General features: G+C 66.4%; 79 protein-coding genes and 2 pseudogenes (1 of these 81 running past the window's edge). 54 read left to right on the top strand and 27 right to left on the bottom strand.

Annotation, left to right across the window (positions count from 1 at the left end):
• The 7 genes in view from AC0Z35_RS07885 to treY are tightly spaced (at most 15 nt apart) and all read left to right on the top strand, a layout consistent with a single transcriptional unit that may run on beyond the window.
• On the top strand, positions 1–3,180 hold the 3' portion of the coding sequence (locus AC0Z35_RS07885) for an alpha-1,4-glucan--maltose-1-phosphate maltosyltransferase (RefSeq protein WP_485131714.1). Its footprint begins 39 nt before the window's first position; 3,180 of the gene's 3,219 nt are visible here — the last part of the coding sequence; its start codon lies beyond the left edge, outside the window; it ends in the stop codon at positions 3,178–3,180.
• A gap of 15 nt (positions 3,181–3,195) precedes the next feature.
• Positions 3,196–6,585, top strand: a complete 3,390-nt coding sequence (gene treS / locus AC0Z35_RS07880) for a maltose alpha-D-glucosyltransferase (protein ID WP_485131713.1) — start codon at positions 3,196–3,198, stop codon at positions 6,583–6,585.
• Positions 6,582–8,789: a 1,4-alpha-glucan branching protein GlgB gene (gene glgB / locus AC0Z35_RS07875; protein WP_120155683.1), complete on the top strand. Its 2,208-nt coding sequence runs from the start codon at positions 6,582–6,584 to the stop codon at positions 8,787–8,789. Before treS ends, glgB begins: the two co-directional genes overlap by 4 nt.
• A 4-nt stretch (positions 8,790–8,793) precedes the next feature.
• Complete coding sequence (gene glgX / locus AC0Z35_RS07870) at positions 8,794–10,905, top strand: glycogen debranching protein GlgX (RefSeq protein ID WP_485131712.1); 2,112 nt, start codon at positions 8,794–8,796, stop codon at positions 10,903–10,905.
• Positions 10,902–12,701: a malto-oligosyltrehalose trehalohydrolase gene (gene treZ, locus AC0Z35_RS07865; RefSeq protein WP_485131711.1), complete on the top strand. Its 1,800-nt coding sequence runs from the start codon at positions 10,902–10,904 to the stop codon at positions 12,699–12,701. Before glgX ends, treZ begins: the two co-directional genes overlap by 4 nt.
• A complete protein-coding gene (gene malQ, locus AC0Z35_RS07860) occupies positions 12,698–15,067 on the top strand; it encodes a 4-alpha-glucanotransferase (protein ID WP_485131710.1) in 2,370 nt (789 codons plus the stop codon). Before treZ ends, malQ begins: the two co-directional genes overlap by 4 nt.
• Complete coding sequence (gene treY, locus AC0Z35_RS07855) at positions 15,064–17,961, top strand: malto-oligosyltrehalose synthase (protein WP_485131709.1); 2,898 nt, start codon at positions 15,064–15,066, stop codon at positions 17,959–17,961. The genes malQ and treY overlap by 4 nt, the downstream gene beginning before the upstream one ends.
• A 200-nt stretch (positions 17,962–18,161) precedes the next feature.
• Here treY and fhuE read toward each other — a convergent pair whose 3' ends face one another.
• On the bottom strand, positions 18,162–20,375 hold the full coding sequence (gene fhuE / locus AC0Z35_RS07850; protein ID WP_485131708.1) for a ferric-rhodotorulic acid/ferric-coprogen receptor FhuE: 2,214 nt from the start codon (positions 20,373–20,375) through the stop codon (positions 18,162–18,164).
• A gap of 253 nt (positions 20,376–20,628) precedes the next feature.
• Here fhuE and AC0Z35_RS07845 point away from each other — a divergent pair, with 253 nt between their 5' ends.
• The 3 genes from AC0Z35_RS07845 to AC0Z35_RS07835 are packed head-to-tail and all read left to right on the top strand — an operon-like array spanning position 20,629 to position 24,233.
• Positions 20,629–21,771, top strand: a complete 1,143-nt coding sequence (locus tag AC0Z35_RS07845) for a metallophosphoesterase (RefSeq protein WP_485131707.1) — start codon at positions 20,629–20,631, stop codon at positions 21,769–21,771.
• Between the two features lie 25 nt (positions 21,772–21,796).
• A complete protein-coding gene (locus tag AC0Z35_RS07840; protein WP_485131706.1) occupies positions 21,797–23,275 on the top strand; it encodes a hypothetical protein in 1,479 nt (492 codons plus the stop codon).
• Positions 23,276–23,324: 49 nt separating this feature from the next.
• Positions 23,325–24,233: a ProQ/FinO family protein gene (locus AC0Z35_RS07835; protein WP_485131704.1), complete on the top strand. Its 909-nt coding sequence runs from the start codon at positions 23,325–23,327 to the stop codon at positions 24,231–24,233.
• Between the two features lie 94 nt (positions 24,234–24,327).
• Here the strand turns inward: AC0Z35_RS07835 and AC0Z35_RS07830 are convergent, their stop codons facing one another.
• A complete protein-coding gene (locus tag AC0Z35_RS07830) occupies positions 24,328–24,909 on the bottom strand; it encodes a DUF4202 domain-containing protein (RefSeq protein WP_046807778.1) in 582 nt (193 codons plus the stop codon).
• 254 nt (positions 24,910–25,163) lie between these two features.
• Here AC0Z35_RS07830 and AC0Z35_RS07825 point away from each other — a divergent pair, with 254 nt between their 5' ends.
• From AC0Z35_RS07825 to AC0Z35_RS07770, 12 genes are all read left to right on the top strand, one after another.
• Positions 25,164–27,281: a hydantoinase/oxoprolinase family protein gene (locus AC0Z35_RS07825; protein ID WP_319308827.1), complete on the top strand. Its 2,118-nt coding sequence runs from the start codon at positions 25,164–25,166 to the stop codon at positions 27,279–27,281.
• The gene (locus tag AC0Z35_RS07820) at positions 27,278–29,005 is read left to right on the top strand and encodes a hydantoinase B/oxoprolinase family protein (RefSeq protein WP_485131703.1); all 1,728 of its coding nucleotides are present in this window, start codon (positions 27,278–27,280) and stop codon (positions 29,003–29,005) included. The genes AC0Z35_RS07825 and AC0Z35_RS07820 overlap by 4 nt, the downstream gene beginning before the upstream one ends.
• Positions 29,006–29,169: 164 nt before the next feature.
• A complete protein-coding gene (locus tag AC0Z35_RS07815; protein WP_485131702.1) occupies positions 29,170–30,747 on the top strand; it encodes an ABC transporter substrate-binding protein in 1,578 nt (525 codons plus the stop codon).
• A complete protein-coding gene (locus AC0Z35_RS07810; protein WP_485131701.1) occupies positions 30,744–31,730 on the top strand; it encodes an ABC transporter permease in 987 nt (328 codons plus the stop codon). The genes AC0Z35_RS07815 and AC0Z35_RS07810 overlap by 4 nt, the downstream gene beginning before the upstream one ends.
• 264 nt (positions 31,731–31,994) lie before the next feature.
• The gene (locus AC0Z35_RS07805; protein WP_485131700.1) at positions 31,995–32,840 is read left to right on the top strand and encodes an ABC transporter permease; all 846 of its coding nucleotides are present in this window, start codon (positions 31,995–31,997) and stop codon (positions 32,838–32,840) included.
• Positions 32,837–34,666, top strand: coding sequence for an ABC transporter ATP-binding protein (locus AC0Z35_RS07800; protein WP_485131699.1), 1,830 nt, complete (start codon positions 32,837–32,839; stop codon positions 34,664–34,666). Before AC0Z35_RS07805 ends, AC0Z35_RS07800 begins: the two co-directional genes overlap by 4 nt.
• 32 nt (positions 34,667–34,698) lie before the next feature.
• On the top strand, positions 34,699–35,664 hold the full coding sequence (locus tag AC0Z35_RS07795) for an alpha/beta hydrolase (protein ID WP_485131698.1): 966 nt from the start codon (positions 34,699–34,701) through the stop codon (positions 35,662–35,664).
• Positions 35,665–35,766: 102 nt separating this feature from the next.
• Positions 35,767–38,364, top strand: coding sequence for a type VI secretion system Vgr family protein (locus tag AC0Z35_RS07790; protein WP_485131697.1), 2,598 nt, complete (start codon positions 35,767–35,769; stop codon positions 38,362–38,364).
• Positions 38,361–40,172 (top strand): esterase/lipase family protein, encoded by a 1,812-nt coding sequence (locus tag AC0Z35_RS07785; protein WP_485131696.1) that lies wholly within the window; start codon positions 38,361–38,363, stop codon positions 40,170–40,172. The genes AC0Z35_RS07790 and AC0Z35_RS07785 overlap by 4 nt, the downstream gene beginning before the upstream one ends.
• Positions 40,169–41,416, top strand: a complete 1,248-nt coding sequence (locus AC0Z35_RS07780; RefSeq protein ID WP_485131695.1) for a hypothetical protein — start codon at positions 40,169–40,171, stop codon at positions 41,414–41,416. Before AC0Z35_RS07785 ends, AC0Z35_RS07780 begins: the two co-directional genes overlap by 4 nt.
• An 80-nt stretch (positions 41,417–41,496) precedes the next feature.
• Entirely contained in the window at positions 41,497–43,308 is a 1,812-nt protein-coding gene (locus AC0Z35_RS07775) for an esterase/lipase family protein (protein ID WP_485131694.1), read from the top strand.
• Positions 43,305–44,564 (top strand): T6SS immunity protein Tli4 family protein, encoded by a 1,260-nt coding sequence (locus tag AC0Z35_RS07770; protein ID WP_485131693.1) that lies wholly within the window; start codon positions 43,305–43,307, stop codon positions 44,562–44,564. Before AC0Z35_RS07775 ends, AC0Z35_RS07770 begins: the two co-directional genes overlap by 4 nt.
• A 42-nt stretch (positions 44,565–44,606) precedes the next feature.
• Here the strand turns inward: AC0Z35_RS07770 and AC0Z35_RS07765 are convergent, their stop codons facing one another.
• The 7 genes from AC0Z35_RS07765 to AC0Z35_RS07735 form a co-directional block, all read right to left on the bottom strand.
• Complete coding sequence (locus AC0Z35_RS07765) at positions 44,607–45,074, bottom strand: YybH family protein (protein ID WP_120155730.1); 468 nt, start codon at positions 45,072–45,074, stop codon at positions 44,607–44,609.
• Between the two features lie 26 nt (positions 45,075–45,100).
• Entirely contained in the window at positions 45,101–46,195 is a 1,095-nt protein-coding gene (locus AC0Z35_RS07760; protein ID WP_485131692.1) for an ABC transporter ATP-binding protein, read from the bottom strand.
• 112 nt (positions 46,196–46,307) lie between these two features.
• Entirely contained in the window at positions 46,308–47,294 is a 987-nt protein-coding gene (locus tag AC0Z35_RS07755) for an ABC transporter ATP-binding protein (protein ID WP_485131691.1), read from the bottom strand.
• Positions 47,291–48,235, bottom strand: coding sequence for an ABC transporter permease (locus tag AC0Z35_RS07750; RefSeq protein ID WP_255594132.1), 945 nt, complete (start codon positions 48,233–48,235; stop codon positions 47,291–47,293). The genes AC0Z35_RS07755 and AC0Z35_RS07750 overlap by 4 nt, the downstream gene beginning before the upstream one ends.
• Positions 48,232–49,179, bottom strand: coding sequence for an ABC transporter permease (locus tag AC0Z35_RS07745; RefSeq protein ID WP_223265038.1), 948 nt, complete (start codon positions 49,177–49,179; stop codon positions 48,232–48,234). Before AC0Z35_RS07745 ends, AC0Z35_RS07750 begins: the two co-directional genes overlap by 4 nt.
• Positions 49,166–50,665, bottom strand: a complete 1,500-nt coding sequence (locus AC0Z35_RS07740) for an ABC transporter substrate-binding protein (protein ID WP_485131690.1) — start codon at positions 50,663–50,665, stop codon at positions 49,166–49,168. Before AC0Z35_RS07740 ends, AC0Z35_RS07745 begins: the two co-directional genes overlap by 14 nt.
• A 212-nt stretch (positions 50,666–50,877) precedes the next feature.
• Entirely contained in the window at positions 50,878–53,208 is a 2,331-nt protein-coding gene (locus AC0Z35_RS07735) for a molybdopterin-dependent oxidoreductase (RefSeq protein WP_485131689.1), read from the bottom strand.
• Between the two features lie 337 nt (positions 53,209–53,545).
• Between AC0Z35_RS07735 and AC0Z35_RS07730 the strand changes: the two genes are divergently transcribed.
• From AC0Z35_RS07730 to AC0Z35_RS07665, 14 genes and pseudogenes are all read left to right on the top strand, one after another.
• Positions 53,546–54,304, top strand: coding sequence for a FadR/GntR family transcriptional regulator (locus AC0Z35_RS07730; RefSeq protein WP_485131688.1), 759 nt, complete (start codon positions 53,546–53,548; stop codon positions 54,302–54,304).
• Positions 54,305–54,497: 193 nt separating this feature from the next.
• Complete coding sequence (locus AC0Z35_RS07725; RefSeq protein ID WP_046807322.1) at positions 54,498–56,003, top strand: ABC transporter substrate-binding protein; 1,506 nt, start codon at positions 54,498–54,500, stop codon at positions 56,001–56,003.
• A gap of 161 nt (positions 56,004–56,164) precedes the next feature.
• A complete protein-coding gene (locus AC0Z35_RS07720; protein ID WP_046807323.1) occupies positions 56,165–57,079 on the top strand; it encodes an ABC transporter permease in 915 nt (304 codons plus the stop codon).
• Positions 57,080–57,090: 11 nt separating this feature from the next.
• Entirely contained in the window at positions 57,091–57,957 is an 867-nt protein-coding gene (locus AC0Z35_RS07715) for an ABC transporter permease (RefSeq protein ID WP_485133308.1), read from the top strand.
• 4 nt (positions 57,958–57,961) lie between these two features.
• Positions 57,962–58,960, top strand: coding sequence for an ABC transporter ATP-binding protein (locus tag AC0Z35_RS07710; protein ID WP_219992561.1), 999 nt, complete (start codon positions 57,962–57,964; stop codon positions 58,958–58,960).
• A 26-nt stretch (positions 58,961–58,986) separates the two neighbouring features.
• On the top strand, positions 58,987–59,832 hold the full coding sequence (locus tag AC0Z35_RS07705) for an ATP-binding cassette domain-containing protein (protein WP_485132123.1): 846 nt from the start codon (positions 58,987–58,989) through the stop codon (positions 59,830–59,832).
• Complete coding sequence (locus tag AC0Z35_RS07700; RefSeq protein WP_485131686.1) at positions 59,829–61,082, top strand: YncE family protein; 1,254 nt, start codon at positions 59,829–59,831, stop codon at positions 61,080–61,082. The genes AC0Z35_RS07705 and AC0Z35_RS07700 overlap by 4 nt, the downstream gene beginning before the upstream one ends.
• A 68-nt stretch (positions 61,083–61,150) precedes the next feature.
• The gene (locus tag AC0Z35_RS07695) at positions 61,151–62,146 is read left to right on the top strand and encodes a TRAP transporter substrate-binding protein (RefSeq protein WP_485131685.1); all 996 of its coding nucleotides are present in this window, start codon (positions 61,151–61,153) and stop codon (positions 62,144–62,146) included.
• On the top strand, positions 62,146–62,625 hold the full coding sequence (locus AC0Z35_RS07690; protein WP_046807327.1) for a TRAP transporter small permease: 480 nt from the start codon (positions 62,146–62,148) through the stop codon (positions 62,623–62,625). The genes AC0Z35_RS07695 and AC0Z35_RS07690 overlap by 1 nt, the downstream gene beginning before the upstream one ends.
• A 4-nt stretch (positions 62,626–62,629) precedes the next feature.
• Complete coding sequence (locus AC0Z35_RS07685) at positions 62,630–63,913, top strand: TRAP transporter large permease (RefSeq protein ID WP_319308486.1); 1,284 nt, start codon at positions 62,630–62,632, stop codon at positions 63,911–63,913.
• A complete protein-coding gene (locus tag AC0Z35_RS07680; protein WP_485131684.1) occupies positions 63,910–64,839 on the top strand; it encodes an HpcH/HpaI aldolase/citrate lyase family protein in 930 nt (309 codons plus the stop codon). Before AC0Z35_RS07685 ends, AC0Z35_RS07680 begins: the two co-directional genes overlap by 4 nt.
• Positions 64,836–66,575: a thiamine pyrophosphate-binding protein gene (locus AC0Z35_RS07675; RefSeq protein WP_485131683.1), complete on the top strand. Its 1,740-nt coding sequence runs from the start codon at positions 64,836–64,838 to the stop codon at positions 66,573–66,575. Before AC0Z35_RS07680 ends, AC0Z35_RS07675 begins: the two co-directional genes overlap by 4 nt.
• 14 nt (positions 66,576–66,589) lie before the next feature.
• Positions 66,590–67,822, top strand: a pseudogene (locus AC0Z35_RS07670) (Zn-dependent hydrolase); the annotation flags it as partial.
• 58 nt (positions 67,823–67,880) lie between these two features.
• Positions 67,881–69,380 (top strand): aldehyde dehydrogenase, encoded by a 1,500-nt coding sequence (locus tag AC0Z35_RS07665; protein ID WP_104145768.1) that lies wholly within the window; start codon positions 67,881–67,883, stop codon positions 69,378–69,380.
• A gap of 38 nt (positions 69,381–69,418) precedes the next feature.
• Here the strand turns inward: AC0Z35_RS07665 and AC0Z35_RS07660 are convergent, their stop codons facing one another.
• The 7 genes from AC0Z35_RS07660 to AC0Z35_RS07630 all read right to left on the bottom strand — a co-directional run bounded on the left by AC0Z35_RS07660 (position 69,419) and on the right by AC0Z35_RS07630 (position 79,409).
• Positions 69,419–70,219, bottom strand: coding sequence for a 4'-phosphopantetheinyl transferase family protein (locus AC0Z35_RS07660; RefSeq protein WP_485131682.1), 801 nt, complete (start codon positions 70,217–70,219; stop codon positions 69,419–69,421).
• Positions 70,216–70,362, bottom strand: coding sequence for a hypothetical protein (locus tag AC0Z35_RS07655; RefSeq protein ID WP_485131681.1), 147 nt, complete (start codon positions 70,360–70,362; stop codon positions 70,216–70,218). Before AC0Z35_RS07655 ends, AC0Z35_RS07660 begins: the two co-directional genes overlap by 4 nt.
• 72 nt (positions 70,363–70,434) lie before the next feature.
• A complete protein-coding gene (locus AC0Z35_RS07650) occupies positions 70,435–71,577 on the bottom strand; it encodes a zinc-binding metallopeptidase family protein (protein WP_046807077.1) in 1,143 nt (380 codons plus the stop codon).
• The gene (locus AC0Z35_RS07645; protein ID WP_485131680.1) at positions 71,574–72,494 is read right to left on the bottom strand and encodes a transglutaminase family protein; all 921 of its coding nucleotides are present in this window, start codon (positions 72,492–72,494) and stop codon (positions 71,574–71,576) included. The genes AC0Z35_RS07650 and AC0Z35_RS07645 overlap by 4 nt, the downstream gene beginning before the upstream one ends.
• 18 nt (positions 72,495–72,512) lie before the next feature.
• Positions 72,513–75,176 (bottom strand): circularly permuted type 2 ATP-grasp protein, encoded by a 2,664-nt coding sequence (locus AC0Z35_RS07640; RefSeq protein WP_485131679.1) that lies wholly within the window; start codon positions 75,174–75,176, stop codon positions 72,513–72,515.
• Positions 75,177–75,226: 50 nt separating this feature from the next.
• Positions 75,227–78,520, bottom strand: coding sequence for a transglutaminase family protein (locus tag AC0Z35_RS07635; RefSeq protein WP_485131678.1), 3,294 nt, complete (start codon positions 78,518–78,520; stop codon positions 75,227–75,229).
• Positions 78,521–78,605: 85 nt separating this feature from the next.
• The gene (locus AC0Z35_RS07630) at positions 78,606–79,409 is read right to left on the bottom strand and encodes a transglutaminase family protein (RefSeq protein WP_046807073.1); all 804 of its coding nucleotides are present in this window, start codon (positions 79,407–79,409) and stop codon (positions 78,606–78,608) included.
• Positions 79,410–80,044: 635 nt separating this feature from the next.
• Here AC0Z35_RS07630 and AC0Z35_RS07625 point away from each other — a divergent pair.
• From AC0Z35_RS07625 to AC0Z35_RS07605, 5 genes are read left to right on the top strand one after another with little or no spacing between them, the layout of a single operon-like run.
• Positions 80,045–80,698 carry a hydrolase gene (locus AC0Z35_RS07625; RefSeq protein WP_046807072.1) on the top strand — a complete coding sequence of 218 codons (654 nt, stop codon included), beginning with the start codon at positions 80,045–80,047 and terminating at the stop codon, positions 80,696–80,698.
• 12 nt (positions 80,699–80,710) lie between these two features.
• A complete protein-coding gene (locus AC0Z35_RS07620; RefSeq protein WP_046807071.1) occupies positions 80,711–81,007 on the top strand; it encodes a XapX domain-containing protein in 297 nt (98 codons plus the stop codon).
• The gene (locus AC0Z35_RS07615; RefSeq protein WP_485131677.1) at positions 81,000–82,889 is read left to right on the top strand and encodes an amidohydrolase; all 1,890 of its coding nucleotides are present in this window, start codon (positions 81,000–81,002) and stop codon (positions 82,887–82,889) included. The genes AC0Z35_RS07620 and AC0Z35_RS07615 overlap by 8 nt, the downstream gene beginning before the upstream one ends.
• On the top strand, positions 82,886–83,296 hold the full coding sequence (locus AC0Z35_RS07610; RefSeq protein ID WP_046807082.1) for a DoxX family protein: 411 nt from the start codon (positions 82,886–82,888) through the stop codon (positions 83,294–83,296). The genes AC0Z35_RS07615 and AC0Z35_RS07610 overlap by 4 nt, the downstream gene beginning before the upstream one ends.
• Positions 83,283–84,938, top strand: a complete 1,656-nt coding sequence (locus AC0Z35_RS07605; RefSeq protein WP_046807069.1) for an MFS transporter — start codon at positions 83,283–83,285, stop codon at positions 84,936–84,938. The genes AC0Z35_RS07610 and AC0Z35_RS07605 overlap by 14 nt, the downstream gene beginning before the upstream one ends.
• A gap of 106 nt (positions 84,939–85,044) precedes the next feature.
• Here AC0Z35_RS07605 and AC0Z35_RS07600 read toward each other — a convergent pair whose 3' ends face one another.
• The 6 genes from AC0Z35_RS07600 to garD form a co-directional block, all read right to left on the bottom strand.
• On the bottom strand, positions 85,045–86,139 hold the full coding sequence (locus tag AC0Z35_RS07600; protein ID WP_104145794.1) for a Crp/Fnr family transcriptional regulator: 1,095 nt from the start codon (positions 86,137–86,139) through the stop codon (positions 85,045–85,047).
• A gap of 133 nt (positions 86,140–86,272) precedes the next feature.
• Complete coding sequence (locus AC0Z35_RS07595; protein ID WP_223265042.1) at positions 86,273–87,238, bottom strand: helix-turn-helix transcriptional regulator; 966 nt, start codon at positions 87,236–87,238, stop codon at positions 86,273–86,275.
• A gap of 141 nt (positions 87,239–87,379) precedes the next feature.
• The gene (locus AC0Z35_RS07590; protein WP_485131676.1) at positions 87,380–87,718 is read right to left on the bottom strand and encodes a hypothetical protein; all 339 of its coding nucleotides are present in this window, start codon (positions 87,716–87,718) and stop codon (positions 87,380–87,382) included.
• A gap of 201 nt (positions 87,719–87,919) precedes the next feature.
• A complete protein-coding gene (locus AC0Z35_RS07585; protein WP_485131675.1) occupies positions 87,920–88,924 on the bottom strand; it encodes a Bug family tripartite tricarboxylate transporter substrate binding protein in 1,005 nt (334 codons plus the stop codon).
• A gap of 148 nt (positions 88,925–89,072) precedes the next feature.
• On the bottom strand, positions 89,073–90,122 hold the full coding sequence (locus tag AC0Z35_RS07580) for an SMP-30/gluconolactonase/LRE family protein (protein ID WP_485131674.1): 1,050 nt from the start codon (positions 90,120–90,122) through the stop codon (positions 89,073–89,075).
• Positions 90,123–90,201: 79 nt separating this feature from the next.
• Complete coding sequence (garD, locus tag AC0Z35_RS07575) at positions 90,202–91,785, bottom strand: galactarate dehydratase (RefSeq protein ID WP_104145779.1); 1,584 nt, start codon at positions 91,783–91,785, stop codon at positions 90,202–90,204.
• Between the two features lie 249 nt (positions 91,786–92,034).
• Between garD and kdgD (AC0Z35_RS07570) the strand changes: the two genes are divergently transcribed.
• From kdgD (AC0Z35_RS07570) to AC0Z35_RS07550, 5 genes and pseudogenes are all read left to right on the top strand, one after another.
• A complete protein-coding gene (kdgD, locus tag AC0Z35_RS07570; protein ID WP_485131673.1) occupies positions 92,035–92,949 on the top strand; it encodes a 5-dehydro-4-deoxyglucarate dehydratase in 915 nt (304 codons plus the stop codon).
• Positions 92,950–93,011: 62 nt separating this feature from the next.
• Positions 93,012–94,595, top strand: coding sequence for an aldehyde dehydrogenase (NADP(+)) (locus AC0Z35_RS07565; RefSeq protein ID WP_485131672.1), 1,584 nt, complete (start codon positions 93,012–93,014; stop codon positions 94,593–94,595).
• 272 nt (positions 94,596–94,867) lie between these two features.
• Positions 94,868–95,389: pseudogene (locus AC0Z35_RS07560) on the top strand (sigma-70 family RNA polymerase sigma factor); the annotation flags it as partial.
• 119 nt (positions 95,390–95,508) lie between these two features.
• On the top strand, positions 95,509–96,504 hold the full coding sequence (locus AC0Z35_RS07555; RefSeq protein WP_046807062.1) for a FecR family protein: 996 nt from the start codon (positions 95,509–95,511) through the stop codon (positions 96,502–96,504).
• A 251-nt stretch (positions 96,505–96,755) separates the two neighbouring features.
• Positions 96,756–99,146: a TonB-dependent siderophore receptor gene (locus AC0Z35_RS07550; protein WP_485131671.1), complete on the top strand. Its 2,391-nt coding sequence runs from the start codon at positions 96,756–96,758 to the stop codon at positions 99,144–99,146.
• Positions 99,147–99,244: 98 nt separating this feature from the next.
• Here the strand turns inward: AC0Z35_RS07550 and AC0Z35_RS07545 are convergent, their stop codons facing one another.
• From AC0Z35_RS07545 to AC0Z35_RS07525, 5 genes are all read right to left on the bottom strand, one after another.
• Positions 99,245–100,384: a hybrid sensor histidine kinase/response regulator gene (locus AC0Z35_RS07545; protein WP_046807060.1), complete on the bottom strand. Its 1,140-nt coding sequence runs from the start codon at positions 100,382–100,384 to the stop codon at positions 99,245–99,247.
• 20 nt (positions 100,385–100,404) lie between these two features.
• Positions 100,405–101,046 carry a chemotaxis protein CheB gene (locus AC0Z35_RS07540; RefSeq protein ID WP_413815436.1) on the bottom strand — a complete coding sequence of 214 codons (642 nt, stop codon included), beginning with the start codon at positions 101,044–101,046 and terminating at the stop codon, positions 100,405–100,407.
• Positions 101,043–101,882, bottom strand: a complete 840-nt coding sequence (locus tag AC0Z35_RS07535) for a CheR family methyltransferase (protein ID WP_046807058.1) — start codon at positions 101,880–101,882, stop codon at positions 101,043–101,045. Before AC0Z35_RS07535 ends, AC0Z35_RS07540 begins: the two co-directional genes overlap by 4 nt.
• A gap of 35 nt (positions 101,883–101,917) precedes the next feature.
• Complete coding sequence (locus AC0Z35_RS07530) at positions 101,918–105,346, bottom strand: response regulator (RefSeq protein ID WP_104145787.1); 3,429 nt, start codon at positions 105,344–105,346, stop codon at positions 101,918–101,920.
• A gap of 226 nt (positions 105,347–105,572) precedes the next feature.
• Complete coding sequence (locus AC0Z35_RS07525; protein ID WP_485131670.1) at positions 105,573–106,559, bottom strand: Bug family tripartite tricarboxylate transporter substrate binding protein; 987 nt, start codon at positions 106,557–106,559, stop codon at positions 105,573–105,575.
• Positions 106,560–106,834: 275 nt separating this feature from the next.
• On the opposite strand from AC0Z35_RS07525, the gene kdgD (AC0Z35_RS07520) reads away from it, so the two are divergent.
• The 8 genes from kdgD (AC0Z35_RS07520) to AC0Z35_RS07485 all read left to right on the top strand — a co-directional run.
• Positions 106,835–107,749: a 5-dehydro-4-deoxyglucarate dehydratase gene (kdgD, locus tag AC0Z35_RS07520; RefSeq protein WP_046807056.1), complete on the top strand. Its 915-nt coding sequence runs from the start codon at positions 106,835–106,837 to the stop codon at positions 107,747–107,749.
• A 313-nt stretch (positions 107,750–108,062) separates the two neighbouring features.
• A complete protein-coding gene (locus tag AC0Z35_RS07515) occupies positions 108,063–108,791 on the top strand; it encodes a FadR/GntR family transcriptional regulator (RefSeq protein ID WP_046807055.1) in 729 nt (242 codons plus the stop codon).
• 458 nt (positions 108,792–109,249) lie between these two features.
• Entirely contained in the window at positions 109,250–110,266 is a 1,017-nt protein-coding gene (locus tag AC0Z35_RS07510) for an amino acid ABC transporter substrate-binding protein (protein WP_046807054.1), read from the top strand.
• A 164-nt stretch (positions 110,267–110,430) separates the two neighbouring features.
• Positions 110,431–111,639 (top strand): aminotransferase class I/II-fold pyridoxal phosphate-dependent enzyme, encoded by a 1,209-nt coding sequence (locus tag AC0Z35_RS07505; protein ID WP_046807053.1) that lies wholly within the window; start codon positions 110,431–110,433, stop codon positions 111,637–111,639.
• 30 nt (positions 111,640–111,669) lie between these two features.
• The gene (locus AC0Z35_RS07500; protein WP_485132122.1) at positions 111,670–112,833 is read left to right on the top strand and encodes an amino acid ABC transporter permease; all 1,164 of its coding nucleotides are present in this window, start codon (positions 111,670–111,672) and stop codon (positions 112,831–112,833) included.
• 1 nt (position 112,834) lies between these two features.
• On the top strand, positions 112,835–113,938 hold the full coding sequence (locus AC0Z35_RS07495; protein WP_046807051.1) for an amino acid ABC transporter permease: 1,104 nt from the start codon (positions 112,835–112,837) through the stop codon (positions 113,936–113,938).
• Positions 113,939–113,979: 41 nt separating this feature from the next.
• A complete protein-coding gene (locus tag AC0Z35_RS07490) occupies positions 113,980–114,720 on the top strand; it encodes an amino acid ABC transporter ATP-binding protein (RefSeq protein ID WP_319308440.1) in 741 nt (246 codons plus the stop codon).
• A 291-nt stretch (positions 114,721–115,011) separates the two neighbouring features.
• Positions 115,012–115,343 (top strand): toxin VasX (locus AC0Z35_RS07485; RefSeq protein ID WP_485131669.1); only part of this gene is annotated, 332 nt, incomplete at its 3' end.

The following is a 115,343-nucleotide window of genomic DNA, read 5'->3' as shown; positions in this document are numbered from 1 at the left end:
GCGTTGCGCATCTGCCACGCGCCACAGGGTTTGCCGGACGGCGCCCCGGCGGCAACGGCCGACGCCGCGCTGGATGCCCGGCTGGCCCGTATCCAGCGCGCCGGATTCAACGCCGTGTTGATTCCGCCGCCCTGGGTCCGGTCGGCCGACGCGCACACCCTGGCGCCCATCGACGCCGACGCCAGCCCGACCGGCGACGGCACCGAACCCATCACCGAACGGCTCGCCCGCCTGTCGCGCGCTACCGCCGCGCAAGGGCTGACCTTGATGCTGCACGTGGTGCTGGACCGCGTCTCGGTGGACGCCACGCCCGCCACCGCGCCGCCCGGCTGGTATCTGCCGCCGCCCGACGACCCGGCGCGCGACCCCCGCCTGCCTGTAAGCACGTGGGGCGTCATGGCCCTGGCCGGCGAGCCGCCGCCGGAGTTCGCGCAGGCCTGGTCGGCGCGGCTGGCGCGCTGGATGCAAGCCGGCGTGGCCGGCTTTGTATTCGAAGCCCCCCAGCGCCTGCCCGCCACCAGCTGGCGCGGCGTGCTGGACCCGCTGCGCCAACTCGCCACCGCCCCGCATTGCCTGGCCTGGACGCCGGGGCTCACGGCGCATCAGGTGGACACGCTGCGCGACGCCGGTTTCGACGGCGTGTTTTCTTCCCTGCCGTGGTGGGATTACAAATCCGCCTGGCTGGCCGAAGAAGCCTCGCGCCTGCAACGCGTGGCCCCGGTGCTGGCCAGCACGACGCCGCTGCACGGCGACGCCCCGAACAAGCCGCATGCCGATGCGCGGCTGGCGTGGGCCGCTGCCTTTACCGCCAACGGGTGGATGGCGGCGGAAGCCGACATCGACGCGTCGCCCCAATTGCAGGACATCAACCAGTGGCTCAGCCTGCGTGACGCGCCTGCCGGCCCGCCGCGTGTGCTGGGCGGCCGCGACGGCCGCGCCACGCTGGTGCTGCGCGATGAGCCCGACGGCGCCACGGCGGTGCTGGCATTGAACCCGAACGAAGCCGCCCCGGCGCGCATCGATTGGGACGCCGTGGCGTCCAGCCTGCCGCCCGGCGACATCCTGCCCCAACGCATGACCGACGCGCCCCTGCTGGCGGGTGACACCCTGCCCGCGGGCGGTTGCGCCCTGATGGCCGTGACGCCGATGCCGCCCGTGCGCGAAGCCTCGCGCCATCCCGGGCCGCGCACGGAAGGCGGCGCGGGCCTGCGCATCGCCATCGAAAGCGTATCGCCCGCCGTTGACGACGGCGCACACCCCATCAAGTGCACGGTGCACGAACGCATCACCGTCCAGGCCGACTTGCTGATGGACGGCCACGACCGCATCGCGGGCGAAGTCCGCTGGCGCGCCGCCGATGAAGCTAACTGGCGGCGCACGCCGCTCAAGCTGCTGTCCAACGACCGCTGGCAAGCCAGCTTCCGACCGCGCCGCATCGGGCCGCACGAGTTCCAGGTGGCGGCGTGGTTCGACGTCTGGGAAACCTACCGCCATGACCTTGAGGTCAAGCACGCGGCCGGAGTGGACGTGCACCTGGAAGTGTCCGAAGGCATCTTGCTGCTGCGCGAAGCCGACAAGCGCGCCAGCCAGCACGCGTATCCGGCCAACAGCGTGGCCGTGGTGAAGGCCGCGTTGAAAGCCCTGCCCGGCGCCAAAGCCGACATCGCACCCACCGACGCGCACATTGCGCTGCTGCTGGGCGCCGAGCTGGCGCAGGCGATGCGGGAACTGGACGCGCGCCCGTTTGAAACCGTCACGCCCGACCCGTATCCCGTCTGGGTCGACCGCCCGCAAGCGTGCCACAGCGCCTGGTATGAATTGTTTCCTCGGTCGCAAGCCCGCGAGCCCGGCCGCCATGGCACGTTTGACGACGTCATCGCGCGCCTGCCCGATATTCAGGAAATGGGCTTTGACGTGCTGTACCTGCCGCCGATACACCCCATCGGCCTGCGCAATCGCAAGGGGCCGAACAACAGCCTGATCGCCGGGCCGGACGACGTGGGCAGCCCGTACGCTATCGGGTCGGCCGACGGCGGCCATGACGCCATCGAGCCCAAGCTGGGATCGCTGGATGATTTTCTGCGACTGGTCAGCGCCGCGCGCGAGCACGGCATGGAAATGGCGCTGGACTTTGCCATCCAGTGTTCGCCCGACCATCCCTGGTTGAAGTCGCATCCCGATTGGTTCTCATGGCGCCCCGACGGTTCCATCCGCTACGCCGAGAACCCGCCCAAGAAGTACCAGGACATCGTCAACGTGTCGTTCTACGGCTCGCCGCCCCGCCGCGCGCGCAAGCTGGCGCTGTGGCGCGCGCTGCGCGACGTGGTGCTGTTCTGGGTGGACAAGGGCGTGCGGATCTTTCGCGTGGACAACCCGCACACCAAGCCGCTGCCCTTCTGGCAATGGCTGATTGCCGAGGTGCACGGGCAGCACCCCGATGTGCTGTTCCTGTCTGAAGCCTTTACCCGGCCCAAGATGATGTACCGCCTGGCCAAGGTGGGTTTCACGCAGTCGTACACGTACTTCACGTGGCGCAACGAGCGGGCCGAGTTGCAGGCGTATCTGGAGGAAATCTCCAACCCGCCGCCGGCCGATTTTTTCCGCCCGCACTTCTTTGTGAACACGCCGGATATCAACCCGGTGTTCTTGCAGACGTCGGGGCGGCCGGGATTCTTGATCCGCGCCGCGCTGGCCGCCATGGGCTCGGGCCTGTGGGGCGTGTACAGCGGCTTCGAGCTGTGCGAGTCCGCGCCGGTGCCGGGCAAAGAGGAATATCTGGATTCCGAAAAGTACGAACTGCGCCCGCGCGACTGGCGCCAGCCCGGCAACATCCGCGCCGAGATTGCGCGGCTGAACCAGATCCGCCGCGCCAACCCGGCCTTGCAGACGCATCGCGGGCTGACCGCGCTGCGCAGTGGCAACGACCGCGTCCTCGCCTTTGTCAAAGCCACGCCGGGTCTGGGCAACGTGGTGCTTACCGTCGTCAGCCTGGACCCCTTCCAACCGCAAACCGCATATCTGGAGGTGCCGTTCTGGTTGTTCGGCGACGCCAGGCCCGCTCATCTTGAAGTCGAAGACCTGTTGACGGACAGCCACGAGACCTGGCGCGACGCGACGCGCACCGTGACGCTGTCCCCCGACCAACCCTATCGCGTCTGGCGTCTGTCCCTGCATGGTTGACGCCCGGAGCCCACGATGATCAGTGAAACCAGTCCCATCAAGGATGACGGCCTTTGGTACAAGGACGCCGTTATCTATCAGCTGCATGTGAAGTCGTTCTTCGACTCGAACGACGACGGGGTGGGAGACGTGCCCGGCCTGATCATGAAGTTGGACTACATCGCCAGCCTGGGCGTGAACACGATCTGGCTGCTGCCGTTCTACCCGTCGCCCCGGCGCGACGATGGCTACGACATCGCGGACTATCGCGGGGTGCATCCCGACTACGGCACGGTGGCCGACGTGCGCAAGCTGATCCGCGAAGCCCACGCCCGCGGGCTGCGCGTCATTACCGAACTGGTGGTCAACCACACGTCGGACCAGCACCGCTGGTTTCAGCGGGCGCGCACCTCGCGCCCGGGATCGGCGGCGCGCAACTTCTACGTGTGGTCCGACAACGACAAGGCCTACGCCGGCACGCGCATCATCTTTTGCGACACGGAAAAGTCCAACTGGACGTGGGACCCCGAAGCTAATGCCTACTTCTGGCATCGCTTCTATTCCCATCAGCCCGACCTGAACTACGACAACCCGCAGGTGCTCAAGGAAGTGCTGTCCGTCATGCGCTATTGGCTGGACATGGGCGTGGACGGGCTGCGGCTGGACGCCGTGCCGTACCTGGTGGAACGCGAAGGCACCAACAACGAAAACCTGCCCGAAACGCACCAGGTGCTCAAGCAGATCCGCGCGGTGATCGACCAGGAATACCCGGGCCGGCTGTTGTTGGCCGAAGCGAACCAGTGGCCCGAGGATGCGCAGGAGTATTTCGGCGCGGGCCACGAATGCCATATGTCGTTCCACTTTCCGCTGATGCCGCGCATGTACATGGCCATCGCGCAGGAAGACCGCTTTCCGATTACCGACATCATCCGCCAGACGCCGGATATTCCGGACACCTGCCAGTGGGCTATTTTCCTGCGCAACCACGACGAGCTGACGCTGGAAATGGTGACCAGCCGCGAACGCGATTACCTGTGGAGCGTCTACGCCGCCGATCCGCGCGCGCGCATCAACCTGGGTATCCGCCGCCGTCTGGCGCCCTTGCTGGAGCGCGACCGCCGCCGCGTCGAACTGATGAACAGCCTGCTCTTGTCCATGCCCGGCACGCCAGTGCTGTACTACGGCGACGAACTGGGCATGGGCGACAACGTGCATCTGGGCGACCGCGACGGCGTGCGCACGCCGATGCAGTGGTCGCCGGACCGCAACGGCGGGTTTTCGCGCGCTGACCCCGAGCGCCTGCCGCTGCCGGTATTGATGGGGCCGTTGTACGGCTACGAGGCGGTCAACGTCGAAGCCCAGCAACGCGACCCGCATTCGCTGCTGAACTGGACGCGCCGCATGTTGGCGCAGCGCCGCCAGACGCATGCGTTTGGCCGGGGCACGCTGCGCTTCATCCAGGCCGGCAACCGCAAGATCCTGGCTTACTTGCGGCAGTGGAACGACACCACCATCCTGTGCGTGGCCAACCTGTCGAACGCGGCGCAGCCGGTGGAACTGCCCTTGCAGGAATTCAACGGCCGCGTGCCGGTGGAAATGCTGGGCGGCACGCCGTTTCCGGCCATCGGTGAACTGCCCTACTTGCTGACCTTGCCGCCCTACGGCTTTTACTGGATGGACCTGAGCATGGACGCCGCGCCGCCGGGATGGCATGCCAGCGGCCCCGCTCAGATGCCCGAGCTGACGACGCTGGTGTTGAAGTCGCGCGGTGGCGCCGCGCTGACGGACTCGTCGCGCAACGTGCTGGAAAACGAAGTGCTGCCCGAGTACCTGGCGCGCCAGCGCTGGTTCCCGGGGTCGAAGGCGCCGTCTCGCGCGCGCCTGGCCTACGCCACGCCCTTTGCCGCCAGCAGCGCGGGCATGGGCGGCGGCCGCAGCGCCGGTGGCGAGTTCTACTGGGCCGAAGTCGAACCCGAAGACGGCATAGACGACGGCCTGCGCGTGCAAGCCCCGTTCGTGTTGGTGTGGGACGAAACCGCGCAGGTGCAATACCCCATCGCGCGGGTGCGGCGCGGCCCGGAAGTGGGCACGCTGGCCGACGCCTTCCTGCAACCCGGCTTTGTGCTGGGCGTGATCGACGCGCTGCGCGCCAAGCAGGAACTGGACGGGCGCGACGGCGGCAAGCCGGGCGACAAACCCGGCGTCATCCGCTACCTGCCCGAACCCGGCCTGGCCGACGTGGACTTTGGCACGGAACCCGAATTGCAGTGGATTCGGGCCGAACAATCGAATAGCTCGGTGATCGTGGCCAACCAGGCCATCCTGAAGCTGATCCGCAATGTGAAGCCCGGCGTGTCGCCGGAAGTCGAGGTGTCGCGCCATCTGACGCGCGCCGGCTACGCCAACATTCCCGCGCTGCTGGGCGAGGTGGTGCGCGTGGACGCCGAAGGGGTGCCGCACACGCTGGCGGTTATGCACGCCTTCGTCAGCAACGAAGGCGATGCGTGGACGTGGACCCTGGACTACCTGAAACGCACGCTGGGCGCGGCCCTGCTGGGCGGCAACAGCCCCGAGGAATTCGAGGCCAGCCTGGAAGGCTACACGGTGATGGCCGGCACCATCGGCCGCCGTCTGGCCGAGCTGCACAACGCGCTGGCGCAAGCCACGGACGACCCGGCCTTTCCGGTGCAGACGGCCACCGCCGAGGATGCCCAGGCGCACGCCACGCGCATCGCCGGGCAACTGGACCGCGCCGACGAGGACCTGCGCGCGGTGATGGACCGCCTGGAAGCACCGTCGCACGCTTGCGCGCAGTGGCTGTTTGAACATCGCGACCGGCTGCGCAAGCAGGTGGACACGATGGCGCAGGCGTTGGTGGGCGCGCCGCTGATTCGCGTGCATGGCGACTTCCACCTGGGCCAGGTGCTGGTGGCGCAGACCGACGCATACCTGATCGACTTCGAAGGCGAACCGATTCAGACGCTGGAGGCCCGGCGCAACATCACCACGCCGTACAAGGACGTGGCGGGCATGCTGCGCTCGTTCGATTACGCCGCCGCGTCGGTGGCGCGATCGGACCCGATGGGCGGTGCGCCCACCGACGCCAACGCGGGGGCCGCCGACTCGGCCGCCGCGCCGGGCGTGCCGCAGGATCTGCGTGACACGCTGCTGGCGCGCTTCGGGTCGCGCGCGGTCGAGGCCTTCTTGCAGGGCTACCAGGAAGCGGCTTCCACGGCTATTGCGCTGCCGGGCGCGCAGGAAGACACCCTGCTCAAGCTGGCCCAACTGGAAAAAGCCGCTTACGAAGTTAGCTACGAAGCCGCGCACCGGCCGGACTGGATCTCTATCCCGCTGTGCGCCCTGACCGGACTGGCACGAGAACTCTTGCAAGATGCGGCGATCAGCGCCGAGGAAAAAACACGATGAGCCTTCCTGACAACGGTGGCTTGCCGCCGTCCTCCACCCCCGCCGGCCAGGTTGACGCGGCCACGCTGCAAGCCCTGGCCGGGGGCCAGCACGCCGACCCCTTCGCCGTGCTGGGACCGCATGACGGCGCCGTTCGCGCGCTGCTGCCCGGCGCCAACGCGGTGGCGGTGATCAGCGCGGATGGCACCCGGACGCCACTGCATGAACAAGCACACGGCCTGTACACCGGCGCCGCACCCGGCGCCCGCCCCGGCGACCCGGCCTCTTATCAATTGGCTATCCAATGGCCCGGCACGGAACAGGTGACGGCGGACCCGTATGCCTTCGGGCCGGTGTTGTCGGACGCGGACCTGGGCGCCTTGTCCAGCGGGGACTGGCGCGCCGCGCTGGACTTGCTGGGCGCGCGCCTGGTGGAAATGAACGGCGTGTCCGGGCTGCGGTGCGCGGTCTGGGCGCCCAATGCGCGCCGCGTCGCGGTGGTGGGCGACTTCAACAGCTGGGACAGCCGCCGGCACCCCATGCGCCTGCGCCACGCCGCCGGCGTGTGGGAATTGTTCATCCCCGGCGTATGCGCCGGCGATTGCTACAAGTTCGCCATCACCGATAGCGCGGGCGCCATCGTGTTCAAGGCCGACCCCATGGCACGACGTGCGCAGGCCGCACCCGCGACCGCGTCGGTAGTGGACGACCCCACGCCCCACGTCTGGACGGACGAAGACTGGATGCAATCGCGCGGCGCGCGCCAACAGCCTGACGCGCCCATTTCGATTTACGAAGTGCAGGCCGGCTCGTGGGTGGCCGCCGACAACGAACGCTGCGTCTGGGACCAGCTGGCCGACAAGCTGCCGGCCTATGCGCAGGCCATGGGCTTCACCCATGTGGAGTTGATGCCCATCATGGAATACCCGTTCGGCGGGTCCTGGGGCTACCAGCCGCTGGGCATGTTTGCCCCGTCGGCGCGCTTTGGCCCGCCGGCGGCATTCGCCCGCTTCGTGGACCGCTGCCACGCCATGGGCGTGGGCGTGATCCTGGACTGGGTGCCCGCGCACTTTCCGAACGACGCGCATGGGCTGGCGCGCTTTGACGGCACGCCGTTGTATGAATACGCCGATCCGCGCGAAGGCTATCACCCCGACTGGAACACGCTGGTCTACAACCTGGGCCGCACCGAAGTCAAGGCGTTCATGATCGCCAGCGCGGTGCACTGGCTGCGCCAATTCCATATCGACGGCCTGCGCGTGGACGCGGTGGCCTCGATGCTTTATCGCGACTACAGCCGCAAGGCCGGCGAGTGGATTCCCAACGTGTACGGCGGCCGCGAGAACCTGGAAGCCGTGGCGTTCCTGCGCGACCTGAACAGCACCGTACGCCACGAAGCGCCGGACGCCATCGTGGTGGCCGAAGAATCCACCGCATGGCCGGGCGTGACGGCGCCGGTGTCCGAGGGCGGCCTGGGCTTTCACTACAAATGGAACATGGGGTGGATGCACGACACGCTGCGCTACATGGAGGAAGACCCCGTGTATCGCAAGTATCACCATCACGACATCACCTTCGGCATGGCCTACGCCTATTCCGAACGCTTCATCCTGCCGCTATCGCATGACGAAGTGGTGCACGGCAAGGGCTCGCTGCTGAACAAGATGCCGGGCGACCATGGCACCAAGCTGGCGAACCTGCGCGCCTACCTGGGCTTCATGTGGGCGCATCCCGGCAAGAAGCTGCTGTTCATGGGCGGCGAGCTGGCGCAGCCGGCCGAATGGAATCACGACGCCACCATCAACTGGAGCCTGCTGGACGACGCCGGCCACAAAGGCGTGCAGCGCCTGGTCGCGGACCTGAACCGCGTGTATCGCGATTCGCCCGCCCTGCACGAAATGGACGCCCAGCCCGAAGGCTTCGCGTGGCTGGTCATGGACGACGCCGACAACAGCGTGGCCGCGTTCCTGCGCCGCAGCGGCGCATCGACCATGTTGGCCATCTGCAATTTCACCCCCGTTACCCGCCACGGCTACCGCGTCGGCGTGCCGCTGGCGGGGCGCTGGGCCGAAACGCTGAACACCGACGCCGGTTGGTACGGCGGCTCGGGCCAAGGCAACCAGGGCGCGGCGCAGTCCGCCGACCAACCCGCTCACGGCCACGCGCAATCCTTGTCGCTGACGCTACCTCCTCTTGCCACCTTGTTCTTCACGCACGAAGGCTGAATCCATGGACCCCACTCAGTTCACCCGCCTTACCTCCGGCAAGCCGTATCCGCTGGGCGCCGTCAGTGACGGCTTGGGCGTGAATTTCGCCGTGTTCTCGGCGAACGCCACCCGGATCGAACTGTGCGTGTTCGATGCGCGCGGCCGCAAAGAACTACGACGCTTCGACCTGCCGGAATGTACCGACGAAATCTGGCACGGCTACCTGCCCGATGCCCAGCCCGGTTTGATCTACGGCTATCGCGCCCATGGGCCTTACGACCCGCGCAACGGCCACCGCTTCAACCCGCACAAGCTGCTGCTGGACCCCTACGCTCGCCAGCTGACCGGCCCGGTCAGCTGGAGCGATGCGCTGTTCGGGTACCGCCTGAACCATGCGCGCGGCGATTTGTCGATGGACCGCCGCGACAGCGCGCCGGCCATGGCCAAGGCGGTGGTGACCGAAGACGTGCCCTTTAACTGGGGCAACAGCAAGGCGCCCGACACGCCGTGGACGGACACCACGATCTACGAAGTGCACCTGCGCGGCGTGTCGATGCAGCGCGAAGACCTGCGCCCGCCGCTGCGCGGCACCTGCGCCGCGCTGGCGGACCCGCGCTTTATCGAACATCTGCATCGCCTGGGCGTCACCGCCGTCGAACTACTGCCCGTGCACGCCTTCCTGCAAGACCGCTTCCTGTTGGAACGCGGGCTGCGCAACTACTGGGGCTACAACACGCTGTCGTTCTTCGCGCCGGAACCGACCTATCTGCAACGCGGCCCAAACGACCTGCGCCAGGCCGTGCGCCGCCTGCACGCCGCCGGGCTGGAAGTGATACTGGACGTGGTCTACAACCACACCTGCGAAGGCAGCGAACTGGGCCCCACCCTGTCGTGGCGCGGCCTGGACAACGCCAGCTACTACCGCTTGATGCCGGGCGAAGAACGCTACTACATCAACGACACTGGTTGCGGCAACACCGTCAACCTGTCGCACCCGCGCGTGCTTCAGATGGTGACGGATTCACTGCGCTACTGGACGCAGTCGTATGGCGTGGACGGCTTTCGCTTCGACCTGGGCGTGACGCTGGGCCGCGAGGGCACGGGCTTTGACCCGGGCTCCGGGTTTTTCGACGCCTTGTTGCAGGACCCGGTGCTGGCCGGCGTGAAGCTCATTTCGGAACCCTGGGACATCGGCCCGGACGGCTACCAACTGGGTAGCCACCCGCCCGGCATGGCGGAATGGAACGACCGCTACCGCGACACGGTGCGCCGCTACTGGCGCGGCGACGAAGGCATGCGCGGCGACATGGCGGCCCGGCTGTGCGGGTCGCGCGATGTTTTCGACCGCCGCCACCGCCGCCCCTGGGCCAGCGTCAACTTCATCGCGTCGCACGACGGCTTCACCACGCAGGACGTGGTCAGCTACGACGGCAGCCACAACGAAGCCAACGGCGAAGGCGGCAACGACGGTCATTCGGAAAACTACAGCCACAACTGGGGCGTCGAAGGCCCGACCGACGACGCCGCCATTCTGGAAACGCGCGGCCGCGTGCAGCGGGCGCTGCTGGCAACCCTGTTCATGTCGGACGGCACGCCGATGATGTTGGCGGGCGATGAATTCGGCAACAGCCAGGACGGCAACAACAACGCCTATTGCCAGGACGGCCCCGTGTCGTGGCTGGACTGGACGCAGGCGCAAAGCGACGAAGGCCGCGCACTGAGCACGTTTGTCGCCCGTGCGGTGGCGCTGCGGCGCGACCACCCCAGCCTGCGCGCCGCCCGCTTTGGCGACGCGGCGCAGGAGGTGTGCCCCGGCGTCAGCGCGATCGGCTGGTTCGACACGCACGGCGGCCCCATCGACCAGGGCGCGTGGGATGACGCGCAACAACGCACGATGGCGCTGCGGCGCGCGGCGCTGCGCGAGGACGGCAGCGCGGACATCACTTTGCTGCTGATGAACCCGGGCGCCGAACCCGCCACCTTCGCCCTGCCCGAGCCCGGCCAAGCCTGGCTGCGAGAGCTGGACTCGGCCACGCAAGTGCCCGCCGCGCCCGTCACCGAAAACGAAATCACCGTACAGGCGCACAGCCTTGTCCTGCTGTCTGCTACCTGCATCTCCGGAAATGGATCATGACCGTGTTGCCCGAACCGTATACCCACGGCGCGCTGCCGCTGCCCGATGGCCGCACGCGTTTTCGCCTGTGGGCTCCCTCCGCTCCGCCCGACCTTGCGCTGGTTATTCCCGGCCGTGATCCCATCCCCCTGCATCCCGAGGCCGATGGCTTTGTGCAGGTGGACGTCGATTGCACGGCGGGCACGCGTTATCAATACCGCCTGGGCGCAGGCCTGCTGGCACCCGACCCGGCCTCGCGCCTGCAAGACGGCGACGTGCACGACGCCAGCGTGGTGGTGGGCGCGGACAGCTATCCGTGGCGGCACCCGTCCTGGATGGGCCGGCCGTGGCGCGAAGCGGTCATCTACGAAGCGCACGCCGGCCTGGCGGGCGGCTTTGCGGGCCTGACGCAAAAGCTGCCCGAGCTGGCCGACATGGGCTTTACGGTGATTGAGCTGATGCCGATTGCCGACTTTCCCGGACCGCGCAACTGGGGCTATGACGGCGTGCTGCCCTATGCGCCGGACACGGCTTATGGCACGCCCGATGATCTGAAAAACCTGATCGACACGGCGCACGGGCTGGGCCTGTGCGTGATGCTGGACGTGGTCTACAACCACTTTGGCCCGGACGGCAACTACCTGTCGCAGTACGCGGCCCCGTTCTTTCGGGATGACGTGGCCACGCCGTGGGGGTCGGCCATCGATTTTCGCCAGCCCCCCGTGCGCCGCTACCTCGAAGAGAACGCGTTGTACTGGCTCACGGAATACCGCTTTGACGGCCTGCGGCTGGATGCGGTGCACGCCATCCCTGACCCGGAATGGTTGGTAGAGCTGGCGCAATTTGTGCGCGGGCAGATTCCGGCGCAGCGCCACATCCATCTGGTACTGGAAAACGATGACAACCGCGCCAGCCTGCTGACCGATGGCTACGACGCCCAATGGAACGACGACGCGCACCACGTGCTGCACCACCTGTTGACGGGGGAATCGCGCGGCTATTACGCCGACTACGCAGACCGCCCCGCCCAGGCCCTGGCGCGCTGCCTGGGCGAAGGCTGGGTCTACCAAGGCCAGCCGTCGCCCTACCGCCAGGGCGCCGCCCGTGGCGAGCCCAGCGCGCACCTGTCGCCCACGTCGTTTGTGCTGTTCCTGCAAAATCATGATCAGACCGGCAACCGCGCGCGCGGCGAACGGCTGACCCTGCTGGCCGAAACCACGGAACGGCTGCGCGCCGGCGTCGTGCTGCAACTGCTGGCCCCGCAGATTCCGTTGGTGTTCATGGGCGAAGAAGCCGGCAGCCGCGCGCCGTTCCTGTACTTCACCAGCCATACCGACCCGGCCTTGGCCACGGCGGTACGCGAGGGTCGTCAGCGCGAATTCGCCGCCTTCCCCGAGTTTTCGGGCGCAAACAGCGAGGCCGTACCCGACCCCAACGCCGAAACCACCTGGGACCAGAGCAACCCCTGGACGCCCGAGGCCAGCCCCGACGCGCAGCAGTGGCGCGACCTTTACCGCGCGCTGCTGGACATGCGCCAGCGCGTCATCGCCCCGCGGCTGGACGGCGCCAAGACCGTGTTCGCGCGTGCCGTCGGTGCACACAGCGTGCATGCCAGGTGGCGTTTGGCGGACGGCGCGCTGCTGTCCGCGTACGTCAACCTGGGCCCCGTGCCGGAGGCCCTGCCGCGTCAACAAGCGTCGGCTGCGCCCTTGTTCTCGGCGCTGCTGTTTGAGTCGCGCGCCGGTGCGTTCGACGCGTTGTGCCAGGGCAACCTGTGCTCGGAAAGCACGGTATGGCTGCTGGAGGAACCCGCATGAGCGCCGACGCCCCCGCCGGGCTATCGGAGTTGGCGGCCGACGCCGGTATCGCGGAACACTGGACGGACGCGGACAAGCGCCCGCAACGCGTATCACCCGACACGCTGCGCGCCCTGCTCGCCGCGATGGACCTGCCCGCCGGGTCCGAGGCGGATATTCGCGACAGCCGACAAAGGCTGGCCGACATGCAATCGCAGTCGCACCTGCCCGCGATGCTGGTAGCCGTCACCGGTGAAGCCGTGTTTCTGCCACGCAACTGCGCCGGCGCTTATCGCATCGAACCGCCGGCCGGGCCTGCCATCACCGGCCAAACGACGGATCAGAACATTGACCGGCCCGAGGACCAGCCTGCCGGCCAAGGCGGACGACAAGGCGCAGGCCAAGGTGCAGGCCAACACACAGGCCAAGGCAGAGATCTGCGCACAGACCAACGTACCGGCCGACCCACGCAGGCGGGCGGCACCGCGCCAATGTTGCGCGCCCCGTCCACGCCGGGCTACTACACGCTGCACACGGCCGGCGGCGTGACGACGCTTGCCGTTGCGCCCGCCCGCGCGCCTTCCGTGGACGAGCTGCTGCAAGAGCGGGACGCGCGCGCCTGGGGCCTGGCCGTGCAGGTCTACAGCCTGCGCCGGCCCCACCCCGATCCCACGCAGGCCACGCATGGCTTTGGCGACTTTGGGGCTCTGCGCGACTTGGCCGAGGCAGCCGGCAATGCAGGCGCGGACGCGCTGGCGATCAGCCCCGTGCACGCCATGTTTGCCGCCGACGCGGCGCAGTGCAGCCCGTATTCGCCGTCCAGCCGGCTGTTCTTGAACACCTTGTACGCCGATCCCGCCGCCGTCCTGGGCGCCGACGCCGTGCGCGATGCCCTGGCAGGGATGACGCACACGCGCTTGCGCTCGCTGGATGCCCAGCCGTTGATCGATTGGCCCGCGGCCGCCGGGTTCCGGCACCAGCTGCTGCGGCGTCTGCATGAACGTTTCACCACGGCCGCGGGCGATGAACAGCGCCGCGCCTACGACGCCTTCCGCAACGCGGGCGGGCAAGACCTGCGTGACCACGCGCTGTTTGAAGCGCTGCACGCGGCGCACAGCCTGGAGGCGGGCACGCCCGTGCCGTGGACGCAATGGCCGGCCGATCTGCGCGACCCACGCTCATCCGCCGCGCAGCAGTTCGCCGCGCAGCATGCCCAAGAGGTGGACGCGCATGCGTTTGCCCAGTGGTTGGCCTCGGCCAGCCTGAAGCAGGCGCAGCGTGCCGGCCGCGACGCCGGCATGCGCGTGGGCATCGTGGCGGACCTGGCGGTGGGCGCAAGCCCGCTGGGCAGCCACGCATGGAGCCGCCAGGCCGACCTGGTCAAGCGCGCCAGCGTGGGCGCGCCGCCGGATATCTACAACCCGCTGGGCCAGGGCTGGGGGCTGACCGCGCTGTCGCCCGCGGCCTTGCAGAAGTCGGGCTATTCGGCGTTTCTGGCCATGCTGCGAGCCTGCCTGGCCCACGCGGGCGGCCTGCGTATCGACCACATCCTGGGCATGGCCCGGATGTGGCTGATCCCTGATGGCGCCGGTCCCCAAGACGGCGGCTATGTGCGCTATCCGCTGCGCGAATTGCTGCGCCTGACTGCCCTGGAAGCGTGGCTGCATCGCGCGCTGATCGTGGGTGAAAACCTGGGCACGGTGCCGGAAGGCTTTGACGCGCTGCTGGAAGAACACGGCGTGCTGGGCATGGACGTACTGTGGTTCATGCGCGCCCCTGCCACGCCCGACAGTTCCGACAGCTTCGACAGTTCCGACAGTTCCGACAGTTCCGACACATCCGACACATCCGACACATCCGACACATCCGGCAATTCCGACCCGTCCGACACACCCGACGCCCCATCCGCCCCCCCCGCCTTCCTGCCCCCTTCGGAATGGCCCAAACACGCTGTTGCCATGACCACGACTCACGATTTGCCGACTTTGGAAGGCTGGTGGCACGCCCAGGATATTCTGTGGCGCTCCCGCTTGAACCTGCTGGGCCCCGGCCAGGAAGAACCCGCCCAACGATCCGGCCGCCTGGAAGAACGCGCCACGCTGTGGCGTTCGGTACAGGCGTCCTCGCCCACGGCCTCGACCCGGCCCTTGCCCCGCCAGACGCCCAGCGCGGAACTGCTGGGCTTTGTGGCCGCCACGCCCTGCCCGCTGATGCTGGTCACGCTGGAAGACCTGACGGGTCAGCTGGATCAGCCCAACCTGCCCGGCACCATCGACGAACACCCCAACTGGCGCCAACGGGCGCCGTTGTCGGTGGACGACTGCCTGACCGCGCCCGCCAGCCAGGCGCGCCTGCGTCCCGTGCGCGCCATGCGGGGCCGCTCATGAAGCCCGTCGCCCCGCCCATCGCCCCCAGCATTCCCCGCGCCACGGCGCGCCTGCAATTGCATGCCGACTTCACGCTGGACGACGCACGCCGGCAGCTTCCCTACTACGCCGCGTTGGGGGTCAGCCACTTGTACCTGTCGCCCATCACCCAGGCCAAGGCGGGCTCCACGCACGGTTATGACGTTATCGACCACCAGCGCGTCAGTGACGATCTGGGCGGCGAAAGCGCGCTGCGCAAGCTGGCAGACGCGGCACGCGCCCACGGCATGGGCCTGATTGCCGACATCGTGCCCAATCACATGGCCGCGCATGCGTCCAACGCCTGGTGGGCCGACGTATTGCGGCTGGGCCGGCAAAGCGCGCAAGCCGGCACCTTCGACATCAACTGGGACGCGCCCGACCCCCTGCTGCGCGGCAAGGTGTTGCTGCCCGTGCTGCCCGACCCGTATAGCGAAACCCTGGCAGCGGGTGGCATCCGGCTGGTGCACGATGCGCAGTCGGGCACCAGCTATATCGAAGCCGGCGGCCAGCAGTTGCCGCTAACGCCCGGCTCGGCCACCGGGGACCCGGCCACCTTGTGCGCCGCCTGCGACCCCGGCAGCGCGGCCGGCCAGGCGCGGCTGCACGCCTTGCTGGAACGCCAACATTACCGCCTGGCCTGGTGGCGCACCGCGCCCGACCTCATCAACTGGCGCCGCTTCTTTGAAATCAGCGAACTGGTGGGCGTGCGCGTGGAGGACGAGGCCGTGTTCAACGCCGTGCATGCGCTGGTGTTGCGCTTGTACCGCGAAGGCGTGCTGGACGGCCTGCGCATCGACCATATCGATGGCCTGGCCAGCCCCGGTGCCTATCTGCGCCGCTTGCGCCGCGCCATGCGCGAGGCGGACGACGCCCGCAGCCAGGCCGGCCTGCCCGGCGAAGGCTATCTGGTCATTGAGAAGATCCTGGCGGACGACGAAGCGCTGGAACCGCATTGGCCCACCCACGGCACCACGGGCTACGACTTCATGGACCAGGTGGCCGCGCTGCTGCATGCCCCCCAGGCACAGGCGCCGCTGGAACAGTTCTGGGCCAGCCTGAGCCGCGACGCGCGCGATGCCCCGGCCCAACTGCGCGACGCCCGCCACCGCATGCTGGCACGCCACTTCCCTAGCGAAAGGCTCGCGCTGGTGACGGCGCTGGCGCGCATCGCGCACATGGATGCGCGAACGCGCGATTGGACCCAGCCCGCCATCGACCGAGTGCTGACGGCGCTGCTGGCGGCATTCCCGGTGTACCGCACCTATGCAGAGGACGGCGGCCGCAGCCCCGCCGATACACACTGGTGCCGCATCGCGCTGGACCAGGCGCGCGCGGCGCTGGGCGACGCGTCGGCCGACCTGCGCTTGCTGGACCAGTTGGACCACTGGCTGGGCGGGGGCACGCCGCCGTCCGAATCCGCAACGGCTGCAACGTCTGCGACGTCTACAACGTCCGCAACGCCTGCAACGCCTGCAACGTCTGCCACGCCCGCACCGGCTGCGGCTGCGGCTGCAATCCCCGGCGCCGACTCGGCGGACGCCCCCGATTCCCAGCAGGCCGAGGCGCGCACGCTGGCCTTGCGCCGGTTCCAGCAGCTGACGCCGCCCCTGGCCGCCAAAGCCCTGGAAGATACGCTGTTCTACCGACGCGGCCCGCTGTTGTCCCGCAACGAAGTGGGCTCCAGCCCGACGCGGTTTACGCTGCCGCTTGAAGAGTTCCATGCACTGTGCGCCGCGCGTGCGGGCACGCACCCGCATGCCATGCTGGCCACCGCCACGCACGACCACAAGCGCGGCGAAGACACGCGCGCCCGGCTGGCCGTGCTGTCTGAAATCCCCGACGAGTGGCGCCGCACCGCGGACGGCTGGATTGCCCGGCTGGCGCCGCCCGGCCCCCCCACCCCCGCCGACCGCTACCTGCTTTTGCAAAGCCTGGTGGGCGCGTGGCCGCTGTCGTTGTCACCCGACCGGCTAAGCGAACAGCCCCAGGCCGTTGCGGACTTTCTTGGCCGCATCGCGCAGTGGCAGGAAAAAGCCCTGCGCGAAGCCAAGCTGCACACCAGTTGGACGGACCCGAACGCCGACTACGAGGGCGCCGCCCGACGATGCATCGAGGCCTTGCAACAGCCCGGCGACGGGCAGGCCCTGCTGCGAGACATCGGCACCTGGGCGCTGAAAATCGCGCCCGCCGGGCTCGTGAACAGCCTGACCCAGACGGTGCTGCGCAACACGGTGCCCGGCGTGCCCGATCTTTACCAGGGCGCGGACCTGTGGGACTTCAGCCTGGTCGACCCCGACAACCGCCGCCCGGTGGACTACGCGGAGCGGGCGGCGCTGCTGGCCGAATCGAATCCGTCCGGCACCTTGGAAGGCGATGCAACGGATGCCACCGCGCCCTTGCAGGAAGACGCGCGCCCGGACGTCCTGGCAGGGCACGTTGACACGCCCATCGCCACCGACGCGCAGACATGGCGCAGTGGCGCCATCAAGCAGTCACTGATCCAGCGCGCGCTGGGGCTGCGGGCGCGTCACCCCGACGTTTTCCGCCTGGGCGACTACACGCCGCTTGCGGCGCACGGCCCGCGCGCCGCGAACGTCATTGCGTACCTGCGCCGCCATGACGGGCGCTGTGTGCTCGTGGTGGCGCCCAGGCTGTGCGCCATGGCGCTGGCCGGCTACGCCCAGGGCAAACCGGCGCAGGCAGCGGCCTACTGGGAGGGCACCCGCGTGGCGCTGCCGGCAGACGTGGACGCGGACATGGACGCCTTGCGCGACGTGCTTTCCGGCCGCCGTCCCAGCGTGAACGGGGCCGGCGAACTTGCGCTGGACCAACTGTTGCGAGACGGGCCGGTGGCGCTGTTGGCGACGGAGTAGCGGAAGGACGGAGTAGCGGGAAGGCAAGCGCGGCGGCGAGTGCGGCGGCGAGTGGGGAGGCGACTCCCCACGGAGCCGCCGCGCTGCGCCCGGCCCGGTCACGCTTGGTACGGCTGCCGTTTACTGCTGCTGCCGTTTACTTCTGCTGCCGTTTACTGCTGCTCGCGCTAAGTACTGCTCCCGCCAAGTACCGATCGCGCTCAGTACTGGTATCGCATCGTCACCATCGCGCTGCGGCCGGCGCCCCACGCGCCCTGGCTGTAGAAGCCGACCTGGCTGTAGTACTTGCGGTCGAACAGGTTGTTCACGTTCAGCTGCGCCGACAGGTTGCGGTTGAAGCGGTAGCGGGCCATCAGGTTGGTGATGGCGTAGCTGCCCTGCCCCACGCGTTCGTCGCCATTTGGGCCGCTGGCGATGGTGTAGACGCCGCTTTGCCAGTTCACGCCGCCGCCCACCGTCAGCCGGTTCCAGTCGCCCGGCAGCTGATACGTGGTGAAGACGCGCACCAGCGTGCGCGGCTGGTCGGTCTGGATGGCCGCCCCGTCGCCATCACGCGCGGTCCAGTGCGACCAGCCCGCCGCCAGGTTCCAACCCGGCGTCACTTCTCCGGACACTTCCAGGTCAAAGCCCCGGCTGCGCGTTCCTTGTGCGGCCCGATAAGCCTGGTTGATCGAACCCGGCACCAGGTAACCCGGGTCGGTCTGCGCCACGTTGTCCTGTTCCACCTGGAACACCGCCGCGCTGGCGTTCAAGCGGCCTTCCAGGAATTCGCCCTTGACGCCGGCCTCGTAGGATTTGCCTTCCAGCGGGTCCAGCCAGCCGCCGTTGCGGTCCTGGTAGCTTTGCGGGTTGAAGATGCCCGTGTAGCTGACGTAGGCGGTGTAGTTGTCGTTGATGTCGTACAGCAGCCCCGCGTACGGCGTGAACGCGTTCTTGTCGAACGCGGTGTGGTCACCACCACCAAAGCCCACGGAATCCGTTTTCCAGGTGCTGTAACGGCCGCCGACGATCAGCTTTAGCGGGTCGGCCAGGTTCAGGCGCAGCGCGCCGTACCAGCCCGTCTGCTTGGTGGTGTAGCGGCTGGCGGTCACCGCCGTGTCGCTCCAGTCGGGTTCCGGATACGAGCCGTCCCAGTCAAAGAAGTTGCCCACCGGCGCGGCGTTCAAGCCCGCGCGGTAATCAAAGTCGGCGTACTGGCGGGTGAAGCTGGCGCCCACCACGGCTTCGTGGCGGCGGCCAAAGGCGGTGAACGGGCCGGTGGCCTTGATGTCCAGGCTGTTCTGCTTGCGGTCGCCCAGGTACCACGAGGGCGACCCGTTCACGCCCAGGCCGGTCTGGCGGTCGGGCCAGCCGTACAGATAGAGCAGCTTGCCATCCATTTCGTGCTTGGAATGCGAGGCCACCGCCTGCACCCGCCAATCATTGTCAAAGCGATGCTCCAGGCTGGCGAAGCCGCCCGTCGTGGTGCTGGCCCAGGAGCTCCAGTCGGCCCCGGTGTTCAGCGACCGCTTCCAGTCGGTGCGCCCGCCGTCGGCGTACCACAGCGGAAAGCCGCCCCAGCTGCTGCCCTTGGGGCTGTTGTCCTGGTAATTGAAGCCGGCGCTGAAGGTGGTGCGCGACGTAATGTCCGCGTCGACCACGCCGTAGAACACTTTCTTCTGGCTTTTGTAGTCGTCCAGATAAGAGTGGTTGTCCTGGTAGGCGGACACGATGCGACCGCGCACGCTGCCGTCCTTGTTCAGCGGCGTGGACAGGTCCAGCGTGCCGCGATAGGTGTCCCACGAGCCCGCGCTGACGCTGATGTCGGCCTTGAATTCGCGGCTGATGGCGTGCTTGCGCACCAGGTTGATGGACGCCGACGGATTGCCGGCGCCGGTCAGCAGGCCGGTGGCGCCGCGCACGACTTCCACGCGGTCATAGATGATGGTGTCCATTGACGACTCGCCCGCCGCATAGCCGCTATCAAAGCCCGTGGGCACGCCGTCGTACAGGTAATTGCTGATGGCGAACCCGCGCGAGCTGAACGAATAGCGCTCGCTGTCGTAGTTCTGCACCGCGATACCGGGGGTATTGGCCATGACGTCGGCCAGCGACCGCATGTCTTCGTCTTCCATGCGCTGACGTGTCACCACCGTGACCGACTGCGGTGTCTCGCGCACCGTCAAGGCCATGCCCGTGCCGGCCGCCGTGGCGCGCGGCGTGTAGGACCCCGTCCCTTCCGTGGTGGTGGGGTCACCGTCGCCCACCACCTGCACGCTGGGCAAGGTGGCCACGGCGCCGTCCTGCGCCTGGGCCGCCGCGCCGCTGGACGCCAGCGCCATCAACACCAGCGCCGACGTGCGGCGCAGCCGCCACGCAAGACGATCGGAAGAATGAATACGGGGGCTGCCGCCCAGCGGCCTTTGATCTTGCATGCTGCTTTCCTTTCCCACTTCGGGTTGCGTTGTGGGAAAGGAGTGTAATGCGACTGATTCGCATATACGTTTGCTGTTGTGAATTTACGACGGGAGATGGCAACGGGTGATGGCCACGGGGGATGGCCACATAAATCCACGACGCAAATATGTCCCTACGCGCCGTGGGCATACCCAACACGGCACCCGGCGCATCGGCATAATGTCGCTGGCTTCGGCCCTTATTCCAGTCGCTTTCCGTAGGAATCCCTTCGTGTTCCATGTCTTTACCGGACTGATCAGTCTTTACGTCATCTGGCGTTTCGTCCTGCCCCTGTCCCTATCCCGCCCTGCCAAGGGGGTGTTGTCCCTGTTGCTGGTGGGTGTGGCCGAGCACCATCTGGTGACGCGCAATTTCTTTGGCTCCATGGCCTCGCCCGAGGTGCCCGCCACCTTGCTGATGGCGCTGGGCTGGGCCTTTGGCGCCCTGCTGCTGCTGGCCATGCTGCTATTGCTGCGCGATGTGGTGGGCGTGGTGGTCTACGTGTTCTCGCGCGTGCGGGGTCGCGGGCTGCTGGCTGCGCGCGGTTGGGCGCAGGGTGCGGCGGTGGCGGCTGCGCTGCTGTCAGTCATTGGCGTGTGGCAGGCCGTGCGCGTGCCCGATGTCAAAACGCTGGAAATCGCCCTGCCCAAGCTGCCGCCCGAACTGGACGGCTTTCGCCTGGTGCAACTCACCGACCTGCACGCCAGCCGCCTTCTGGAAGCGCCGTGGATGGACGCGGTGGTCAAGAAAACCAATGCGCTGAACCCGGACCTGATCGTCATCACGGGGGATCTGGTCGACGGCACGACCGATGCGCGCGCGGCCGATGTGCTGCCGCTGCAAGCCCTGCGCGCGCCACAAGGCGTGTACGCCATCCCCGGCAACCACGAGTACTACGCCGAGTACCAGCGCTGGCTGCCCGCCTTCGAAAAGCTGGGCCTGCGCCTGCTGCTCAATGACCACGTCACGCTGACGCCCAATGGACAGCGCCTGGTGCTGGCGGGCGTTACCGACAAGATGGCGGCCGCCTACGACCAGCCCGTGCCGGACGTGGCGCGGGCATTGCAGGGCGTGCCCAAGACCGACCCGGTCATTTTGCTGAGCCATCGCCCCCCAGGCGCGGCGCTGAACGCCCAGGCCGGGGCCGGGCTGCAACTGTCCGGCCATACGCATGGTGGCCAGATCCTGGGACCGCACCTGCTGACGCAACTGGCCAACGAGGGCTATGTGTCCGGCCTATATCAGGTGAACGGCATGCAGTTATATGTCAGTAATGGCACCGGGCTGTGGCCGGGCTTTCCGATCCGCCTGGGCCGCCCTTCCGAAATCACGCAGATCGTGCTGCGCGCACCGGCCCGAGTGGCCGCGCCGTAGGCTGCCTACGCCCACCCACGTTCCCATGACCTACTTGCTGTGGTCCCTGCCCGCGCTGACCGTGATCGTTGCCATCGCCAGCGGGCGAGTCAACACAACGATGGCGGCGGTGCTGGGACTGTTCGCCGCCATTGCGGTAGCGCTGAGTACCGCGCCCGGCGCTTTCACCGGCGCACAGCTGGCGGTGACCCTGGAACGCGGCGGGTGGATCGGGTGGATCATCACGCCCTACATCCTGGGCGGCTTGTTGTTCTGGCAGATGGCCTCGCCCACGCAGCCGGCCGCGGCCGGTGGTGATTCCCCCGGCGTTCATCCTCCGGAACTGAACGACCCGCTGGCGCGTCGGCGGCGCTTGTTCTTTGCCTGTTTCCTGATCGGCCCTTTTGCGGAATCCGCTACGGGTTTTGGCGTGGGCATGCTGGGCACCGTGCTGCTTATCCGCCCGCTTGGCCTGAAGCCCCGCGACATCATGATCTTCGCGCTGTTGAGCCAGACGCTGATCCCGTGGGGCGCGATGGGCAGCGGCACCTTGCTGGCGTCCGCCTACGCACGCGTTCCAGCCCCGCAGTTGGCGTTGTACAGCATGGTGGCGGTGGCCTTGTTGATGGCCGTGTGGATGACGCTGTTCTGGCGCACGGCGCGCATTGCGGGCATTAAAGTCGGCACCGCCGAGCACGTCAGGGAAGCCGGCTGGATCGTCACCAGCCTGGCATCGCTTTGCGCCGCCACAGCCCTGTTGGGCCCCGAGACGGCGCTACTGGCCGCCTACGGCCCCTTGATCGTGCTGCGCTTCGTGCTGGATCGCAGGCCCGATCGCACCCAGGCGCTTGCGGCCGCCCGCCGCGCGTTGCCCTACATCCTGGTGATTGCGTGCCTGGTGGCCACGCGGCTCATTCCTACGCTGAATCGCGCGTTGGGCGCCTGGGCCGATATCCGGCCGTTTGCCGACCTGCCCGCCTGGATGCCGTTTCTGCATGCCGGCAGTTGGCTCGTTGCCGGCGCGCTGGCCATGGCGGTGTGGCGGCGCCAGCCGGGCGCGCTGGCCGTGCAGGCGCGCGCGGCCTGGCGCACCGGCCGGCATGCCGTCATGTCCGTCTTTCTGTTTGCCATGATGGCCGAGGTGCTGGCCGGCGCCGGCATCTCGCAAGCCTACGCGGACGGCCTGTTCGCCGCCTTGCAAGACTGGACCATCCTGATCACGCCGCTGCTTGCCGGCGCCTTCGGCATTCTGGCCAACAGCGGCAACGCGCCGAACAGCCTGTTCATGCCGTCCCAGCTATCATTAGCCCTGCACGCGGGTCTGAATGTGCCGGCAGCGGCAGCGCTGTTACACGTTTCAGGCACGTCGATGGGGTTTTTTTCACCCGTCAGGATGTCAATTGCGGCGGGTTTGGCCCACGGACAAGGGCAAGAACGCAGCGTGTATGTTCTACTACTGCCGTTTGCCCTGGCCGCGTTCGGCATTCTTTTATTCCTGGCACTGCTTGTCGTGCTGTCGGGATAGCCGCCCGAGCGCTGATGCTCACGGCCTCAACCTTTTTTTTGTGTAGCACATGGGACTAGAACAGTTAGCCGCGATCCGGGCCTTGATCACCAAGCAGGCGCCTGAAGAGCCGACCCCCAAGAAAGAATCGCGTCCGCAAGGCGCAGGCAAAGGCCCCCGCCCACCCGGCGGCGGCAAAGGCCCGCGTCCGCAAGGCGATAAGGGCCCGCGCCCGCAAGGCGGTGACAAGAACGCCCGTTCCCAGGGCGGCGACAAGGGCCAGCGGCCGCAACGCGCCGACCGGCGCGAATCGCCCGTGGACCCGGTCGTGGTCGCAATTTCGCGCTTGCAACGCCAGTTTCCCAAGGCCTTCCCCAAGAATCCCGCGCCGAAGCTTCCGCTGAAGCTGGGCGTGCTGGCGGACCTGGTGCAACATGCCCAGACGCTGCAACTGGACGAAGCGCAGATCAAGGAAGCGGTCAAGACCTGGTGTGATGGCCGCCGCTATTGGGCCAGCATGGTCGAGGACGCGCCGCGTGTGGACCTGAACGGCGAACCCTCGGGCGTCGTAACGGCCAACGAAGCCAAGCATGCCAAGCGCATGGCCTCGCGCAGCGCATCCAAGAACGCCGCCGCGCGCAACAAGGCCAAGAAAGCCGAAGCCGCGGCCGCCGCCGGTACCGGTGACGCCGCTACCGGTGACGCCGCCGTGCCGGCGCCCGTGACGGCGCCCGTGACGGCGGATGTTGCCGCACCGGTGCAATCGGCCCCGCAAGCGCCGGCCGAGACGGCTGCAACTCCGGCTGCAACTCCGGCTGAAAACGCGGCCTCCGCAACGCCCGCCGCCACGCCGGATGCATCCAGCGATGCGTCGACCCCGGCGGCTGATGCACCGTCCGCCGAGCCGACTTCGCCGGCCACGGATTCGTCCACGGATTCGTCCACGGATTCGTCCGCCGACAAGCCCGCGCAGTCCTGAGTCATACCGTCATCGGGCTACATCGCCCGATGACGGCAAAAAGCCCGGCCCGCAACAATCCATCGCGGGCCGGGCTTTTGCATGCGTCCTTGCCTCAGGCCGCCAGCGCCTGCTCCAGATACCGCATCCCTGTCGGGCTGTACGGCAGCGTCAGCGCCCACTGGTGACCCGCCGCGTCCATTTTCTGCAACGACTTCCTCAAGATCTCCACGATCTTCTCCCCATGCGCGGGATGGAACGCTTCGTACTGGTATTGCAAAAACACCAGGCACAAGGCGTTTTCCATGGTCTGCACGTCGGCGTCCTGCTTGATGCCCTGCTTCATCACGATGGTTCTCACGCGGTCGATCACGTCGTCGGCGTAGCCCGCGTCGCGCAGTATGCCTTCCGCGATGGCGGCATGATGCCGCGCCAGCGCCTTGCGCCACGTCAGATAACCCACGCGCCCGTCGGGATAGCTCTTGCGCGTGATTTCCCAGCGCCCGATGTGCTGGCAGCGCGAGGCCAGCACCAGCGGTTCCGACGCATCCGGCGCCAGCTTCATCACCCATTCATGCAGCTTTTGCGCCAGGAATAGCTCCTGCGGACAGGTCTCGCCCTGCCAGGCGAACAGATTGGGGTCGGTGCCGTTGTACTGGTCAAACCGAAGCAGCGTCTGGTGTAGACGATCATTCATGCGGTGAGTTTCCTGCGTGCGTTGCATTGCCGAGAAGGCGCCGGAGCCGGCCAGAGACGCAACGATCATAGCGCCAAGCCGGCCGCCAGACGCATCCGGGTCGCGTAAACCGCATATCGAAACTCGAAAATCATCGTTCATGTGCGCGCGGTGACTGCTTAGGATCTGGGGTTCTTCCAACGCCGATGGCGCACCGTGCGCCCTGCTATCACCCCATGCCAGATATTTCCCTTCGGGAGCCCCAGGCCCCACCCGTGCGCGTCGCCGTCGACGTGGGCGGCACGTTTACCGACATCGTTCTGGAACGCGACGACCGCCGCTGGTCCGCCAAGCTGCTGACCACGCCCGCCACCCCGGAGACGGCCGTGCTGCAAGGCATTGAAGAACTGCTGGGCGTAGCGGGCCTGCGCTGGCCCGACGTCAGCTTGCTGATCCTGGGCACCACGCTGGCCACCAATGCGCTGATTGAACGCAAGGGCGCGCGCACCGCCCTGCTGACCACGGCCGGCTTTCGGGATCTGGTCGAGATCGGCCTGGAAGACCGCTTCGCGCAATACGACATTTTCCTGGACAAGCCCCAGCCGCTGGTGCCCCGCCCCTGGCGCCATGGCGTCACCGAACGGGTCGACGCGCGCGGGCAGGTGCTGACGCCGCTGGACGAGTCGCAGGTCATCGCGCTGGCGCATGAACTGATCGCCGCGCGTATTGAAAGCGTGGCGGTCTGCCTGCTGCACAGCTACGCCTACCCCGCCCACGAACGCCGCATCCGCGAGCTGTTGCAGGCCCACGCGCCCGGCCTGTGGGTGTCGCTGTCATCCGACATCTGCGCCGAGATCCGCGAATATCCGCGCCTGTCAACCGTCAGCGCCAACGCCTATGTGCAGCCGCAGGTATCGGGCTATCTACGCCGGCTGAACGACGCGGCCCGCGAACGCGGCTTGCGCGACGAACCGTTTCTGATGACCTCGGGCGGCGCCATCGCCACGCTGCAAACCGGGGTGGAAGAACCGGTGCGCCTGGTCGAATCCGGCCCGGCGGGTGGCGCCATCCTGGCGCAGCACATCGCCGAGCAGACCGGCTCCGCGCGCGCGCTATCGTTCGACATGGGTGGCACCACCGCGAAGATCTGCTACATCGACGACTTCGAACCTCAGGTCAGCCGCAGCTTTGAATTCGGCCGCGTGCACCGGCACCTGAAAGGCTCCGGCCTGCCTATCCGCATACCCGTCATCGAGATGGTGGAAATCGGCGCCGGTGGCGGGTCCATCGCTCGCGTCAACCACCTGGGCGTGGTGCAGGTGGGCCCCGACAGCGCGGGTTCCGCGCCCGGCCCCGCCGCCTACGGCAACGGCGGTGAACTGCCCACGGTGACCGATGCGCATGCCGTGATCGGCAACGTAACGCCCGAGCGTTTCGCGGTGGGCAAGGTCAAACTGCAACCCGAGTTGGCGCAGCGTGCCGTTCAGGCGCACCTGGCCGCGCCCGCCGAGCTGGATGCGCCGCAGGCCGCGCAGGCCATCATCGATGTCGTCACCGAGAACATGGCCAACGCCGCGCGCGTCCATGCCTCGGAGCTGGGCAAGACGGCCGAAGAACATACCCTTATCGCCTTTGGCGGCGCGGCGCCGCTGCATGCGGCGGCGCTGGCGCGCAAGCTGGGCATCGAGCGCGTCATCATTCCGGAATCGGCCGGCGTGGGATCGGCGGTGGGTTTCCTGTGGGCGCCCATCGCCTATCAGGCCGTTCGCAGCTTTCACCAGCGCGTCGATGGCATCGACCACGCCGCCGTGCAGCGCCTGCTTGACGAACTGACAGCCGGCGTTGACGCCGTGGTGCGCCGGGCCGCCCCGGACACCCCCTTGACGCACAAACGGGTGGTATTCATGCGCTACAGCGGCCAGGGGCACGAAATTGCGGTCGACCTGCCGGACGGGCCGTTCGACGAGGCGGCCAGCGCCCGGCTAGCCGCGGCCTTCGCCCAGCGCTACGCCGAACTGTATGGACGCAGCCTGCCGCACGTGGCGCCCGAAGCCGTGAGCTGGTCCGTAGCCGCGCAAGCCGGCCAGCGCCGCGCACGGCCGCACGACCCCATTGCCGCCGGCCAGGGCACGGCGGCGCGCGTCGCAGGCACGCGCCCGGTGTACGACGCCGCCCAGGGCCGCCGCATCGACATCCCCGTCTACGAACGCCAATCGCTGGACCCCGAACAGACGCTGACCGGCCCCGCGCTGGTCGTGGAAGACGAAACCACCACCTTCGTGCCGCCCGGCTTCGTCGCGCGCCGCAGCCGCCTGGGCTCGCTGGTGCTGGACGATACCCGTGCGGCCCAGCGTCGCCAGGCCGACGCCGCCGACAAGGACTACACATCATGAGCACCCAAGCCGACCGCTTGCACCCGGCCACCGCCGCCGCGCCCCTGGCACAAGAGCGCATCCGTTTCCAACTGGCATGGAACCGCCTGCTGTCCGTCGTGGAAGAGCAGGCACAGGTATTGATCCGATCCGCCTTCGGCACCGCTACGCGGGAAGCCGGCGACCTGTCCGCCGGCGTGTTCCTGCCCGATGGCCGCATGATCGCGCAAGCCGTCACCGGCACGCCCGGGCACGTCAACGCCATGGCCGAATCCGTTAAACACTTTCTGCGCGTCTTCCCGCCCGAATCGCTAAAGGATGGCGACGTGCTGCTGACCAACGACCCCTGGAAAGGCACCGGCCACCTGTTCGACATGACCTTGGTGACGCCGGTGTTTCACGATGGCGCGCTGGTGGCGCTGTTTGCCTCCACCTTGCACGTGATCGATATCGGCGGCATCGGCAGCAGTGCCGATGGTCTGGAGGTCTATCACGAAGGCCTGTTCCTGCCCATCCTGCGCTTCTTCCATCAACACGAAGTGGACCCGGGCGTGCTGGCCATTATTCGCGCCAACGTGCGCGAGCCCGAACAGGTGGAAGGCGACCTGTACGCGTTGGTGGCCTGCAACGCGATCGGCGGGCGCCGCCTGAAATCGTTGTTGACGGAGTTTGAGCTGGGCGGACTGGACGCCCTGGGCGGCTACATCATCGAGCAGTCCGAAAACGCCATGCGCCAGGCCATCGCCCAATGGCCACAAGGCACCTGGCATAACACGCTTGTGATCGACGGCTACGACGCGCCGATCACCTTGCAAGCCAGCGTGAGCATCGCGCGCGACAAGATCCGAATCGACTTCGCCGGCACCTCGCCCAGCGTGGCGCGCGGCATCAACGTGGTGAAGGCCTACACCGACGCCTATACCTCGTTTGGCGTGCGCTGCCTGATCGGCGCCGACGTGCCCAACAACGCGGGGTCCCTGTCGTGCGTCGAAGTCGCGGCGCCCGACGGCTCGATTCTGAATGCGCGTTTTCCCGCCGCCGTCACGGCGCGCCACATCATTGGACAGATGTTGCCCGACGTGGTCTTTGGCGCGCTGCGCCAGGCCCGCGCGGATCAGGTTCCCGCCGAGGGCGCGTCGTCGCTGTGGAACCTGCATCTGGTCGGCGGCGAGCCCCTGGCGGGCGCCACGCCCGAACAGCAGGAAGCGCTGCTGGCCGGCCCGCGCTTTAACGCCGTCAGCTTTTCCACCGGCGGCACGGGTGCGCGGCCCGGCAAGGACGGATTGTCCGTCACGTCCTACCCCAGCGGCGTGCGCAATGTATCGCTGGAGATCCTGGAAAGCGCCAACCCGCTGGTCTTCGAACAAAAGGAATACCGGCCGGACTCGGGCGGCCCCGGCACGCAGCGCGGGGGGCTGGGCCAAACCATCGTGGTGCGCCACGCCGACCCACAAGCCGCCATGATCATTGCCGCCGCGTTCGACCGCGTCGTGCATCCGGCGCGCGGCGCGCTGGGCGGCCACGCCGGCGCGGGCGGCCAACTGGGCCTGGCCGGCGGCGCCACACTGCGCGCCAAGGGGCGACAGCTGGTTCCCCCCGGCGAAAGGCTGGTCGTGCAAACACCCGGCGGCGGCGGACTGGGCGACCCCGCCGGCCGCGACGCCGAGCGCATTGATCGCGATGTGCGCGACGGCCTGGTCAGCGCCGACCAGGCGCGCACGGCCTACCGGGAGCCGCAAGCGTGACACCGACGCCGCAACCGATCCGGAAACCGATCCCGATCCCGACCCCGACCCTGCACCTGACCTTGAACCAGACCCCGAGCCCGATCTTGACCCCAACGTTGACCCCAAACTCCCCCCGGATCGCGACCCGGATCGCGACCCACATCACCCGCCGCATCGCCACCATGGCTCGACGCGCCCGTCTCGGCCTGCTGCTGGCCGGCGCCTTGCTTGCCTTTGCGCCCGCCCTGCACGCCGAGCCCACCCGGGGCGGTACGCTGACCCTGCTATTGCCTTCCGAACCGACCGCGCTGGTGACGGTGGGCAACGTCGCCACGCCCATTCTCAGCGTCAGCGCCAAGGTCACCGAAGGCCTGCTCAAGTACGACTACGACTTGAATCCCCAGCCGCAACTAGCCACCGCCTGGCAGGTCAGCCCCGACGGCACTGTCTACACCTTCACGCTACGCCAAGGCGTGAAATGGCATGACGGCAAGCCGTTCACCGCCGCCGACGTCGCGTTTTCGATCGGGCTGCTCAAGAAGATCCACCCGCGCGGGCGCAACACGTTCGCCAACGTCACCGCCATCGAAACTCCGGACGACCACACCGTGGTGCTGCGCCTGGCCAAGCCGGCGCCCTACCTCATCCGCGCCTTCGTCGCCACCGAGACGCCCATCATCCCCAAGCACATCTTTGATGGCCCCGACCCGTTGACCAACCCGGCGATCTCCGCACCCATCGGCACCGGCCCGTACAAGTTCAAGGAATGGGTGCGCGGCAGCCACATCGTGTATGAACGCAACCCGGACTACTGGGACAAGCCCAAGCCCTATATCGACCGCCTGATCGTGCGCGTGGTGGCCGACCCCGCCGCCGCCGCCATCGCGTTTGAAACCGGCACCGTGGACCTGGGCTACCGCACGCCCGTGCCACTGGCCGACCTGGCGCGCCTGAAAGCCGTGCCGTCACTGCGGTTCGAAACGCGCGGCAACAGCTATTCGTACAACGTGACGCGGCTGGAATTCAACCTGGACGAGCCGCATTTCAAGAACGAGAAAGTGCGGCAGGCGGTGGCCCACGCCATCGACCGCAACGTCATCCTGAAAGTCGTGAACTATGGCGTGGGCCAGGTGGCGTATTCGCCGATCGCGCCCGGCCTGAAAGCCTATAACGACCCCACGCCGTCGCCTTACGCCTTCGACCTGAAGCGCGCCAACGCGCTGCTGGACGAAGCCGGTTACCCCAAGGGGCCGGACGGCGTGCGCTTTCGGGTGCCGCTGGACTACAACCCGATCGGCTCTGACGGCGCACGGCTGGCCGATTATCTGCGCACGACGCTGGCGCGCACCGGCATCGCCGTGACGGTGCGCTCGCAAGACGCCTCGGCCTTCATCAAGCGCGTCTATACCGATCGCGACTTCGCCTTCACCACCAATGGCGCCAGCAATCTGTTCGACCCCACGGTCGGCGTGCAGCGGCTGTACTGGTCCAGGAACTTCATCCGGGGCGTGCCTTTTTCCAACGGCACGCATTACCAGAACCCGCAGGTCGATGCCTTGCTGGAAGCCGCCGCCGTTGAAAACGACCCCGCCCGGCGCGTCCAGCTGTTCAAGGACTTTCAGCAGATCGTCGCGCGCGAGGTGCCCGACCTGAACCTGTATCAGCCCGAATTCATCACCATCGCCAACCAGCGTGTGCACGACCATTCGCTGACGGCCGACGGCGTGGAATCCAACCTGGCGGACGTCTACCTGCAATGAACCCGCGACGCGCCGCCCGCACGCTGGGCTTGTCCCTGGTCCAGGCGATCCCGACCGTCATCGGGGTCATCCTGCTGAGTTTTTTCCTGCTGCAAGCCGTGCCGGGCGATGCTGCCGACGTGATCGCGGCCGAGTCCGGATCGGCCACCGAAGCCGGCATGGCGGCCATGCGCAGCCAGTTCGGGCTGGACCGCCCGGTGTTGCAGCAACTTGGCGCCTACCTGGGCAATCTGGCCAGCCTGAACCTGGGGATATCGCCGCGCTACAACCTGCCGGTGTCCGACCTGATCTTCAGCCGCTTGGGCAACACGGTGCTGCTGATGTTCAGCGCGTTGGGATGCGCGCTGGCCGCCGGTATCACGCTGGGCGCGGTCATGGCCACCTTTGTGGGCCGCTGGCCGGACCGCGTGCTGTCGCTGGCGGCGTTGCTGCTGTATTCCACTCCGGGCTTCTGGCTGGGGCTGATGGCCATCATCCTGCTTTCCGTGCAGCTGGGTTGGCTGCCGCCGGGCGGGGTGTCGACGATCGGCGCGCCCGCCACCGGGATGGCCCACGCGCTGGACGTGGCGCGCCACCTGGTACTGCCGACCTTGGCCTTGGCGGGCTTCTACGTGGCCATCTTCGCGCGGCTGACGCGCGCGGCCATGCTGGAGGTCAGCCGGCAGGACTTCGTGCGCACCGCGCACGCCAAGGGCGTCGCGCCCACGGCCGTGGCGTTGCGGCACGTGCTGCGCAATGCGCTGATTCCGGTTACCACCGTTGCCGGCTTGAACTTCGGCACGCTGCTAGGCGGCGCGGTGGTAGTCGAGACGGTCTTTAGCTGGCCCGGGCTGGGCCGCCTGGCCTACGAGTCGGTCATGGCGCGCGACTATGTCGTGCTGCTGGGCATCCTGGTGCTGTCTTCGCTGCTGGTGATCGTGGCCAATATTCTGGTCGATCTGTTGCAGACGCTGCTGGATCCGCGCATTCGCGTCGGCGGATGACGTTCTGGGGTTCTGGCGTTCTGGCGTTTGGCCGCCTGGCCGTCTGGCCGCTATGCATTGCTTGGCCTTGGGTCCTTGGCCTTGGGTCCTTGGCCTTGGGTCTTTGGCCTTGGGTCTTTGCCCTTGGGTCCTTGCCCGTGGGTCCTTCGTATTTGGTCCTTGGTCCTTCGCCCACGTTCTTGTTCCCTCTTTCCTTCACTTCATTTCATGCCGCCTGATTTCTCGTCCCCGTCTTTGCCACCGCCCGCGCCGCTGGTCCTGGCCATGAGCGCCCCACGCCGTGCGCGCACGCTGCGCCGGCTGCTGGCCAACCCTGGCGCGGTGGTCGGCGGCGTGCTGTTGCTGTTGATCCTGTGCGCCGCCATTACCGCGCCCTGGGTGTTTCCGCACGACCCGCTCGACATGGTCGGTCCGCCGATCCAGTGGCCCGGTCAGGACCCGGAGTTCTGGCTGGGCACCGACACGATGGGCCGCGACATCGCGGCCGGCCTGGCGCACGGCGCCCGCGTGTCGTTGACGGTCGGCGTGACGGCCGCGCTGCTCAGTTTGGCGATCGGCATTGCCGTAGGCGCGTCGGCCGGCTACTTCGGCGGCTGGGTGGACGTGGTGCTGATGCGCGTCACCGAACTGCTGCAAACAATTCCTTCGTTCTTGCTGGTGGTGGTGATCGTGGCCATCGGGCGCCCGTCGGTCGGCGTCATCGCGCTATCGATCGGCGCGGCCTCGTGGCCCGTGGTGGCGCGGCTGGTTCGCGCTGAATTTCGGACCCTGCGCGAAACCGAATTCGTGCTGGCCGCGCGCAGCAACGGCTTTGGCCACGCACGCATCGCCCTGCTGGAAATTTTGCCCAACGCGCTGCCGCCCGTCATCGTGACGACCTCGGTGCTGGTGGCCAACGCCATCCTCATGGAATCCGCCCTGTCGTTCATGCACATGGGCGATCCGAACGCCGTGTCCTGGGGCAGCATGATCGGCGACGCGCGCGAGATGCTGCGCACCGCGTGGTACCTGGCCGCCCTGCCCGGCCTGTCCATCGTGCTGACCGTGTTGTCGCTGAACCTGCTGGGCGACGCCTTGAACGATGCCTTTAACCCGAGGCTGTCCGCATGACGCGCACGTCCCACCCCCCCGACACCCGTGCGCTCTTAAGCGTGCAAGACCTGACCGTGTCGTTTCGCGCCGACGACGGGCAGCGCCGCGCCGTCGACGGTTTGAGCTTTGACGTAGCGGCGGGCGAAACGCTGGCGCTGGTCGGTGAATCCGGCTGCGGCAAGTCGACTACCGCACTGGCCGTGCTGCGCCTGCTTGCGCCCGGCAGCCGGGTGCAGGGCCGCATCCTGTTCAACGACGTGGACCTGGCCGCTCTGCCGGACCGGCAGCTGCGCCAGGTGCGCGGCCGCGACATCGCCATGATCTTCCAGGAGCCCATGACCTCACTGAACCCGGTGCTGACCATCGGCCGGCAAATCGCCGAAGCCATCCGTTGCCACGAGGACATCGGGCGTACCGCGTTGCGCCACCGCACGCTGGAGCTGCTGGCGCGCGTTCGCATCCCCGACCCCGAACGCCGCATCGACGACTACCCGATGCAGTTGTCGGGCGGCCAACGCCAGCGTGTAATGATCGCCATGGCCATCGCCTGCCGGCCGAAACTGCTGATTGCCGACGAGCCCACCACCGCGCTCGACGTCACCATCCAGGCGCAGATCCTGCAATTGCTGGACGAGCTGCGGCGCGACCTGGGCATGAGCGTGCTGCTGATCACGCATGATCTCGGCGTGGTGCGGCAATGGGCCGATCGTGTCCTCGTCATGCACGGTGGCAAAAAACTGGAAGAAGCGCCGGCCGCCCAACTGTTCGCCGCGCCGTCGCACCCCTATACGCAGGGGCTGCTGGGCGCATCGCTACACGCGCGCGACGGGCTGCACTACCGTCAGGCACGGCTGCCGGAGATCGTGGTCAGTCATCGACATGGCGATGGCGCACCGCATTTCACATTGCGCACGTCCACGGGCGCTGGCCAAGCGCACGGTGCGACCGGGCCGCACAGCGCCGCGCCGCTGCTCAGCGTGCGCGGCCTGACCACGCGCTATGCGGGACGCCGGGGCGTCGACGTGCTGGCGGTCGATGACGTGTCCTTCGATATCGCTCACGGCGAAACGCTGGGTTTGGTGGGCGAATCAGGTAGCGGCAAATCCAGCCTGTCGCGCACGCTGCTGCGCCTGACGCCCGCGCATACCGGTCAGGCGCTGCTGCGTGGCACCGATCTGCTGGCCCTGTCCCAACGCGCGCTAAAAGCATCGCGGCGGCATATACAGATGGTGTTCCAGGACCCCTACGCCTCATTGAACCCGCGCCATACCGTGCAGGACATCCTGGCCGCCGTACTGAAGGTGCACGGCGTGCGCGACCGCGCCGAACGAGGCCGGCACGTGGCTCGGATGCTTGACAACGTCGGCTTGCCCGCCGATGCGGCCAGGCGCTATCCCAACGAGTTCTCCGGCGGGCAGCGCCAACGCATCGGCATCGCCCGCGCGCTGATCACGCGCCCGTCCCTGGTAGTGCTGGACGAACCCGTGTCGGCGCTGGACGTGTCGGTGCAGGCGCAGATACTGAATCTGTTGGTCGACTTGAAGAACGAGCTGGGCCTGTCCTACCTGTTCATCTCCCACGATCTGGCCGTGGTGCGTTATCTGTGCGACCGGGTCATGGTCATGAACCAGGGCCGCATCGTGGAACACGGAACGCCCGAGACCATCTGGCGCCAGCCGGCGCACCCCTACACGCGCACGCTATTGGCCGCCGTGCCCGCCGCGCCTGCCCTGCCCGCCGCGACGGCCGCCCACGTCGCGCCGCCCGCCCCAGCTTCGGCCCCCGTTGGCCGCCAAACCGCGTCATACTCGCGGGTTCCGGGCATTGGTATCCTTCACGGGTAAGCGACACCGCCCCACCCACGACTGGTAACTGCATGAGCTCATCCCCCATCCCCACCCTGGCGCCCGACGTGCTGGCGGCGCAAGCCCTGGCCAAGCAACACGGCGTCGGCACGCCGAACGTGCTGACAACGCCCATCGCCGAATGCCGCGAAAAAAGCCGCGCCTATCAACACTGGTTAAGCCAGCCCGCGCCGCCGGTCGGCCGCGTGGAGGAACATCGGCTGGACCATCTGCCGGTGCCGGCCACGCTGCGCCTGTACTACCCCGAAGGCGCCAGCGACAAGCCCCTGCCCTTGTACCTGCACCTGCACGGTGGCGGCTTCGCGCAAGGCGACCTGGACACGCTGGACCGCTGGAAGCGCGAAATCGCGGCCGACGCGGGCATCGTCACGGCCGGCCTGTCCTACGCCTTGTCCCCCGAAGCCCGCTACCCCGTTGCACTGGAACAGGTGCTGGGCGCCTTGCGCTGGTTGCGCGACGAAGCCCCGGCACTGGGCCTGGACGCGCAGCGCCTGGCCGTGGGCGGTGAATCGGCGGGCGGCAACCTGACGCTGGCCGCGCTGCAACGCCTGCGCGATGAGGGCGATGCCTTCATCAAGACCGGCGTGGTCATCTACGGCATGCTGTCGGCCCGCCGCGATACGCCGTCGCAGGAATCGTTTGGCGACGGACGCTTTGGGCTGTCCACGGAAAAGCTGGATTGGTTCTGGGACCAATACGTTGCCGACGCCGCCCAATTGACGGACCCCGGCGTGGCCCCGCTGCATGCCGACGTTGCCGGACTGCCGCCGTTGATCCTGCAAGCCGCCGCGCTGGACCCCCTGCTGGACGACACGCTGGACCTGGCCAACAAGCTGTTCGCCAGTGGCGCCGCGCCCATGCTGGTGGTCTATTCCGGCGTGCCCCACAGCTTTATCGGCATGACGCGCCTGCTTGCCCAGGCGCAAGAAGCGCGCGCGGACCTGGTCCACGCGCTCAAACGCAACTTGGCCGCCTAGCAGAGCGTTAGCTTAAGTTTCGTAGTCGTCTCATGGACAGCGCCTTTCGTGGCTGGGCAAGATGCTGGATTCGATCTTGCCTGACAGAAAAGGAGCACCGCCGTGCCACGGCTGTCCGACCCGCGCCCAACCCTCACATCCACGTCCACATCCACATTCAGATTCACGTTCACGACCGCCAGCGGCGCGGCGTTCGACGTTATTGAATTCACGCTGGACGAGGCCCTGTCCGAGCCCTATCGGCTATGCGTGGACTTGTCCAGTTTTGATCCTGCCGTCGATTTCGGCGCCTTGCTGGATCAGCCCGCGCTGTTCACGATATGGCGCGGTGCGCTGCCAGTGCGCTATGTGCACGGCATCATCACTGAATTGGTCCAGGGCGACACGGGCTTTCGGCGCACGCGCTATCGCGCGGTGCTCGAACCGTCACTGGCGCGCGCCGCGCTGTGTTCCGATTGGCGCATCTATCAGCAACTGTCCGTGCCCGAGATCCTGGCCGACGTCATCAAACGGCAGGGGATTACCGATTACGAACAGGTGACGACGCAGGAACACCTGCCGCGCGAATATTGCGTGCAGGCAGGCGACACGGACTTGGCGTTTCTGGACAGGCTGGCGGCAGAAGAAGGCTATTTCTATCGCTATGCGCATTCGGAGCATGGGCACCGTTTGATTCATGGCGACCGGATTTATATCCACGGCGAGATCGCGGGCGGGCCGGTGGTTTACAACCCGATGCCGGGCGGTGATCAGGCTGAACCCGCGTTGCATCGGTTTTCTTATGCCGAGCGCGTGCGCACCGCCGTGCAGACGCAGCGCGACTACACCTACACGCATCCGCGCTACAGCCAGGAACATTCGCCGGTTGCATCAGATCTTTCTCATCAGGATGCCCGCTACGAACGCTACGACTACCCCGGCCGCTATCAATGCGACGACGCGGGTCAGCCGTTTACCCTGGCCCGTTTGCTGGGACACCGCCGCGATGCGCGCGTGGCACTGGTCGAAGGGGATGACGCGCGCCTGGTTCCTGGCGTGGCGTTCGATCTTGTCGGTCATCCTCGCGAAGATTGGAACCACGGTTGGCGACCCGTGCGGATGCAACATCGGGGCGTGCAGCCTGCCAGCCAGGAAGAAGACGGGTTCGGAGCCGAATACGGTCAGCAAGGCGGACTGGGTGAAGGCCTGATGCACCGCTCGGAATATCGCCCGGAGCACGGCACGCAATACCGCTACACCGCTGAACTGGTGCCCGACAAGGTCGATTGGAAGCCCGAGCCCTTACCCAAACCCCGTATCGACGGCCACCAGATGGCGACGGTGGTCGGCCCGCCCAATGAAGAAATCTATTGCGACGAATGGGGCCGCGTCAAAGTCCAATTCCCGTGGGATCGCGTAGGCGAGCACAACGAACATAGCTCGTGCTGGATTCGCGTATCGCAGAACTGGGCCGGTGCGCAGTGGGGCCACATGGCGATACCTCGCATCGGACAAGAGGTCATCGTGCAATTCGCAAACGGCGACCCGGACCAGCCGCTGATAATCGGCAGAACTTTCCGGGCGACCAATCTGCCGCCCTATGAACTGCCGCGCCACAACGTCCTGAACACGATCAAGAGCAAGGAATTCAGGGGCAATCGCGCCAACGAATTGCGCTTGGATGACACGTCCGCGCAGATCAGCGCGGCGTTGATGAGCGAACACGGCGACACGCAGCTGCATCTGGGCTATCTGACCCATCCGCGTCCAAGCGGTGGGCAAGCTCGCGGCGAAGGGTTCGAACTGCGCACGGACGATCACGGTGCCTTGCGCGCGGCCAAGGGATTGTTGCTAACGGCCGACGCCCAACTGCGGGCCAAGGGCGGGCAGCTGGACCGGTCCGATATCGTCGCGGCATTGCAGGCCGCGCTGGATCTAGCCCGCAACCTGGGCGACTACGCAGCGCAACACGAAGGCGTCGCCCACGACGCCCAGCCGCAGCAATCCCTATCGGACGCTGTGCGCGACCTGGGCCACAGCGCTAACGACCAGCCGGACGGCCCGGGCCAAGGCGACGCCGGGGCCATCGGCCTAAGCGCCCCAGCCGGCATCGCCGCCGCCACGCCGGCAAGCATCGTATTGTCGGCCGGTGGCAATGTGGACAGCGTCGCGCAGCAGCATCAGCAGGTCAGCGCGGGCGACAAGATCGTGCTGAACGCGGGCGGCGACCTGGGCTTGTTCTCGCAAGGCGGCGCCGTGCGACTCATCGCCCACCAAGGCCCGATGCTGCTACAGGCGCAGCACAACGCCATCCGCATCCAGGCCGATCAAAGCGCGGAAATCACGTCCAGCCAACAACACGTGCTGGTCGCCGCCGACAAGCACATCACGTTGCTGTGTGGCGGCGCGGCCATCAAGATCGCCGACGGGAATATCGAGTTCTCCATGCCCGGCAAGCTGACGGTAAAGGCCGCCGGGCACAACTTCACCGGGCCAAGCAGCGCCTCGATGACGTTCAACACCTGGGACGCAACCCCCTTTAACGACCGCTTTCAAGCCACGCTGCAAGACGGTTCCCGCGCTTGCAACCTTGCCTACACCCTGATCCGCAACGACGGCTCGCGCATCACCGGCCGCACGGACAGCGAAGGCTACCTGACGCTGCAACGCGACATGCGCCGCGACGGCGTCCGTATCGAATGGACAAAGGCCGAAGAATGACCGAGACCAGACCCGCCACCGACCCGCCAGAGGAACGCGTGGCGCCGTTTCATTACAACGCCAGGGGGCAGCAGTGCTTCACCTGGACTTTGACCGACTGCGACATTACCGACCCTGTGCAACTGCGTATCGGCCCGGATCTGATCCTGCCGGTGATTTTTATTCCCGGGGTGATGGGCAGTAATTTGAAGTCGGTGCCCGAACCGGGCAGCGACGAAACGGAATCGGTATGGCGGCTGGATTATGGTTTTGCGGGCGTTCCCACTCCGTTGCTGGGCCAATGGGCCGGCCAGAAGGCAGGGATACGGCAGAGCCTTCTGCATCCCGACCGAGTGCAAGTGGATGACGAGGGCGGTGTACCCAACGTGCCGTGGGGGATGGTGCAGGATGACCAACAGCTGCTACCCGCTCAGCGCAAGGCCGCCCTGATGAGGCGATATCGCGAGCGGGGCTGGGGCGAAGTCGGACAGACCAGCTACGAACGCTTTCTGATTTGGTTGGAACATGCGCTGAATTCCCCGACGGTTCCCCGCCACCTGAACTATGCGCTCGAACTCGAGGACAGGCACTGGGAAGACCCGACAGCCGCATATCGACGGCTTAAAGCCGGCATGGATGTGTTTATGCCGCGATTGAACGGGGCGGATCGCAACGGCGACGAAGACGACGGCACCAAGCCCTTGACAACGGACGATCTGCTGGCCGGGGTTCGATTCAATATGCCGGTGCATGCGTTTGGATATAACTGGTTGGCGTCGAACGCCGATTCGGCCAAGAAACTCAAGCAGCGCATTGAAACCTTACTGGAACAGTATGGATCCCGCTGCAAACAGGTCTTGCTGGTGACGCATTCAATGGGCGGTTTGATTGCCAGGATGTGCGCAACTCTGCCAGGCATGGAGTCCGCGATTTGCGGCATCGTCCACGGCGTCATGCCGACAAACGGAGCCCCGGTGGCGTACCGCCGATGCAAGGTCGGTATGCGGGACGAGAGCTTCGGTACCTCGCTGGTTATTGGCAGCAACGGTCAGGAAGTAACAGCGGTTTTTGCCCAGTCGCCCGGAGCGTTGCAGTTACTGCCGACCACGCGATACGCACCGGGATGGTTGAAACTGCTGCGCGAGAACCAATCTCGCACCCTGTCCGCGATGCCCGCGCTCGATCAATGCCCGTATGACGCGATTTATCTTGAAAGGTATCGGTGGTGGGGCTTGGTAAAGGAAGAATGGCTGGCGCCCAAAGGTGGGACGGCGATTGAGTGGACCCTCTACGAGCGAGCTATTAAATTTGCCCGCGAATTTCACGCAGAGCTGGATACCTACTTCCATCCCAATACCTACGTCTTCTATGGTTCAGATGCGAAATATCCAAGCTTCGAAACCATCCGGTGGAACATACGCCCGGGTTTGCGGGCGGCCGGTACCGCAGAGGCAGCCGCCCCGATCGAAGCCATTTTCAACGCGCGGCACACGGATGTTCAGCACGACGGTCGCACCATCATCCACGTGCGCAGTCGTAGCGCCCTCAATAACGCCTCGCCAGGCTACGTTGACGGCACGTCAACGCCCGGAAAGCCGACATATAGCAACTGGGAAATTCACTGTGCAATGCAGGACGGAGTGGGAGACGGGACGGTACCGACAAGTTCGGGCCGTGCGCCGATTGACCAGGCGGAACGCGGCGAAGTTCGGGAGCAGCTAAAAATGCAAGGCTTTGATCATGAAGGTCCGTTCCGGATGGAACAGGTTCAACTCGTCACGCTTCAATGGATCTTGAAAATCGCGGCCCAGGCCAAGAAGCCGTCATGAACCCGCGCTTCTTGGCTGCCGGGCTTTTGATCATTGGGCTGATCGCAGGCAGCAACCTTTCGTTGTTTGGTAAGGACACACCATTGGCTCCACATCCCGCAGATACTCGAACCTGGGCGTTCGGCAGGCATTTGATTGACCTTCCTTCGGACTGGATATACAGCACGGGTAGTTACGTCACGCTGTATTACGGATTGCATACCGATTTCAAAACCGTTGAAGTCAGGGTGTTGGGCACCGAAGTTTCCGCTGAACGCTTCAAGAATGCAGTAGAGGACAGATCAACGCAGATCGGAAACGTAGACCATGATGCGGGCGGATCGATGATGCTCGCTCAAATCAAGTTGAGTGAAACGCAAACATTGCTACGTTTCTTTCACAGTCCCGAACTGAAGAATTACCACACCCATGAGCTTCACCTTCTGGTCGGCGACGTCTATGTCCTGATCAAGGCCGACTCCTTTAAAAACGTCATGGCCCCCGTAGAGGCCCGCATCCAGGCGCTAGCAAAAACAATCACCAAAATCTCCGACCCACAAACCGCCGGCCCCGGCTTCGGGCTGGGGCCCGTCATCATCCGCGACCACCACGATCAGGAAATCGGGATGTTGAAGTTTCGCGCGCCCGGGACAAACCTCAGACTCGACGCCGCGACAAGCGCGATCCAGGAGCAAGAAAGAATCAACATGAAGGAACAGGAAAAGCAAACGCTTGCTGGCATCCGCTACAACTCCTTGCGTTCCGGCGCGCCGACCTTTGCCGGCATGGAGTCCGAGCAAAGCGGCTTCAGCTACCGGAACGGGGATCACCACGCTTTTCTGTTTGTCGTGCAAAGCTATCGCGACAATCCCGGGTTTGCCTGGCCGTCCATCAACATGCGATTGCGGGGAGGCGGCACCATCATGAAGGTCCAAAGCCCTGACTATCAACCCGACCTCGTCCGTTGGTCCCTGCCCCGCTTCGTACCGGACAAGCACGAGATTCCCCTTTGGAAGCGGCCGCCTTCCCCGCCCCGCGTGGATGCCACCTTAAGCGACAAAGAAGCCGGCAAGTTGTGGGACGCGATCGTGGCGTCGGTGCGGCTGCGCTACCTGGCCGTTGCCCCCAAGCCGCCTTCCGCTTTTGACCAGGGCAACCCGGAAAAGGCCGCTGCCGATCAAAAAGCGCTGGATGAATTTCTTAGCACCGACGAAGACGGCCGGCCCTGGACACCGCCTACCGACGACGACGTGCCCGCGCGGTAATCCTCTCGCGTGGTCAGCGTCTTAAATCGACCGCGTAAAGGCCCGCGGTCAAAGAAAGGCCAATCGAATGGAGAAAAAAAGTGACCGACAACCAACCCGCCACCGGTCCACCAGAGGAACGCGTGGCGCCGTTTCATTACAACGCCAGGGGACAGCAGTGCTTCACCTGGACTTTGACCGACTGCGACATTACCGACCCCGTGCAACTGCGTATCGGCCCGGATCTGATCCTGCCGGTGATTTTTATTCCCGGGGTGATGGGCAGTAATTTGAAGTCGGTGCCCGAACGCATCGGACAGGATTCCCGACAGGTCTGGACCCTTGATTATGGATTCGCGGGGCTACGGACTCCCTTGGCCTCCCAATGGGTAGCCAAAGACGCCGGCTTCCGACAGACCACCTTGCACCCCGACCGCGTAGAGGTCGATGACCAGGGCGGCGTTCCCAATGTGCCGTGGGGGATGGTGCAAGAGAACCAGCAAATGCTGCCCGCTGAACGCAAGGCCGCCCTGATGAAGCGATATCGCGAGCGGGGCTGGGGCGAGGTCGGACAGACCAGCTACGAACGCTTCTTGATCTGGCTGGAACATGTGCTGAACTCCCCCACTGTTCCTCGCCATCAAAACTATGCGCTGGAGCTGAACGACCAGCACTGGGAAGACCCGCAAGCCGCATATCGACGATTGAAACCTGGCGTGGATGTTTTTATGCCGGGCTTGAACGGAATGGATCGTATCGATGACGAAACTGAAGGCGTCAAGCCGTTGACGACAGACGATCTGCTGGCCGGGGTTCGATTCAATATGCCGGTGCATGCGTTTGGGTATAACTGGTTGGAGACGAACGCGGAGTCAGCCGAGAAACTAAAGCTCAGGATAGAAGCGATCCGCGAGCAGTATGGAAAGCGCTGCCAACAAGTGGTTCTTGTAACCCATTCGATGGGCGGTCTGATAGCCCGCATGTGCGCGAAACTGCCTGGAATGGAAGCCGCCATTTGCGGCATCGTGCACGGCGTCATGCCGACTAATGGCGCACCGGTGGCCTACCGACGATGCAAGGTCGGTATGCGGGACGAGAGCTTCGGCGCCTCGCTGGTTATTGGCGGCACCGGCCAGGAAGTGACTGCGGTTTTTGCCCAATCACCCGGCGCGCTACAACTTCTGCCGACCACGCGATACTCACCGGGATGGCTGAAACTGCTGCGCGAAAGCCAATCTCGCACCCTGTCCGCGATGCCCGCGCTCGATCAATGCCCGTATGACGCGATTTATCTTGAGAGGTATCGGTGGTGGGGCTTGGTAAAGGAAGAATGGCTGGTGCCCAAAGGTGGGACGGCGATTGAGTGGAAGGACTACCAGCATGCTATTGGAAACGCCCGTGATTTCCATAGCGCATTAAACACATATTTCCACCCCAAGACCTACGTTTTCTACGGTTCGGATACCAAGTTTGCAAGCTTCGAATCCATCCGATGGAGGATACGTCCGGGTTTGCGGCCAGCGGGTTACACGATCCCGCCGGTACCCATCGAATCTCTTTTCCAAGCGCGGAATTCGGACGTGCACCAAGGTGGCAGGACGCCCCTCTATGTACGCGGCCACAGCGGCATGAGTCATCCCTCCGTGAAGTACACCGACGGCAGCTCGGCGTCTGAGAAATCGCCGTACAGCGACTGGGAGCTGCACTGCGAAATGCAGGACGGCGTGGGAGACGGCACAGTACCTACAAGCTCTGGTCGCGCACCCATCGACCAAGCCGAACACGGCCAGGTTCAAGAACAACTCAAAATGTGCGGGTTCGACCATGAAGGGCCATTTCGGAACGAGCAAGTTCAATTGATCACGCTTCAATGGATTCTAAAAATAGCCGCACAAGCGAGAAAGCCATCATGAAAAGGACCATTACCATCGCCGCGATTGCGATCGCCAGCCTTATAGGTGGCAGCCTCTTGCTGTTTCAGGACAAGGACTCGACAGTGACCACATTCTCTTCCAGCAAACGCACTTGGATGTTCGGGCGCCATCTCATCGACTTGCCCTCGGACTGGCTTTACGGCACCGGCAGCTTTGTCAAGCTGTACTACGGGTTGGGTACGGATTTCAATACCGTCGAAGTTCGTGTGCTGGGTATTGACGTTTCGCCGGGTCGCTACATCGAAGCGATAAACGACAGATCTTTACAGATTCAGCAAGTTGCACATGATTCGGGCGGATCAATGCTGCTTGCCAAAATCGACGTAGACCCGACAGCAACTTTGCTGCGCTTTTTTCGAAACCGACAGCAGAAAAACTACCACACCCATGAACTGCATCTCTTGGTCGGCGACGTCTACGTCCTGATCAAAGCCCACTCCTACCAAAACGTCATGGCCCCCGTAGAAGCCCGCATCCAGGCGCTGGCCAAAACCATCACCAAAATCTCCGACCCACTCAGCGCCGGTCCTGGCTTTGGCCTTGGGCCCATCATCATCCGCGAGCACCACGATCAAGAAGTCGGAGTGATCGAATTTTTCATCGACGGGTCCAATGTCAGCTTGGAAACGCGCATTACGGCCTTGCAGCCCAGTCCATCGACCGGCCTTCAGGCACGCGCAAAACAACAGATGGCTGGTATGGCCTACAACACCTTGCGGGCGGGAAAGCTGACTCTTGCCTCTATGCAAGCAGAACAATTTGCCTTCGGCTTCACCGAAACCAATCACCACGCGTTTCTATTCCTGGCCGAAACCTATCGCGACAAGCGCGCATTCACTCAACCGTCTATTCACATGCGGATGAGCGGCGGTGGCACCCTTACCCCGCCGGCCGCTCCGGATGACCATCCGGACCTCGTCCGCTGGTCCCTGCCCCGCTTCGTACCGAACAAGCACGAGATTCCCCTTTGGAAGCGGCCGCCTTCCCCGCCCCGCGTGGATGCCACCTTAAGCGACAAAGAAGCCGGCAAGTTGTGGGACGCGATCGTGGCGTCGGTTCGATTGCGCTACATGGCCGTCGCGCCCAAGCCGCCTTCCGCTTTTGACCAGGGCAATCCGGAAAAAGCCGCTGCCGATCAAAAGGCGCTGGATGAATTTCTTAGCACTGACGAAGACGGCCGGCCCTGGACGCCGCCGGACGACGATCCGCCGCCCGACGATCCGCCGTCGCGGTAAAACACCGGATGCGCAGGCGCAGGCCCGCGCCGCATCCTTGCCTCAGCTGCGTGCCGGCTTGTTGCCGTGCGAGACGCTGGGGGTGTCGCGGAACAAGGACATATGCGTGTGGGTGGCAACCCACGGGTCGCCGATGGCTACGCGCGCAAACGACACGGTTGCGCGGCCGACGCGGTCGAAGGGTTTGCCGTCGGGGTGGTAACCGGTGGAATCCCATACGGCCATGCCGACGGCGAACAGGCGGTCGGGCGACACGAGCGTTTGCACGTCGTCCAGGCGCCAGATGAAGTCGTCGATTGTGAACCAGACGTTGCGCCACTGCGTCTTTTCGGCGTGGTCGCGGCCGGTGACGAAGTTGGTGTAGGTGCCGAAGGCGACGAAGTCTTCGGCGAACAGGTGGCGGGCGGCAGCGTAGTCCACCGCTTGCACGTGGTCGGACAGTTCCTTGAACCAGGCGCGCACGGCGGCGGCATCGGCGGCGTCAACGGGGGCCAGGGCTTGCACGGACATGAATATCGCTCCAATAAAGTAATGAATCAGGGTGTAGCAGGAATCTGGTCGGCGAACCAGCACGCCACGGCATGGGCGCGCGCGACGGATGAATGGGGCGTGGCGGATGAACGGGGCGTGGCCAGCGCGGTCGGGGTGACCGGGATGGCCGGCTTTGCAGGCGGGCCGGACGCCCCCGTCAACAACGGCGGGGCCTCCTGCCGGCAGCGTTCCGTGGCCAGCGGACAGCGCGGGTGATAGCGGCAGCCCGAAGGTGGCGACATCGGGCTGGGCGGCTCGCCTGGGGCGACCCGATAGGGCTCGCGCTGCGCGTCCGCCCCACGTCGCGGCTCCGGCACGGCGGCCAGCAGCGCGCGGGTATACGGATGCCTGGGGCGTTGATAGATGTCATCACGCGGGCCCGTCTCGACAATCTGCCCCGCATACATGATGGCGATGCGATGCGACACGTGCCGCACCACCGCCAGGTCATGCGCGATCAGCAGGAACGACAGGCCCAGTTCCTGTTGCAGGTCCTGGAACAGGTTGATGATCTGGGCGCGCACCGATACGTCCAACGCGGACACGGGTTCGTCCGCCACGATCAAGTCGGGCTGCACGGCCAGGGCACGCGCGATACCCACGCGCTGTCGCTGGCCGCCCGAGAACGCGTGCGGATACCGCTGCGCGGCGTCGGCGGGCAGGCCGACCTGGTCAATCAGCTGGGCGACGCGCCGCCGCAAGGCGTCCCGGCCCGCGCTCCAACCGTGCACGATCAGCGGTTCGGCAATGGCGTCGAATACGGTGTGGCGCGGGTTCAGGCTGGTGGACGGGTCCTGGAACACCAGCTGCATGTGCCGCCGCAACTGGCGCAGCTGCGTGTTGCCGGCGCGCGTGATATCTTCGCCCCGGAAATGCAATGAGCCCGAGGCCAGCGGCGCGCGCCGCAGCACGGCCCGCCCCAGGGTGGTCTTGCCGGAACCGGACTCGCCGACCAGACCTAGCGTTTCACCGCGCGCCAGGTCCAGCGACACGCCATCGACCGCCCGCGCCAGCACGGGCTTGCCGAACCAGGCGGCCGATCGCACCGGAAAATGCACGCGCAGGTCGCGCGCCTGTAGCAATACGTTGGCGTCGGTCATCGAGCGGAATTCATTGGGGGGGTATTCATCGGGCGGTGCTCATCAGGCGGTGCTCATCAGGCGGTACTCATCAGGTGATACTCGTCAGGTGAAACTCATCAGGCGGTATTCATCACACGTTTGTCCAAGCTGGCGTATACGGACGCACGCAAGCGGCCAAGCGCCCCTGGCCGACGTCTTGCAGCGGCGGGCGGCGCGCGCACGCGGCATCCGCCGCCGGGCAACGTGGCGCAAAGTCGCAGTGCTGGGCACGCTGGCGCAGATCCGGCGGCACGCCTTCGATGGCGATCATGCGGTGGCGCGTGTCGTCCAGACGCGGCGTGGCGCGCAACAGCCCCGCGGTGTAGGGGTGCGCAGGCGCCGCGTACAGCGCGTCGGCGTCCGCCAGTTCCACCAGGCGGCCGGCGTACATGACGGCGACGCGGTCGGCCACCTTGGCCACCACGCCCAGGTCATGCGTGACCAGCAACAAGGCCAGCCCCAGCCGCTGCTTGAGCGTGGCAAGCAGTTCCAGGATCTGCGCCTGGATGGTGACGTCCAGCGCCGTCGTGGGCTCGTCCGCGATCAAAATCCGGGGCTCGCAGGCCAGCGCCATGGCAATCAGGATGCGCTGGCGCTGGCCGCCTGAGAACTCGTGCGGCAGCCGCCCCAGGCGCTCGGACGGCTTGGGTATGCCCACCTGCGCCAGCAGCTCGACGATGCGCGCGCGGCGGCGGCTGGCATCCAGCTTGGTGTGACGCCGCAGCACTTCGTCGATCTGCATACCGATGGTCAACAGCGGGTTCAGCGCGCTCATGGGGTCCTGAAACACCATGGCGATGCGATTGCCGCGCAGGTCTTGCAGCACCCGGGGCGGCGCAGCCAGCAGGTCGATGTCGTCGAACCACACCTGCCCGCCGGCCACGCGGCCCGGCAAGGTGGTCAAGCCCATCAAGGCCAGCGCACAGGCGCTTTTACCGGAACCGCTTTCTCCGACCAGCGCCAAGGTTTCCCCGGCATGCAGGTCGAACGACACGCCGTCCACGGCGTTCACGGTGCCATGCCGGGTCAGGAATTGCACGTGCAGGTCGCGCACGCGTAGCAAGGGCCGCGCGCTCATCGACGCACCTTCGCAATCAGACGGCGGGCAAAGTCTTTTTCTCGTTCGCGGGGGTCCAGCGCCAGACGCAAGCGGCTCGCGGCCAGGTTGACGATCAACACCGTCAGCGCGATCGACAAGCCCGGAAATGTAGCCAGCCACCACGCGCTGGTCAGGTAATTGCGGCCGTTGGCCACGTCCAGGCCCCACGACACCGCGGGCGGCTGCACCCCGACGCCCAGGAACGACAGCGCTGCTTCCGCCAGCACCACGCGCGCAAACTCCAGCACCATCAAGGTGATCAGCGGCGCTGCCAGGTTGGGCAGGATGTGGCGCAGCAGGATGCGGCCCGCGCGCGCGCCGATCATCTCGGCGCTTTCGATATAGGGCAGCTGGCGCACGGACAGCACCACGCTGCGGATCTGGCGCGCGTAGACCATCCAGCCGTTCAAGGCCAGTGCCAGTATCACTGTGCCCGGCCCGGGGCCGAGGATCACCAGGATCACCAGCGACAACAGCAGGCCCGGAAACGCCACGTGCACATCAACCCAGCGCATCAAGGCGGCGTCCACACGCCCCCCGGCAAACCCGGCAATCAGGCCGACCAGCACGCCAAAGCTTGCCGATACGGCTACCACGGCCGCGCCGATCAGGATCGACAGCCGCGCGCCGTGCAGGATCCGGCTGAGGACGTCGCGGCCCAGGTTGTCGGTGCCCAACAGATTGGCGACCGTGCCGCGCGCTTCCCAGACCGGGGGCCGCAGGCGCGCCGACAGCTTGATGGCCGCCGGGTCATATGGCGCCAGCCAGGGCAGCACGATGGCCACCACCGCCAGCAGTAGCAGCAGCGCCGCCGCCAGCACCCAGCCGCGCTGCCGATCAGACAGCGCCTGCCAGCCGCGTGCACGCGGCGCGTCGGGCGCGGGCGCCACATTCCCCATCCAGGCCGGAACGCTGCTCATACCGCGATCCTGGGGTCTAGCAGCCGGTACGCAATGTCCAGGCAGAAATTGATAAGCACGATCAGGAACGCAATGAAGAAGACCACCGCCTGCAACAGGACCAGGTCCTGGCGCTCGATGGCCTGGATGGCGGTCTGGCCCAGGCCGGGCCACGCAAAAACGGTTTCAACGACGACGGTGTGGCCCGCCAGCATGCCGGCAAATTCCCATCCCAGCAGCGCCACGGTGGGCACGGCGGCATTGCGAAGCGCGTGCACCAGTACGATGCGGCCGGACCGCAACCCCTTGGCGCGGGCGGTACGCACGTACAGGGAATTCAATTCGTCGATCAGGGCGGAACGCAGCATCATGGCGATGCGGCCCAGCGCGGGCAAGGCCAGCGTCAGCATGGGCAGGATGGCGCTGCCCGGCGCCTCGGCGCCCGATGACGGCAACCAGTTCAAGGTCACTGCAAACAGCAGGATCAGCAACAGGCCCAGCCAGAACTGCGGCAATGACAGGCCGCCCAGACTCAACACCACGGAAATGCGGTCGGCCCACTGCCCGGGGCGCAGCGCGGCCACGATGCCCAGCGGCACGCCGACCACAATGGCCAGGCTCAGCGCGCCCAGGCACAGCGTCAGCGTGTTGGGCAGGCGTTCCAGCACGATGTCCATGGCGGGCCGCTGCTGCCAGATGGAATTGCCGAAGTCGAACGAGGCGATGTCGCGCAGGTAGTGCAGATACTGCGCCCAGATGGGCCCGTCCATGCCCAGCGCGCGCGCCAGCACGGCACGGTCGGCGGCGGACGCGTCCACCGGCAACATGGCCTGGACGGGGTCGCCCACCAACCGCGTCACGATGAACACGATCGTGGTTACGCCAAACACCACCAGCAAGCCTTGCGTGAAGCGGCCCAACAAGAAGCGCGGCAAGCCGCGCCCGCTGTGATTACTGGGTGACACGGATGTCCTTCAGCGGAATCAGGCCATCAACGCGCGGCGCAAAATCAATGCGCTTGGACAAGCCGAAGATCTCGCCCCCTTCCAAAAGAAATACCAGATAGGCTTCGTCGCGGCCAATCTTCAGCGCGCGCGTATACAGCGCCTGGCGCTTGACCGGGTCAGCCTCCTGGCGGGCGGCGTCGATCAGGCCCTTGAGCTCGGCGTTGTCGTTGGCGGCGGCCACGCCGCCGTCGGCGTAGTAGGCGCTAAGGGTGCGGTCGGCGTCCAGCAACTGGTTCGAATGGCTGCTGCTGATCTGCGCTTCGGTGGGCACGCGGTTCTTGTTGATGGCTTCCAGGTATTCGGCCCAGGCCAGCACGCGGAAATTCACCTTCAGGCCGGCCGCCTCCCAGTAGGCGGCGATGGTCTCGGCCAGTTCCTTGTCTTTCAGCCAGCGGCCGGACGGCGCGTACAGGTCAATGGACTTGCCATAGGCGCCCGCCGCCTTGAGCAGCTCGGTGGCGCGCGCGGGGTCATAGGGATACGGCTGGATGCTGGCGTCGTAGCCGAACCAGCCGGGTGCCAGCAGCTGCCCGCGCGAGACGGCCGCATAGCCGCCGTACAGGTCCTTGGCCAGCGCCTCTTTGTCCACCGCGTAGTTCAAGGCCTGGCGTACGCGCACATCGCGGGTCAGCCCCTTCAAGGCGTTCAGCGACACGAACGGCAGGTCGGTGCCTTGCAGGGTGACGGCGCGGGCGACGCGCTTGGCGTCCTCGGGCAACACGTTGGTGATGAAGTCGAAGTCGCCGGCGCGCAGGCCGGACAGGCGCGTGCCCGGCTCGGCCACGAACCGATAGGTGGCGCGGTCGACGTTGCCTACCGCTTGCGGATTCCAGTAGTTCGGGTTGCGGGACAGCACGATGCGGTTGCCCTTGGCCCATTCCGTCAACACGTACGGGCCGCTGCCCACCGGCTTCTGGCCCAGGCTGCCGTCGGCGGCGGCCGCGGGCGACACGATGGTCAGCCACGACAGGCGCGCGGGCAAGGCGGGATCGGCGCCGTTGGTGAACACGCGCACCGTGACGGCATCGACCGCCTCGGCGCGTTTGATGCCCAGAAAGAACGGCCGCTGACGCGACGCGGTCTTGGGGTCGACGATGCGGTTGATGCTGGCGGCCACGGCGGCCGCGTCCAGCGGCTGGCCGTCGCTGAATGTGAGCTGGGGGCGCAGGGTCACTTCCCAGGTGTCCGCGCCGGTCTGGCGCGGCAGCTCGGTGGCCAGTTGCGGCACCAATTCGCCCTTGGCGGTGCGAGTGATCAGGGTTTCGAAGATGTTGCGCGACACGGCGCGCTCGGAACCGTCCTGCGCGGTCTGCGGGTCCAGCGTCGACGGTTCCGTGCCCAGCGCCAACGTGATGTCGGCCGCCTGGGCCGCCGACAGCACGGACGCTGACAACACGGACGCTGACAGGGCCAGGGCCAAGCCCTGGTAGCGGTGACGGCTCATTGTGCACTCCGGATCAGAAAGACATGCGAGTGCGGGGCACGATGTCGCAGGTCGGTAAATTAGGAATCCGGAGTTTGCCGCTAGAAATCAGAACGTGCCGTTGTAATGATATGCCTGGGAAATCCTTGACGCGGTGGTGACTGCCGCTTCAAGTCATAAGGATCAAGACGTCATCAAGGTCGCAAAATCATCGGGTTCGTCAGCGCACGCTTCTATGCTGCCGCCGGCGAAATGCGGGGCAATTCCCACGCGCGATGCGGCGCGGCCACGTCAAGGGTTGGGTTCGGGTTCGGGTCCAGGTTCTGGTCCAGGTTCGGAGCAGCCTCAACCTGCACCAGCGCCGTCTGCGCGCTGGACCCCTGCGTCAGTCGCGACGTGCCGATGTCGGCCGTCAGCGTATTCGGATTGCCGTGCCGGTCCAGATCGCCGTCCGGGTCGGACCACGCGCCGGTGGACATCTGCACCACGCCCGGCAGCATGCCGGCATCCAGCCGCACGCCGGCCAGGCAGGCGCCCCGCGCATTGAAGACACGCACGCGGTCGCCGTCGGCGATGCCCCGCGCGGCGGCGTCCTCCGGGTGCATCGAGATGGGCTCGCAGCCCTGAATCTTGCTTGACCGCGACAACGCGGCCGGGTCGAGCTGGCTGTGCAGGCGATGGCGCGGCTGGTTAGTCAGCAGATGCAGCGGCCACTTGTCGGCAACGGGCGCGCCCAGCCATTCCGATGGCGCCAGCCACACCGGATGCCCCGGGCAATCGGCGTAGCCAAAGCCCGCCACCACCTCGGAGGCCAGTTCGATCTTGCCGCTGGGCGTGCGCAGCGGATGCGCTTGCGCGTCGCGGCGAAAGTCCTCGAACAGTACGTACGGCGAGTCGGGCGCGGGCACCTCGGCGTAGCCGCGCGCCCAGAATTCATCGAAGGGCGGCAGCGACACGCCGCGCTCGGCGCAGCCCCCGCGCATGCCGTCGTACACGTGGCGGCACCAGCCCATCTCGTCGCGCCCGGCCGTGTAGGCCTCGTGAAAGCCCGCGCGCCGCGCCAGGTCCGCGAAGATGTCGAAGTCGTTACGCGCCTGCCCTTGCGGCGCCACCGCGCGGTGCATGGCGAACACGTAGGGGTCGCGCGAGGAGCCGCCCACGTCGCAGCGTTCCAGTGATGTCGTGGCGGGCAGCACGATGTCGGCGCGGCGCGCCAAGGGTGTCCACCAGGATTCATGCACGATCACGGTATCGGGCTTGGTCCACGCCTGCCGCAAGCGGTTCTGGTCCTGATGGTGATGGAACGGGTTGCCGCCCGCCCAATAGATCAGCTTGATGTCCGGATACATGTGGCGCGCGCCGTTGAAGTCATATGGCTGGCCGGGCGACAGCAGCATGTCGGCGATGCGCGCGGCGGGGATGGCCAACTGTGCCGGGTTCTTCGGCACCGGGACTTCGGGGCCGGGCACCCGCCGGCGCGGCTCCCCTATGCCGTTCAAGGACGCGTGGCCGAACGCAAAGCCCCCGCCCGGCAAACCAATCTGACCGGCCAACGCGGCCAGCCCGATCAAGGCCCAGTAAGGCTGTTCCCCATGTTGCGCGCGTTGCAACGACCACGCCGCCGTCAACAGGCTGCGTTGCGCCACGATGGCGCGCGCCAGTGCGGTGATGGTGGGCGCCGGCACACCGCAGATGCCGGCCGCCCATTGCGCGTCCTTGGGCTGGCCGTCGGCCGCGCCCGTCAGGTAGTCGGCCCAGGTATCGGCGCCCACACAGTGGCTGGCCAGAAACGACGCGTCGTGCCGCCCTTCGGCCAGCAAGGTGTGCGCCATGGCCAGCATCAGCGCGGTGTCGGTGTTGGGCCTAATCGGGATCCACTCGGCGGCGATGCCGTCCGGCACATCGGCGCGCGTGGGGCTGACCACCACCAAGCGGATGCCGGCCGCCTGCGCGCGGGCCAACCACGCCGGCAAGTTGTGCAGCCCCGCGCCGCCCGATGTCACCTGGCTGTTCTTGGTGGGGATGCCGCCAAAGGCCACGATGACGCGCGTGTTGGCCAGCACGCTGTCCCAGTCGGTAACGTCGCCGCTGACCGGGCTGAAGGTGCCGATGACGTGCGGCAACAGGAATTGCGCCGCGCCCCAGCTGTAGTTGCCGACCTGATCGACGCAACCGCCGCCTAGAAACAGGAACCGGCGGATCAAGCTGCGCGCGTGGTGGACGCGACCGGCCGACGACCAGCCATACGAGCCGCCAAAGATACCGCCGGGTCCGTGCTCCGCGCGGACGCGAGCCAGCTCCCCCGCCACCAGGTCCAGCGCGTGGTCCCATTCCACTTCCACGTAGTCGTCGCCTTCGCGCTGGCGGTTGCCCGCCAGCCAGCCCCGGCGCACCGCGGGCCGCTGCACGCGCAACGGCGAATGCTGCATTTCGGCGATGGAGTCCAGCATGGGCGACGGCGCGGCATCGGCATGAAAGGGCTCGCAGCCGACGACTCGCCCGTCTTTCACTACGGCGGTGAACGCGCCCCAGTGCGCAAGCGAGGGATAGCGGGAGTCAGTCATGGAAGGGGTAAGGGTCTGCAGTTCAAGGAGATTTTCGCGAAGCATAAACGATGAGCCCGCTAGTGGTTTTCCCTGAAAACGGGCAAATAGGCGGTCACCCGCATTCCCAAGCGCGTCTGGCTCCGGTACATTTCGTCCAGTGGCCTGACCACCGGACCATCAGGTAGCCGAACAGAGGCCAGCGCATTCCACGCGGCCCCTGAAGCTGAAACCGAAGCCGAAGCCGAAGCCGAAGCCGCAGACCACCCCGAAGCCGCAGCCCGTCAAAACGTTATCCAAGACACATCCGCCCCAGACCTATTACGCTCTACCCCCCGGAACCCACTTTCACGCCACGATGCATTCCCTTCAGGCCGTTGCCCCCACCCGCCTTTACCGCATGATTGCCGACCAGATCGCCGCGCGCATCAAGGCGGGTCACTTTCCCGTTGGCGGCCGCCTGCCGGCCGAGCGGGAATTGGCCGAGCAGCTGCAAGTGAGCCGGGCGTCGGTGCGCGAGGCGCTGATCGCCCTGGAAATCGAGGGCTATGTGGATGTGCGCGTGGGCACGGGCGTGTTCGTCTGCGCCCCGCGCGAAGACGGCCAATATCACGACGCGCGTGACGCGGCCACGCCACCGGCGGCGGCCGCCGATAGCGCGGCGGGCAGCGCTGAAGCCACCGACATCGGTCCCTTCGACCTGTTGGAAACCCGCCTGCTGATCGAGCCGGAATGCGCGGCGCTGGCTGCACAGAAAGCGTCGCCCGCACAGATTGCCGCCATCCGCGCCGCGCACGACGGCATGTCGCTGACCGAATCGCCCAGCGTGCACGACCGCGCCTTCCATAGCGCCATCGGCGCGGCGTGCGGCAACGCCGCGCTGGCCGCCGCCATTTCGCACATCTGGCACCTGAGCACCCTGAGCCCGGTGTTCCACCGTCTGGAAGAACACTTCGTGACCACCAAGGTGTGGATCGAAGCGCAGAAAGAACACGAACGCATCCTCGCGGCCATCGTCGACCGCGATCCCATCCGCGCGCGCCACGCCATGCATGACCACCTGGTCGGCATCCTGGCGCGCCTGCGGGAAGATTTCGGCAACGTTGGGATTCGATGAGCCCATGACCTCATAACGCGCTAACCCGCCATGGCCTGACGCCCGGGCTTCTCCCCTTACCGACCGTGCAAGCACCGCCGGCGCAGATAGCGCCGCCCGCGGCAAGGGGATCGGCTTGTCCGTTGAAACGTGAATTCGCAGTCCCCGCAGCACCCGTCGTCCACACACATAAAAACAGTTCAAGGTGAAAAACATGCAGCTGACCCGTACCGTGAAGGTAATAAGCGCGGCGCTATTGGCGCTAGGCGCTCATGCCGCCCAGGCCAACAAGGCCGACAATTCCCTCAACATCGCGTTCGACGCGGCGCCCGCCACGCTGGACGCCTACAAGGAATCAGACCGCCCCGGCCTGGCGCTGGCGCGCATGGTGTTCTCGGGTCTGCTGCAAAAAAACCAGGACACGGGTGAATTCGGCCCCTCCATCGCCACCGGCTACAAGTTCGTGGACGACACCACGATCGACCTGCCGATTCGCCGCGACGTGAAATTTCACGACGGTTCGCTGTTGACCATCGACGACGTGCTGTACACGCTGAACCTGGTGTCGTCCGACACCTACAAGGCGCGCTTTCAGAACCAGGTGGCCTGGATTGCCCGCGCCGAAAAAGTCGGCGACGACACCGTGCGCATCAAGATGAAGACGCCCTACCCGCTGGCGCTGGAAATGCTGTCGGAAAACCTGCCGATCTATCCGCGCAAGTACTACGAGGCCAACCAGTCCGACATGGGCGCCAAGCCCATCGGCACCGGCCCCTACCGCCTGACCGACAGCCAGCCCGGCAGCCGCTACGTGTACGAACGCTTTGACGATTACTTCGGCGCCAAGCCCGCCGTGCAGAAACTGGTGGTGCGCGTGCTGCCGGACGCCAACACGCAGTACGCCGAGCTGCTGTCCGGCGGCCTGGACTGGATCTGGCGCGTGCCGCCCGACGTGGCCAAGCGCATGGAGAAAACGCCGTCGGTTGCCGTGAAAAGCAGCAGCATCATGCGCATCAGCTATATCTCGCTGAACCCGCGCTTTGACGACGGCAAGTCGCCGCTGGCCAAGCAGGAAGTGCGCCAGGCCATCAACCACGCCATCGACCGCGAAGCCATCCGCAAGGCACTGGTCGGCGGCGCGTCCAAGGTCATCAACGCCGCCTGCAACCCGGCGCAGTTCGGTTGTTCGGCCGATGTGCAGACCTACAAGTTCGACCCCGCCCGTGCCAAGCAGCTGCTGGCCCAGGCCGGCTACCCCAACGGCATCACGCTGGACCTGGTGATCTCGGCCCCGCCGCGCAGCATCCTGGATGCGGCCGCCGCGCAAATGGCGCAGGCCGGCATCAAGGTGAACCTGGTGGAACAGCAATACGGCGCCGCCATGACCAACTGGCGCGACGGCAAGATCGCCATGCTGGCGTCCAACTGGGGCTCGTACGGCATTGCCGACGCGGCGCTGTCCACCAGCAACTTTTTCCGTGGCGGCCCGGACGACCAGGCGCGCAACCCCGACGTCATCAAGTATCTGGAAGCCGCCGACACGTCGGTCGATCGGGACCTGCGCGCGAAGAACTACGCCGCCGCGCAGAAGATCGTGGCCGACCAGGCGTACTGGGTGCCGCTGTGGAACCACTCGCTGAACGCCGTGCAGGCCAAGGACCTGAACTTCTCGGTGGATGGCGACGAGTTTCCGCGTTTCTACAAGGCCACCTGGAACTGATCCGGCGGCCATCGCGCCCAGGCGTTGTTCCAACCGTTGTGCCCGTCCGATCCAGGCGCTTGATGCGCCTGGGCGGAACGGCGCGCGCCGACGCAAGCCGCGGCATGTCGATGCTTGCCGATGCGCCGCCGCCAGCCGACGCTAGCTCTATAGGTTGACCCATGATTGCATTCCTGTTTCGCCGCTTGCTGGTCGCCGCCCTGCTGGTGGTGTTCGTATCGCTGATCAGCTTTTCGCTGGTGTTTGCGTCCGGCAATCCGGCCGCGCGCCTGGCCGGTGAAGGCAGCGCGGCCGACGCCGCCCGCCTGTCGCAACAGCACGGCTTTGGCGATCCCATCCTGGTGCAATACGGCCGCTGGCTGGCGGGCGTGGTGCGCGGCGATTTTGGCGACAGCCTGTACTTCAGCCGCCCCGTGGCCGAATTGCTGGGCCAGCATTTCCCCGCCACCGCCAAACTGGGCCTGGCCGCGATGGCCTTTGCCTTGCTGCTGGCGATACCGCTGGGCGTGCTGGCCGGCTTGCGCAAAGGCTCGCTGGTGGACCGCGCCACCATGCTGCTATCCGCCTGCGCACAGGCCATGCCGCCGTTCTGCCTGGCGTTTTTGCTCATCATCGTATTCAGCGTGCGCAACCAATGGCTGCCCGCCTCGGGCTTTGACACGTGGAAGCACTACGTGATGCCGGTGGTGGCGCTGGGCCTGTTCGCCATGCCCGCGATGCTGCGGCTGATGAAGTCCGAAATGGAAACCGTGCTGGCCACCGACTACATCCGCACCGCGCGTGCGATGGGCCTGGGCGGCGCCAGCGTGGTGTTGAAGTACGCGCTGCGCAACGCGCTGCGGCCGCTGGTGTCCCTGGCGGCGGCGCAGATGGGCACTTTGCTGGCCGGCTCCGTCGTCATCGAAACCGTGTTCGCCATCAATGGCGCCGGGCTGCTGGCCTGGACGTCCATCCTGCGTGGCGACTTCCCCACGATGCAGGCACTGATCCTGATCTTTGCGCTGATCTACATCGTGCTGACCCTGCTTGCCGACCTGGTCAACGGTTGGCTGGACCCCCGCGTGCGAGCCGCCTGATGACTACCGCTATGACCGCTACCGCGACTTCCCTGCCCGCCGCCACGCGCGGCGACCGTCTGGCGCGCGCCGGCCGACTGCTTGGCCTGGCCGTGCTGGCCCTGCTGGTGCTGGCCGGCCTGATCGGCCCGTACCTGATCCCGCACGACCCCTATTCGCAAGACCTGCTGGCGCGTCTGCAAGAGCCCGTGTGGGCTGAAGGCGGTGACTGGAACCACATCCTGGGCACCGACCAGCTGGGCCGCGACGTGTTGGCGCGCGCGCTGTACGGCGTGCGGGTGTCGGCGCTGATCGGCATGTCGGTCGCGCTGATGGGCGGGCTGATCGGCACCACCCTTGGGGTGGTCGCCGGCTACTTCGGCGGCGCCGTGGACCGCGCCGTGTCCTTCCTGATTACCGCCCGCCTGGCGCTGCCCATCATCCTGGTGGCGCTGGCCGTGGTGTCGGTGGTGGGCGCATCGCTGACCGTGGTGGTGCTGGTGCTGGGCCTGCTGCTGTGGGAACGCTACGCCCTGGTGGCGCGCACCATGGCCGCCGGCCTGCGCAACGCCGAATTCGTCACCGCGTCGCGGCTGCAAGGTTGCACGCCTCTACAAATCATCTGGCGCGACATTCTGCCGAACCTGGTGGGCAACCTGCTCATCATCGGCACGGTGGATGCGGCCATGGCCATCACGCTGGAAGCGTCGTTGTCATTCCTGGGGCTGGGCGTGCCCGCGCCGATGCCGTCGCTGGGCCTGATGATTGCCGAGGGCAAGGAAAACATGTTGTTCCAGCCGTCGCTGGTGGTCATCCCCAGCATCGTGCTGTTCGTGCTGGTGCTGTGCGTGAACCGCGCGGGCGAAACGCTGCGCGCCATCCAGATGAAAAAGGGCTGAGGCCATGACCGCGACGTCCCACCCCCTGCTGCGGGTTGAAAACCTGCATATCGACATCCACACCGCCACGCACACCAAGCACGTCGTACGCGCGGTGGACTTCACGCTGGAACGCGGCAAGACGCTGTGCATCGTCGGCGAATCGGGCTGCGGCAAATCGTTGACGGCGTTGGCGCTGCTGGACCTGCTGCCCGCCGCCGCGCGCCGCCGCATGACGCGCTTGGAGTTCGCCGGGCAAGACCTGTCCACGCTGACGCCGCGCCAGCTGGCCGAACTGCGCGGCGCGCGCATCGCCATGATCTTTCAGGATCCGATGACGTCGCTGAACCCGGTGTTTCAGATTGGCACGCAGCTGATCGACGTGATGCGCCGGCACAAGCGCGTCAGCCGCCGCCAGGCCGCCGAGCGCGCGCAATACCTGCTGCGCCGGGTCGGCATCACCAACCCCGAAGAACGCATGCGCCAGTATCCGTTTGAGCTGTCGGGCGGGCTGCGCCAGCGCGTGATGATCGCCATGGCGCTGATGTGCGGCCCGGAATTGCTGATTGCCGACGAGCCCACCACCGCGCTGGACGTCACCGTGCAGGCCGAATTGCTGGACCTGCTGCGCGACATCCAGGCCGAGTTCGGCCTGGGCATGGTGTTCATCTCGCATGACATGGGGCTGGTGGCGCGCATCGCCGACCACGTCATCGTCATGTACGCGGGCGACATCGTCGAAGGCGGCAGCGTGGCCGAGGTGCTGGCGGACCCGCGCCATCCCTACACCACCATGCTGTTGAACTGCATCCCTCAACCCGGCCGCACCGCGCCGCATACCGACTTGCCGACCATCGCCGGGGCCGTGCCGTCGCTGGACACCGCCATCCGGGGCTGCGCGTTTCGGGATCGTTGCCCGGTGGCCGAACCGCGTTGCGCGCAGCCGATCGCCCCGCGCGTGCAGGGCGAACACCGCTGCCTGTGCGTCAAACCCGGCGCGCTGCGCGCAGGAGCCCTGGCATGAATACTTCCATGAACAAGGCCACCGCCATGCCGTCGGCCACCCCGCCCACCAGCGCGCCCACCGCCCCGCCAAGCACCGCGCCCGGCAGCATCCGCCTGGACGCGCTGTCGTTCCAATACGGCCGCGCCAGCCTGTTCTCGCGCCGCCCCGCGCCGCGCATCCTGCATGACATCGACCTGCATGTGCCCGCCGGCCAGACCATCGGCCTGGTCGGTGAATCCGGTAGCGGCAAGTCCACCATCGCCAAACTGATGCTGGGCCTGTTGGCGCCCACCCAAGGGCAGGCGTTGCTGGACGGAAAGCCGCTGACCGCCATGCCCGCCCGCGCTCGCGCACGCCGCATCCAGATGGTGTTCCAGGACCCCTATTCGTCGCTGAACCCGCGCCGCACCATCAACGAAATCCTGACCGCGCCGTTGCGCGTGCATGGCATCGGCAACGCCGCGTCGCAGACGGCGGCCGTGCGCCGCATGATGGACGCCGTGGGGCTGGTGCCCGCGTTTGCCGGCCGCTACCCGCGTGAACTGTCGGGCGGCCAGCGCCAGCGCGTGGCGATTGCCCGCGCGCTGATGCTGGAACCCCAGCTGCTGATTTGCGATGAGCCCACTTCCGCGCTGGACGTTTCCGTGCAGGCGCAGATCCTGAACCTGCTGATGGAACTGCAACGCGAACGCGGCCTGGGCTATCTGTTCATCAGCCACAACCTGGCGGTGGTGCAGCACATTGCGGATGAGATCGTCGTGCTGCAAGGCGGCCGCGTGGTCGAGCGCGGCGCGGCGGACCAGGTTTACTTTGCACCCAAGCACCCGTACACCCGGCAACTGATCGGCGCGACGCTGGCCGTGCCCGAAGCGCGGGAGCTGGCGGCATGAACGCACACGCGACCGCAGTGACGACCAGCCAGGTGACGACCAGCCCTGTCGTGACCAGCCCCGCGACAACGCCCCTGGCCGCCACACCCGGCAGCGCGCCGATGCCAGCCGCGCAACCGCCTGCCCCCGCCCCGCATTACCTGCTGGTCGGCAACGACGAGAAAGTCACCTGGGACGACGGCCGGATCCGCTTCCTGGCGCCCGGCCGCGACTCGCTCAGCATCTTCGACGCCGCCGCCAACCCCGCCGCGCCCGCCTTGGTGGCCACCCTGCCGCTACCCAATTCGCTGTTCGGTCCGCCCGTCAATCTGGCCGTCACGCCGGACCAGCGCCTGGCCTTGATCGCCGATTCCATGGCGTGGCCCGAACGCGCCGACAGCAAGGGCTGGCAGCCCACCCCGGGCCGTGCCCTGTATGTGGTGGACCTGACCGCCACGCCGCCGGCCATCGTGCAGACACTGCAAGTGGGCTTGCAACCGTCCGGCCTGTCGATCAACCGCGCGGGCACGATGGCCCTCGTCGCCAACAAGGCCGGCTGCTCGGTATCCGTGCTGACCATCCGTGATGGCCGCGTGACCGTCTGCGGGGAAATCGACCTGGGCACGCCCGTGGTCGCCGTGTCGTTCTCGGCCGATGGCCGCCGCGCCTACGTCGTGAAGACCGATACGCACCGGCTGGCCGTGCTGCACGTCGACGACACCGGCCCCACGCCCCGCGTCACGCACGATCCGTCCGAAGACCTGACCACCGGGCTGGTGCCGTTCAACCTGGTCGTGTCGCCCGATGGCGCGCTGGCCTTGGTGGTGGACATGGGCAGCCCCACGGCGTCCGACGGCCATGCCGATTCCATCAGCGTGGTGGATTTGCAAAGCGATCCGCCACGCGTCGTCGACCGCGTCATGGTGGAAGACGGCCCCGAAGGCATCGCCATCAGCCCCGATGGCCGCCACGCCGCCGTGGCCATTGTGCAAGGCTCCAACAACCCGTCGTCCGACTGGTTCCACCACCCGCACGGCCAGATCGTGCTGTTGCACATCGACGGCCTGCGCGTCACCCGCGCGGCCGCCATCGATGTCGGCGCCTTGCCCGAAGGCATCGCCTTCAGCCCCGACAGCCGCTACCTGTATGTCGGCAATTTTCTGGACGCAACCTTGCAGGTGCTGGCCGTGGGAGACAACGGCCTGACCGATACCGGTACGTGTATCCCCCTGCCCGGCCACCCCGCATCCATGCGGGCGCAATCCTACTGAGCGGGGCCGCACCCCGCCGCCTGTTGAACCCACCACCCCTACTTCTCTCTTGCATCTGGAGTTACTTCATGACCCACGCTCCCCAAACGTTTCGCGCCCTGATCGGCGGCGCTCTGCTTGCCGTGGCCGGCTTTGCGCCGCTGTCCGCCCATGCCCTGGACATCAAGCTGGGCCACGTGCTGGCTCCCAGCCACAGCTGGAACAAGGCGGCCGAGGGTTTTGCCGCCGAGGTCAAGGAAAAGACCGCCGGCCGCGTCAACTTCGTGCTGTTCCCCAGCGGCCAGCTGGGCAACGAAAAGACCATGCTGGAAGGCTTGCAGATCGGTAGCCAGGGCGCCGCCATCATCGGCTCGGGTTCGTTGCAACCGATTGAACCGAAGTTCGGCGTGGTGGAACTGCCGTACACGTGGTCGTCGTCGCAGCAAGCCTACAAGGCCTACGACGGCGAGCTTGGCGAGGCGCTGGCCAAGCTGGCCGACAAGAAGAACCTGACCATCATCTCGTGGTGGGAAAACGGCTTTCGCCACGTGACCAACAATCGCGGCCCCGTGAACAAGCCCGCCGACCTGACCGGCCTGAAAACCCGCGTCACGCCCGACAAGATGCGCCTGGACACCTTTACCGCGCTGGGCGCCAACCCGGCCCCGCTGGCCTTTGGCGAGCTGTACTCGGCGTTGCAGCAAAAGGTGTTCGACGCGCAAGAGAACCCCTTGTCCATCATCTACACGTCGTCGTTCTTCGAAGTGCAGAAGTACCTGTCGCTGACGGGTCACGTGTGGGGCCCGGCCAACCTGATCATTTCCAAGCCGGTCTGGAACCGCATTTCCGCCGATGACAAGAAGGTGGTGCAGGCCGCCGCCGACAAGTGGCGCGACGCCCAGCGCAAGATGATCACCGACGGCGACCAGCAGTTCGTGGCCCAGCTCAAAGAAAAAGGCATGCAGGTCAACGAGGTCGACAAGGCCACCTTTGCCGCCGCCGTGCAGCCCGTGTGGAAGACCTACTCGGTCACCTACGGCCCCGAACTGATGGCGATTGTGCAGAAGTACCGCGAGGCCCAGTAATGCTCAACCGACTGTCCGCCATCCTGTCGGGCATCAGCAAGGCCTTTGCCGCCCTGGCGGTGGCCTTGCTGGCGATCCTGATCTCTTACGTGGTGTTCTCGCGCTTTGTCACGCACACCACGCCGCACTGGGCCGAGGAATTGCCGCGCCTGGTGCTGGTGTGGTCGGCCTTCATCGGCGGCGTGGCGTGCAGCTACGAACGCTCTCACCTGATGGCCGGCCTGCTGCCTTTCGTGGTGCGCAGCCCGCGCGTGCTCAATGCCTTCGAGCGGCTGAACCAGCTGCTGGTCATCGTGGGCCTGGCGGCGCTGGGCTACGCGGGCTGGCAACTGGCCGAACTCACGGGCGACCAGACGCTGCCCGCGCTGGACGTGTCCGCCGGCACGGTCTACCTGGCGTTGCCGTTTGCGTGCGCGGTCACCATCGTCGTCCATCTGGCGCAGCTGTTCGCGCCCACCCCCGCCACGGCAAAGGAATAACAAGATGTCTTCGGGTGCTCTCTTCCTGATGGGCGTGTTTACGATCACCGTGTTGATCGACATGCCTATTGCATTCGGCCTGGTGCTGTCGTGCCTGGCCTATCTGGCCGTGTATGACTCGGCGCCCATGATGGTGGCGGCGCAGCAGTACGTGGTGGGGCTGGACAGCTTCACCCTGCTGGCGATTCCGCTGTTCATCCTGGCCGCGCAGCTGATGAACGGCGCCGGCCTGACGCAGCGCATCGTGCGCCTGTGCGCCGCCATCGTCGGCGACATCAAGGGCGGCCTGGCGGTCGTGGCCGTGCTGGCCTGCCTGATGTTCGGCGCGCTGTCCGGCTCGGGCGTGGCCGACGTGGTCGCCATCGGCAGCCTGTTGTTGCCCGCCATGGCGCGCAGCGGTTACGACAAGGGCTTTTCCTGCGCGCTGGTGGGCAGCGCGGGCGCCACGTCCACCATCATCCCGCCCAGCATCGTGCTGATCGTCTACGGCACCATCACCGATACGTCGGTGGGCAAGCTGTTCGTGGCCGGCATCATCCCGGGCATCCTGCTGGGCCTGTCCTTGATCGGCGTGGCCATCTGGCAGTCGCGCAAGCACAACTGGGCGGGCGGCCAGCCGTTTTCCTGGGGCGAACTGCGCGCCGCGGCCATCGATGCGCTGCCCGCGCTGATGGTGCCGGTGCTGATCATCGGCGGCATCCGCTTCGGCATCTTCACCGCCACCGAAGCCGCCTCCAGCGCGATTGTCTACGCCCTGTTGATCGGCTTTTTCTGGTACCGCACGCTTAGCCTGAAATCCTTGTGGGACAACCTGAAGTCCACCGGCGAAAGCAGCGCGTCCATCCTGCTTATCATCGGCGCGTCCGGCCTGTTTGCCTGGGTGCTGGTGGCCGAACAGGTGCCGCAAGCCTTATCCACCCTGCTGGTGGAATGGACCGACAGCAAGACGGCCGTGCTGCTGGTGCTGACGGTGGTATTGCTGCTGCTGGGCACCTTCATGGAGGCCATCCCCGTCATCATCATCGTGGCCCCCGTGGTGATGCCGGTGCTGGCACACTACAACATCGACCCGGTGCATTTCGGCATTCTGCTGTCCATCAACATGGCCATCGGCGCCAACACGCCCCCGGTCGGGGTAGACCTGATGGCCGCCTGCAAGATCGGCGGCATCAACATGATGCAAACGCTGCGCCCGCTGTCCTGGATGATGCTGGCCATGACCAGCGTGATGTTGCTGCTGACGTTTGTTCCTGAACTGGTGCTGTTCCTGCCGAGGCACGTGCAATGACCACCCACTCCTATCTACGCCGCCCCGCCGCGCTGCGCCGCAGCTGGATGTTCGTACCCGGCATGGACGCCGCCGCGCAGGCCGCGGGCCTGGCCAGCGGCACGGACGCGCTGGTGGCCGACCTGGAAGAATTCACCGCGGCGGTGGAACGGCCCGCCGCCCGGCCACGCATTGCGGCCTTGTTTGCCACGTGCCGCGCGCAGGGCGTCGTGGCGGCCGTGCGCATCAACAAGCTGGAAGACGACGGGCTGGCCGACCTGCGCGGCGTGATGCCGGGCGCACCCGATGCGGTGTTCCTGCCGCACGCCGAAAGCGCCGCGCAGATCGTTGCGCTGGATCAGGCCATCACGGCGCTGGAAGCCGAACTGGGCTTGCCCGCCGGCAGTACCGAGATCGTGCCCACGCTGGAATCGGCGCTGGGGCTGGTGCGGGCCTACGACATCCTGACCGCCAGCCCGCGCGTGTCCGCGTGCCTGCTGGCCGCCGAAGACCTGACGGCCAGCCTGGGCGCCGAGCGCGGCAAGGACGGCATTGAACTGCACGCCGTGCGCGCCCGCTTTCTGGTGGACTGCACCGCCGCCGGCTGCGTGCCGATCGACTGCCCGTTCAATTACCGCGACCTGCCCGCCCTGGAAGCGGACCTGCGTTGGGCCCGCCGCCTGGGCCTGAAATCCAAATGCGCCACGGTGGCCGAACAGGTGCCCCTGATCCACCAGGTGTTCACTCCGGCCCCGCCAGATGTGGACACCGCGCGCGACTGCGTGGCGCGCTTCGAGGCGCAACGCGCCGGCCGCCACGACGCCGAACGCATCGACCCGCCCACCTACAACACCGCGCGCCGCCTGTTGGCGCGCCACGACCAATTCGAACGATGGGCCGCCGAGCGCCGCGCGCAGGCCGTGCCACAACAAGGAGACCTTGCATGACGTCATCCGCACTTCCCGAACGCAACGGCGGCCAGATCCTGATGCAGCAGTTGCGCATCCATGGCGCGCGCCGCGTGTTCATGATTCCCGGCGAAAGCTACCTGCCGTGCATCGACGCGCTGAACGAACACACCGACGCCATCGAACCCGTGGTCTGCCGCCAGGAAAGCGGCGCGGCCTACATGGCCGAGGCCTATGGCAAGCTGACGGGCGAACCCGGCATCTGCTTCGTCACGCGCGGCCCGGGCGCCACCAACGCCAGCATCGGCGTGCACACCGCCTACCAGGACTCCACGCCGATGATCCTGTTCGTGGGCCAGGTCGGCAACGACTTCATGGAACGCGAAGCCTTCCAGGAAATCGATTACCGCCGCATGTTCGGGCAAATGGCCAAGTGGGTGGCGCAGATCGATCGCACCGACCGCATCCCCGAGTTCATTTCGCGCGCCTTCGCCGTCGCCACCAGCGGCCGGCCCGGCCCCGTGGTGCTGGCGCTGCCAGAAGACACGTTGTGGGGCACGGCCCGCGTGGCGGACCTGCCGCGCTACCCGCGCGTGCACAGCCACCCGGGCGCCGCCGATCTGACGCGCATGACCGAATTGCTGAACGCCGCCGAACGCCCCTTCCTGCTGCTGGGCGGCAATGGCTGGCACCAGACCGCCATCGACCAGGTTGCCGGTTTTGCCGAACGCTTCGAGCTGCCCGTGGGCACCGCGTGGCGCCGCCTGGAATGTTTTGACCAGCGCCATCCCAACGCCGCCGGCCACGTCGGCTGGGCGATGACGCCGGAACTGCGCCAGCGCGTCAAGGACGCCGACCTGGTGCTGGCCGTGGGCACGCGCCTGGGCGAAGCCACGACCGAAGGCTATACCGTCATCGAAAGCCCGCTGCCGCGCCAGAAGCTGATCCACGTCTACCCGGACGCCGCCGAGCTGGGTCGCGTGTTTTCACCCACGCAGGCCATCGTGGCCGACGTGGCCAGCTTTGCCGCCAGCGTGGCGGACCTGGCGCCCGGCCATGCCACGCCGCGTGGCGAGGCCGTGCGTATCGCGCATCAGCAACTGGTGGACAGCCTGACCCCGCTGCCCGCGCCCGGCCCGATGAGCCTGGACGCGGCGGCCGCCTACGTGGACGCGCACGTGCCGCCCAACGCCTGCATCACCGTGGGCGCGGGCAACTACGCGCTGTATCCGCACCGCTATCGCCGCTACACCGGCCCGGGCACCAGCCTGACGCCCACCGTCGGGTCGATGGGCTACGGCCTGCCCGCCGCCATTTCGGCCAAGCTGCAAGACCGTGCCCGCACCGTGGTGTGCTACGCGGGCGACGGCTGCTTTCAGATGAACATGCAGGAACTGGGCGTGGCCTTGCAGTACAAGCTGGGCGTGGTCGTGCTGGTGTTCAACAACAGTATCTGGGGCACCATCCGCGCCCACCAGGAACGCGAGTTCCCCGCCCGCACGATTGCGCTGGGCTTTGAAAACCCCGACTTTACGCAGATCATCCGGGGCTACGGCGGTTATGGTGAAGCCGTGGAAACCACGGAAGATTTCGGACCCGCGTTTGAACGCGCGCTGGCCTTTGCCGATAAGGAAAGCCTGCCCGCGCTGCTGGAAATCCGCTACGACGCCAACGGCATCGCCCCGGGCGAAACGCTGATGGGCATCCGCCAAGCCGCGCAAGCCCGCATCGCGCGCGGCAACGGCAACCCGAACTCCGCCAACAATGGCCATTGACAGGACGTGAACCCATGACAAGCACGATTTCGATCAACGGACAGCGGCTGTGGCAGTCGCTGATGGACCTGGCGCGGATCGGCGCCACCCCCAAGGGCGGCAACTGCCGGCTGGCGCTGACCGCGCTGGACGGCCAGGGCCGGGACCTGGTCACCGGCTGGATGCGCGAGGCCGGCATGACGCTGCGCGTGGACCAGGTGGGCAACATATTTGCCCGCCGCGCCGGCCGCAACAACGACCTGCCGCCCGTCATGACCGGCAGCCACATCGACACGCAGCCCACCGGTGGCAAGTTCGACGGCTGCTACGGCGTGCTGGCCGGGCTGGAAGTCATGCGCAGCCTGAACGACCACGGCGTCGTCACCGAGGCGCCGCTGGAAGTGGCCATCTGGACCAACGAAGAAGGCTCGCGCTTTTTGCCCGTGATGATGGGCTCCGGCGTATTCGCCGGCAAATTCCCGCTGGAAGTGGCGCTGGCCGCGCGCGACCACGACGGCAAGTCGGTGGCCGACGAACTGGCCGCCATCGGCTACGCGGGCGCGGACCCCGTGGGCGGGCGGCCGGTGGGCGCGTACTTCGAGGCGCACATCGAACAAGGCCCCATCCTGGAACATGAAGACAAAGTGGTCGGCGTGGTGACCGGGTCGCTGGGCGTGCGCTGGTACGACGTGGTGATCACCGGCATGGAGATGCATGCCGGCCCGACCCCCATGCCCATCCGCCGCGACGCGCTGTACGCCGCCACGTTCCTGTTGCAGGCGGTGATCGGCATCGCCAACGACAACCAACCGCATGGGCGCGGCACGGTGGGCGAAATCCATGCGCATCCGGGCTCGCGCAATGTCATCCCCGGTCAGGTCCGCTTCACCGTGGACCTGCGCCATGAAGACGAAGCCACGCTGACGCAGATGGACGCGCGCTGGCTGGCCGCGTGCACCGACGTAGCCGAACGCCACGGCGTCACCGTTGACGTCAAGCAGGTGCAGTACTTCCCGCCCACCCCGTTCGACCCGGACCTGGTGGCAAAGGTGCGCGACGGCGCCACGCGCCGTGGCCTGGCCGCCATGGACATCGTGACGGGCGCCGGCCACGACGCCGTCTACATGGCCAGCGTCACGCCCACCGCCATGATCTTCGTGCCCTGCAAGGATGGCGTGAGCCACAACGAGATCGAAGACGCCAAGCCCGCCGACCTGGAAGCGGGCTGCAACGTGCTGCTGGACGCGATGGTTGCGCGCGCCAACGCGCACAGCGATACGCCCGCCGCCTCCCCCCCCCATCCCGCCTTCATTCCGGAGAACCCGCATGAGCCAACACGACCGCGCCTATTGGCATGACCGCGCCGCCACGCTGCGCATCGACGGCCGCGCCTACATCGACGGCGCCTACTGCGACGCCGCCGACGGCGCTACGTTCGCCGCCTCCAGCCCCATCGACGGCCGCCGGCTGGCCGACGTAGCCGCTTGCGGCCAGGCCGATGTAGACCGCGCCGTGGCCGCCGCGCGCCGCGCGTTCGAAGCCGGCGTCTGGAGCCAGCTGGCCCCGCGCCAACGCAAGGAACGCCTGCTGCGCCTGGCCCGCCTGATCGACGAACACACCGAAGAACTGGCGCTGCTGGAAACGCTGGACATGGGCAAGCCCATCCGCGACGCGCTGGCTTTCGATGTGCCGGAGACCGCGCGCTGCTACGCCTGGTACGCCGAAGCCATCGACAAGATCTACGACGAGATCGCCCCGACCGGCCCGGACGCGCTGGCCACCATCACGCGCGAAGCGCTGGGCGTGGTCGCCGCCGTGGTGCCGTGGAACTACCCGCTGATGATGGCCGCCTGGAAAGTGGCGCCCGCGCTGGCGGCGGGCAACAGCGTCATCCTGAAGCCGGCCGAGCAGGCCTCGCTGTCGGCCATCCGGCTGGCGGCGTTGGCGGAACAAGCCGGCATTCCCGCCGGCGTCTTCAACGTGGTGCCGGGCCTTGGCGCGGTGGCCGGGCAGGCGCTGGGCCGCCACCCCGACGTGGACTGCGTAGCGTTCACCGGGTCCACCGCCACGGGCAAGCGCTTCATGAGCTATGCGGGCGAATCGAACTTGAAGCGGGTGTGGCTCGAATGTGGCGGCAAGTCGCCCCACATCGTGTTTGACGACTGCCCCGACCTGGACCGCGCCGCGCAAGCCGCCGCGCTGGCCATCTTCTCGAACCAGGGCGAAGTGTGCATCGCCGGGTCGCGCCTGTACGTGCAGGACGGCATTTACGACGCCTTCATGGAAAAAGTCGCGGCGGTGGCGGCCACGTTGCAGCCGGGCGACCCGCTGGACCCGGCCACCGCCATGGGCGCGATGGTGGACGAACGCCAGATGCAGGGCGTGCTGGACCGCATTGCCGCCGGCCAGTCCGAAGGCGCAACGTTGCGCATCGGCGGCAAGCAGGCGCGCAGCGACACGGGCGGCTACTACATCGAACCCACCATTTTCGATTGCGCGCACCAGGATTCCGCCTTGGTCCGCGAAGAAATCTTTGGCCCGGTGCTGGCCGCGCAACGTTTCGGCTCCGAAGACGAAGCCATTGCGCTGGCCAACGACTCGGTCTACGGACTGGGCGCGGGCCTGTGGACGGCCAACCTGTCGCGCGCGCATCGCCTGTCGCGCCGCCTGCGCGCGGGTCTGGTCTGGGTCAACTGCTACGCCGATGGCGACATCACGGTGCCGTTCGGCGGCGTCAAGCAATCGGGGTCGGGCCGGGATAAGTCCCTGCACGCGCTCGACAAATATTCGGACTTGAAGACGACCTGGATCAGCCTGACGGTGTGACTGGCGTGGCGGGGCCGGCCGAATGGAGCCGCGGGCGCTCAGACGCCCCCGCCGGCCCCACCCGCCGCCCCACCCGTCGCCACACAGCAGGCCGTCAGCACCCCTTCGGCCACCCACGCGTAGCGCACGCTTACCGCCTGCCCGGCCCGCCAAGCGACGTCATCCCAATCGCGGGTCAGGGTCAGCGTCACTTCGGCCCTGATTGCGCTGATTGCCGTCAATTCGGCGGCATCGAAATCCTGGAACCTGCGCAGGCGCGGATACAGCGCCTTGTACAGCGCTTCCTTGGCGGAAAACAATAAGGTCAGCGCATGGGGGCGATCCCACTGCGCCGCCATGCGGGCAAGTTCGCGCTCGGTCGCCACCAGCGGCTGCACGTCAGCCACGGTTTGCGGGGCGATCAGATCCTGCAAGTCCAGCCCCAGCGCCTGGCACCGCGCTTCCGAAGCGACCGCCGCAACCGCCCACGCCCCGCTATGGCTGATGCTGCCCAACCACCCCGCCGGCCACACCGGCAACCGCTCGTGCACGGGCAACACCGGCCCGCGAACCGTCGCCGCTGTGTCCTTCGCCCCCGCGTCCTTCGCCCCCGCTTCCTTCTCCCCCGCCTCCTTCGCTCTCGCCTCCTTCGCCCTCGCCTCTAGTAATGCCCGCCACGCACACACCCGACCCGCCACGAACTCGGCGCGCCGCCCGGGGCTCATCGCCCCGGTTGCCTGGCGCCACGCCAAGGCTTCATCGCCCACGGCGGCAAGCAGGTGCTCCGCCGCCTGGGCAACGGGCATGGACGCCATGCACACCCAGTCGGGCAGGCGTAGCGCTTGGTGCAGTCCGGTCACGGGGCGTCATCCACCCCGCCATACAGGGCGGGCAGCAAGATCGGCAAGGCGGCACCTTTCCGCAAACGGCCATGCGAGGTTTCCACCTGCACGACCGCGCTGATCTTGGCTTTCATTGAGTCCAGAGCCAGCAGGGGGGCCATGTTTTTTGCCGGTTGAGTTGCCGCTTCATTTGTGTGTTGATTTGCCGCTTATTTTCCGCGCCCCCCGCCTTCTCACCCCGCCGAAGCGCCTTTCACCACCCGGTGCACGAACTGAAGCTTGCCGATCACGTCGGCGGGCAGGACGAAGGGGTAGAAGTCGCGTTGGCCCATGCTGCGGGCCAGCTCGTTCAGGACGCCGGTCAGGGCGACCCAGGCGTTGACCAGGTCCAGGAACGCTTGGCCGTCGGGGTCTTCCGGGTCGTACAGGGCTTCTTTGGTGAAGGGTTCGTAGGATTGTTCGACGGCGGTGCGCGTAACGCCGAAGCTGATGGCGGTATCCAGCGTGTCCATCATGTGCAGGTAATGCGCCCAGGTTTCGGCCCAGTCTTCCCATGGGTGGCACGACGCGTAGGTGCTGATGTAGTGCAGTTCCCAATCGGCGGGCGGGCCTTGTTCGTAGTTGCGTTGCAGGGCCTCGCCGTAGTCGGCGCGTTCGTCGCCGAAAACCTGCCGGAACGGTTCCAGCCAGGGGCCGGGTGCAATCAGCTGGTCCCAGTAGTAATGGCCGATCTCGTGGCGAAAATGGCCCAGCAGCGTGCGGTACGGCTCGTGCATGTCTTCACGCACCTTCACCCGGTAGGCGTCGTCGGCCTCGCGGATGTTGATGGTGATGAGCCCCTGCGCGTGGCCCGTCAGCAAGGGCGTGCCGTCATCGACGGGCGCCAGCAGGTCGAACGCCAGGCCGCCGTCGTCAGGCGCCACAGAGCGCCGGATGGGCAAACCCAGCGTCATCACCTGGGCGATCATCTGGCGCTTGGCGGCTTCCACCTTGAACCACAGCGGGCCGTTCTCCGGTACGGAAAGATCGGGGATGGTGCGGTTCAGGTTACAGGCCAGGCACAGCGTGTCTGGCGACTGCGCGGGCACCAGCCAGTTGCACAGCGCCGGCAGGCTGAAGTTGCCGCAGCGCTTGTACGTCTTGCCGCGCACCTTGCCCGATTCGCGCAGGATGCCGCCGGGGGCATCGTCCAGCGCGATCACGTGGCCGCGCTTCGGGTCAAAACCCAATTGCCGGTGGCAGTTCAGGCATTCGGTATTGCTGAAGAAAACGGGCTGTCCGCACACGCACTGAAAAGCCTTCGCGCGCGCATGCCGCACGCGCTGGCGTTTCGGGGCGCGCAGTTGGCGGTTGATCGCGTCGAAGAAATAGCTCATGCATCAGTCCCTGTCGGAAACTCGTCTATGGGCGCGACGGTTACGCGCACATTCAATTCATGGCCGCCGCCCCGGATCACGCCGCGCAACGGCGTAACGTCGCCATAGTCGCGGCCATACGCCAGCGCCACATGCGCCGTGCCCGGCACCACGTCGTTGGTGGGATCCAGATCGATCCAACCCCCATTGATGTCCACCCCCGCGCAGTGCACCGACACCCAGGCGTGCGAGGCGTCGGCGCCGATCAGGCGCGGTTTGCCGGGCGGCGGTTGCGACATCAGGTAGCCACTGACGTAGCGCGCCGGCAAGGCCAGGGCGCGCAGGCAGCCGATCATCACGTGCGCAAAATCCTGGCAGACGCCGATACGTTCCTGGAACGCGTCAAGTACCGGCGTGGACACCTGGGTGTGCGCGGGCCGGTAGGTGAAATCCGCGTGGATACGGTGCATTAGCTCCATCGCCGCCTCGGCCACGGGGCGACCCGGGGTGAACGACAGCAAGCCGTATGCCCGAAGCTCGGCATGCAGCGGAACATAGGGAGAAGCGAAGGTGAATTCGACTTCGGGCGCGTAGGGCAAGGCCGGGTCGTAGCGCAGGCGCTGCGCCGCGGCTTCCCACGGCAAACCCTGTGTTTCGTCCAGCGCATCAAAGCGCGGATGGACGGTGACGCGGCTGGTGGCGCGCACCGTCAGTGCCTCGTGCGGCGCGTACAGCGCAAAGGTGCAGCGCGTGTTGCCAAAGCCGTCCACGGCCTCGGTGATGCCGGGCGGCACGGGAGTCACCTCCAGCGCGTAGGCCTCAAGCACCTGCCACGCGTCGTGTAACGGGCGCAGATAACCCAGATGGTGGGCCAGTTCCACCGGCGAATCGTAGCGATACGCGGTTTCGTGATCGACGATCAGCGTCACCCCATTCATGTCGGCATGCCTCGGAAGTTACGCGGTAAGCGTTTGGTCATGGCCGGCCGCATGGCTGAAATATCGCAGGCTGATCTCGTTGGACAAGCTGCTGGCGGCCAGTTCCAGCTGCGTGCACAACGTCAGCACGCCCGCGTACAGGCCCTGGGTCTGTAGGCAAAGGTCCGCCAACGATACGCCCACCCCTTCCGACGGCAGCAGGTTCACCAGGTCCTTGCCCGGCCCCGCGACGGTATCGGGCAGCCGCGCCAGCTCTTTGCGCAGCACGCTCAGCACACAGGCCAGTGAACGCGGGTTGGCGGGCTCTTGCACCAGCAGGTTCAGCAGCGCGGGCACTTCCTGGCGCCCCGGGTAATAGGCGCGATACGTGATCTTGCTGTCAAACAGGTCCAGCAGCATGTTGAAGCCGCTATCGCCCAGCACCGCGTTGCGGCGGAACAGCTCGCCCAGCAGACCGGCCATGGCGGCCAGACGTTCGATCTGCCGGCCGATGGTCAACAGGCGCCAGCCGTCGTCGCGCGTCATGCGGTCGGTTTGCGAGCCGGTGATGGCCGACAGCTGCATGCCCAGGCTGCGCAGGCCGCGCAGGACGTCCGGCGCGGAAATGGACGCGGAAATGGACGCAGAGATGGACGGAGAAACGGGGGCAGAAACGGACGCAGAAACGGGGGCAGAAACGGCGGCAGAAAGCGGCGCGGCGGTATCGCGCCCCCTGCCCGCCGACGCCATGCGCATGAACCATTCATGCGCCGTCACCACCAGCCGCCAATGCTCGGGCGACAGGCGGTCACGGATCTGGCCGGCGGCAAACGCCAGCGCGCCCAGGTTGCGCGCCACCCCGCCTTGCGCCTCGTCGCTGACCAGTTGGGCCACCAGCGTCGACTCGAACATGCGTGCCGACAAGGTGGGCGCGGCAGGCACCAGCCCGCTGCGCCGGCACAGCGTGTCGACGGCAGCAAACAGTTCGCCGGCATTGTCTTCATCGCTGTTCAGCCAGGTCAGCGCCACCGTGGCCAGGCGTACATCGTTTTCCGCGCGTTCGGTGTAGCGCCCCATCCAGAACAGGTTTTCGGCGGCGCGGCTGGACACGGGACGATGCGCGGGGGCGATGTCTTCCAGCCGCAGCTGCACGGGCAGCATTGAAAACGTGTCCACCGCGCCGCGCGTGGTCACCCACGTGTCCATGCTGCTGCCGCCGCGCTGCATCGACACAATCTGCTGTTCGCGGCTGGCGATGCGCGTCAGGCCGCCCGGCAGGACGTTCCAGCCGCCCTCGCCATCGGCGATGACGAAGACGCGCAGCATCGCCGCGCGCGGCACGATGTGGCCCGAACTCCAGCTGGGCGCCTGCGACAGGGGCAGATATTCCTGGACGGTGTAGGCGTCGGGGTTGTCGGCGATGCGCGCATGCAGCGCGGCGGTGTCGGACGGCGGCACGGCGCGCCCGATGACCGGCTCGAAACCGCCCCGCATATTGCTGGGGTAGGTGGATTTGATGACCATGCCCGGCAGGTTCGCCAACGCCTGTTCGCGCGCGGCGGCCTCGCCGCACCACCACGAAGGCAGCGACGGCAACAGCAGATCGGCATCGAACAGGCGGCGGCTGATGGCGGGCAAAAAGCCGTTGATCGCGGGCGACTCCAGGAAGCTCGCGCCCAGCGAATTGGCCACCAGCACGTTGCCGGCGCGCATCACCTGCAACAGCCCCGGCACGCCCAGCGTGGAATCGGAACGCAGCTCAAGCGGGTCGCAAAAATCGTCGTCCAGGCGGCGCAGCACCGCGTGCACGCGTTCCAGCCCGTGCAGCGTTTTCAAGTAAAGCATCTTGTCGCGCACGACAAGGTCGCCGCCTTCGACCAGCGTCACGCCCAGATAGCGCGCCAGGTAGGTCTGTTCGAAATAAGTTTCGTTGTACGGCCCCGGGGTCAGCAGCACGATGCGCGGCGGCGTGTGCGCGGGCAGCCCGCCGGGGCTCAGCTTGTACAGCATGTCCATCAGCCGCCGGTAGCTGGTGGCCAGATGCTGCACGCGCAACTGCTTGAACGCCTCGGGAAACATGCCCGAAATGGTCAGCCGGTTTTCCAGCAGATAGCCCAGCCCGGATGGCGCTTGTGTACGTTGCGACACCACCCACCAGCCGCCATCGCTGGCGCGCGCCAGGTCGAACGCGGCAATGTGCAGATACGTGCCGCCCGGCGGCTGGTAGCCGCGCAAGGGCCGCAGATAACCGGGATGGCCGAACACCAGCGCGGGCGGAATCAGCTTGTCGGCCAGCAGGGTTTGCGGGCCGTAGACATCGGCCAGCACGCGGTTCAACAGGCTGGCGCGCTGGCACACCCCCTGTTCGATGGCCGCCCAGTCGGTGTCGTTGATGACAAAGGGCAGCAGGTCCAGCGACCATGGCCGCGCCGACCCGTTGGCTTCGGCGTAGATGTTGTAGGTGATGCCGTTTTCGCGGATTTGCCGCGCCACCCCGTCCACGCGCCGGTCCAGGTCGGCAAAGCCGCTGGTGCCCAGGAGCTCGAAGAATTGGGGCCACGGGTCGCGCAGCTGCGTCGCGCCCGACGCATCGGGCGGCGCGCGCAGTTCGTCATAGTGCCCAGGCCGCGCGGGCAGCGCCGCATGAACCGCCAGGGATGCGACATCCTGCGACGGATCGGTCTGAAAAAGAAATTGCGGCATGGGGCTTCAAGAGGCGACGGGGGCGCCGGGGTTCAAATTCCAACAAGGGGTCAATCGTGCCTTAAATCCAGCGAGAACGGAAATTCACGGCCCACTTGCGCCGGCGCCACGTCCATGCGGCCCGGCGTGTGCCCGATTTTCTCGAACCGGGCCAGGCGCCGGCTCTCGGCCTCGTAGGAATTGACCGGGAACGATTCCGGATTCAGCCCGCCCGGATGCGCGACATGATATTTGCAGCCCCCCAATGAGCGTTGATTCCAGGTGTCGACAATGTCCACCGTCAAGGGCACATGCACCGGTATCGTCGGGTGCAGCGCCGACGGCGGCGACCAGGCCTTGTAGCGCACCCCCGCCACGTACTCGCCTACCCGGCCGGTCGGCTGCAAGGGCAGCGCGCGGCCATTGACCGTGACAACATAGCGGTTGTCGTTCAAGCCCGATACCCGGATTTCCACCCGTTCCAACGACGAATCCACGTAACGCACCGTGCCCGCGGACGAGCCCTCTTCGCCCATTACGTGCCAGGGTTCCAGCGCGCCGCGCAGTTCCAGATGGATGCCGCGCGCCGCCACGTCCCCGAACAGCGGGAAGCGGAACTCGAAATGCGGCGCGAACCAGGCAGGGTCAAAGCCGTACCCCGCCTCGTTAAGATCCGCCAGCACGTCCTCGAAATCCATCTTCACAAAGGTGGGCAGCAGGAAGCGGTCATGCAGCTCGGTGCCCCAGCGCGTCAGGCGCGCGGTATAGGGCGTTTTCCAGAAATGCGCCACCAGGCCGCGCAGCAGCAGCTGCTGGGCCAGGCTCATGCGCGCATGCGGCGGCATTTCAAAGGCGCGCAGTTCCAGCAGGCCCAGGCGGCCGGTGGCGCTGTCGGGCGAATACAGCTTGTCGATGCAGAATTCCGATCGGTGGGTATTGCCGGTCACGTCGACCAGGATATTGCGCAGCGCGCGGTCGATCATCCAGGGCGGCACCTGCTCGCCCTGTTCGGCGCAGCGCCGGTGGATTTCCTGAAACGCCAGCTCCAGCTCGTAAACCTGGTCGTTGCGCGCCTCGTCGATGCGCGGCGCCTGGCTGGTGGGGCCGATGAACAGCCCGGAAAACAAGTACGACAAAGACGGATGGTTGACCCAGTACGCCAACAGGCTGGCCAGCACGTCGGGGCGGCGCAGAAAGGGGCTATCGGCCGGCGTGGCGCCGCCCAGCACGAAGTGGTTGCCGCCGCCGGTGCCGGTGTGGCGGCCGTCGGCCATGAATTTTTCGGTGGACAGCCGGGTCTCGAAGGCGGTTTCGTACAGGAATTCCGTATGGTCTACCAGTTCGGCCCAATTGGCGGCCGGGTGGATGTTGACTTCGATGACGCCGGGGTCGGGCGTCACCGCCAGCACCTTCAGGCGGGGATCGCGCGGCGGCGGGTAGCCTTCCAGCACAATCTTCACGCCCAGATCGCGCGCCGTGCCTTCCACCTGCGCCACCAGCGCCAGGTAATCTTCCAGGCGCGGCAAGGGCGGCATGAACACATACAGGATGCCGTTGCGCGTTTCCACGCACATTGCGGTGCGGGTCAGGTTGGCGGCGGATTCGAACTTGGCGGGCGGGTGGACGTCCGGCGTAGTGGATGCCCCCATACGCCGGCTCTGCGCCAGCAGCTGCGACGGCCCGGGCAGCGAACGACGCGCATCGAAGGGGTCGCGCTCGGTCAGCACCGGCGCATCGGCCTCGGCCGCCCAGGGCAGCGAATCCAGCGGCAGGCGCAGGCCCATCGGCGAATCGCCGGGAAACAGGTACATGCGTTCGTCGCGCAAGAACCAGGGGCCGGACACCCATGGCCCGCCCTCGCCCGCCTGGATCGGCAACGCATAGCCGACGATGCTGTCCAGCTTCTGCTCGAACACGCGGCGCAGGCGCGCGCGTTCCATTTCATCGTCCAGCCGGGAATCGAACGGGTCCACGTTGGCCGGCAGCCGGCGTTCGCGCCACAGGTAATAGAAGACGTCTTCATACCCCGGCACGACGTGGCGCGCGTCCACCTCAAGCCGCTCGCACAGCCGCATGACGAAGCGCTTGGCGTCCGCCACCGTGTACGCGCTGCGTTGGCGTTCGTCGGCGAACAGCGTGGGGTCATCCCAGCATGGCTGGCCATCGGCGCGCCAATAGATCGATAGCGCCCAGCGCGGCAATTGTTCGCCCGGATACCACTTGCCCTGCCCCAGGTGCACAAAGCCGTTGCCGCCGTAGCGCGTGCGCAGGCGGTTCAAGAGTTCCAGCGCATAGCCGCGCTTGGTGGGGCCCAGCGCGGCGGTATTCCATTCCGCGCCTTCGCGGTCGGACACCGAAACGAAGGTGGGCTCGCCCCCCATCGTCAGGCGCACGTCCATGTGGTCCAGCCGGTCATCGATCTTGTCGCCCAGGTCCAGGATGGCGCGCCACTGCTCGTCGCTATACGGCTTGGTGACGCGCGGCGATTCGAACACCCGCGTGACCGACATGGTGTGCGTGAATTCCACCTCGGCCTCGTCGACCGCGCCCGTCACCGGCGCGGCGCTGCCGGGTTCGGGCGTGGCGGCCAGCGGAATATGGCCTTCGCCCGCCAGCAGGCCGGACGTGGGGTCCAGCCCGATCCAGCCGGCGCCCGGCAGATAGACTTCGCACCACGCGTGCAGATCCGTAAAGTCGGTTTGCGCGCCGCTGGGGCCGTCCAGCGCGCGCACGTCGGGCTTGAGCTGGATCAGGTAGCCCGACACGAAACGCGCCGCCAACCCCAGGTGGCGCAGCGCCTGCACCAGCAGCCAACCCGAATCGCGGCACGATCCCGCCGCCCGCGCCAGCGTTTCTTCCGGCGTCTGCACGCCGGGCTCCATGCGGATCAGGTAGCTGATTTCTTTGTGCACCTGCTGGTTCAACCCCACCAGGAAATCCACGGTGCGCTGCGGCCGCTTGTCCACGCGCGACAAGAATTCCGCGAACCGGGGCGTGGCCTCGTCGCGGATCAGGTATGGCGCCAGTTCGCGCGCCAGCCCGTCGTCGTAGGTAAAGGGGAATTCCTCGGCGTCGGGTTCCAGAAAGAAGTCAAAGGGGTTGTAGACCGCCATTTCGGCGACCAGGTCCACGGTGATCTTGAATTCGCGCGTTTTGTTCGGAAAATTCAGCCGCGCCAGGTAGTTGGCGAACGGGTCCTGCTGCCAGTTCAGGAAGTGCTCGGCCGGCTCCACCGTCAGCGAGTACGAGAGGATGGGTGTGCGGCTGTGCGGCGCGGGCCGCAGGCGCAGCACCTGGGCGGAAAGGCTGACCAGACGGTCATAGTTGTATTGCGTGACGTGCTTGAGCGCTACGTGGATCGTCAAAGCCTTCTCCGGGTCGGCGGTGGCCGTCTTGGATTATGGGGGCGCGGGGAGCAAACGCGGGGGCGCAAAGGGAAGATCAAAGGAATCAGTGGCTTGATTGCACCTGCACTTGTACCGATACGTCCATCGACAGCGTGGCCGCCGCGCCGTGCAGCCAGCGCACGGGCGAGGCAGATTCGTAGTCGCGGCCAACGGCCAGGCGGCAATGGCCGTCGGAAGCAAACGCGGCGTGGCTCACGTCCACGCTGACCCAGCCGTGCCCGGCCAGCCAGACATCGGCCCACCCGTGGCTGGCGGCGTCGTCGCCGGCTTCGTGCCAATAGCCGCTGACAAAGCGGCCCGGCGTGCCCAGGGCACGCACGCACGCCAACAGCAGATGGGTCTGGTCCTGGCTGCCGCCGCGCCGCGCGGCCAGCACTTGCGGGGCGGTCATGGCGGGGCCGCCCAGCCCAGGTTGAACCGCCACGTGTTCGCGGATGGCGGCGCTAAGCATCAGCACGTCGTCCGCGCTGTGCACGCCGCGCGGCACCACACGCCGGCAGAACGCGCGGATGGAATCGTCGCATTGGGTCAGCGCGGTAGGCACGCCATAGATGTAGACGGGCAGGCGTTCGTCTTCATCGCCCACGCGGCCCTGCGCCAGCGGATGGATGTCGACCTGCCCCACCGCATGGATCTCGATTTCGCTATGGGTGCGGTGCAGCGTCAGGGTGTGCGTGACGTTGCCATACGCGTCCACCTGGGGCTGAATTTCGCCCGGGGTCTGGATCTGCCATCGCAAGGCATGTTGATGGTCGTCGCGCCGGGGCGTCAGCCGCAGCGTCTGGATGGTGTAGTTGACCGGGGCGGCATAGCGGTAGCGGGTCACGTGCTTGATGAGATGCTTCATGAAAATCTCCACACTGCGGTCACGCTGGTCACGTCTGGGCGGCGCACCCTGCCCGTTCGCTATTTACCGGCGGGGCACGACGGTCGATAGTAGCAACAAGCCAATGAAATAAATCAGCAATACGCAAGCGTTGAACAGGTCATGCGCATGCCCTGTGCGTGCGATGAAAAAGCAATGCAAAAACAATGAAAAAGCCATAACCATGCAATGACCAAGCAACATGTGTGCCAGCGGGAAAGCCCCGTTCCGCGCGCCCGCGCAGCGCCCCGACGCCCTTGAAACCCACCCCCGCGCGCGGCGCCGGCGCACGCTTTGACGCGCGGCCATGCCCGATATCCGGCGCCAGGCACCAAACCGGTGCGATGGCCGCAAAGCCGCCGCGCGACTTTTTTACAAGCCATTGCAAAATTGTTCCGCGCACAACAGGGCTCTCGCACCGGGGCGCGGGAAGTCGGGAAGTCGGGAAGTCGGAACGCCGGGACGCCGGGACGCCGGGACGCCGGAACGCCGGAACGCCGCACCGCAGGGCCGTGGGCAGCCACAATCTTCAAAGCGCCGGACAATCGTTCAATACATCGCTACGTAACGCAGGCACATTGCGGGGGTTTCCAAACGGCATCCCAAGGAGCCACACCATGTCCGTTACCGCCTTCGCCAAACCCGGCGCCAAGCTGTTGTCCCCGCAGGACCACACGCTGATCATGATCGACTTCCAGTCGCAGATGGCGTTCGCCACCCATTCCATCGACGCCATCACGCTGCGCAACAACGCCGCGCTGGTCGCGCACGCCGCCGCCGGTTTCAAGGCGTCCACCATCCTGACCACCGTTGCCGAAAAAAGCTTTTCGGGCCCGATGTTCGACGAAGTCACCGCGCCCTTCCCCGGCCAGGCCCTGCTGGACCGCACGTCCATGAACACCTGGGAAGACGCCGCCGTCATCAAGCAGGTCAACGAAATCGGCAAGAAGCGCATCGTGCTGGCCGGCTTGTGGACCAGCGTGTGCATCGTCGGCCCGGCCCTGTCGGCGCTGGACCAGGGCTTTGAAGTCTATGTCATCACCGACGCTTGCGGCGACGTGTCCGTGGAAGCGCACAACCGCGCTATCGAACGCATCGTGCAAGCCGGCGGCCAGCCGATCACCGCGCTGCAATACCTCTTGGAAATGCAGCGTGACTGGGCGCGCACCGACAGCTACGAAATGACCACCGGCATCGCCAAGAAGTTTGGCGGCGCCTATGGCCTGGGCATCATCTACGCCAAGTCCATGTTCAACGCGCACGAAGCCTGATAGGAGCTGCCCATGAAGGTCTACCTTGTTTCGCTGGCGCTTGGCCTGTTGGTCGGCGTGATCTATGCGCTGTTCAACGTGCGCTCGCCCGCGCCACCGGTCATTGCATTGGTAGGCCTTCTGGGCATCCTGGCCGGCGAACAGATTCCCCCGCTGGTCAAGCGCATGATGGCTGAACCGGCCACGCGCACGTCCTGGCTGCACGAGCAGGTCAAGCCGCATATGTTCGGCGAGCTGCCCAGTTGCCCCAAGGCGTCCGCCCCCTCTGAAACAACCGCCGATGCATGTGGAGACAAGCGCCATGGTTGACACCCAAGCCCCCGATTTGATCCTGCACCAGGGCCGCTTCACCACGCTGGACCCGGCCAACCCCGTGGCCGACGCCGTCGCCATCCGCGAAGGCCGCTTCACGCGCGTGGGCGCCGCCGCCGACATCCTGCCGCTGGCCGGTCCCGCGACGAAGGTCATCGCGCTGAACGGGCGCGGCGTGCTGCCGGGCCTGATCGACAACCACCTGCACATCATCCGCGGTGGACTGAACTACAACATGGAATTGCGTTGGGACGGCGTGCGCAGCCTGTCCGACGCCATGGCCATGTTGCGCCGTCAGGTCGCCATTACCCCCGCCCCGCAGTGGGTGCGCGTGGTGGGAGGCTTCACCGAGCACCAGTTTGCCGAAAAACGCCTGCCCACCATCGAGGAACTAAACGCCGTGGCGCCCGATACGCCCGTGTTCATCCTGCACCTGTACGACCGCGCGCTGCTGAACGCAGCCGCCTTGCGCGCGGTGGGCTACGACAAGACCACGCCCGCCCCGCCGGGCGGCGAAATCGTGCGCGATGCCGTCGGCAACCCCACCGGCCTGCTGCTGGCCAAGCCCAACGCGTCGATCCTGTACGCCACCTTGGCCAAGGGCCCCAAGCTGCCGCTGGAATACCAGGTCAACTCCACGCGCCACTTCATGCGCGAACTGAACCGCCTGGGCGTCACCGGCGCCATCGACGCGGGCGGCGGTTTTCAGAATTACCCCGAGGACTACCAGGTGATTCAGCAATTGGCCGACGCCAACCAGCTGACGATCCGCCTGGCCTACAACCTGTTCACGCAAAAGCCCAAGCAGGAAAAAGAAGACTTCCTGAACTGGACGGCCACGTCGCAATACAAGCAAGGCACCGACTACTTCCGCCACAACGGCGCGGGTGAAATGCTGGTGTTCTCGGCCGCCGACTTCGAAGACTTCCGCCAGCCGCGCCCCGAGATGGGGCCCGAGATGGAAGGCGAACTGGAAGAAGTGGTGCGCATCCTGGCCCAGAACCGCTGGCCATGGCGCATGCACGCCACCTATGACGAAACCATCAGCCGATCGCTGGATGTGTTTGAACGCGTCAACCGCGACGTGCCGCTGGCCGGGCTGAACTGGTTCTTTGACCACGCCGAGACCATTTCCGAAAAGTCCATCGACCGCATCGCGGCGCTGGGGGGCGGCGTGGCCGTGCAGCATCGCATGGCCTACCAGGGCGAGTATTTTGTTGAACGCTACGGCGCCGGCGCGGCCGAGGCCACCCCGCCCGTCAAGCGCATGCTGGAGAAAGGCGTCAACGTGTCGGCCGGCACCGACGCCACGCGCGTCGCGTCCTACAACCCGTGGGTGTCGCTGTCCTGGCTGATCACCGGCAAGACCGTGGGCGGCATGCGCCTGACGCCGCAACGCAACTGCCTGGACCGCGACGCCGCGCTGCGCATGTGGACGGAGAACGTCACCTGGTTCTCGAACGAACAAGGCAAGAAAGGCCGCATCGCCGTGGGCCAATTGGCTGACCTGGTGGTACCCGATCGCGACTTCTTCGCGTGCCCGGAATCCGATATCGCCGACACCAGCAGCCTGCTCACCGTGGTGGGCGGCAAGGTGGTGTGGGGCGCGGGCGAATTCTCGGCCCATGACGACGCGCCCCCCCCGCCCGCCATGCCCGACTGGTCGCCCACGCGCCTGTTCGGCGGCTACGGCGCCTGGGCAGACACCGAAGGCAAGCCCTTGCAGACCTCGCTGCGCGAAGCGGCCGCCGGCTGCGCCTGCGCGAACGACTGCAATGTGCACGGCCACCAGCATGCGGGCGCCTGGGCCAGCAAGCTGCCGGTGTCGGACCTGAAAGGCTTTTGGGGCGCGCTGGGTTGCGCGTGCTGGGCGGTATGACCGTGCCCCGTCCGCTGACCTCGAAGGCGGTGCGCTGGCTGGCCCTGCTGGCGCTTTGCGGCGCCTATATCCAGGGCGGGCTGGTCAAGCTGCTGGACTTCGCGGGCGCGCAGGCCGAGATGGCGCATTTTGGCCTGCAACCCGCCGCGCCGGCCGCCGTCGCCGTCATCGTGCTGGAACTGGGCGCCAGCGCCCTGATCCTGTCCGGGCGGCTGCGCTGGCTGGGCGCGCTGGCGTTGGCGCTGTTCACCGCCGTGGCGGCGCTGATGGCGAACCGCTACTGGCAAGCGCCCGCCGACGCGCGCTTCATGACAATGAACGCGTTCTATGAACACTTGGGGCTGGCCGGGGCATTCGTCCTGGTCGCCTGGCATGACCTGACGGAGCGCCTGCATGGCCGGACCTGATCGCACCCCCCCGCCCGCCGCCGCCGTGAGCGGCATGGCGCCCTTGAAGCACACGCTGTTCGCCGTGCTGTGGGGCGCCACCATCCTGGGCAACATCGGCAGTTTCATGCGCGACGTGGCCAGCGCGTGGCTGGTTACCGACCTGTCCACCAACCCCGCCGCCGTCGCCATGATGCAGACGGCGGCCACCTTGCCGGTGTTCCTGCTTGCTATTCCGGCCGGCGTGCTGTCCGACATCCTGGACCGGCGGCGCTTTCTGATCATCATCCAGGTGCTGCTGGCCTGCGTCAGCTTCACCCTGCTGATGATGGCCAAGACCAACACGCTGACCGTCGAAACCTTGATCGCCCTGACCTTCCTGGGCGGCGTGGGCACGGCGCTGATGGGCCCCACCTGGCAGGCCATCGTGCCCGAACTGGTGCCCAAGGCCGAACTGAAAACCGCCGTGGGCTTGAACTCGCTGGGCATCAACATCGCCCGCGCGTTGGGCCCGGCCGTGGGCGGATTGCTGCTGGCCGCGTTCGGCGCGGCCGCCGCCTATGGCGCGGACGTGATCAGCTACGTGTTCGTGATCGGCGCGCTGATCTGGTGGAAGCGGCCCAAGAAAGTGGACGACGGCTTGTCGGAACAGTTCTTCGGCGCCTTCCGCGCGGGCGTGCGCTTTGCGCGCGCCAGCCGCGAGCTGCACGTGGTGTTGCTGCGCGCGGCCGTGTTCTTCATCTTTGCCAGCTCGGTCTGGGCGTTGCTGCCGCTGGTGGCGCGCCGCATGTTGGGCGGCAGCGCCGGCTTCTATGGCGTGCTGCTGGGCGCGGTGGGCGTGGGCGCGATCCTGGGCGCGGTGGTGTTGCCGCGTCTGCGCGCACGCCTGAACACCGATGGCCTGGTGCTGGCCGCCGCCGTCGTGGCCGCCGCCGTGATGGCCGCGCTGTCGTTCGCGCCGCCGCAATGGGCCGCCGTGCTGCTGCTGTTGCTGCTGGGCATGGGCTGGATCGTGGCGCTGACAACGTTCAACGGCGTCGCGCAGGCCATACTGCCGAACTGGGTGCGCGGCCGTGGGTTGGCCATCTACCTGATGGTTTTCAACGGCGCCATGGCGGCGGGCAGCCTGGGTTGGGGCCTGCTGGCGCAAGAGATCGGCGTGCCGGCCACCTTGCTGGCCGGCGCGGCGGGCCTGCTGGTGGCGGGGGTGCTGCTGCACCGCATGCGCTTGCCGCAGGGCGAAGCGAATCTGGACCCGTCCAACCATTGGCCCGAACCGCTGCTGGACACACCGGTGGAACACGATCGCGGACCGGTCATGGTGCAGATCGAATACCGCATCCGCGTGCAGGACCGCCCCGCGTTCCTGGCCGCGCTCAAGTCAGTGGCCGAAGAACGGCGGCGCGATGGCGCCTATGCCTGGGGCGTGGCCGAGCACACCGGCGAACCCGAGCGCGTGCAGGAATGGTTCCTGGTGGAATCGTGGGCGGAACATTTGCGCCAGCATCAACGCGTCTCGCAGGCCGATGCCGACTTGCAGGGCGAAGCCCAGCGCTTTCATATCGGGCCGGAAAAGCCGGTGGTGCATCATTTCCTGGCGCTGGACTTGCGGCAGGGGAAGCCTGGGGCTACATCGGAGGCCGGGGGCAGCCAGGCCGGTTGAAGGCCACGGTCGGGAGACCCGCCGGTGTGAGGGGCGGGCCGCCGGCTGGATGACCAAGCCGCCGGCTTAGTGGCGGAACCGCCGGCTTAGTGACCGAGCCGCCGGCTTAGTGCGCCGAGGCGTCCAGGAAGCGGTGCACGACGCGCACCGCCGCCGCGCCTTCGGCGATGCCCGCCAGCACTTGCGGCACGCAGCCGGCGCGCACCGAGCCGGCCGCGAACACGCCGGGCTGCGAGCTTTCATAGGCGCGTGCCTGCATGGACCCGGCGGCGGCGCGACCGGTGTGGATGCGGCCCCGGTCATCGGTGTCCAGGCAGCCCTCCAGCCAGTCGGTATTGCCCTGGCCCGATCCGTCTTCGGCCAGGCCGGTCGCCACGATCAGGCTACGTGCCTCGATCACCTGACCATCATCCAGCCACACCTGGTAGGGATAGCTGGCGCTGTCGAACGCGGTCGCCAGCCGTTGCGGCATGACGTGCGATCCAAAATGGCGGCTTTGCGTTTCGGCGCGGCGCAGCAGTCCGCCATCGCACAAGCCCGTGAGGGTGCCCGGAAAGGCCGGCAAGGCGTAGGCGCCCGGCGCTTGCGCCCCGCATAGCGAACCGCCCACCAGCAAGGTGTGCAGCCCCTCGGACGCGGCATAGGCGGCGGCCGCCAACCCGGCCGGACCGCCGCCGATAACCGCCAGATCCAACACCGGGTCCACCCGCCCTACCCCCATGGCCGACCGCAGGATCGCGCCGCCATACGGGCGCTGGCGCAAATAGCTGATCCGGCGCAGCATGAACGCCCGCAGCACGATGTCCGCCAGCGTGGGTTCGGCCAGCAACAGCCGCGCCAGGGCCTCGCGCGACAGCCGCAGCAGCCGGCTGTCCGACGCGGCGCGGGCCGTGACGGCATTAGGGCGGTCGGTGAACAAGTCCAGGCTACCGGTAAATTCGCCATCGCGATGCACCAGCAGGCTTTGCATGGCCCCGTCGGCCTCGCATTCCAGCACTTCAACCGTGCCTTGCAGCAGGATGTGAAAGGCGGCCTCCTGGCCGCCGCTTTGCAGCAGCACGCTGCCGGCCGGCGCCAGCATGGGTTCACCGTAAGGCGTGGCCCGCGCGATCTGGGCGGCGGTCAGCATGGGAAACGCCTGCGCATGCAAGGCCGGCAAGTCCGGCGGACGGCAGGCAAGGTCGATGGCTGGGCGATTCATGAGATTCACGTCCGGGTAGTCCGAAGAAAGCGGCAAGATACGCTATCAAGATAGCTTCGGGCTGCCGGTGGGTCTTGCGTACTTGGGTGTTGCTTTGTACGAAAGAGCAATGATCGCACAACGGGCAGGCGCCCTAGGCGTGCACCTTGCGCCAAGCGCCCGGCGATACGCCCACCACGCTGGTGAACACGCGTGTCAAATGGGCCTGGTCCGCAAAACCGCACAGCAGCGCGATGTCGGTAATCGACTGTCCCGGCACCCGCAGCAATTCCTGTGCCTTTTGCACGCGCTGCTCAAGCAGCCATCGGTGTGGCGTGGTGCCTACCGTCTGGCGGAAGGCCTTGATGAAATAGCTGCGCGACAGGTTGCAGGCTTCGGCAATATCCGTCATCGACAAATCTTCGCGCAGGGTCGACAGCAACATGTCCTTGGCGCGCGCTTCCAGCTTGCGCGACAGCACGCGCGTGCCGCCCGCGGGCTCCCAGCCGGTCGTGGCGCCGGCGCCGTAATGCGCCAGCAGGTGCGCACCGATCGTCAGGCTCAGGTGTTCCACAAACAAGCTGTTGGCCGGCGCGGGCTGCGCCAGCACCGTCGTCAATACTTGCGATAAATTTGCCAGCACGGGGTCGCCCTTGCCCGTGCGCGGCAGCAGGCTGCTGACCCGGGACCCGCCTTTTTCATCGTTGACGCGTTCGATGAAGGCGCGCGGCAATTCAATCAGCACAAAGTCAAAACCGCCGGTCAGATCGGCGCGGTAATCATCGTTGAAGTCGCGGATGTAGACGGACCCGATATCAAAATCGTGGGCCGTTGCATGCTGGCCTTGCAGGATGCGGCGGCGGTGGCCCCCCTGCATCGCCACGCCCACCAGAAAACCCCGGTCGGACGCAGGCGTCTCCACGGTGCCGAAGCGTTCGTTGTCGGTGCGCTTGCGATAAAACGTCAGCCCGCCGCCTTCGAAATGCTGGTTGATGACCAGCTTGCTGGCCGAACATCCCAGGGCGTCGGTGGACGGCGCGGGCTTGGGCGCGGCAGCAGCCAGCAGGAAGGGTTCAGGCCCTGGGGCGGGCTCGGACATAAGGCGTAGTCGGGCAGGCATGGATGGGTTCCCCAGGGTCGCGACCGGTGCAAAGAAACGCAACAATCTTGTTATCGGCGGGAAGATAACAGGCCGTGTTGCCCTGCAACAAGTATCGTCACGCATTTTTTCAACATGGTGTCACGGCGGGCGTCGCCGACACTAACGCGGTAACACTGGGCCGGGCGTCAATGGCCCAACGGGCGGCCCCGAGCGCGAGGGCATCGGCGGCAGTTTCGGTTGTGCCGGACCACTCCACGGCGGGTTGGCGGGCGTGGTGCGGGAGCCGGGTGGCGGGTAGCCGGTGCCGCCACAAGAGGTGCCCAGGCAGGGTTGCCCGCTGCGGTTCGGGTCAACGGTCTTGGGGCAAGATTTGCCCAGGCACGTGTCAGGCAAGGTGCGCGCGGACGCGGGGGGTTGTGGGACGCTGGGCACGCCGTCCCGCGCCGGCGCGGGGCCGGCCGCCAGCGCCAGGGACGCGGCCAGGATCAGGGCTTTCATCGTGGCTCCAGAGGATGACGAATGCGGGGCAAGCCTGGCACGAGTGTGCGCCCATCCGCCCCGCCTTCGCAACCCGTGGGATCGGTGCAGTCCGTGCGGTGCGCGCAGTTCGCACCGCCCGCGCCAGCCCACAGCCAGCCCGCAGCCAGCCCACAGCCAGCCCGCAGCCAGCAACCCGGCCAGCACCCGCGCCCGCGCGGATCAATCCAGCCGGATGTCCGCGCTTTTCACGACCTTGGCCCAACGCGCGCGTTCGCTGTTGAAGAACTGCGTCAGCTCGGCCGGGTTGCGCGTCACGATTTCGGCGCCCTGCTCGTTCAATTGCGCCTTCACGTCGGGCTGGTTGACGATCTGGGTCAGCAGCACGGCCAGGCGCTCGGCTACCGGGTCCGTGGTGGTGACCGGCGCCATCACGCCTTGCCACGTGCCCGATTCAAAGCCCTTGACGCCCTGTTCGGAAATGGTCGGGATATCGGGCACCAGCTGCATGCGTTCGCCCTTGGAAATGGCGATGGGGCGCAGCTTGCCGGCCTTGATGTGCGGCAACGTGGCCAGCAGGCCGTTCATGATGATCTGCGTCTGGCCGCCGATGGTGTCGGTGACCGCCTGCGAGCCGCCCTTGTACGGCACGTATTCCCACTGCGCGCCGGTGGCCTGCTGCACGGCCACGGCCGCCAGGTGCGGCGCGCTGCCAATCGCCGTCACGGCAAAATTCAGCCGCTGCTTCTTCGACAGGTCCACCAGTTCTTGAACCGTCTTGGCCGGCACGTCGGGATGCACGGCCAGCACGTGCGGCGAATACGCCAGCATGCTGACGGCGCGCAGGTCCTTGGACGGGTCAAACGACAGCTTCGTGTATACGGACGGGCTGATCGCCAGCGCGCCCACATCACACAGCAACACGGTATGGCCTTCGGCCGCCGATTGCACCACCAGGCCCGCGCCCAGGTTGCCGTTGGCGCCAGGCTTGTTTTCCACGACCACCGTCTGCTTGAGCGCGTCGGACAGGCGCGGCGCCAGGATGCGCGCGATGATGTCCGACGAGCCCCCGGGCGGGTAAGGCACGATGATGCGCACCGGCCGCGTGGGCCAGTTCGCCGCATTGCCACCGGCGGATGCGCCGGCTTGCTGCGCCCATGCCGGCACCAGCGGCGACAGGCATAGCGCCGCGGCGCCGCCCAGGAAATGTCTCTTGCTTACGTCCATGCTGTCTCCACACTGTTTGAGGTGTTCTGGGGTAAAACCGGCGCGGCGCCCCGCCTGCGTCGCCGCGCACGAAAAACAAAGTGGCCTTCGTTCAGTGGCCTTCGTTCAGTGGCCTGCGTTCAGTGGCCTGCGTTCAGCCCATCTGCACTCAGGCCGCCCCGCGCGTTTCCACGTAAAGCGCGTACAACGAATGGCTGCTGGCCATGAACAGGCGGTTGCGCTTGGCGCCGCCAAAGCACAGGTTGGCGCAGCGTTCCGGCAGCCGGATGTGGCCGATAGGCTTGCCGGCGGGGTTGAACACCATCACGCCGTCCAACTCTTCCGACTTGGCATTGGGCGCGCCATTGCTGCCCCAGCCGCACCACAGGTTGCCGTCTTCGTCGCACTTGATGCCGTCGATGGCGCCGGGGCCTTGCGCGTCGATATGCACGCGCTTGCCCGACAAGGCGCCGTCCGCGCCCACGTCATACGCCCACACCACGCGGTTCGGTTGATGGCGCGACTCGACCACATAAAGGATTTTTTCGTCCGGTGAAAAGCACAGGCCATTGGGGCCGGCCAGATCCTCCAGCGCGCGCGTCACACGGCCGTCGGCCGGGTCGATGCGGTAAACGCCATGCGGCAGTTCGGGCTTTGCCTTGTCGCCTTCCCAATGCCCGCCGATACCGAACGGCGGGTCGGTGAACCAGATGGCGCCGTTGCGCTGGCAGACGATGTCGTTAGGGGAATTCAGGCGCTTGCCGTCATAGCCGTCGGCCAGCACGGTGATGGACCCGTCGTAGTCGGTGCGCGTGACCCGGCGCGTCAGGTGTTCGCAGGCCAGCAGACGCCCCTGGCGGTCACGCGCCAGCCCGTTGCTGAAATTGGCCGGTTGGCGAAACACGCTGATCGCACCCGTGGTTTCGTCCCAGCGCAGAATGCGGTCATTGGGAATGTCGGACACCAGCAGATAGCGGCCATCGCCCACCCAGACGGGGCCTTCCAGCCAACGGAAGCCGCTGGCCAGTTGCTCGACGCTGCTGCTGTAGATGCGGTATTTGGAAAACTCCGGGTCCAGGATGCGCACCGACGGGTCGGGGTAGCGCTGCTGCGGCGTGAAGTTGAACGACTGCGCCTGGGCCAGCGCGGCCGGTCCCAACGCCAATGCGGCGCCCAGCAGTCGACGGCGGCCGGGTTGGGCCAAGGGGGCATGCTCCATCGGTGTCTCCTCTTGTCGGTGTAGTGCGATGGCAATGCGGTCAGCGTAGGGTCCGGCTTGGACGCGGGTCAGCGCCGCGTCAAGTCACCGGCCCAGGGTTGAACAACGCCAGGGCGTTGTGCAGCTTGAGTTTTTCGGCACAGGTCTGCTGACGGCCGCTGGCCACGTCCAGCATCAGGCGAAACAGTTCCCAGCCCACGTCTTCGATCGATGCCTGACCGGTGGCGATGCGCCCCGCGTTCACGTCCATCAGGTCGTGCCAGCGCCGCGCCAGGCTGTCGCGCGTGGCCACCTTGATCACCGGCACTTGCGCCAGGCCGTAAGGCGTGCCGCGCCCGGTGGTGAAGATGTGCAGGTTCATGCCCGCGGCCAGTTGCAGCGTGCCGCAAATGAAATCGCTGGCGGGCGTGGCGGCAAAGATCAGGCCCTTTTGCGTCAGCCGGTTGCCGGGCGACAACACGCCGTGGATCGGCGAGGAGCCCGACTTCACGATCGACCCCATCGCTTTTTCCACGATGTTCGATAAGCCGCCCTTCTTGTTGCCCGGGCTGGTGTTGGCGCTGCGGTCCGCCATGCCGCGTTGCAGGTAGTCGTCGTACCAGGCCATCTCGCGCACCAGCGCGTCGGCCACTTCCGGCGTGGCGGCGCGCGCGGTCAGCTGGTCAATGCCGTCGCGCACTTCGGTGTTCTCGGAAAACATCACGGTGCCGCCCGCCCGCACCAGCAGGTCAGTGGCGAACCCCACGGCGGGGTTGGCCGTGACGCCCGAAAATGCGTCGCTGCCACCGCACTGCACGCCCACCGTCAGGTCCGACACGGGGCAGGTTTCGCGGCGCCGCGCGTTCAGCTTTTGCAGATGGCGTTCGGCGGTGCGCATGATCAGGTCGATCATCGACTGAAAGCCCACGTTCTCTTCGTCTTGCAAGACGATGGTGTCGACGCCTTCGACGTCATCACCGCTTTTGCCCATGCCCTCGCCCGCGCGGATCGGAATGGCGTTGGGGGCCAGCAAGCGTTCGGGTTGCAGCTTTTCGCACCCCAGGCTGACCACCATGGACGTGCCGCCAAAGTTCGGGTTGCGCGCAATGTTGTGCAGCGTGCGGATGGGGATGGCGGCGCCCGGCGCGTCAATGGCCACGCCGCAACCGTAGGTGTGTTCGATGCCCACCACGTCGTCCACGTTGGGATAGCGCGGCAGCAGTTCCTGGCGGATCCGCGCCACGGCGTGTTCGACCACGCCCTGCACGCATTGCACGGTGGTGCTGATGGCCAGGATGTTGCGCGTGCCCACGGTGCCGTCGGCATTGCGATAGCCTTCGAACGTATAGCCTTCCAGCGGCGGCAACGGCGTCACGCGCGTGCCCACCGGCAGGTCTTCCAAGGTGCGCGCGGACGGCATGGTGGTCACGCGTTCGTTCACCCAGCTGCCGCGCGGCAAGGCCTTGGCCGCGTAACCGACCACCACGTTGTAGCGGACCACGGCATCGCCTTCGGCCAGATCGCGCAACGCGACCTTGTGGCCTTGCGGCACGGCGTCCACCAACTGCAATCCATCGGGCAACACCGTACCGGCGGGCAAGCCGCCTTCATTGGCGACGATGGCCACGTTGTCATCCGCGTGTATCTTGATGAGCACGGGCGCCTGGGGTTGCGCAACCTGCATGAAAAGTCCTTTTGCATAGGGATGCAGGCAAATCCGGCATCCAAAACGTTATCGTACAACCGTGAGAATATCCTTGAACGCGGTCAAAAATAAATTTCGGGTTTCCCCTTGTCTACAAGTGAAACCATAGAGCGGACGCCCTTGAAACGGCCGAAAACGTGTTGTACGATGACTTACCTTTTCACCACCGCCCCCTCGCGCCAAGCCCCCTCAAGCAGGCTGGCCGCGACCACACCGGACGATCGCGCTATGACCACCCCGCAGGAACTCAAGGAAATTGTTTCGGAAGGTTTGCTGTCCTTCCCCGTGACGGACTTTGACCAGAACGGCGATTTCAACGCCAAGACCTACGCCGCGCGCCTGGAATGGCTGGCCCCGTATGGCGCCACCGCGCTGTTCGCCGCGGGCGGCACTGGCGAGTTCTTCTCCCTGGCGCCCCAGGAATACTCCGACGTCATCCGCACCGCCGTGCAAACCTGCGCCGGCAAGGTGCCGATCCTGGCCGGCGCCGGTGGCCCCACCCGCACCGCCATCGCCTACGCACAAGAAGCCGAGCGCCAGGGCGCCAAGGGCATCCTGCTGCTGCCCCACTACCTGACCGAAGCCTCGCAAGACGGCATCGCCGCGCACGTGGAACAGGTGTGCAAGTCGGTCAAGATCGGCGTCATCGTCTACAACCGCGCACAGTCCCGCCTGTCGGCCGACAGCCTGGAACGCCTGGCCGAACGCTGCCCGAACCTGGTCGGTTTCAAGGACGGCATTGGCGACATCGAAGCCATGGTGCGCATCCGCCGCAAGATGGGCGACCGCTTTTCGTACCTGGGTGGCCTGCCCACGGCTGAAGTCTATGCCGCCGCCTACCGCGCGCTGGGCGTGCCGGTGTATTCGTCGGCCGTCTTCAACTTCGTGCCCAAGACCGCCATGGATTTCTACCGCGCCATTGCTGCCGGGGACTCGGACACCACCAACCGCTTGCTGGATGATTTCTTTCTGCCGTACCTGGAAATCCGCAACCGCAAGGCCGGTTACGCCGTCAGCATCGTCAAGGCCGGCGCCAAGCTGGTCGGCCACGACGCCGGCCCGGTGCGCGCGCCGCTGACTGACCTGATCGGCGAAGAAATGGAAATGCTTAACGCCCTGATCAAGAAGCTTGGCCCGCAGTAAGCGGCCCGACTGAACTGCAATCAGCCCCCGGACTCGGGGGCGTTTTTTTCGGAGAATTCATCATGACACTGACCGGCCAAATGCTGATCGGCTCGACCGCCCTCCTGGGCGCGGGCGCCGCGCAATACGCCATCAACCCGGCCACGGGCGAACGCCTGGAGCCGGCCTTCCCCGCCGGCTCGTCCGACGACGTTGCGCGCGCCGCCGAACTGGCCCGCGCCGCCTTCGACACGTACCGTGCCGCCCCGCTGGAAACCCGCGCGCAGTTCCTGGAAAGCATCGCCGAAGGCATCCTGGCGCTGGGCGACGCACTGATTGAACGCACGCACCTGGAAACCGGCCTGCCCGTCGCCCGCCTGCAAGGCGAACGCGGCCGCACCGTGGGCCAGCTGCGCCTGTTTGCGCGGGTCGTGCGCGACGGCTACTTCCTGGACGCCACGATCGACCCGGCACAACCCGAACGCCAGCCGCTGCCGCGCGCCGACCTGCGCCTGGCCAACGTGGCCTTGGGTCCCGTTGCCGTGTTCGGCGCCAGCAACTTCCCGCTGGCCTTCTCGGTGGCCGGCGGCGACACCGCGTCGGCGCTGGCCGCCGGCTGCCCCGTCATCGTCAAGGCACACAACGCGCATCCCGGCGCCTCGGAAATGGTTGGCCGCGTGATCCAGGCCGCTGTCGCCAAGCACGGTTTGCCCGAAGGCACGTTCTCGTTGCTGTTTGGCGCCGGCAGCGAAATCGGCACCGCGCTGGTGTCGCACCCGGCCATTGCCGCCGTGGGCTTCACGGGTTCGCGCCGTGGCGGCCTGGCGCTGGTTGCCGCCGCCAACGCCCGCCCCGTGCCGATTCCCGTGTACGCCGAAATGTCCAGCATCAACCCCGTGTTCCTGATGCCGGCCGCTTTGGAAGCGCGCGCCGAAGCCATCGCCAAGGGCTTCGTGGATTCGCTGGCCATGGGCGTGGGCCAGTTCTGCACCAACCCCGGCCTGGTCGTGGGCGTTGAAGGCCCGGCGCTGGACCGCTTCCGTAAAGCCGCCGCCGAGGCGGTCACCGCCAAGGGCGCGGCCACCATGCTGACCCCGGGCATCTTCGCGGCCTACCAGGAAGGCGCCGATGCGCTGGCCAAGCACGCCAGCGTGGCCACCCTGGGCCGTGGCGAAGCGTCCAAGCCGGCCGCCAACGCGGCGGGCGCGGTGGTGTTCGGCACCGAAGCCGACCGCTTCCTGGCATCGCGCGAACTGGAAGCCGAAGTGTTCGGCCCGGCCTCGCTGGTGGTGGGCTGCCGCGACGTGGCCCAGATGACGGCCGTGGCCGAGCACCTGGAAGGTCAGTTGACCGCCACCCTGTTCGTGGACGATGCCGACGTGGCCCAGGCCAAGACCTTGTTGCCCGTGCTGGAGCGCAAGGCCGGCCGCATCCTGGCCAACGGCTACCCGACCGGCGTCGAAGTCAGCCACGCCATGGTGCACGGCGGCCCGTTCCCGGCCACGTCCAATCCGGCCTCGACGTCGGTGGGCGCCACGGCGATCCGCCGCTTCCTGCGTCCGGTCTGCTATCAGGACCTGCCCGACGCGCTGCTGCCCGACGGCGTCAAGCGCGCCAACCCCCTGTCGATCGCCCGCATGGTCGACGGCGTGCTGACGCCAGCTTGAGCTAGCGAAGAACGGCAACCCGCGTCCGCGCAATGCGGGACGCGGGTTGCCGGTGGTCCGGACCGGTGGTTCGGGCCGGTGGTTCGGGCCGCCGGTCCGTGTTCCATCCTCGGGCCGTGACGCCCCCGCGCCACACTGGTTTTTGCCCGGGTTGCCAAGCCGCCCGGCGCCGCGCAATAATCTGCCCTCGGTAAATAATTGATAAGTGTTCGCATTAGCATTAATGCCAACACCTGTCGTGAGCGGGCGGACCCTTGAGCGCTGCACCCCCTTTGTCCACGGACTTCGAGCACCTGTACGGCAACCATCATCACTGGTTGCTGGCCTGGGTGAACTGGCGCCTGGGCAACGCGGCGGATGCGGCCGACCTGGCCCACGACGCCTTCGTGCGCCTGTTGACCCGCCCCTGCCATTTCGACAGCCCCCAACAAGCACGCAGCTATCTGCGCAAGATGGCCAACGGCATGTGCGTGGATCTTTGGCGCCGCCGCAGCCTGGAACAAGCCTGGCTGGACGCGCTGGCCACCCAACCCGAACCCACCGTGTCGTCCGCCGAAGACCAGGCGATGGTGCTGGAAGCGCTGGGCGAAATCGACACGATGCTGCGCGAACTGCCGCCCAAGGTCGCGCACGCATTCGTCATGGCGGTGGCGTGCGAAATGACCGATAACGAAGTCGCGGCCACGCTGAACGTGTCGGCGCGCATGGTGCGCAAGTACGTGGCGCGCGCCATGCTGTGCTGCATGAAGCTGGAAGCGCGACTGGCCGCCGGGCTACCGGATGAACGCGTTGCGGCTCCCGCCGCCGCACTGCCCGCGCTGCCCGCAACGCACGCAACGCCTGCACTGCCTGCAAAGCCTGCACTGCCTGCATTGTCGGCATCGCCCGTATCGCCCGTATCGCCCGTATCGCCATGACGGCCGTGACCGCTGTCGAACCGTCGCACCGCGTCATGGAAGAAGCCGCCGAGTGGTACGCGCGTCTGCGCACCGGGCAAGCGTCCGCCGCCGAGCAGCAGCAATGGCGGCAATGGATGGACCGGGGCGCCGAACAGCGGCAAGCGTGGAGCTACGTTGAACGTATCGACCGGCGTTTCACCCCCTTGCAATCCAGCCCTGACCGTCACGCCGCCGTGACGGCATTTCGCCAGGCGCGCAGCGATGCGCCCCGTCGTCGCCGTCAGGTGGTGCTGGGTCTGGCCGGCGCGCTGGGGCTGTCGTGGATCGGCTGGACCGCATGGCGCCAGACGCCCTTGTCCGCGTTGGCCACGCTATGGGGCAACGAATACCAGGCCGGCGTGGGCGAAACCCGGCAGGTGACACTGGCCGACGGCACGACGGTCTGGATCAACGCGCTAAGCGCGTTCAACGTGGCGTACCGCAACACCGAACGCCGCCTGCAACTGGCGGCGGGCGAAATCCTGATCGATACCGCCAAGGACCCGCTGCGGCCGTTCTTCGTGGAAACAGGCCAAGGCCGCGTGCAAGCCTTGGGCACGCGCTTTTCGGTCAGTCAGGGCGATGCGCGCACGCTGGTCGCGGTGTATGACGGCGCGGTGCGCGTAAACCTGTTGCGCTCGGACGCCAGCGAGGTCGTGAACGCGGGCCAGCAGGCGCGCTTTACCGCTGACGCTTTGCAGCCCTTGATGCCTGCCGACCCCGCCCGTGAAAGCTGGCGCCGGGGCTTGCTGCTGGCCAATGGCACGCCGCTGTCCGACGTGGTGGCCGAACTGCGCCGCTACCACCCGGGGCACCTGGGCTTGTCGCCCGAGCTGGGGCGCCTGCCCGTCTTCGGCAGCTATCCGCTTACCGATGTGGACCGCGCGCTGGCCATGTTGGCCTCGGTGCTGCCCATCCGCCTGCAACGCCCCTTGCCTTGGTGGATCAGCATCGAAGCACGCGACGCCTGAAAAATATTCACGCATGCGGTTCCGCATTTCGATGCGTCGTTCGATTTAGGAAGCAAGAGTTCTAGCAACGTCCGTTTCGTTGTCTGGCTTCGTTAGCCCGCTTCGTCGGCCGCTTCGTTGGCCGCTTCGTTAGCCCGCTTCGTTAGCCCGCTTCGTTAGCCCGCTTCGTTGGCCCGCTTCGTTGGCCGGCTTCGTTGCCTCTCCACCCGCTTCCTTCATTGATCCCTCGCACGAGCGCATAGGTTTCCGTCATGTCTCACCGCTTTCCCTCCGCGCCAGCGCTGGCGCTGGCCATCGCCGCCGTCTTCGCCCCCTGGGCGCCGACCTTGCATGCGCAGTCCGCGCCCGCCGCCGACCTGCTGTCGTTTGACATCCCTGCCGCGTCGGTGGGCGAGGTGCTGACCCGGCTGGCCAATGAAACCGGCATCTTGCTGGCCGCGCCGCCCGAGCTGCTGGCCGGCCGCCTGAGCGGCGGCGTGCGGGGCCGCTATACACGCGCCGATGCGTTGACCCAGGCATTGACCGGCACCGGCCTACGCGCCACGCGCGAGGCGCCCAACCAGTTCCGGCTGTCCGCCCTGCCCGCCGCTGGCGCCACCACGCTGGAAGCCGTCACCGTCACGGGCAGCGCCGTGGACACCGGCCTGCCCCCCGTCTACGCAGGCGGCCAGGTGGCCAGCGGCGGTCGCATCGGCCTGCTGGGCAACATGAGCGACATGGACACCCCCTTCAGCGCCACGCAATACACGTCCAAGCTGATCGAGGACCAGCAGGCGCAGAACATCGGCGACGTACTGGTCAACGACCCGTCGGTGCGCAACACGTATTCACGCGGCGCGGGACGCGATGAATTCAACATCCGCGGCTTCACCCTGTTCAACTACGACGTGTCGTTCAACGGCCTGTACGGCGTGTCGCCGCGCAACGCCAGTTCGCTGATCGGCGTCGAACGCGTGGAAGTGCTGCGCGGCCCCAACGCCTTGCTCAACGGCATGGCACCGTACGGTTCGGTGGGCGGCGCGATCAACCTGGTGCCCAAGCGCGCCGGCGCCGAGCCGCTGAACCGCTACACCATCAACTACATTGGCGACTCGCAGTTTGGCGTGCACGCCGACCTGGCGCGCCGCTATGGCGACACCCAACAGTTCGGCGTGCGCCTGAACGTGGCCGGCAGCGGTGGCGACCTGCCGCAAGACGGCTCCAAGGAGAACCTGGGCGCCGTGGCCCTGGGCCTGGATTACCAGGCCGAACGTTTCCGGCTGGACGGCGACATCAACTATCAGAACCGCACCACCGATGCGCGCAGCGGCTTGCTGTTTCCGCCGCCGGCGGGCGTGGACATCGGCGCGGCGCCCGACGCGCGCCGCAACTTCTTTCCGTCATGGACCTATTGGAAGACCAAGGAATGGTCGGGCGCCCTGCGCGCCGAATACGACCTGACGCCCGACTGGACGGTGTACGGCGCCATCGGCGCGCGCAAGCACGACTTTGAAAGCCTGCAAACCAGCTGGCTGATGCTGGACGGCAACGGCGACATCGGCGCCGTGCCGGCCCGGCTGAACGAGAACCTGTTGAGCAAGACGGGCGAAATCGGCCTGCGCGGGCGCTTTAACACCGGCGCCGTCAAGCATGAGCCATCCATCAGCGCCAGCGCGCTGGACATCGATTATTCGTCGGCCCGCATCCGTTCGCGCACCGTGTTCTCAAACCTGTACGACCCGGCCGACCTGCCCAAGCCGGACATCGCGCGACCGGGCGACCTGCCCAAGACCAGCGAGTCGCGCCTGTACAGCGTGGCGCTGGCCGACAAGATCTCGTTTCTGGATGACCGCGTGCAGGTCATTGCGGGCTTTCGGCACCAGCGCATCGAGTCCACCAACTTTGACGCCGCCACCGGGCGCAGCACGTCGGAATATGCCAAGTCGGCCGTCACGCCCGCCTTCGCATTGACCGTGCGCCCCACCCAGCGCCTGTCCCTGTACGGCAACTACATCGAAGGCTTGAGCCAGGGCGGCACCGCGCCCGAAGGCTCGGTCAATGCGGGGGAAATGTTCGCGCCAGAAATTGCCAAGCAGATCGAAGTGGGCGGCAAATACGACTTTGGCGAATTCTCCACGACGTTAAGCGCGTTCCAGATCGAAAAACCCAGCAGCTTTCTGGATCCCGACACCCGCCGCTACGTATCCAACGGACAGCAGCGCAATCGCGGCCTGGAATTGTTGGTGCAAGGCGACGCCGCGCCCGGCGTGCGATTGCTGGGCGGCGTGGCCTATACCGACGCGCGCCTGACGCGCACCGAAGGCGGTGCCAATGATGGCAACTGGGCGCCGGCCGTGCCGCGCTTTCAGTTCAACGCGGCAGCGGAATGGGACACGCCCTTTCTGCCCGGCCTGACCGTCACGGCGCGCATGGTGCGCACCAGCCAGCAGTATGTCGACGTGGGCAACACGCAGACGATCCCCGGCTGGACGCGCTTTGATCTGGGCGCGCGCTACGCGTTCAACGCCAGCGGCACGCCGATGGTGGTACGGGCGACGGTGGAAAACGTGTTCAACAAGAACTACTGGCAGTCGGCCGCGCGGGAAGGCTTGACCGTCGGCGCACCGCGCACGGTGCTGCTGTCGGTCTCGGCCGAGTTCTGACCCACGCCGGGGTCTGGTCCGCGCCGGGTTCGATCTACACCGGGTGAGATCTGCGCCGGCTTCGATCTGCACCGAGTTCGATCTGCACCGGCTTCGATCTACGCCGGCGCGCCGCGCTGGCTGTCGCGCGGCAGGTCCACCCGGAAGCGCGTCACGCCGTTGCGCGATTCGGCGCCGATGCGGCCGTGATGGCTCAGCACGATCTGCTGCGCGATGAACAAGCCCAGCCCCAGCCCGTTGTGGCTGTCAGCCCGACGCTCGCCGCTGCGAAAGGGATTGAACAGGTGCGGCAGCAAAGCCGGTGGAATCGTGCCGCCATTGCTGACCGTGACCGTGACGCGGTCGGCCACTGTGCCGTCGGCGTGCACATGCACCGGGATGTCGCGGTCGCCATGATGCAGGGCGTTGCCGATCAGGTTGGCAAACACCTGGCACAGGCGGTCGCCGTCCCAGACGCCCGCCATGTCGCCCACGAATTCGCATTCGATCTGCCGGTCGGGCCGGCCCGTCTGCGCTTCGTCCACGGTGCGGCGCACCAGTGCATCCATGCGCTGCTGGGCCGAGGCCAGCGTCAAGCCGCCCGCCTGCCGGATACGCGTAACGTCCAGCAGGTCTTCGATCAACCGCGCCATGCGCTCGCTGCTTTGCAACATGCGCTGGGCCAGGCCCGCCACGCGGCCGGGGTCCGTCTGCCGCTGCAACAGGGACGCGCCCATCACGATCGATTGCAAGGGCGTGCGCAGGTCATGACTTAACACGGCCATGAACATCTCGTTGATGCGCAAGGCTTCGGTGCGCTCTTCCAGCTGCTGCGCCAGCGCGCGCTTGCGCTCATGCAGTTCGAAAAAGACGTTTGCCTTCATGCGCAGCATGTGCGGGTCGATGGGCTTGTACAGAAAGTCCACGGCGCCGCTTTCATAGCCGCGAAACTGCCAGTTGTGTTCGCGCGAACCGGCGGTGATGAAGATCAGCGGAATGTGGCGCGTACGCTCGCTGCCCCGGATCAGTTCGGCCAGCTCGAAACCGTTCATGTCGGGCATCTGCACGTCCAACAGCGCCAGCGCGACGTCGCCGTGGTTCAACAGCAGTTCAAGCGCTTCGGGGCCGGATTGGGCCTTGAGCACCTGGATCTTTTCATTTTGCAGCAGCGCTTCCAGCGCGATCAGGTTTTCGGGAATGTCGTCGACGAGCAGGCATTTGATTCTTTCTTCTTGCGGTTTGGCAGATGTCAGGAACATGGTGTCAAAGCGGTTTAGGGTTACAGCACGGGCTGCGTCGGCAAGCGGGCAAGCATCGCGGCGATCTCGTCGGGGGCCAGTTGGTCATCAACCGCGTGCCGGGCCAACGCCGCTTGCGGCATGGTGGGCATTGAGGCGGACGACGGCGACTGCACCACGGTGCGACCGCCGGCGGCATGAATGGCAGCCAGGCCTTGCGCGCCGTCCTCGTTCGCGCCGGAAAGCAGGATGCCCATCAGCCGGTCGCCATAGCAGTCGGCAGCCGAATCAAACAAGACGTCAATCGACGGCCGTGAAAAATACACGGGCGCGCCGACCGACAACGCCAATCGCGGCCCCTGGTCCACCAACAGGTGGTAATCCGGCGGCGCGAAGTACAGATGACCCGGCTGTATCCAAAGCTGATCTTCCGCCTCCAGCACGGGCAAGGCGCAGCGTTCACGAAAAATATCCACCAGCAGGCTGCGTCGGTCGCGCGGCAAATGCAGCACGATGATCACGGCCGCGCACAGGCGCGCCGGCAAGGCGGGAATCAGCACGTTCAGCGCGTCAAGCGCGCCCGACGAGCCGCCGATGACGATGGCGTCCCACGGGCCCGACGGCGTCCTTGTCGCCGTGCTTGCCGCCGCGCTTGCCGGAAGGGTCGGCGCGCCCGAGCTCACAGCCCCGCCTTTTTGCGGTAGATGCGTTCTTCAAGCACAAAGTCGTCAAAGTTGTCGGCCTGCCCCGTGAACCGCAGGGATTCGCGCGAGCCCAGGCCAAGAAAGCCGCGGTGCACCAGTGCGTCATGGAACAAGCCCAGCGCGCGGTTTTGCAAGTCGCGCTCGAAGTAGATAAGCACGTTGCGGCACGATATCAAGTGCACTTCGGCGAACACGCTGTCGGTGGCCAGGCTGTGATCGGAAAATACCATGTGTTCGCGCAGCCGCTTGTCGAACACCACCCGTCCGTATCGGGCCGTGTAGTAGTCAGACAGCGAGCTCAACCCGCCCGAGCGCGCGTGGTTGCTGGAAAACGCGGCTACGCGGTCCAGGTCGAACACGCCTTGCTCGGCGGCGCGCAGCGCATGCGGGTTGATGTCGGTGGCGTAGATCAGCGCGCGGTCCAGCAAGCCCTCTTCGGCCAACAGGATGGCCAGCGAATAGACCTCTTCGCCGGCGCTGCATCCGGCCACCCACACTTTGATCGACGGGTAGGTGCGCAGGATGGGAATGACCTCGGTGCGCAGCGCCTGAAAGTAGCCGGGGTCGCGAAACATGTCGCTGACCTGCACGGTCAGGAACTGCAACAGCGCGGTGAACACCGCCGGTTCATGCAGCACGCGGTCTTGCAACTGCGATAGCGTCTTGCAGCCGAACTGGGTCAGCGCGGTTTGCAGCCGCCGCTTCAGGGACGCCTGCGCGTACTCCCGAAAATCGTAGTGGTAGTGGTGGTAGATGGCATCAAGCAGCAGACGCTGCTCGATGTCGGCAATACGCGCTTTGGCAGAGGCAGGCATGGTGGTGTTCAGCGTAAAAAAGCGCGGACGCGGCGTTAGCTGCGCATCCAGACGCGCACCAGGGACAGCAAGCGTTCAACATCAAGGGGCTTGGCGATGTAGTCGTTGGCGCCGGCCGCCAGGCATTTCTCCTGGTCGTCCTTCATGGCCTTGGCGGTCAGCGCAATGATCGGCAGGCGCCGCCATTCCGGCCGGTTGCGGATGTGACGCATCGCCGTGTAGCCATCCATCTCCGGCATCATGATGTCCATCAGAACCAGGTCGATCGCGGCCATGCCGTCCGAACCGGCGCGCTCCAGCGCATCCAGCGCCTCGCGGCCGTTGCGCGCAATTTCCACGCGCAGGCCGGTGGGTTCAAGAATGCTGGACAGCGCGAACACGTTGCGCACGTCGTCTTCCACCACCAGCACCGTACGGCCTTCCAGCGTGGAATCGCGGCTGCGGGCCAGCTCCAGCATCTGGCGATGCTCGGGCGGCAGTTCGGCTTCAACCTGGTGCAGGAACAGCGTCACTTCGTCCAGCAGGCGTTCGGGCGAACGCGCGTCCTTGATGATGATGGACTTCGAGAAACGGCGCAGGTGCTGCTCTTCATCGCGCGACAGCGCGCGGCCCGTGTACACGATGACCGGCGGAAACGACACGCTTTCCTGCTCGGCCATCTGCTCTAGCAATTCATAGCCGCTGATGTCGGGCAGGTTCAAGTCCATCACCACGCAATCGAACGTGGTGCCGCGCAGCAGTTCCAGCGCCGCGGCAGCAGTGGCGGCGGGCACGATTTCGACATCGTTACGCGCCAGCAGCTGGCGCACGCTTTCGCGTTGGCGGTCGTCGTCTTCCACCACCAGCACGCGTCGCACGTGTTGGGTGAACTTGGCTTCCAGGCGCCGCAAGGCTTCCACCAGCTCTTCGCGCTTGACGGGCTTGAGGGCGTAGCCGACGGCGCCCCGGCCCATGGCTTCCTGCGCGTAGTCCGCTACCGACACCACGTGCACGGGGATGTGGCGCGTTTGCGGGTTGCGTTTCAGTTGATCCAGGACGCCTAGCCCGGAAAAATCAGGCAAGTTCACGTCCAGCACGATGGCGTTGGGGCGCTTTTGCGTCGCAAGCTCCAGGCCGTCGGTGGCGGTGTGCGCCGTCAGGCAGCCAAAGCCCATTTCGCGGGCCAGGTCGGCAAGAATGCCGGCAAAGCGCTCGTCGTCCTCGATGACGAGAATGCTGCGTTCCGGCTGGGCGCTGTCACTGTCGCCGGCGGGCGCGGGGGTATCGGGCACCTTGGCGGCCGCCGGCGACTGCCGCGTTTCGACCGCGGCATACACCGGCTTGGCGATGCGGGGAAACGGCGCCACGCTGCTACGCGTTTGCGCGGGCGGCGGCGCGTTTTCCAGGCGCACCGGCACTTCCAGCGTGAAAACGCTGCCCTGCCCCGGTGTGCTGGCCACGGTCAGCTTGCCGCCCAGCAGTTCGGCCAGATCGCGCGAGATCGACAGCCCCAGCCCCGTGCCGCCGTACTTGCGATGCGTGCTGCCGTCTGCCTGCCGGAACGCTTCGAAGATCAGCTCTTGCTGCTCGGCCGGCACGCCGATGCCGGTGTCGTGCACCGCAAAAAGCAGGCGGTCGCGGCCCGCGCGCGAAACGCGCAGCGCCACCGTGCCGCGCTCGGTGAATTTCAGCGCGTTCGACAACAGGTTCTTCAGCACCTGGCCCAGGCGCTTGGGGTCGGTGTGCATAGCCGGCGGGACGGCGGAGTCGATATCCAATTCCAGCGCCAGGCCCTTTTCCAGCGCCATCGGCCGCAGGGGTTCCAGCAGGCGTTGCAGGGTCGAGGCGATGGTCACCTGCTCGACTTCCATCGTGGCCTGCCCGGCCTCGATCTTGGCCAGGTCCAGGATGTCGTTGATCAGCGTCAGCAGGTCGCTGCCGGCGGCGTAGATGGTTTGCGCGTACTTGACCTGTTCGGTGCTGAGGTTGCCGGGCTTGTTGTCCGACAGCAGCTTGGCCAGGATCAGCGTGGAATTAAGCGGCGTGCGCAGCTCGTGGCTCATGTTGGCCAGGAACTCGCTCTTGAACTGGCTGGCCTGCGTCAGTTGGCGGGCCTTCTCGGTCAGCGCGCCCTGCACCCGCAGCAGTTGTTCGGCTTGCGCTTCCAGGTTGGTATTGGTCTGCTCAAGCTCGGTCTGCTGCAATTCCATGCGCGCCTGCGATTCCTGCAGGATGCGGCTTTGCTGCTCAAGCTCTTCGTTGCTGACGCGCAGTTCTTCCTGCTGGGTTTGCAACTCTTCGGCCTGACGCTGGGTTTCTTCCAGCAGCGCTTCCAGGCGGGTACGGTCCTGGCCGGAGCGGATGGCCGAGGCCAGCATTTCCGAGGCGCCTTCCAGCAGGCCGCGTTCCACTTCACCCACCGGATGGTTAAAGCCCAGTTCGATTACGGCGTAGACGCGGCCGTTCATCATGGCCGGCGCCAGCACCAGTTCGGCCGGGTTGGAACGGCCCACGGCGGACGCCAATTCCAGATGGCTCGCCGGCACGTCGCGCACATGCAGCAGGCGGCGCGACGTGACGGCCTGGCCGGTCAGCCCTTCAGCCGGCAAGATTTTGCGTGCCAGTCGCTCGGGGGGCAAGGCGAACCCGCCGAACAGTTCAAGTTCGCCGGTGGCGCGATCCACCACGTAGCCCGCGCCCACCTCGGCGCCCAGGTACTCGGCCAGATAATCCAGCGAACGCTTGCCGATTTCATCCAGGCGCAAGTCGCCCTGCAAACGCATGCTGAGACCCGACAAACCGGTGGTAACCCACGACTGCCGCGCCTTGGCCTGGTATTCACGCACGGTCATGCCGGCCGACAGCGCAATCAGCGCCAGCAACAGGATCGAGCCGCCCCACGAGTAATAGGCCGACGTGATGGCCGCCGACGCCCAGGCGTCGCGCCCAGCGGCCAGCTCTTCCATCTGCCGCGCATAAAGGTCGCTGACCAGCTCGCGCAGGCGATCCATCGCGTCCTTGCCCGCGTCGGTACGCACCATGGCTATGGCGCCTTCCGCGTTGCCGGCCTTTTGCATGTCGATGGTTTCGCGCAGCTCTTCGAGCTTCTGGCGGGTGATGCCTTCGATGTCGTTGACGATGCGGCGCTGCGAAGGGTCGTCGGACGTGGCGGCCTTGATGATGGCCAGCCGCTGTTCAATCAGCGGCAGCGCGCGCAAATACGGTTGCAGGTAAGGCAGTTCGCCCGTAAGCAGGTACCCGCGCTGGCCGATCTCGGCATCCTTGACGGCCGAATTGAACAGGCTGAGCTGGCGCAACGTTTCCGTGCTGCGGTCCATTGCCTTGACGGCTTCGGTGCGGCTGTCGGTAGACCGCACATTGACGAAGGCGATCACCAAAGTGGCTAGCGCGGCCGTCAGGAATCCGACCAACAAAGTCCGAGGAAAGGCAGAACGGTTGGCAGGCTGCGACGACGATTTCGGCATGGTATCGGTGGCGGTTCAAGGTAGGGGCGAGTGCCGCTGCCCGACGACGCGGCGGCCCCGGAACATGAACGAGGCGCGGTCGTGGCTAACGGCCTTAAGCGCTGGACTATACCTGTTTTGAACGCGTCTCAACATGTGGAACAGAGCTGAAACCATCCACCCTGCCCGCGCGGCGAAACGCGGGCCGCGACTACGCCCCGCGCCACCGCTTTGCCGCTGGATTGCCTTACTGAACCCGCAGCTTGCCGTCCGCGATGATCTTGGCCCATTTGGCCTGCTCACCGGTCTGGAACGCCGTGAATTGCGCGGGCGTATTCGGCGTGTAGGCCAGGCCCAGCGCCTTCATCTTGGCGTTGACGTCGGGCTTGGCGATGATGGCCGCAATGGTCTGGTTCAATCGGTCGACAACGGCGGGCGGCGTGTTCGCAGGCGCGTAGATGGCCTGCCAGCTACTGACGTCAAAGCCCGCGACACCGGCCTCCTGCATGGTCGGCACGTCGGGCATGACGTCGGTGCGCTTGGCGGACGTGACCGCCAGCGCGCGCACCTTGCCACTTTGAACGTAAGGCAAGGCAACCAGCGCGGTTTCGAACGAACTGGGAATCTGGCCGCCGATCAAATCCTGGATGGCCGGCGCGCTGCCCCGATACGGCACATGCGTCAGATGCGCCCCGGTCAATTGCTTGAACACCTCGCCGGAAAGATGCTGCGACGTGCCTTGCCCGGCCGAGCCGAAAGCGATGGTGTCGGGGTTGGCCTTGCCGGCCGCCACCACGTCCTGCACGGTTTTGTACGGCTGGTTCGCGCCGACGAGCAGCACGTTCGAAATGCTGCCCAGCAAGATCACCGGCGCAAAATCGCGGGCGGCGTTGTAGTTGATGCCAGGCAACAGCGACGGGTTGATGGCGTGCGTGGCGATGGTGCCCAGCAGCAGCGTGTAGCCGTCCGGCTTGGCGCGCGCGACGGCGTCGGCGCCCAGCACTCCGCCCGCGCCGCCCTTGTTTTCCACCAGCACGGTCTGGCTCAGGCTGGCGCCGAGTTCCTGTGCGATGAGGCGCCCAAGAATGTCCGAGGTGCCACCCGCTGCAAATGGCACCACCAAGGTGATGGGCTTGGCGCGCGGCCAGTCGTCGGCGGCATGGGCCGAGGCGGCGGCCAGGGTGGTCAGGGCCAAAGCGGCGAACGTGCGGCGCAGCAGGGGGAATGCCTTCAAGCTTGTCTCCTAGGGGGTTCTTCTAGTCTTGTACGTTGTCGTATGACTTATGGAAAAAGGAGAATACTTCGTTGGCGGACTGCGTTTCAATCTAGGGTAATTCCGAATTCGGGGTGCCTCTATAGGCGGTGTCTCATAGGGACGACATGGGATTTTCGCTGCCATTGCATCGAACGGGTTGTATGTTGTACGATGACATACATCTACTCCAGGCCCAAGGATTTTTCCAGGCCGTCCCATGGTTCTACCCCCTCCTTTTTTATTGGATGACAGGCATGACGACTCCCCAGGAACTCAAAGAAATCGTATCGGAAGGTTTGCTGTCCTTCCCCGTGACGGACTTTGACCAGAACGGCGATTTCAACGCCAAGACCTACGCCGCGCGCCTGGAATGGCTGGCCCCGTATGGCGCCACCGCGCTGTTCGCTGCGGGCGGCACTGGCGAGTTCTTCTCCCTGGCGCCCCAGGAATATTCCGACGTCATCCGCACCGCCGTGCAGACCTGCGCCGGCAAGGTGCCGATCCTGGCCGGTGCAGGCGGCCCCACCCGCACCGCCATCGCCTACGCACAAGAAGCCGAGCGCCAGGGCGCCAAGGGCATCCTGCTGCTGCCGCACTACCTGACCGAAGCCTCGCAAGACGGCATCGCCGCGCACGTGGAAGAAGTCTGCAAGTCCATCAAGATCGGCGTCATCGTCTACAACCGCGCCCAGTCCCGCCTGTCGGCCGACAGCCTGGAACGCCTGGCCGAACGCTGCCCGAACCTGGTCGGTTTCAAGGACGGCATTGGCGACATCGAAGCCATGGTGCGCATCCGCCGCAAGATGGGCGACCGCTTTTCGTACCTGGGCGGCCTGCCCACGGCTGAAGTCTATGCCGCCGCCTACCGCGCGCTGGGCGTGCCGGTGTATTCGTCGGCCGTCTTCAACTTCGTGCCCAAGACCGCCATGGACTTCTACCGCGCCATTGCCGCCGGCGATTCCGACACCACCAACCGCTTGCTGGATGATTTCTTCCTGCCGTACCTGGAAATCCGCAACCGCAAGGCCGGCTACGCCGTCAGCATCGTCAAGGCCGGCGCCAAGCTGGTCGGCCACGATGCCGGCCCGGTGCGCGCGCCGCTGACCGACCTGACCGGCGAAGAGCTGGAAATGCTTAACGCCCTGATCAAGAAGCTTGGCCCGCAGTAAGCGGCCACGTACCCGCCGCTCGGCTGAGAAAGAACGCCCTCTGGTTTGAGGGCGTTTTTTTTGCTTACGCATCCCGCGCAACGAGCCATTGCCGAATACTCAGCCTGTATGTTGTCATACAGGTTGATGTTCTGAACGACCTTACCGTTGCCGTGTCGGCGTGAAAGCCCCTGGTCCGCGCCTTGTCCTGGCCTTCATCGCGGCCTCGATCGCCCCTTCGTACAAGCGGCCGCGATGCCCGGAAAGCGTACACTTGCGGCTCCGGACGCGGGCCTAACGCCCGCTGTAACTGCCCCACCCTATAAGAGAGACGATGGAAACTCCCGCCCGGCCCCGCCAGCGTTCGCGCCTGACAGACGTGGTCATCCAGGAACTGAACAAGCGCCTGGACGCCCGCACCTATCGCGCCGGCGACAAGCTGCCGTCGGAACATGCGCTGTGCGATGAATTCAACGTCAGCCGCACGGTCATCCGCGAAGCGGTTGCGTCGATGCGCCTGAGCGGCCGGTTGGTCAGCAAGCCCGGCATCGGCGTATTCGTCACCGAAGACCGCGAAAAGCCCATCGACTTTGTCATCGAACCCGCTACCGACCCGCGCTGGGCGCTGCACATCATGGAGTTGCGCGCCGGGCTTGAGGTCGAAGCCTGTGGCCTGGCGGCCGAGCGCCGCAGCGCCTCGGACCTGAGCGGCATCGTGGAAGCGTTCGACGCGTTCAACCGCGCCACGCGCGACATGGAAGCCGCCGTCAAGGCCGACTACGAGTTCCACCTGTCCATTGCCAAGGCGTCCAACAACCCGCACTTTCCCGCGCTGCTGCGCGCGGCGGTGCGCGACGTCATGCTGGACTTGAACATCAAGCACGGCGGCAAGACCCCCGAAGAGCTCGAAACCTACGAAACCCGCAACGTGCGCGAACACGAAGCCATCCTGACCGCCATCATGCGCCGCGACCCGGGCGCCGCGCGCGCCGCCATGGCCCGCCACCTGGGCGACAGCATCGCCCGATACCGCAAGTTGCTGTCGCAGGCGCCCGCGCAATAGAACGCCCGCCAGGGGAAACCGTGCCGGCGTTGTCACTGCCCGGCACGGAAATTACGGGAATCCCCTTACTTGCTGGCTTGTATGACAGCTGCCATCATACGTCTCATGACTTGACGGATTGAGCGCATGCCGGTTTTGCCGGCCCAAGCCCGACCAAGCGCCGTCCAAGCATGACTTTCGTTATGACCCTCGTTGTACAAGTACCGCCGATGAGTCCGATCCTATCTCTACGCACGACGTTCCAGCGCTACACGACGCGTATCCATCGGCATACCCCCTGACCTGAGCGCCTGAGCCGGTCAACCGCGCCCCTTCCGGGCCCGCTTCCCTTTCCTTCGCGCCTTCGCGTGCCCTACCCGCCCGGCCCCGGCCGGCGATCGGCTGCGCCTGCGCGACGGACCCCGCTTTCCCTTTCGCTTATTCCAAGCGTTTTCGACCCCTCCCCAGGAGCATTCTTCATGCGTAAGTTTCTGACCACCGCCGTTGCGGCGACTTTGCTGTGCGCCGCCTCTGGCGCGCAAGCCGGCGTGACGTTCGATGCCGTCAAGAAAAAGGGTTTCTTGCAGTGCGGCTTTGCCGGCATTCCCGGCTTCTCGGTGTTGGACAGCAAGGGCGAATGGACGGGGCTGGACGTGGACATGTGCCGCGCCGTCGCGGCCGCCATGTTCGGCGACGCTTCCAAGGTCAAGGGCAATGTGTTGACCGCGCAAGCCAAGTTCACCGCCTTGCAGTCCGGCGAGATCGACATGCTGTCGCGCAACACCACGCAGACGCTGACCCGCGACACCACGCTGGGCCTGATCGGCGTGGGCGTGAACTTCTATGACGCACAGGGCCTGATCGTCAAGAAGTCGATGAACGTGAAAACCGTGAAGGAACTGGACGGCGCGACGATCTGCGTGCAGCCCGGCACCACCACCGAGCTGAACCTGGCCGACTACTTCCGTAGCCGCGGCCTGACGTTCAAGCCCGTGCTGGTCGAGAACTACGACGAGAACTTCCGCCTCCTGGAATCGGGCCGTTGCGATGCCTATACCAACGACAAGTCCAACACCGCCGCCAACATGCGCACGCGCCTGGCCAAGCCGGAAGACTGGGAAATCCTGCCCGAAAATCTGTCCAAGGAACCCTTGGGCCCGATGGTTCGTCAGGGCGACGAGCAATGGTTCAACGTGGTGCGCTGGTCGCTGAACGCGATGCTGGAAGCCGAGGAATACGGCATCACGTCCAAGAACGTGGACGACATGCTCAAGAGCACCAACCCGAACGTGCAGCGCATCCTGGGCGTGACGCCGGGCATGGGCAAGAACCTGGGGCTGGACGACAAGTGGGCCTACAACATCATCAAGCAGGTGGGCAACTACGGCGAAAGCTATGACCGCGCCATGGGCAAGGACAGCCCGCTGAAGCTGGAACGCGGCCTGAACAAGCAGTGGACGCAAGGCGGCCTGATGTACGGCTGGCCGGTGCGTTAAGCCCCACCTGCTCTGCCTTAGCGACGGCGCAACCGCACTCTGGCAATACCCGCCGTCGCGGCATCCCGCCCTTGCGCGACTTCGCCCTGGTGCAAAGCCGCTTTTCTCTTTACCCGCAAGCCCGGCCATCGCACGGCCTGGTTTGCCCTTTTTACGTTGTAATCATGAACAGCATCGTCAATGCCCGCCTGAAACAGATCAAACCCTCGCCCAGCATGGCCGCCAAGATCGTCGTCGACGAACTGCGCCGCCAGGGCCGCGAGATCGCCGACTTCACGTTGGGCGAGCCCGACATGCCGACGCCCGCCCACATCGCGCGCGCCGGCCAGGACGCCATCGCCAGCGGCGACATCCGCTACACCAGCCCGAACGGCACCGTGGGCCTGCGCCGCGCCATCGCCAACAGCCTGCAACTAGGCCTGGGCGTGTCCTACGGCATGGACCAGATCACCGTGGGCGCGGGCGCCAAGCAGATCATCGGGGCCGCGTTGACGGCCAGCCTGGAACCGGGCGACGAAGTGATCGTGTGCGCGCCGTACTGGGTGTCTTACCCCGACATGGTGCTGCTGAACGAAGGCAAGCCCGTGGTTGTGACCGGCCCGGAATCGCAAGGGTTCAAGCTGGACGCCGCCACGCTGGAAGCCGCCATCACGCCGCGCACGCGCTGGTTGATCCTGAATTCGCCCAGCAACCCCAGCGGCGCCGTCTACAGCGCCGCCGAACTGCGCGCGTTGACCGACGTGCTGGTGCGCCATCCGCACGTCTGGATTCTTAGCGACGAAATCTACGCGCCCTTCTGCTATAGCGGCCAGGCGCATGCCTCGCCCGTGCAGGTCGAGCCGCAACTGATCGGCCGCACGCTGATCGTCAACGGCATGTCCAAGTCCTACGCCATGACGGGCTGGCGCGTGGGCTACGGCGCGGGCCCGGCCGAGCTGATCAAGGCCATGAGCACGGTCATGTCGCAAAGCACCTCGTGCCCCAGCGCGATCTCGCAAGTGGCGGCGCAGGCCGCTCTGGAAGGCGACCAGTCCAGCGTGACGCAGATGGTCGACATCTTCAAGGCGCGCCGCGACCTGATCGTGCGCCGCCTGAACGCCATTCCCGGCATCTCGTGCGCGATGCCCGACGGCGCCTTCTACGTGTACGCCAACGTGCAAGGCCTGATCGGCCGCACCGGCCCGGCCGGCGAACTGAAGACGGACCTGGACGTCAGCCTGTTCTTCCTGCGCGAAGCCGGCGTTGCCGTGATCGACGGCGGCTCGTACGGCTTGTCGCCCTACGTGCGGTTCTCGTTCGCGACGTCCACCGAAGTCATCGAACAAGGCATGGACCGCCTGGAAGCGGCCGTCAAAGTCTTGATGGCGGACTAAGTCGTGGCCAAGCACACCGCGCTATCCCCGGTGCCGCGGCCCGCGCACCGGGTTTCCTGGAACGACCCGGCCACGCGCGCGCTGGTCTACCAGGTGCTGGCCCTGACGCTGGTCGGGGCCGGTGTCTGGTTCCTGGTGCACAACACGCTGCACAACCTGTCGATGCGCAACATCGCCATGGGGTTCGGCTTCCTGGACCGCGAGGCAGGCTTTGCGATTGGCGAATCCGTCATCGCCTACGGCCCGGCGGACACCTATGGCCGCGCGATCTTCGTGGGCGTGCTGAACACGCTGCGCGTGGGCGTGCTGGCGCTGGTCGCCGCGACGATACTGGGCGTTTTCATCGGCGTCGGCCGCCTGTCGAAGAACTGGCTCGTCAAGAAAATCACCTCGGTGTACGTCGAGGTGATGCGCAACGTGCCGCTCTTGCTGCAACTGTTCTTCTGGTATGCGCTGATCACCGAAAACATGCCCGGCCCGCGCCAGGCGCACAACCCCTTGCCCGGCGTGTTCATTTCCAACCGGGGCCTGAAAGTGCCCGGGCTGGAAGGCGCGTCGCTGGACTGGGTGCTGGGCGGCCTGGCGCTTGCCATCGTGGCGATTCTGTTCCTGGGCCACTGGGGCACCAAGCGCCAGGAAGCCACCGGGCGCGCGTTTCCGTTGGGCCGCGCCGCCATCGGCTTGCTGATCGGCTTGCCCATCGTGGGCTGGCTGGCGGGCGGTGCATCGCTGACGTTGGACATGCCAGCGTTAAAGGGCTTCAACTTCGTCGGCGGGCTGACCCTGTCGCCGGAGTTCGTCGCCCTGTTCCTGGGTCTTACCGTCTACACCTCGGCGTTCATCGCCGAAGTGGTGCGCTCGGGCATCCAGGCAGTCAACAACGGCCAGTGGGAAGCGGCCGGTTCGTTGGGCCTGCCACGCGCGAAAGTGCTGCGGCTGGTGGTGCTGCCGCAGGCCTTGCGCGTGATCATCCCGCCGATGACCAGCCAATACCTGAACCTGCTCAAGAACAGTTCGCTGGCGGTTGCCATCGGCTATCCGGACATCGTGTCGGTCGTGAACACCACGCTGAACCAGACCGGCCAGGCCATCGAAGGCATCCTCATCATCATGGGCGCCTACCTGACGGTCAGCCTGTCGATCTCGATATTCATGAATTGGTACAACAAGCGCATCGCGCTGGTGGAGCGTTGATATGAGCAGCACTACGCATTCCTTCACCGACGCCCTGCCCCCGCCCAGCACCCAGGTGGGCGCGTGGGCCTGGGTACGGTCACGCCTGTTTTCGTCGCCGCTGAATATCCTGATCACGGTACTGCTGGCCTGGTTTTTGTTGATGTCGCTGCCGGCGCTGGTGGAATGGGCTTTCCTGAAGGCCAATTTCACCGCCACCAATGCCATGGAATGCCGCGCGTCCGTCGGCGGCGCCTGCTGGGCGTTCATCGTTGAAAAGCATCGGCTGATTCTGTTCGGCACCTATCCGTTCGACGAGCAATGGCGGCCGCTGATCGCGACGCTGATCCTGGTTGGCGTGATCGCGTGCAGCGGCATGCGCCGCTTCTGGAACGGCAAGCTGGCGCTGATCTGGACGGCCGGCCTGACGGCCGTGGCGCTGTTAATGTGGGGCGGCGTGTTCGGCCTGACCTATGTCGAGAACTCGCGCTGGGGCGGCCTGCCGTTGACGCTGATCCTGGCCACGTTCGGCATTGCGTTCGCCTTTCCTATCGGCGTGATGCTGGCCCTGGGCCGGCGTTCGAAAATGCCCGCCATCAAGGCGCTGTGCGTCGTGTACATCGAACTGATACGCGGCGTGCCGCTGATCAGCCTGCTGTTCATGTCGTCGGTGATGCTGCCCTTGTTCTTGCCCGAAGGCTTCACCATCGACAAGCTGCTGCGCGCGCAGATCGCCATCATCATGTTCGCCGCCGCCTACATCGCGGAAACGGTGCGCGGCGGCTTGCAGGCCATTCCGAAGGGGCAGTATGAAGGCGCCGATTCGCTGGGCCTGAATTACTGGCAGCAGATGCGCAAGATCATCCTGCCGCAAGCGCTGAAGATCGTGATTCCGCCGCTCGTCGGTATTTTCATCAGCCTGTTCAAGGACACGTCGCTGGTTGTCATCATCGGCATTTTCGATTTGACGCTGGCGGCCAAGGCGGCCCTGTCCGACGCGGCGTGGCGAGGTTTCGGGGTAGAGGCTTATCTCTTTATCTCGCTGATCTACTTCGCCTTTTGCTATTCCATGTCCAAATACAGTCAAGCGCTGGAAAAGCGCCTGGCCACCGGGCACGCGCGCTGATTGCGCCGCGTAGCCCCCGGTAAACTTTACGGAGACCAAGCATGTCGGATTCCATTATTCGATTGCAGGGCGTGAACAAGTGGTACGGCCAGTTCCACGTGCTGCGCAACATCAACCTGGACGTCGCGCCCGGTGAACGCATCGTGGTGTGCGGCCCGTCGGGCTCGGGCAAGTCCACCATGATCCGCTGCATCAACCGGCTGGAAGAACACCAGCAAGGGCAGATCATTGTTGACGGCACCGAGCTGACCAACGACCTCAAGCACATCGAGACCATCCGCCGCGAAGTGGGCATGGTGTTCCAGCACTTCAACCTGTTCCCGCACCTGACGGTGCTGGAGAACCTGACGCTGGGACCCATGTGGGTGCTGAAACAGCCGCGCGCGCAGGCCGAGGCCACGGCGATGAAGTACCTGGAACGCGTGCGCATCCCGGATCAGGCCAAGAAGTTTCCAGGCCAGTTGTCGGGCGGCCAGCAGCAGCGCGTGGCGATTGCGCGGTCCTTGTGCATGAACCCGAAGGTCATGCTGTTCGACGAGCCCACCTCGGCGCTGGACCCCGAAATGGTCAAGGAAGTGCTGGACGTGATGGTGACGCTGGCCCAGGAAAGCGGCATGACGATGATCTGCGTGACGCACGAAATGGGCTTTGCGCGCAAGGTCGCCAACCGCGTGATCTTCATGGACCGCGGCGAAATCATCGAGCAGAACAACCCGGATGCGTTCTTCGATAGCCCGCGGAACGAGCGGACACAGCTGTTCCTGAGCCAGATATTGCACTGAGGCGCCTCTTCATCAGCGTGACTGGCGTCGGTGCGCGTCTGACATGAAATGCCGTCCTTGATGAAGGGCGGCATTTTTTTAGGGCGAGTACGTGGCCTCGCCGCGAACGGTGCAAGTAGGTTGCAAGGGCGAATCGGGCGAATCGGGCGATGGGGAGGCTGGAAAAATCGCGAAGGGGCCGCGTAGCACTGATTGGCCACGATTTCGTAACCCTCCTATAGATACACGCCTGCAAGCAAGGGAACATGGTGGGTTTTACGCCTTCCTGTAGCGGGTGTTTCCGCTTCGACCATGACGACCGAACCCAGTCTGGAATCCCTGGTGCCGGAAATTCTCCGCATCGCTGATCAAACGCGCTGCGACGCGGCCCCCAGCGCCGTGGTCGCGTGCAAGAGCGAAGTCGCCATCTTGCCCCTGCGCTATGCCGTTGTGACCGACGCCGGCCCGGGCCTGGATACCTTGGCGCCTGCGCTACCGCCCCACCTTGCCGCCAATTTTCCGCCGCTACAGGGCAAGCACGCGCGCTACGCCGTACGCACGATGCGCAGAGGCTATCTGTACCTGTTCACGAAGCGCTACATGAAGGACTGGTTCTGCGAAAGTGCCTATCGCACCTATGACAC

It is taken from the genome of Achromobacter sp. 1L-A-4-B-C2 (assembly GCF_057291955.1).
Note: the sequence above shows the minus strand (reverse complement) of the source record. Positions and strands in the feature narration are given on the sequence as shown.

Excerpts from the sequence above, each read along its gene's own strand:
- treS (WP_485131713.1), top strand. The coding sequence starts at position 3,196 with ATGATCAGTGAAACCAGTCCCATCAAGGATGACGGCCTTTGGTACAAG.
- glgB (WP_120155683.1), top strand. The coding sequence starts at position 6,582 with ATGAGCCTTCCTGACAACGGTGGCTTGCCGCCGTCCTCCACCCCCGCC.
- glgX (WP_485131712.1), top strand. The coding sequence starts at position 8,794 with ATGGACCCCACTCAGTTCACCCGCCTTACCTCCGGCAAGCCGTATCCG.
- treZ (WP_485131711.1), top strand. The coding sequence starts at position 10,902 with ATGACCGTGTTGCCCGAACCGTATACCCACGGCGCGCTGCCGCTGCCC.
- malQ (WP_485131710.1), top strand. The coding sequence starts at position 12,698 with ATGAGCGCCGACGCCCCCGCCGGGCTATCGGAGTTGGCGGCCGACGCC.
- treY (WP_485131709.1), top strand. The coding sequence starts at position 15,064 with ATGAAGCCCGTCGCCCCGCCCATCGCCCCCAGCATTCCCCGCGCCACG.
- fhuE (WP_485131708.1), bottom strand. The coding sequence starts at position 20,375 with ATGCAAGATCAAAGGCCGCTGGGCGGCAGCCCCCGTATTCATTCTTCC.
- AC0Z35_RS07840 (WP_485131706.1), top strand. The coding sequence starts at position 21,797 with ATGACCTACTTGCTGTGGTCCCTGCCCGCGCTGACCGTGATCGTTGCC.
- AC0Z35_RS07835 (WP_485131704.1), top strand. The coding sequence starts at position 23,325 with ATGGGACTAGAACAGTTAGCCGCGATCCGGGCCTTGATCACCAAGCAG.
- AC0Z35_RS07830 (WP_046807778.1), bottom strand. The coding sequence starts at position 24,909 with ATGAATGATCGTCTACACCAGACGCTGCTTCGGTTTGACCAGTACAAC.
- AC0Z35_RS07820 (WP_485131703.1), top strand. The coding sequence starts at position 27,278 with ATGAGCACCCAAGCCGACCGCTTGCACCCGGCCACCGCCGCCGCGCCC.
- AC0Z35_RS07815 (WP_485131702.1), top strand. The coding sequence starts at position 29,170 with ATGGCTCGACGCGCCCGTCTCGGCCTGCTGCTGGCCGGCGCCTTGCTT.
- AC0Z35_RS07810 (WP_485131701.1), top strand. The coding sequence starts at position 30,744 with ATGAACCCGCGACGCGCCGCCCGCACGCTGGGCTTGTCCCTGGTCCAG.
- AC0Z35_RS07805 (WP_485131700.1), top strand. The coding sequence starts at position 31,995 with ATGAGCGCCCCACGCCGTGCGCGCACGCTGCGCCGGCTGCTGGCCAAC.
- AC0Z35_RS07800 (WP_485131699.1), top strand. The coding sequence starts at position 32,837 with ATGACGCGCACGTCCCACCCCCCCGACACCCGTGCGCTCTTAAGCGTG.
- AC0Z35_RS07795 (WP_485131698.1), top strand. The coding sequence starts at position 34,699 with ATGAGCTCATCCCCCATCCCCACCCTGGCGCCCGACGTGCTGGCGGCG.
- AC0Z35_RS07785 (WP_485131696.1), top strand. The coding sequence starts at position 38,361 with ATGACCGAGACCAGACCCGCCACCGACCCGCCAGAGGAACGCGTGGCG.
- AC0Z35_RS07780 (WP_485131695.1), top strand. The coding sequence starts at position 40,169 with ATGAACCCGCGCTTCTTGGCTGCCGGGCTTTTGATCATTGGGCTGATC.
- AC0Z35_RS07770 (WP_485131693.1), top strand. The coding sequence starts at position 43,305 with ATGAAAAGGACCATTACCATCGCCGCGATTGCGATCGCCAGCCTTATA.
- AC0Z35_RS07765 (WP_120155730.1), bottom strand. The coding sequence starts at position 45,074 with ATGTCCGTGCAAGCCCTGGCCCCCGTTGACGCCGCCGATGCCGCCGCC.
- AC0Z35_RS07760 (WP_485131692.1), bottom strand. The coding sequence starts at position 46,195 with ATGACCGACGCCAACGTATTGCTACAGGCGCGCGACCTGCGCGTGCAT.
- AC0Z35_RS07755 (WP_485131691.1), bottom strand. The coding sequence starts at position 47,294 with ATGAGCGCGCGGCCCTTGCTACGCGTGCGCGACCTGCACGTGCAATTC.
- AC0Z35_RS07750 (WP_255594132.1), bottom strand. The coding sequence starts at position 48,235 with ATGAGCAGCGTTCCGGCCTGGATGGGGAATGTGGCGCCCGCGCCCGAC.
- AC0Z35_RS07740 (WP_485131690.1), bottom strand. The coding sequence starts at position 50,665 with ATGAGCCGTCACCGCTACCAGGGCTTGGCCCTGGCCCTGTCAGCGTCC.
- AC0Z35_RS07735 (WP_485131689.1), bottom strand. The coding sequence starts at position 53,208 with ATGACTGACTCCCGCTATCCCTCGCTTGCGCACTGGGGCGCGTTCACC.
- AC0Z35_RS07730 (WP_485131688.1), top strand. The coding sequence starts at position 53,546 with ATGCATTCCCTTCAGGCCGTTGCCCCCACCCGCCTTTACCGCATGATT.
- AC0Z35_RS07725 (WP_046807322.1), top strand. The coding sequence starts at position 54,498 with ATGCAGCTGACCCGTACCGTGAAGGTAATAAGCGCGGCGCTATTGGCG.
- AC0Z35_RS07720 (WP_046807323.1), top strand. The coding sequence starts at position 56,165 with ATGATTGCATTCCTGTTTCGCCGCTTGCTGGTCGCCGCCCTGCTGGTG.
- AC0Z35_RS07715 (WP_485133308.1), top strand. The coding sequence starts at position 57,091 with ATGACCGCTACCGCGACTTCCCTGCCCGCCGCCACGCGCGGCGACCGT.
- AC0Z35_RS07710 (WP_219992561.1), top strand. The coding sequence starts at position 57,962 with ATGACCGCGACGTCCCACCCCCTGCTGCGGGTTGAAAACCTGCATATC.
- AC0Z35_RS07705 (WP_485132123.1), top strand. The coding sequence starts at position 58,987 with ATGCCGTCGGCCACCCCGCCCACCAGCGCGCCCACCGCCCCGCCAAGC.
- AC0Z35_RS07700 (WP_485131686.1), top strand. The coding sequence starts at position 59,829 with ATGAACGCACACGCGACCGCAGTGACGACCAGCCAGGTGACGACCAGC.
- AC0Z35_RS07695 (WP_485131685.1), top strand. The coding sequence starts at position 61,151 with ATGACCCACGCTCCCCAAACGTTTCGCGCCCTGATCGGCGGCGCTCTG.
- AC0Z35_RS07690 (WP_046807327.1), top strand. The coding sequence starts at position 62,146 with ATGCTCAACCGACTGTCCGCCATCCTGTCGGGCATCAGCAAGGCCTTT.
- AC0Z35_RS07685 (WP_319308486.1), top strand. The coding sequence starts at position 62,630 with ATGTCTTCGGGTGCTCTCTTCCTGATGGGCGTGTTTACGATCACCGTG.
- AC0Z35_RS07680 (WP_485131684.1), top strand. The coding sequence starts at position 63,910 with ATGACCACCCACTCCTATCTACGCCGCCCCGCCGCGCTGCGCCGCAGC.
- AC0Z35_RS07675 (WP_485131683.1), top strand. The coding sequence starts at position 64,836 with ATGACGTCATCCGCACTTCCCGAACGCAACGGCGGCCAGATCCTGATG.
- AC0Z35_RS07665 (WP_104145768.1), top strand. The coding sequence starts at position 67,881 with ATGAGCCAACACGACCGCGCCTATTGGCATGACCGCGCCGCCACGCTG.
- AC0Z35_RS07655 (WP_485131681.1), bottom strand. The coding sequence starts at position 70,362 with ATGGCCCCCCTGCTGGCTCTGGACTCAATGAAAGCCAAGATCAGCGCG.
- AC0Z35_RS07650 (WP_046807077.1), bottom strand. The coding sequence starts at position 71,577 with ATGAGCTATTTCTTCGACGCGATCAACCGCCAACTGCGCGCCCCGAAA.
- AC0Z35_RS07645 (WP_485131680.1), bottom strand. The coding sequence starts at position 72,494 with ATGAATGGGGTGACGCTGATCGTCGATCACGAAACCGCGTATCGCTAC.
- AC0Z35_RS07640 (WP_485131679.1), bottom strand. The coding sequence starts at position 75,176 with ATGCCGCAATTTCTTTTTCAGACCGATCCGTCGCAGGATGTCGCATCC.
- AC0Z35_RS07630 (WP_046807073.1), bottom strand. The coding sequence starts at position 79,409 with ATGAAGCATCTCATCAAGCACGTGACCCGCTACCGCTATGCCGCCCCG.
- AC0Z35_RS07625 (WP_046807072.1), top strand. The coding sequence starts at position 80,045 with ATGTCCGTTACCGCCTTCGCCAAACCCGGCGCCAAGCTGTTGTCCCCG.
- AC0Z35_RS07620 (WP_046807071.1), top strand. The coding sequence starts at position 80,711 with ATGAAGGTCTACCTTGTTTCGCTGGCGCTTGGCCTGTTGGTCGGCGTG.
- AC0Z35_RS07615 (WP_485131677.1), top strand. The coding sequence starts at position 81,000 with ATGGTTGACACCCAAGCCCCCGATTTGATCCTGCACCAGGGCCGCTTC.
- AC0Z35_RS07610 (WP_046807082.1), top strand. The coding sequence starts at position 82,886 with ATGACCGTGCCCCGTCCGCTGACCTCGAAGGCGGTGCGCTGGCTGGCC.
- AC0Z35_RS07605 (WP_046807069.1), top strand. The coding sequence starts at position 83,283 with ATGGCCGGACCTGATCGCACCCCCCCGCCCGCCGCCGCCGTGAGCGGC.
- AC0Z35_RS07600 (WP_104145794.1), bottom strand. The coding sequence starts at position 86,139 with ATGAATCGCCCAGCCATCGACCTTGCCTGCCGTCCGCCGGACTTGCCG.
- AC0Z35_RS07595 (WP_223265042.1), bottom strand. The coding sequence starts at position 87,238 with ATGCCTGCCCGACTACGCCTTATGTCCGAGCCCGCCCCAGGGCCTGAA.
- AC0Z35_RS07590 (WP_485131676.1), bottom strand. The coding sequence starts at position 87,718 with ATGAAAGCCCTGATCCTGGCCGCGTCCCTGGCGCTGGCGGCCGGCCCC.
- AC0Z35_RS07585 (WP_485131675.1), bottom strand. The coding sequence starts at position 88,924 with ATGGACGTAAGCAAGAGACATTTCCTGGGCGGCGCCGCGGCGCTATGC.
- AC0Z35_RS07580 (WP_485131674.1), bottom strand. The coding sequence starts at position 90,122 with ATGGAGCATGCCCCCTTGGCCCAACCCGGCCGCCGTCGACTGCTGGGC.
- garD (WP_104145779.1), bottom strand. The coding sequence starts at position 91,785 with ATGCAGGTTGCGCAACCCCAGGCGCCCGTGCTCATCAAGATACACGCG.
- kdgD (WP_485131673.1), top strand. The coding sequence starts at position 92,035 with ATGACCACCCCGCAGGAACTCAAGGAAATTGTTTCGGAAGGTTTGCTG.
- AC0Z35_RS07565 (WP_485131672.1), top strand. The coding sequence starts at position 93,012 with ATGACACTGACCGGCCAAATGCTGATCGGCTCGACCGCCCTCCTGGGC.
- AC0Z35_RS07555 (WP_046807062.1), top strand. The coding sequence starts at position 95,509 with ATGACGGCCGTGACCGCTGTCGAACCGTCGCACCGCGTCATGGAAGAA.
- AC0Z35_RS07550 (WP_485131671.1), top strand. The coding sequence starts at position 96,756 with ATGTCTCACCGCTTTCCCTCCGCGCCAGCGCTGGCGCTGGCCATCGCC.
- AC0Z35_RS07545 (WP_046807060.1), bottom strand. The coding sequence starts at position 100,384 with ATGTTCCTGACATCTGCCAAACCGCAAGAAGAAAGAATCAAATGCCTG.
- AC0Z35_RS07535 (WP_046807058.1), bottom strand. The coding sequence starts at position 101,882 with ATGCCTGCCTCTGCCAAAGCGCGTATTGCCGACATCGAGCAGCGTCTG.
- AC0Z35_RS07530 (WP_104145787.1), bottom strand. The coding sequence starts at position 105,346 with ATGCCGAAATCGTCGTCGCAGCCTGCCAACCGTTCTGCCTTTCCTCGG.
- kdgD (WP_046807056.1), top strand. The coding sequence starts at position 106,835 with ATGACGACTCCCCAGGAACTCAAAGAAATCGTATCGGAAGGTTTGCTG.
- AC0Z35_RS07515 (WP_046807055.1), top strand. The coding sequence starts at position 108,063 with ATGGAAACTCCCGCCCGGCCCCGCCAGCGTTCGCGCCTGACAGACGTG.
- AC0Z35_RS07510 (WP_046807054.1), top strand. The coding sequence starts at position 109,250 with ATGCGTAAGTTTCTGACCACCGCCGTTGCGGCGACTTTGCTGTGCGCC.
- AC0Z35_RS07505 (WP_046807053.1), top strand. The coding sequence starts at position 110,431 with ATGAACAGCATCGTCAATGCCCGCCTGAAACAGATCAAACCCTCGCCC.
- AC0Z35_RS07495 (WP_046807051.1), top strand. The coding sequence starts at position 112,835 with ATGAGCAGCACTACGCATTCCTTCACCGACGCCCTGCCCCCGCCCAGC.
- AC0Z35_RS07490 (WP_319308440.1), top strand. The coding sequence starts at position 113,980 with ATGTCGGATTCCATTATTCGATTGCAGGGCGTGAACAAGTGGTACGGC.